Below are 115343 nucleotides of genomic sequence, written 5' to 3'. Positions count from 1 at the left end.
CGTTCAGTTCCACAGTGCTTGCCTTGACGTTTCGCGAGGGTCCCATGCTTTCAAGGTCGTGAGCGCCGAGGTGATGATCGGGGTGTCGATCCGCGGAGCCGTCTTGATCAGCGCAGCGATCTCCTGATCTCCCGATCACCCCTGAATTGCCTCGGAGTCGAACACGAAGGCGCGCTGTTGCGGCCGGTGCAGCTTCGCTCGGGCGGTGCGGCTCGCGCGGCCTCGTCCGAGCGCGATTGCCGAATGGTCTCCGCTGAGGGCAAGGCGGACTTCCGGGCCCTGGAGCAGGCAGTCCAGGAGGTGCCGCTGTCCGGTGACGGGAGGTGGTTTCCCGACAGACCTCTCAGGCGTCACCCGTACGAGTGGCGGCGTTCGGGAGCAGCCACGATGTGGTCTCACGTGACCCATAGTCTGACATTCATGGCGGACTGTGAACGGCCCGCCGGGTGGCTGGAGTTGGGGGCGCGTGGCGGAGGGGCAGGCCCGGGGGGACGGGATGGCGCTGCCGTTCGGAGCCGAACTGCGCCGTCTGAGGAGCGAGGCCGGGTTGTCACTACGCGCCTTGGCCCGAGAGGTTCGGTACAACGAAGGGCATCTCAGCAGGATCGAGCGCGGCTTGCGGCTCCCCAGTGTCGAGCTCGCCCGGATCTGCGATCGCGCGGTCGATGGGCAAGGGCGCCTGCTGCAGCTGCTTCCGGGATCGGCTGCGTCGTCCACGGCGACGGCTGACCCCCACCAACACACCGGTGATCTGTCTCCGGCTTCCGGCGCGGGACCGTGTCCTGGTGCACGCTTCGTCGGGGATGTTGAGCCTTGGATCCCCGACAGACGGGACTCGGCCGCCGTCGCTGCGGCCTTCCGAAACACCGCTTGGCAGCTGAGGTTGCTCGGACGCGAGGTCCCCGCTCGCGTCGTACTGCCCGCGGTGGCGGAACAGGTGCGCACGCTGAAGGAGATCGCCCTCACCGGGCGCAACCCCGACCGCGCCCTGCTCCGTCTCGCCGCGCACACCGCGGAGTTCGCCGGATGGATGGCCCAGGAGAGCGGATCGGAGGCGGCCGCGCGGTGCTGGACGGCCGAGGCCGGCCGGCTCGCAGCCCGGTCGGGCTTCAATGACCTGCGTGGCTACAGCCTCGTGCGGCGCGCGGAGTTGGAGATGTATGCAGGGCGCGCCGACGCCGTGATCGAGCTGTGTGAGGCGGTCTACCACCACCAGTACGGGCCACGTGTCCGTGCCCTCGCCGCGCAGCGCGCTGCTCAGGGCCATGCGATGCGGGGCGAAGAGCTGGGCAGCCTTCGTGCCCTGGACCGGGCGCGGACCCTGTGGGCCTCTCAGCCGGATGAAGGACCGGACGGCCTGCTGCTCGGTTCGGCGACCATCGGGGATCCGGCGCAGCTGGTGAGCGGCTGGTGTTGGCTCGACCTCGGCCGGCCACGGAACGCGGTGGAACTGCTGCGCACCGGACTCCGGCCCGCCCGTACCTCGCAGGGGCGCCGCATGCGTGCGCTGTTCGGCGCGCGGGCGGCGAGAGCCCTGGCGGTAGAGGGCGAGTTGCACGAGGCGGTACAGCTGGGCCGCCGATCGCTGCGGAGCGCGGACATGACGTGGTCCGCGACCGCGATGACTGAACTTCGCCTGCTGGCAGGGACGTTGGAGCAGTCCCCACGCCACGGGCCGGCCACCGAACTGGTATACGCCATCCGCTCCCGGTCCGCCCATGGGTCGACGCCCCGGGTCCGGGCGGGGTACACGACCGACAGCGGCGAGGAACCGGCCGGATAGGCAACACCGCAACACCGCGACCGCCGGACAGTCCAGCCTCACACTGATGGCACCGCCGCGTGCGGCGTCCAAGGGGCGGCGTCGTAAGCCCGTCAGCGGTCAGGGGGGCACATGACACAGGACAGCGCGCGGGCGAGCGACAAGGTGAAGGTCGCCGCCGCTGTTGACTTTGGCACGTATGGAACGGGTTTTGCCTGGTCGGTGATCGATTGGAAGAACGAGAGCCCCGAGAGCCGCGAGATCAGATACCCCAGCTACCGCTCCGCCGGGGGTATGACCCGTTCCAAGAACCTCTCCGCCGTGCTCACCACTTCTGACGGGGAGGTCGCTGAATGGGGACACAGGGCCCGGGACCGCTGGCAGCGCCACGTCAGTGGCCGCGACGCCGGATGGGGCTATGTGACCGGCTACAAGATGGCGCTCCGGGCCGACAACGGAGAACTGGCGGTCACCCAGGCCTCGGGCAGGGCCGAGGTCAGCAGCATCGACGCGGTGCGCACCCTGGTCGTCGGCGTCCTCTCGATGGTGCGCAGCGCGGCCGAGAAGGACATGGCCGCCTCCGGGTATCTGTCCGACGAGGTCCGCTGGTGCCTGACCGTACCGGCGATCTGGGACGAGGAAGACAAACAGTTCATGCGGGACGCCGCCGTCCGGGCAGGATTCCCCGCGGACGATGATCGGTTACTGCTGGTCATCGAGCCGGAGGCCGCAGCCATCACCGGATTCCTCGGCCTGGGAACCCTCATCGACGGCAGCGGGCGCACTGATCAGGTGCCCCTCGCCAAGGCCGGCACCCGCCTCATGGTCGTCGACTGCGGTGGGGGCACGATCGACATCACGGCCTACGAGTCGCTGCGGGACGACCAGATCCGGCTCGGCGAGATCGGCAAGGTCTGCGGCGGCCGACTCGGATCGGAATTCCTCAACCACGCCTTCCGCACCGAACTCCTGGCCGACCGGCTCGGCTTCGACATCGCGTCGAGGCTGGCCGGTGAGTACCCGGAAGAACTCCAGCGGATGGACGACCAGTGGGAGAAGTACAAACTGGGCGACATCCTCACCGTGCGGGACAGCGACGGCAAGCTCCGGTTCGACGAGTCGGCCCGTGTCTCGGTGGACGTTCCGGGGGAGATCTGGGAACTCCTCACCGAGGAGCGCAGGAAGGAACTCGAGGAAGTCTCCGGCAGGCGCTACCGCCTGACGTACTCGGCGGCGGACGCGCAGAAGGTCTTCGACCGGTTGATCGATCCGATCCTGGACCGAGTGGAGGAACAGCTGACGGCCGTGGAGGCCACGCCCGCCATGGCCGGCGACGGGGGTGTCCCGTACGAGTGCATGCTGCTCGTCGGAGGCTTCTCCGCCTCCGGCTACTTGCGTGACCGGGTGCACGACCGGTTCGGCGGGCGGATCCGGGTGCTGCGGCCTCCCAATCACGAATACGCCGTGCTCGAAGGTGCCGTGCACTACGCCTACAACCCGGACATGATGGTTTCCCGCCGGGCCCGGTACACCTACGGTGTGGAGATGATCATGCCCTGGGAGGAGTCGGACGGCCCTGAGCGGCGTAAGGACATCTACGGCGAGCCGAAGTGCGAGGGGAGGTTCCGCCTCCTGGTGACCCGTGGGCGGCCCGTTGAGATGGACGAGGGCGCCAAGATGAGCTTCAGCCCCGCCTACCGAAACACCAGGAACGTCCATCTCCGTTTCTACCGAACGACGGCGAAGCAGCCCCGCTATGTCACGGAAGGAGGTTGCGAGCGGATCGGGTCGATCGCGGTCGACGTGCCCGTCCAGCACCGTAAGAAGAGCAACGAATACGACTTCACGCTCCGCGTGTACTTCGGCGGAACGGAGATCAAGGTGGAGGCCGTCGACGACCTGACCGGCCAGGTGACTCCGGGAACGATCACGTTCGACCGCATGCACTGAACGGCGTACGCCAGCCCCGAGGAGGGCAGCCCATGAACGACCAGTGGGGATGCGAGGACGGGCCCGCGGCCGGCTCACCGCGCGGTCCCGACTCCACGGCTCTCGCGCCCTTCGCGGAAGGGGATCCGCAGTCTGTGACGTGGGTGGAAAGCATCTTGAAGACGATCACCGGAAACCGAAGAGAACTGAAACAGGACCTTGCCGACCAGGAGAGGTCGGTGGAACAACTCGCAGGGGAGCAGCGTGCCGCGACAACGCGGCTGAACAAACTCGAGAAGCGTCTGGACGCTTGCGAGGGCGAGCTCGCGCATGCCGTGCAGCAACTCGAAGGAGCCCGGTCCGCTCTGAGCAGGCTTCAGGACGACCAGATAACCCGTCATGAAGAGCTCAGTCGCGAGTGGTCGCGGCTGCTGAACGGTGACGACCTCAGGACGCTGGTCGAGAAGGCCGTTGCCCGACCCCGGTCGACGGCTGTCGGCCATGCCGCCGGCCAGTCCGTCGATGCCCACCGCGCGCTGCTCCGGGCCGAGGCCCGCCAGCAGCGATCCTGCGCGGAACTGCTGGTGGGGGGGGAAGGTGTAGACCGGGACAGGCTGGAGGGACTTCTCGTGCCCGAGGGCCCGGACGGCGAGCGGCAGCGAGCGGCCGTGGCGGAACTCTGCGACAGGGCCGACACTCTGCACCGAGCGGCGAGCCACCTCAGACAGCGCCCGGTGTTCGAGTTCGAGCGGCCCAAGACCGGTGTCATCCCCGAGACGGTCACTCTCTACTCGCCGGAATGCGGCTTCGGCCGCGAGGCCGACATCGTCGTACTGCCGGCCTACCGCCTCGGCGACCAGCGGCTCAGCCTGCCCGTGGTCCTGACAGCCGCCCGGTTGCGCCCCGCCGCACCCCGGTCCGCCACCACCCGGGCGGACAAGGCCACCCCCTCCGGTCAGGGGCCGGCATGACGCTCATGGATCTGCGGGTGCTCGCCGAGAAGATCCCCCTCGCCACCGACCGGGCCCTGGTGGAGATCGTCAATCACTCGGAGACGGCCGCCCATCTCGCCGACCACCGGGCGGGGGAGGGCTTCTTCCGCCGCCACTGGTCGAGGCTGACCGGCGCCGACCGCAAGCGCCAGGTCCAGGGCGCCCAGGCCTTGGCCGGCGCCCAGCGCCAGACCGTCGGCGTGGTACGGGACCTGGGAGAGCATCTGTCCTTCACCAACCTGAATGTCGCCTTGGTGGCGACCCGTCTCGACGAACTCGCCCGGGAGACGGAGGACGGTGGCCGACTGGCGCGCCAGAGCATGGAAGAGGTGTCCGAACTGGCCTCGATAGTGGCCTCTTTTATGGACGTGACCACCCGCCGGCTGGACACCCATGACACGGCCTTGCTGGAACTCGAACGCCGACAGCTCCACTCGGAACTCTGGCAGGCGTCCCGCGACACCCTGGACACCTTGCTGCGCCGGTGGCATTCGCACGGCGTCTACCGCTCCCTGCCCTGGCCGTGTCAGGTGCTGCTGCTGGCCCGCCAGCTGGCGGCTGGAAAGCCGGGAGAGCACGAGTCGGCCACCCGGGACCGTACCTGGCGCGAGCGGCTGGCCGACGAGGCGCTCGCCGATGCCGCCCTGGCCCGGGTACGGGGGCGACTGGGCTGGCAGGAGGAGCGCCTGCCGCTGGCAGCACTGCTCTCCCACGTCCTGGACGAACTCCCCTCCGCCGACGACCGGCTGATGACCGCGGAACTACTCGGTGCTGGGGTGCTCGAGGAGCTGCGCCCGCCGCACGCACCGTTCGCCCTGGTGATGGCCCGCACCCTGGAACGGTCAGTGCACCAACCCGACGACTCAGTGGAGGTGGTGATCGGGCAGGCACGGGAGGACACCGCACGTGAGTGCCGGAAGCCGGCCGGGCTGCTGACCGTCCAGGAGTTCGTGCGCTGGGCGGTGGACGAGCAGGCCGACGCGGCCCGGGCCGCACGAGGGCGGCTGGCCGACAGGCTGCCACCCGGCAGGCCGGGAGTTCCGGTGCTCCCGCGCCATGCCAACGGTGTCGGCTCCCGGACGCTGCCGGAAGCGAGCCCCGTGCCGGAACGGAACGGCTGATGCCCGGAGAGCCACGGGGCGGGGGAGAGCCGACGGAACAGCGAGCGGCCGAGGTGCCAACGGGCGGTGTCGCTGACAACCGCCCGCACCGGCCGCCCGCACTGGCCGATGACGTCACCGACACCGCTGCCCTGGTCGCCCGGGCGCGGGCGCTCGCCAAGCGTCCGGTGCCGCCCATGGCCGTACGGAGGGACGAGCGGGAGCCGCTGCCGCTGCCGCTGCCCGCCGTGCACCGGGTCGGGCTGGTGCTCGCGGGGGGCGCGGCGAAGGGCGCGTACCAGGTCGGGGCGGTGCGGCGGCTGGCGGAGGAGAGGATCGAGTTGACGGCCGTGGCCGGGACCAGCATCGGAGCGCTCAACGCGGCGGTCCTGGCCTCGTCCCCCGACCTGGCCGCGGGCTCGACCCGGCTGGTCAGCGCCTGGGGGTGGTTCACCGCGCGCTTCGGGGAGGGACCGTTCGGCGAGCCCGGGCAGGAGGACGCCCTGGCCTCCCAGTTCGGCAATCTGACACCGCGCATCCTGCGGATCCTGACGCGGCGCGGGGATCTGGAGCGGCTGGTCCGCTCGAACGTGGATGTGCCCGCGCTGCGCAGCGGCATCCCGTGCCGGGTCGCGGTGTACCCGGTGGAGATGCCCATCCCGCATGTCTTCGTCCGACTGCGGGCGGCACAGACCGCATCGCACTTCCTGCGCCGATGGATGGGATTCCGCTCGCGCATGGTGGAACTGAACGCGCTGCCCGCGGAAGAGGTGGTGGACACGGTGCTGGGCAGTGCGGCTCTGCCGTTCCTGTTTCCGCCCCGCAGCGCGGGCAGCGGCTACTACCGAGACGGTTTCCTCGGCGGGGACAACACGCCGATCCGGGCGCTCGCCGATCTGGACGACTGCGACATCGTCATAGTGGTGCACTTGTCCCCGGGTGAGACGCTCCGCCGGGGAGACCACGAAGGGTTGACCCTGCTGCAGATCAGGCCGGACCGGCCCCTGGTCCCAGCGGGTCCGCTGGGCGGCGTCAGCGGCCCCCTGGACTTCTCGCCCAGTCGCTTCCAGGCGCTGTATGAGCAGGGGTACCGAGATGCCGATGCGCAGATGAGTAGGGTGAAATCCGTGCTGGACGGGGTGACCGGTGTCCGACACAGCGCCTCCCTTATGGCCGAGCGGGTGCAGCGCGCTCTCGACCGACCGTGCCGCCCACCGCTCGACCAGGGCGGCTGAGCCCCGAGGGACGATGCTCGGCGGCCGAGGCCTGCAGGAAGCCGCCGGAAGCTTCCGGAGGTTGGCGCGGGCACGCGGTACGAGCCGGGCTGCGACCTCGGCGATCGCTTCGTAATCAGTCACGGCGACTGCGCGGGTCCAGTACTTCGCAGGCGATAGCCTGTCTACCTTGGCCTGTAGGGGCGCACTTGTGATCGGCTCAAGGGCAACAGCATCGGCGCATAGCGGCTTTGGGCTGGAGCTACTTTGGCGCGAGTGATCATGACCCCCTAAACTTCTGGCGCATCGGGCAGTCTGTGGACCTGCCCAGTGAAGCAGGACCTTGGGGCCGTGATCTTCGAGGCTCGCGCCAAAGTGGCTGCGTAAAGCAGCGGAGCCGACCACCCCAGCCACGACGTACCCCATCTCTGACATCAGGCGGCTTATCGCCAAGGGTGCGGTACCGGCGTCGACCGGGCTGGAGCGGGGCGAGACAGGAGCGCGGGCTCGGCCGGCGCCCGTGCCGCGCGCGGTGAGCGGAGCGAGCCGCCTTGAAAGCGAGTAGAGAAAGTTTGTAACTCAGTCGGACTGCTGAGGCTCGAAATCATATGCGCAGGCTGCCAGTTCGACGCTCTGTCGGTGTGCGAGGGGCACGAAGAGGACTGGGCGGATCGTCCAGGTGATGCGGCCGACGGCGTGGATCAGTGAGGGGGAGGGGTAAGTGGGGGACGTCGGTCAGGTACTGGCGCGGACCATCACCCTGAGAACGGGCGAGGCCGGTGACGGCTGGCTCTGCCCGATGTCCTCGTACCCCCACGACTTGTAGAGGGCATGGACCTTTCCGTCGCCGGCGGCCGGGTTGACCATGAGCGTGACGTATGGCTCGTCGCGTAAGGCGAGGAGAGCGTCGTGGATGCGGCGGGCGGTGCCGGTCTTCCTCCAGGCCGGCCGGACGCCGATCTCCTTCAGGGCCAGGGCCGGGCGCTCGGTGTACTTCTCGGCTGGCGTCGGGCTGATGCGCTGCCAGTAGCGGTCGCCGTGCTCGATGGTGTTGCCGTAGGCGTAGCCGACCGGGTGCCCGTCGGCGTAGGCGAGGGCGGCCGTGAACCCCGGCTCGGTGCCGTGCCGGTCCAGGCGTTCGCCGAATGCCGTGACGGCGTAGTTCGGCAGGTGGAGGAGCGGGGCGCGCACGTCGGCGTACACGTCGAGGAGGTCGCCGCGGGCTGTGTCGAGGGTGGTGAAGGTGCGCAGTTCGATGGCGGGCGCCGTGGTCATGCGGCCATCCTCCAGGTGGCGGTGTGCTCGGTCCAGGTCTGCACGGTGGAGCTGCCCGGCGCGGTGGCGCGCAGTGCGGCCCCGAACTCCTGCAGCATGCGCGTGACCCGGGCGTGCTGGGTGGCTGCGTCGGAGGGGACCTTCATCGCGGTGGCCGTGGCGGCGTCGGCGTCGCCTTGTGCGAGCTGGGCGTGGGCGAGCCGGGTCGTGGTGATGGCCCTGGATCGGATCATGTGGGGCCGGAGGGAGGACAGGCAGCGGTGGGCATGGTACTCGGCGGTCGAGTAGTCGCCGAGCGCCAAGTGTGCGCAGAGGGCAAGGGAGTTCAGCTCGGCCTGGTCGTAGAAAGCGAGCATCCAGACCGGCCGGTAGTCGGCGGCGTCGGCACGCAGCATGGCTTCCTGGGCCTGCCCGAAGGAGCGGCGGGTGCCGGTGCGATCCTGCGCTGTGCCGTGGATGGCGCCCTGGCGGGCCAGGCCGAGGGATGCGAACAGGGGGTCTCGGCGGGGGAGGTGCAGGTTGCGGGCCACGTCGTTGGCGGCGATCGCGTCGGCGGGACGGCCCATGTGGCGGTACATGGTTCCCGCGTGACTCCAGATGCGGAACTTGATCGCCTGATCGCCGGACATCTCGGCGAGCGCCTGGGCCTCGCGCATGTGCGCCTTGGCGACGTCGTAGCGCCGGCCGTCGATGGCGGCCCACATCGCGGAGGAGCGGAAGGCGGCTGCGGAGGCGTAGAGGTTGCTTCGTACACGCTGGGTGGCGCTGCCGGCGTTCTGGAGGTTGAGCGCCTCGTCGGCGAGGGCGGCGGCCCGCTGCTCGATGCCGAGTTGTCCGCCGTGGCGGTGGTCGCTGGCGATGATCTCGGCGAAGCGCTTGTTGAGGCGGTTGACGTCGCTCATGCCGATACGGCGCGGCGATGTGGTGCCGGGAGCGGCTGCTGCGGCGGCAGCCGCCGCGATGCTGCCGACGAGAGTGCGGCGCTTCATGTCGGGGTCCTCCTGCTGCGGTGGGGCCGGGGTGGACGAAGGCCGGCCCCGTGGCACGAACCCCAAAGCGACGGCGGGTAGTCCGGTGACGCCCTCAAGTGCCTTGCGGGCAGCTGACTTTGGCCACGTGACCCGGCCCGCTTTCCATGCCCGGACCGATGAGCCGTCGAGCCCTCCAGGGCGTCCGGTCAACCGTTCAATGGCCCTGTTCACGGCCTCGGCGAGGCTGTTGGAGCTGTAGCCGTGTTCGGTCATCCACGCCTCAAGAACGGTGTTGCGGGTGGTGTCCATGCGGGCACGGTAGTCCGCGCGATTCCCACCCGCCAGGTAAAGAGGAGGTCAAAACAGCCTAGGTCGGTCCGTCTGCTGAGTGCCTGAACGGCCTAACCAACCTGCTGGAAGAGGGAGTTGTCTGGGTGCTGGTCGCCCGCCGAGCCCCACTGTGCGGCGGCTGTTGACGGCCCGGCCCGCCCCCTGAGTTCCCCCGCGGGGGCGGGCCGGGCGCCGAGACGACACGAAGGCTCCACCCCAATGACGAGTCTGAGAACACCAGTTGAGGCCCTTTCCTTCGGCCACCCCAGATACAGCCAGACCTTCCCGTGCGAGCCGTCCACGGCCGACCTCGGCCGCGAACTCGTCCGAGACGTCCTCGGGGTGTGGCGCCTCGATGGCCTCGTCGACCGTGCGGCACTGATCGTCACGGAGCTGATCGCGAACGCCTCCAGGCACACTCTGTGTCCCGATATCCGCCTCACGGTTGTACGGCCGAGCGCGACACGACTGCGTGTCGGGGTCGTGGACCGGGAACCGTCGCGTCTGCCCGTACTCAGCCAGGCGGCTGATGACGACGAGTCGGGGCGCGGGCTGCTCCTTGTTGACGCTGTCGCCGACCGCTGGGGCTACGACCTGCACGGCTCAGGCAGACGCCCCTGGGGCAAAGAGGTCTGGGCCGAACTCCGCACCGAGGGCGGCAAGTGAGCATCCCGGCCACGGCACCCGCGCCCCTTCCGGACCTCGCCCGACTCCGGCCCCGCCGGCAGATGGCCATGGACTGCGCCCTCTGCGCCCGTCCACTGGGAGCGAGCGGTCGACGGCTGGGCGAGATACGCCACCGGGGCCTGCCGTTCCAGCTCTGGGCCTGCGCTCCCCACTGCCAGGCCGCCAGATCGACCATCCCGACCAGCTGAGAAAGGGGACGTCCTCTCATGGAGAGTGGCCGTGGATCACCGGCGACGGCTGGATCGGCTGCGGGCGTACCGGAGTCCTGGTGATCTGGCTCGGCCCGGTGCAGTGGGATGGGCAGCACGCCTCCTTCTACGCGTGCGAGCTGTGCCTCGATCGCCTCAAGGCCCAGGCGCTCGCCTACTTCATGGGACGGCGGCCGACGTCCGCTTGATCAGACTCCCGGCACACGACTTCCCGGCGTGAGGCAGACAGCCCGCGAGGACTTCCTACGCGGAGCACGTCACCTCGTGCCGGGCGGCCAGGAGCCGTCCGGGGAGCAGCCGTCTGGCAACGCTCCCGTGACGGCACCTGGTGGGCGCTCCAGCCCAGTAACACCACAACGATTGCGAGGAGTTGAAGCATGACGCGCAGCACCGTAGTTCCCAGCCGCACCGAAGTACGCCCGCAGATTCCGGGGGCATCGGACGGCTTCGACCTGGACGTATCCCTCGTCGAGATCGCCGACCCGGCGGGCCTGGTCAACCTGACCGACGACAACTGCGGGTCCACCTGCGGGGCCTGCACCACCAACGTCGCCTGACCCGGCTCTCAGGCCACTCCGGTCTGGTGCCGCCGCGTCTCAGTGCGGCGGCACCAGCCACTCGGACCCCTCACCTACGGAGGTACTTGGTGGTCGCTCCGCTCGCAGCGTTCCGCACCGGTTCCACTGCTCTCTTGCGCGCAGTGGCCCGGCCCTCGCTGCCGTTTCCTCCATGCCCTGACCTTGATGACCGCTCGCCCAGCGGTTCGTCTGCCTGTGTGGCGTGGCTACGCGCGGTCTGGGCGGACAAGGATGTCGGCGAGGCACTCCAGCACTCCAGCCCGGTCCTGGCCGCGCAGGTACGAGCCCTGTGTACGGCCGAGCACCCCGCCGTCCGTGACGTGCAGCATGCGGTGCTGTCCGTGGCCAGCTACCTGCTGCGGGCCCAGCACCGGGCTACGCCTTTCGGCCTGTTCGCCGGCGTGGCCACTGCGGAGTTCGGCCCGCAGGCGCGGGCCGACTGGGGCGAGGAGCACGTGGCCGTCGGCCGCGCGGGAGCCGAGTGGCTGGCGGCCCTGGTCGCACGGCTGGAGTCATGCCCGGACCTCCTCGAACGGCCGCCTTGGCTCACCTTCTGTTCACCGAGATCGCCACGGACCGGCAACTGCAGGACTGCCGCGAGCTGGTGCACGCCTGTGCCCTTGGCTTAGGGATCCTCCCGGACGAGCTGCGACGAGAACTGACGGCGGCTCTGCGCGCCAGCGACAGCGTGATCCGGAAAAGCCTCGAAGGGCCCTCCGTCCCTGGAAGTAAAATCCTTATGGGGAGGGCGTGATGAGCGCACGGACTTGGGTGCCTTCGTACAGAGCAGGCGGTGGTTTAACCGCTTTCTTTACTGCGGTTTGAGGTTGAACTTCCAAAGTCCGAGAATTCGGTCTCGCTCCCAATAATCCTCGGGTACCAGTTGAGTCATGAGGGCAGGCGAAGGCTCCTCGCTCAGTGCCCTGATATCGCCGCCATCGGTGGTTGTAGCTTGCCGGAATCGCGCCGTGTAGAGGGTACTGAGTGCTCCGAAGAAGGCAAACCCCTGTTTGGCGATCTCCCGCATTTGGTCTTTGTCGACGTCCGGAGCGAAGTCGTAGTTGATCCGTGTGACTCGACCGAGACTGTCGAACTGCGCCCACTGTGTCGGTATCCAACCGCTGTGCCACGCTAGGAACCACGCCAGTTTCATTTCTTGGCGGGTTCGTGGCGGTCTTTGGGGTTGTGGCGGTCAGGGGCGCCGGGCGACGAGGAGGTAGAAGTGGAGGGCTCCGGCTAGGGCGAGCGGGGCGATGGCGGAGATAGCTCCGACGGTGATGTCGTCGAGGGCGAGTCCGTTGTGGCGGGTCTGCTGGTTGAGGCGGATGGTGGGCAGGCTTCCCAAGGCGCTCGTGTGGACCGAGGAGCGCATCCTCCACTGGAGGCGCACCGGCGAGAAGCCCTCGCCGGTGATGGTCTGGACGCCGGAACACACAGGCCTCTTTGACGTAGCCGAGGACCGGTTGTACGCGCTGTTTCACCTGGTCGCCTTCCGCGGGCTGCGGTGAGGTGAGGCATGCGGTCAGAGGTGGACCGACACCAACCTGAGAGCCGGCCTCCTCGCGGTCGCCAAGCAACTCGTGGTGAACGGCTGGGAGGTGTACGAGGACGATCCCAAGACCGACGCGGGGGCGCGCACCATCGACTTCGACTCCGACACGGTCCAGGCCCTCACACGGCACCGCGCCCAACAGGACAAGGACCGCGAGAAGTGGGGGAGCGCCTGGGTGGAGACCGGAAGGGTCTTCACCCGCGAGAATGGAGAATTGCTCCACCCCGCCAACGTCACACGACGATTCATCGAGCTGTACGAGGAGATCGGCCTCCCGCCGGTCCGGCTCCACGACCTCCGTCACGGTGCCGCGACCCTGGATCACGCGGCGGGTGCGGCCCGGCTCGTGCCGCGGGCACGGGTCACATCCTGGGACACCGGACCCGAGGTAGATCCTCAGTCCGAGGAGGCGGAAAGTACTATGCAGATGGTGCCGATCTGTTGGGAGATCCTCAGGCAACCGGCCGCCGTCCGTCCACGCAATCGGCGCCGAACGAGGAGTTCGAGGACGGATGAATCTGCTACCTAGACCGCAGGTCAGATCGGTAATTCGTTGTGCCTCGACGGACCCGAATCTGCGGCATCCGCCTCCGAGATACCTTTGGGTAAGCCCGTGACCGGTGAATAGGCCGACAATCGAGGCTCTGGCTCGGATCTACCTCTTCGTATAACCCGCGTGCTTCTGGTGTCTCATGTGCGCTGAAACTGCTCTGCTAAGCGCCCGAATCGCCCGGCGAGGCCCACTCATACGGCACCGGGTCTGAGACAGTGGGAAGGCTACGGGACAGTACGGCACTCAGGGTTGCGCCGCAGTCCGTCTCTGCCTGTGCGGTCGTCGGCGGAGTAAACCCCAGCGCCCGGTAGAGCCGCACACGATGAATAGCGAAGAGGCTGGCCACGTGACGGCAGTACGCGTCGACGCCAGCCCGAATAGAACGGTGCGCGCCCCAGACGAGCAGTACGCATACCGCCACCCACAGCAGCCGCGGTAGCACTCCCGGGATCACGGCCGCCCAGAGAGCGGCGCCCGCCGCGCACACAAGCCCTTGTACCCGGGCAAAGACGCGGGTCGCAGCGACGGTTAGTTCGCTCCGTACGGGTGCTTCTAGGGCCTTCACGAACGGGTCCCAGCAGACGGCGAGGTCGAGTCCGTATGTGCGACGTGCTTCGGCCGACACCGAAACGAGGGCGTTGCCCACAGACGTAGGGAGCAGGCGGTGGGAGTCGGTCATCCGTGGGTAGCGCGCATATGCGGCCCGCCTTCGGGTGGCGCGCCAACCGTTCTGACTGTGCCAGGCATCAAGGTTTTCGCCGTTCAGGCCGGCGGGTGGCGCCTGACGCCAGGTGGCGAGGTCACTGCGGCGGGCGCGATGCCGGGCTATGCGGTGCCGGGTATACGCGAGAGCGATCTTGGAGGTACCCCAACGGCCGGCGAGTATCTCGAGTGCGAACCCTGCCGACGCTGACAGTGCCCACGCCGAGATCACGATGACCGCGGTCGCCGCCGCAGCCCAGAGGATTGGCCCCAACGGCCTCTGCGCAGCGATCGTGCACAGCACGTCGCTGTGACGCTCAGGCAGGCGACATGGGTCCTTGCCTGAACCCCGCCGCCACACCACGGCCAGCGCACCCGCCAGCCAGAACAGAAGCAGGGGGCCACCCATGACCGCACTCCACCGCTTCGCGATGGGTTCGAGGAGTCCTTTGACCAGGCCGCCCAACTCTGCCCCTAAGCCAGAATGAACGCGTTGTCGGGGTGGCTCGGGCAGCAGTCGGCGTCGAACGGGGAGTCCATATCGCCGTCGGCCTGCTGGATGCAGTCGTCCAACGGACACTTCCATACGATGGCGGATGGATCTGGCCCGGGGAGGCTTGCGAAGATCGGCAGACGAAGTCCCGGGCTGCCGGGCGCCGAGCCGGCGTTGGAGCCCTCACTTTCTGGGAGCCTGGCGACAGCGGAGGAGACGACCGAGCCCTGAGTGGCCGATGCGTTTCCGAGACCCTGATGGACGAATGCGGCCCAGGACGAAGGGTCTCCAGCCAGGGCCTTGGCTTTGGTCTTCTTCCCTCGTGCTCGGGCCCGGGCCTCCCGCAAAGCACGTAGTTGCGCCGTGCGCAGTGCCTCGGCGGGCGGCAGTCCCTCCAGATTGAGTAGCGTGTGAAAGTCACGCATCAGAGCAGCGGTCGTAGCGTCGTCCACCGCCCACAACGACCCCACTACGGCCGCCGCGCCTGCTGCCCCGAATGCTGTGGCCAGACTCAAGGCGCTGTCATAGTGCGCTCCCGGTACGGCCGTGGCACAGGCGGACAGCACGACTAGCGGTGCTAGACCCGGCCTTTGGCTATCCCATCGGAGTCGGTCGAGAACCGTGGCGACGCTGAGCCGTTGCTCGTTCGCCAACACCAGGTGCGACTCGTTGGCGAGTGCCAGACTGCGCGCGTGGCAGGCGAAATGGGCCACCGGGTATGCGGGTGAAAGATCGTCGAACGTGTCACTCAGTGCGGACAGCACTGCTCGCGGAGTAGCGGGCACCGAGCCGGGCTCGCCGGATCCGCTGAACCGTCGGCCCTTGGAGTAATACCAGCGGTAGACGTCCTCGCCCTCCTGGCGGGCATGCGGTAGGTCCCGGGTTGGGTCGACGACAACCACGCCACTTCCCGTGAGTGGCAGGAGGGCACGGAAGGCGTACCAGGACAGAGCTCGTGCTGACGGCGCGTAGGTGAATGCCATCGACTCGATCGCGAAGCGGTGTCCCCATCCGCCGGGTTCCTTCACACGGTGCCGGGCCGCGTGCCATGGCACGAGGCCCAGGGGCCCGGGCGGAATAACGGCGACGCGCGGTGTACCTTCGATTCCTACGGTGGCGAGATGTTCGTGCAGTGCCCCGATCGCAGCCTTCCAGGCCCAGTCGCAGACATTGCGTATTGCCGTCCGCCGGGATAGATCGTCTGGCGGGTTCCCGGTGCCTTGAACTCGTAGTTGGCTGTCGTGCGCTGCCGTGAAATGAACCAACTCGGTTGCGTTCAGTCGAAGGAGGGGCAGCCGCAGAGAAGCGATGCGCCCGTCCCAGAGGGTGATGAGAGCCCAGCCACAGTGCCGTCCGGCGAAGAGATGCACTACGGCATCGATGCCCAGCGATCCACACCACTCCGCAATGTCATGCGCCGTGGGTGCGGGAATGACGTCACGAAGGGCAGCACGCACAGACTCCCGCATGTTCTCTGGTAGGGGAAGGCGACTGCGCCCGGAGACGGCCTCGGGTAGGGCATGGCGTGGGTCGGCGTTGGCCAGTCGGCCGACTTCCGCGGCATCGATCGCGACCCGGGTTTCCATACCCTGCTCCTGTAGGGAGGAAAGGGCCCGTAGGGCGATCCGGTCACCGATCACGTCTGCTCCTGCGGCCGCTGCCGCCAGCACAGCCCGACCCGACTCCGTGACTTCGAGGGCGGCGTGGATCTCACCGGCCTCCAGACACCAATGAGCAAGAACGTCGGCCTTGGCCGTAACCAACCGGGCCTGCACGACTGGCCCGGCGTCGGGGTGTTCCATCACGACATCGACTACACGATGGTGAAGCTCGTCCCGGATCGCTTCGAGGTCGCCGCGGAGGTCGTGCGTCGCTCGTGGTCGATGAGGCCGCCTGTCGTCCGTGGCCCGCTCCTCCAGGGCGGCGTGAGCTTGCCGCCACGCGTGGGCGTCAAGATGACTATCGTAGTCGTTCTCAGCCCGCCGAAGGGAACGCGCGCGGCGCTCCCTGTCCAGTGACACGGCTTGCTCCAGAAGGCTCGCAGCCCGTGCTTTGACCCTCTCCCGAGGGCCGGGATTAACCAGCACCTCCGTGAGAGTCACAACTGCGGTTTCCAGGGTGCTGATATCCGAGGGGTCGCCCCCTTCGCGGCTCAATACTGGGGACGTTCGTGCCTCATAGAGCGTCAGTAGTGCGTGTCCGTACTCGACGGTCTGTAGTGCTAGCTGTTCGGCTGGCTGGTCGGACCACCCCAGGCAGTGCTTAAGAAGATCGGCTGCGTGCCTTGCGTCGTCCGGCGCACGCAGCACGTCTGCTCGGGCGAGCAGGCACTGAGCGAGCTGGAAGGCTGCCGGGAGGTGTGCACCTTCTGGCCCCACAGCAGTTCGAACCGCTGCGACGGCGGTCAGGACTGCGCTGTCCAGAGCACGCAGGTCGCTGGCGCGTAGATATTCGGCGTAATGTGCAGCGGCGAGTAGGGCGTCTGAGGGCGCATGGCTCAGGAGGCCGCGAGCGGTGTGCAAGTCCGTGGCGGCGCCGATGAGTTCATAGCGCCGCAGCAATGCCTCACCGAGCTTCTTACGCCACCTCGTACGGTCTGGGCTCGACTCCGGTAGGGCTGGGGACTTCAAGCCGAGGGTGAGGACGGTGACTAGCCGCTCTAGGGAGGTGGAGTCGCCCTGCCGTTCGAAGAGGAGCCGCAGAGCTGTGGCGAGAGCTCCTGTCCACTCCGTCCATTCGACCGGGCCGCGTTCCTCGGAAGCTGCCGGGTCCAAGGCGCTGTCCAGGGCATGCACGGCTCTGCCAAGCAGGTCCGGCTCGGCTGAGTGCTCACACATGGTGAGGCAGCTGTAGCCGAAACTGGCGTACACCGCGGATGGGGAGGTGCCACGAGCATCGCGTAGATCGAGCGATGTGTGTGCTTGCAAGATGCCGAGATGTGTCTCGAACGCTTTCTCCAGATAGGGAACTTCATGCGAGATGGCGTAGTAATACCGCTGCACAGCCCCTACGGCTCGTAACCACCCGTTCAGTGCGCCCCGTTCGATGCTCAGCGAGTTCAGGTCTTTGGTCTTCCATAGTGCGTCGGCGGCAGCCTTCAGATCTTCGCTGTCACCGTCGGCATCGTGCCGCATTCGTAGGGCAACACCGAGCACCCCCGTCCACACTAGGGACAAGTCTCGATCGTCGACGCTCCGAGCCAGCCGCGCCGCTGCCCTGGCATTGCTCACCGCATGTTCGAGGTCGGAAGGTCGTTTGAGGGCCTCGTAGCGCAGAAGCAGGGCCTGAGCCAGATCGCCGAGCGTGTAGCTCCGTCCCCGAGGATGCCCGTCGTTGGTGCTGGCGTCGACGGCAGTCTGCAACCCGTCGACCGCCTGGTTCAGTGCGCCAGAGGCTCGGGTGCGGACGCACTGGAGGAGGCGAGCGCGGTCACTAGGGGAGAGCTGGATGTGCTCGATGGGCGGGGTGCTTCTGACCTCTTCCAGGTGCGTGTCAAGTGCGTCGCGTAGCTGGCAGGTGTAGACCAGCAGGGCGAAACCCAGGGCTTCGCTCTCATAGCCGCGGGCGGTTTCCAGGCTGGGCCGGAGAGCCCGGTAGGCGGTTCGGCTCTCACTGGCTTGTACGCGAAGAAGGTCGTGCAGCTCGTCAAGCCGGGACACATCCGGTTCGGAGCGGTCCTGGAGCTCTGCATTTTGGGGCCGGGCATACCTGGCCGCGTCGGAGAGGTGGCCCAGCCGCTGCCGCAGGGCCGGAATGTTGGAGCCGAGGGCGTCAGCTGCACCTAGCGCCGCGAGGGCGTCGGGGAGAGCGCCATCGGGCGCCGCGCTCTCGTATGAGTCGAGGGCCCGTTCTCCGATCAATTCCGCACGCGTGCGGACGGGCAGTTCTCGCTCGCTGCCCTGAAGCCACCGTGCCGTGAGCTCTTCTACAACGGCGACGAAATGTTCACGCCCCACTTGCGCCACTGCTGCCCCTCCCCGTACTGCTCCGGCAACGAGGGAAGACTAGTCGAGCCAGGAGCACCCTCGCTGCGGATCGCCGGGGGTTAGTGGGCTGCCGGCGGCACTCGTCCGACACGACAGCGGTGTCTGTGCCGACTGATGCTGATCAGGCGGGAGAAATATCGGGCCTTGGCGGCCCGTCCGCTCACGCAAACGGCCCCGGACGAGGAGTCCGAGGCCGAGTAGAGCGCCTTCCTGGGGGTGAAACCCCTAGGTCAGCGGCTTATTGCGCTGTGCCCCCGGCAGGATTCGAACCTGCGACACCCGCTTTAGGAGAGCGGTGCTCTATCCCCTGAGCTACGAAGGCGTGGTGCCGGTTCCTGGCTCAGGTGGGGGGTGGGGGTGTCGTGCTTGTCCCCAGCCCTCCTCCTGGTGGCAGGGAGAGGTACCGGGAACAGCGTAGCGGACGAGCGTGGGGGCTGGGTGGGCAGTGGTCCGGGGGTGTCTGTGGGCGGGCTCGGTGGCCATGCGGTGTCGGTGCGGTGTTCCTTTCGTTCGGGTGGGAGGAGGCCCCTGGCTCCGCCTTGGAATCCTCGCCTCCCACCCGCGCCCCGATCGCCACCACCCGCCGCCCGCCCCCGCACGGCCGCCGCGCCCCCTCACCACCCACACGGCAACCCCGCCTCGATCACCGTCGGTCCTCCCGCCGGGCTCGTCAGGCGTACGGTGCCGTCGAGGGCGGCGACTCGGCGGCGCATTCCGAGTAGGCCCGAGCCGGCTGTCTCGTCGGCGCCGCCGTGGCCCTCGTCGGAGACGGTTACCGTCAATCCCGTTGCTGAGCGCGCGAGTTGGACCGAGGCGCGATGCGAGCCGCTGTGTTTCGCGGCGTTGGTCAGGGCCTCGGCCACGGTGAAGTAGGCGGCCGCCTCGACCCCAGCCGGAGCCCGGGGGCCGGTCTCCAGGTCGCCCGTGTCGACGGTGACGTCGAGGCCGCTGCTCGCGGCGAGGGCCCGTACGGCACCCGCCAGCCCGCGGTCGGTGAGGATCGGCGGGTGGATGCCGCGGACGACGTGGCGGAGTTCCGTCAGGGCCTCCTCCGCCTGGTCCTGGGCGTCGTCCAGGAGTTTGCGGGCCGCGGCGGGGTCGCGTTCGTACGCCCGTTTCGCCAGGCCCAGGCGCATGGAGAGGGAGACCAGGCGGGCCTGGGTGCTGTCCTGCAAGTCCTGTTCTATGCGGCGCAGTTCGGCCTCGTGGGCGGCGACCACTCCCGCCCTCGTCGCGGTCAGTTCCTCGACCCGCTCGCTGAGGCGTGCCCGGGGAGAGGGCTTCAGCAGGGCGGTGGACCATCTCGCTTCGAGGTCCGCGAGTCGGACGATCAGGGGGAGGACGCGCGGCTCGCGGGTCAAGAGGCCGCAGCGCACTCCGTCCACCAGCAGCGCCACCGGCCAGAGCCCGAGTGCCAGGATCGGGAGCAGGCTGCCGTAGCCGTACTGGGCGAACATCCAGCGCAGGTCCCTGAGCGTGCCGGGATCCTGGACCGCCGTGCGCAGACGGGCGCGGAGCGGGCCGTCGTCCAGGGGGAGGTAGGCCTCCGGGATCCGCTCGCCCGTCCACCGTGTCACCTGGCGGCGCTTCGCCCCGGCGATCCGGCGTACCAGCGTCACCGTCTCGGGGAGCAGCCCCGCGCCCACCACCGCGAGGGTGGCCGTGGCCGTGATCAGCAGGACCGTGAGGAAGAGCATCGTGCCGAAGGTCAGGACCGCGGCCCTGGCCAGCTGGACCGTTGCCCCGGCCGCCTGCCGCGTCGTCTTCCTCATGCCGTTCAGGCTAGGAGCCGCGGGGTGCCCTGCGGGGGAGAGCGGGGCCCCGTCCTGGTGGTGTAGCCCGCTACACCACCGTTCGGGAGTGCGCTCTCTCGTGAGCGCGGGCCGCCGCCGGGATCGTTGATCTCGGAAGTCGGCGGCCCCCCCGGAGGGCGTTGACGGCCCCGGCGGGAGCCGGGCCACGGGCCAACCCCGGCCCACCCCTTCAAGCACCGACCCACCGCCCGGCCCAATGCTCAAGCGCCCCCATGCCTCGCCGCCCCCCCCCACACACACCTCGACCACACACACCTCGACGTATCTCGACGTACGCGACCACCCCTGGAGACCCCCGTGGCCACTTTCCTCCACCGACTCGGCCGGCTGGCCTTTCGAAGGCGCTGGTACGTCACCCTCCTCTGGGTGGCGGTCCTCGCCGCCGTCGGATTCGGTGCCGCCAAGGCGCCCGCCGCCCCCGACGCGACGAACAGCATGCCGGGCATCGAGTCCCAGAAGGCCTTCGACCTGATGGAACAGCGCTTCCCCGGGACCGAGGCCGACGGCGCGACCGCCCGTATCGTGTTCGTCGCGCCCGACGGGCAGAAGATCACCGCCGCCGACCACCGGAAGGCCGTCGACACCCTGGTCGAGCGCGCGGCCGGCGGACCGCAGGTCGCGAGCGCCGTCAACCCGTTCCAGGCCGAGGCAGAGGCCGTCAGCAAGGACGGTACGACCGCGTACGCCACCGTCACCTACAAGGCCGCCGCCGACGATCTCACCGACGCCGCCAAGCACCGGCTGGAGAGTGCCGTCGAGCAGGCCCGGGACACGGGCCTCACCGTCGAGGTCGGCGGAACCGCCCTGGAGACCCAGCCCTCGGCCGGCGGTTCGGCGGAGGCGATCGGTATCGCCATCGCCGCCTTCGTACTGCTGATCACCTTCGGGTCCCTCGCCGCCGCCGGGCTTCCGCTGCTCACCGCGATCCTCGGCGTCGGTGTCAGCATGGCGTCGATCATGGCGCTGGCCAGTGCGTTCGGTCTGTCGTCCACGACGGGCACCCTCGCCACCATGCTGGGCCTCGCCTGCGGCATCGACTACGCCGTGTTCATCGTCTCCCGCTACCGCGAGGAGCGCGCCAAGGGCCACGCCCCGAAGGAAGCGGCCGGGCTCGCCACCGGTACCGCCGGATCCGCCGTCGTCTTCGCCGGGCTCACCGTCGTCATCGCGCTGGCCGGACTCTCGGTGGTCGGCATCCCGATGCTCACCAAGATGGGGCTCGCCGCCGCGGGCGCGGTCGTCGTCGGTGTGCTGATCGCGCTGACACTCGTCCCGGCCGTGCTCGGTTTCTGGCCCGACGCCGTTCTCTCGCGCAGGGCGCGCAGGGCCCGCCGGAGCGGACGTAGCACCGTTCTCTCGCGCAGGGCCCGCAAGGCCCGCCGGAGCGGACGTGGCAAGGAAGGCGGCGAGAACAACGGCGGCAGCCGCTGGGCACGCTTCGTCCTGCGCCGCCCCGTCCCCGTCCTGATCGCCTCCGTCGTCGGGCTCGGCGCACTCGCGATACCCGTCATGGACCTCCAACTGGGCATGCCGGGAGCCGAGGCCAAGCCCACCTCCACCACCGAACGCCGCGCCTACGACGACCTTGCCGCCGGCTTCGGCCCCGGCTTCAACGGGCCCCTCACCGTCGTCGTGGACGCCAGGAACGCCGAGAACCCCAAGACCGCCGTCCGTACGATCGAGGAGAGGATCGGCGCCACCGACGGGATCGTGTCCGTCTCACCTGCCCGGTTCAACCCGGCCGGCGACACCGCCGTGTTCTCCGCGATCCCGTCCACGGCACCCACCAGCGAGCAGACCGTGGACCTGGTCAAGAGCATCAGGGCCGACCGTCCCGCCACCGAGGCCTCCACCGGCGCGGAGTTCGAGGTCACCGGCACCACCGCACTGAACATCGACGTCGCCCAGAAGACCCAGGACGCGCTGATCCCGTACCTGATCCTGGTCGTGGGTCTGGCCATCCTGCTGCTGATGATCGTCTTCCGGTCCGTACTCGTCCCGGTCAAGGCGGCCGTCGGCTTCCTCCTCTCGGTGCTCGCGGCCCTCGGTTCCGTCGTCGCGGTCTTCCAGTGGGGCTGGGGCGCCGGACTCCTCGGGGTCGAGACGACCGGCCCGATCATGAGCATGATGCCGATCTTCCTGGTGGGCATCGTCTTCGGCCTGGCCATGGACTACGAGGTGTTCCTGGTCGCCCGGATGCGTGAGGCGTACGTCCACGGGGACAGCCCGAGCCAGGCGATCCGGACCGGCTTCCGGTACAGCGCCCGGGTCGTGGTGGCCGCCGCACTGATCATGATGGCGGTGTTCTCCGGGTTCATCGGGGCCGGCGAATCCATGATCAAGATGATCGGCTTCGGGCTCGCCATCGCCGTCTTCTTCGACGCGTTCGTCGTCCGCATGGCCCTCGTCCCGGCCGTCCTGGCCCTCCTCGGCAAGGCCGCCTGGTGGATGCCCCGATGGCTGGACCGCATCCTGCCCCGCGTGGACGTGGAGGGCGAGGCCCTCAGCCACCGGGCCGCGACACCACAGGCCACGAAGGACGACGTCCCGACCGAGGTACGTACCAAGGCACGTACCGAAGCAGAGGACACAAGGCCGGAGTTCACCACCGTCTGACCGCCACCCACCGAGGGCCGCCCGCCACCCAGGGGCGGCCCTCGGCCCGTACGCACACCCCGTACGCACACCCAGTACGCAGCCGTACGTAACCCCGTAGCGAGCACAGCACCCGACAGGAATCCGCGATGACCACCAGCCGGCAGCGACTCGTACACAGACCCGTACGCAACAGCCCCCAAGTCCTCGACACCTCGATCGCCCTGCTTCTGTTCGCCGTCTCCGTGCCTGGCGCGCTGTACGTCTCCTCGGGCGCCGAATCCCCGCTCCCGTGGTGGGCCGTGCTGCTGCTGTCGGGCGTCCCGTGCGCGGTCCTGCCGCTGCACCGCACGCATCCGTACGTCACCGTGGCCGTGGCCACCGCCTGTGCCGTGACGTCGGCCGGGCTCGGCCAACTGCAGACGGTCCTGTCGCTGGGGCCCCTCATGGCCGCGCTCTACTTGTTCGCCCTGCGCACCGACCGCGACGGCGTCCGCAGGTGCTGTGCCATCGGGATCGCCGCCCTGCTGATGACCACCGAACTGATCGCGGGCCCCGCCGACCGCCCGCTGGACCTCAGGGCGGCCGGCCCCGCGGCCTGGGTCCTGCTGCCGACCGCACTCGGCAGCTGGGTCCGGCTGCGACGGGCGTACGTGGACGCCGTGCGGGCCCGTGCCGAACACGCCGAGCGGACCCGTGACGAGGAGGCGCGGCGCCGGGTCGCGGAGGAGCGGATGCGCATCGCCCGCGAACTGCACGACGTCACGGCCCAGCATCTGGCGCTGGCCAACGCCCAGGCCGGTGCCATCACCCACCTCATGCGCACCGACCCCGAGCGGGCCCACGGGATCCTCGCCGACTTCGCGCTCTCCACCTCCTCGGCGCTGCGTGAACTCAAGGCGACCGTCGGCCTGTTGAGACAGCCGGACGACGACCCGGACACACCGCCCGCGGTGCCCGCCGTCGGACTCGCCAGGCTGGCCGCCCTGACCGAGTCGTTCCGGTCCGCCGGGCTCGCGGTCACCGTCACCACCGAGGGCGCGCCGCGCCGGCTGTCACCGGGAGCGGACCACACGGCGTTCCGGATCGTGCAGGAAGCCCTCACCAACGTCACCAAGCACGCGGCCGCGCGCGAGGCACGGGTCCGGCTCGCCCACTCCGACGACCGGCTGACCATCACGGTCACCGACGACGGAGGCGGCCCGACACCTACCCGGGCCACCGGAGGCAGCGACACGGGGACCGGAACCGGGGCCGGGGCCGGAACCGGGGTCGGAACCGAGGCCGAGGTCGCCGGCGGGTTCGGCCTCCTCGGCATGCGCGAACGCGCCCAGTCCGTCGGCGGCAGTCTCCTCGCCCGCCACCGCCCCGAGGGCGGCTTCGAAGTGGTGGCCGAACTGCCGCTGCACCAAAAGGACTTCGGACCGGAGGAGGCCGGCGGGTCAACGCCAGTCGGGAGCGCCTGACGCGGGCGACAGAACGCTCTCGATCTTCGTCCGGATCTCCCGCATGACCGCGACGACCCGGGCCTCGTGTGCCGCGTCGAGCCGGGCCACCGGCACCGAGCAGCTGATGGCGTCCATGGCCGGTGAGTCGTACCGCAGGGCGAAGCCGAAGCCCGCGATACCGGTCACCGTCTCCTCGCGGTCGATGGAGTGACCGCGCTCGCGCACCTCCGCCAGGTCGGCGAGCAGGGTCGCGCGGTCGGTGTGGGTGTTCTCCGTGAGGGCGGCCAACGGCCCTTCGGGGAGCGGGAGTTCGTCGTCGGGGCGCTCGGCGAGGAGTGCCTTGCCGAGGGCGCCCGCGTGGGCCGGGATCCGGCGGCCGACCCGGCTGATGGTGCGCAGGTACTCGTGGGACTCGCGGGTCGCGAGGTAGACGACGTTCGGGCCGTCCAGCCGGGCCAGGTGGATCGTCTCGCCGAGCGCGTCCGAGGCCTCGTCGAGAAAGGGGCGGACCGTGCGGACGTGCGGATCGCTGTCGAGGTAACTCGTGCCGGTGTGCAGCGCGCTGATCCCGATGCCGTACAGGGAGCCGGTGGTGTCGGAACGCACCCAGCCGCGGTCGACGAGGGTCTGCAGCAGCTGGTACATGCTGCTGCGCGGTACGCCCAGTTCCTCGGCGAGTTCGTCCAGGCGGGCGGGCCGGTCGCCGCGCGCGGCGAGCAGTTCGAGCAGCGCGACGGTACGGGCCGCGGACTTGACCTCACGGACGCCCGAGCCCTCTGTACGGACCCGGGCCCGCGCAAGGGGGCCTCCGCCCTGCACCTCTTCGCTCTCCGGCATGGGGCTCATCGTAAATCCGCGATGTCCCACCCATTGACCCTGCGCGTTCATCAACTTAGCCTCCATCTTCATACGTAGACAGCATCTGCATATGGAGACAGCGTTCATGACAGGGATCAGCGCGGAGGCCGAAGGCACTGTCCAGCGGCTGCGTGAGGGCATGGCGGGCGGGGTGCTGTCGTTCCCCCTCACGAGCTTCCACAGCGACGGCGGCCTCGACCTCGACTCGTACCGGACGTACCTGACCGGCCAGTTGGCGGCCGAGGAGGAGACGATCGCCCCGGGTGCGGTCTTCCCCGCCTGCGGCACCGGTGAGTTCTTCTCGCTGGACGAGGACGAGTACCGCGAGGTCGTCCGGGCCACGGTCGAGGTCGCCGCCGGCCGGCTGCCGGTGGTGGCGGGCATCGGCTACGGCTGGGCGCAGGCCCGCCGTTTCGCCCGGATCGCCGAGGAAGCGGGCGCCGACGCCCTCCTCGTACTCCCGCACTATCTGGTCGCCGCCCCGCAGGACGGACTGGTCGAGCAGCTGCGCCGGATTGCTGCCGGCACCTCGCTCCCGCTCATCGCGTACCAGCGCGGTCAGGTCGCCTTCACGGTCGAGGGCCTGCGCAGGATCGCCGGGATCCCGACCGTCATCGGCCTCAAGGACGGCCACAGCGACCTGGACCGGCTCCAGCGCCTCACCCTGGCCGCCCCCGACGGCTTCCTCTTCTTCAACGGTGCCTCCACCGCCGAGATCCAGGCCCGCGCGTACGCCACCGTCGGCGTCCCCGCCTACTCGTCGGCCGTCCACGCCTTCGCCCCCGAGATAGCGAACGCCTTCTTCACAGCCCTGCACACCGACGACCACCCGACAACGACCAAGCTCCTGCGCGACTTCTACGTCCCCCTCGTCGAGCTCCGCGACCGCGTCCCGGGCTACGCCGTCTCCCTGATCAAGGCCGCCGCCCGCCTACGCAACCTCCCGGTGGGCCCAACCCGAGCCCCCCTGACGGACCCCGCCCCAACAGACCTGGCGGCCCTGGAAAAGATCCTCGCCACGGGCTTGAGCCTGGTAGGAGCCCGCTGACCAGGCTTTTTAGGGGCGCGGGGAACTGCGCGACAAGCCCCCACTCACCCGCACCCGGCCCCAAACCGGCGGAGCCACCCCGCACCAAACCGGCGGAGCCACCCGCAACAAGAGCCAACAGTTCAAAGGGGAACTGCCATGCCTCTCCTCGTAGTAGGGATCAGCGTCCTGATCCTGCTGCTCCTGATGACCCGCCTGAAACTCAACGGCTTCGCCGCACTCCTCCTCGTCGCGATAGGCGTGGCCCTGGTCCGCGGAATACCCGTGGCCGACATCCCGGACGTCCTCTCCACCGGCATCGGCGACCAGATCGGCGACACGATGCTCACCATCGGCCTCGGCGCGATGGTGGGCCGGGTCATGGGCGACTCGGGCGCCGCCCAACGCATCGCGGGCAAGCTGCTGGACGCCTTCGGCCCCCGCTGGGTCCAGGTCGCCATGGTGGTCACGTCGATGCTCATCGGCGTGACCATGTTCTACGAGGTCGCGTTCATCATCATCGTGCCGATCGCGTTCACCCTGGTCAGGGTCACCGGGGCGAACCTGCTCTGGGTCGGCCTGCCGATGTCGATCGCGCTGTCGACGATGCACAGCTTCCTGCCGCCGCACCCGGGCCCCACCGCCGTGGCCGCGACCTTCCACGCGTCCGTCGGCCACACCCTCTTCTACGGCCTCTTCATCGCCGTACCGGCCGGCGCGCTCATCGCGCTCGCCTGGCCGCGGCTGCCGTTCATCAGGCGGATGAACCCGTCCATCCCCAAGGGCCTGGTCAGCGAGCGGGAGTTCGCCGACGAGGAGATGCCAGGCATGGGCTGGTCGCTGTTCGTGGCGCTCTTCCCCGTGGTGCTGATCGCGGGCGCCGCCGTGACCGACATGGCCACGTCCGGCGAGAGCCCGTTCCTGAACTTCGTCGCGTTCATCGGCTCGGCACCGATCGCGCTCATGCTGACGCTGCTGCTGGCCATCTGGGCGTTCGGACCGCGGATCGGCCGCAGCATGGAGGAGGTCAGCGCCTCCTGCACCTCCGCCGCCAAGGCGATGGCGATGATCCTGCTGGTCATCGGAGCGGGCGGTGCCTTCAAGAACGTCCTCGTCGAGGGCGGCATCTCCGACTACATCAAGGACGCCACCGACGGCTGGTCCATCTCGCCGATCATCCTGGCGTGGCTCATCGCGGTCATCCTCCGCGTGGCCCTCGGCTCGGCGACGGTCGCCGTCGTCACGGCCTCCGGCGTGGTCCTCCCGCTCCTCGCGGGCAGCGGCGTCCACCCCGAGATCATGGTGCTGGCCGTGTCGTGCGGGTCGATCGCCTTCTCCCACGTCAACGACCCGGGATTCTGGCTGTTCAAGGAGTACTTCAACCTCTCGGTCATCGAGGCGATCAAGGTCCGTACGACCTATACGACGGTGCTCGCGATCATCGGCCTGGGCGGCGTCCTGGCGCTGGAGTGGGCCCTGGACGTCCTCAGCCTGTGAAGTCCTCGACCACCGGCCCCGACCACCTCCACACACAAGGGACTGCGACCCGCATGAGCTTCCTGAGCCAGCCGACCGTCACCCACTTCGCCGTCTATCCCGTCGCCGGCCGTGACTGCATGGAGCTGAACCTCTCCGGCGCCCACGGCCCGTACTTCACCCGCAACGTCGTCGTCCTCAAGGACTCCGAGGGCCGTACGGGACTGGGGGAGGTGCCCGGCGGCGAGAAGATCACCCAGACTCTCCGCGACGCCGAGTCCCTGGTGGTCGGCGCGAAGGTGGGCGACTACAAGCGGGTCCTGCGCGAGATCGGCGCCCGTTTCGCCGACCGCGACTCGGGCGGACGCGGCGCCCAGACCTTCGACCTGCGCACCACCGTCCACGCGGTCACGGCCGTCGAGTCGGCACTGCTCGACCTCCTGGGCCAGCACCTCGACGTCCCGGTCGCAGCCCTCTTGGGCGACGGTCAACAGCGGGACTCCGTACGGGTGTTGGGCTACCTCTTCTACGTCGGCGACCCCGACCGCACCGACCTGGAGTACGTCCGCGAGCCCGACTCGGACGTCGACTGGTACCGCGTCCGGCACGAGGAGGCCCTGACGCCGGAGGCGATCGTCCGCCAGGCCGAGGCCGCCTACGACCTCTACGGCTTCCGGGACTTCAAGCTCAAGGGCGGCGTCCTGGCGGGCACGGAGGAGGTCGAGGCGGTACGCGCGCTCAAGGCCCGCTTCCCCGAGGCCCGGATCACCCTCGACCCGAACGGCGCGTGGTCGCTGCGCGAGGCGATCGAGCTGTGTACGCCGCTGCTGGGCACCCTCGCCTATGCCGAGGATCCCTGCGGGGCGGAGGGCGGCTACTCGGGCCGCGAGATCCTGGCCGAGTTCCGCCGGGCCACCGGCCTGCCGACCGCGACGAACATGATCGCCACGGACTGGCGTCAGCTGACCCACGCCCTCGCCCTCCAGTCGGTCTCCATCCCGCTGGCGGACCCGCACTTCTGGACCATGCAGGGTTCGGTGCGGGTAGCTCAGCTGTGCAACGCCATGGGTCTGACCTGGGGCTGCCACTCCAACAACCACTTCGACATCTCGCTCGCCATGGTCACCCACTGCGGCGCGGCCGCCCCGGGCGAGTACAACGCCCTCGACACCCACTGGATCTGGCAGGAGGGCCTGGAACGCCTCACGGTCACCCCGCCCCGCATCACCGACGGCGAGATCTCCGTCCCCGACGCGCCCGGGCTTGGCCTCGACCTGGACATGGACCGCCTCCTAGCCGCGCACGCCCTTTACAAGGACAAGGCCCTCGGTGCGCGGGACGACGCCACCGGGATGCAATACCTCATCCCCGACTGGCAGTTCGACCCGAAACGACCTTGCCTGGTCCGGTAGGACGAAGGTTGGGGTCGTCGTATGGGTGCGGGCCCGCTGTGGCTGGTCGCGCAGTTCCCCGCGCCCCTAAAAGACGGGGCTGCGCCCCTGTCTTTTAGGGCGCCCCAGGCTGCGCGATCAGCCACAACGTTTTTAGGGGCGCGGGGAACTGCGCGACCAGCCCCCACCCACCCGCAGACTCACACCCGCACCGAAACCCCGGCCCCCACCTCCACCTCCGCCTCCACCCAGTCGCCCCCGTCCCCGCTCCCATCCCCACCCACCGACCCCCCACTCGCTATCGGAATCCCCGACAACACCTCCGCAGGCAGATCGAACGCGTCCACCAGAGTCATGAGATGGGGAGCAAGCTCCCCGACAACCGTGTCGACGGCCTTCGGCAGCCCCCGCACATGATCCGGCGTCAGCCGCCCCTCGGCGAGCAGATCCCCCGTGTGCTCACCGAGTTGCCGCAACAGGAACAGCCGGCACAGGCTCCGCATGAGGAAAGCGGCGCGCGGATCCTGCGCCCGCGCGGCCGCGGCCGCGGCGAGGAACGCGTCGGCGGCCCGGAGGCGGGCGTGGGCGGAGACCATCTCCAGGGCGGCGTCCGAGGTCGCGTTCCAGCGGCCGACCGGGTCGCCCGAGGGGCCCTCGCGCAGGGCCGCCCGCGCCCGGTCCTGCCAGATGCGCTCGGCCTCGGCCAACAGGCCGCGCAGGAAGGGGAGTTCGGTGAGCTCCCGGCCCTCGGGATCGCCGGACTCACCGGCCCGTACACCCTGGTGGCCGAAGACCATCTCGGAGGCGGCCTTCACCCAGATCACCAGGTTGTCGCCCTCGGCGGTGATGCCGCCCTCGATGTTGAGGGGGAGGTCGGCCAGTCCGTTGGCAGGGAACAGGCCCTGCGCGCCGCAGCGTTCGCGGCACTCGGTGGTGATCGCGCGGGCCTGCCAGGTGATCCAGCCCTTGGCCACGGCCACCTCGCGCTCCACCTCGGCCCGGTCCTCCTCCGCGTGCACGGCGAAACGGCTCACCAGCGAGCGGTGCAGGAACGTCATCGCGTACGCCGTCGCCAGTGCGTACAAGAGCCGGCCGTGGTGGCTGCGGTGGGCGGCCAGCGGAATGCGCTCGCCCGCCTTCGGCCCGGCCAGGAAACGGCTGTGGGCGTACCGCACCGCGATGGTCAGCGCGGCCCGTGACATGCCCAGCGTGCCGGCGCTCATGCACAGCTTGCCCATGGTGACGCGGTTGATGGAGCGCAGCAGCCGCTTGCGCCTGTTGCCGAGGGTGCTGGTCAGGGTCCCGTCGGCGCCGAGCCGCCCGTGCTCGGCCTCAAGGAGCGCCTCGCGGGGCAGCCACACCCGGTCGAACGAGGTGAGGCAGTGGTCGACCGGGGTGCCGGTGCGCTGGGGGAGCGGCCGGACCCGTACGCCCGGGAGGTGGCCGTTCTCGTCGCTGAGCGGGGTCAGGAAGAGGAAGGTGCCCTGGTCCTCGCCGTCGACGACGAGGCGTGCGGCGACCACCGCCGTCTTGGGGCCGCCGGTCAGGCTGGTGTTGGGCATGAACTTCCGTGCGCCCGGCGTGGGGGTGGTGAGGTGGAAGCCGCCCGTCGTGCGGTCGAACACCGCGACCGTCTCCATCGACGCGACATCGTTCCCGTGCTCCAACTCCGTGCAGAGAAACGTTCCTGTACGCCGGAGCGAGGTGAACGCGGACAGGTCCCTGCGCCGGCCGCCGTCGTGGTCGAGGACGCTGCCGAGGAACAGGTTGTAGTGGATGCTCGCGAGCGTGGTCAGTCCGCCGTCCACCGGCCCCGTCCACTCGTGCAGCCCGGCGAGGCGGTACGGATCGGCCGCCAGCGCCACCGGGTCACCGGCCGCGTCGTTGAGGAGCCGCAGCCGCTCGTACGAGAGGGCCGTCCGCTCCTCGGGCGGCAGCCCCGGGCGGTACGCGAACTCCTTGCCGGAGACGAGCCGGCGCCAGACCCCGTGCACGCGTTCGCGATCGGCGCCCTCGAAGAGCAGCTGGGCCAGCTCGTCGGCGACGGGGTGGGTCCTGGTGTGTGCGGGCACGGCCATCGAACTCCCCTGGGTGTGGGAACCGGTCAGGTACGAACCACTGCGCATCGAAGATACGTACCAACCGGTTTTGTTTTCAAGGGTGCTCAGGGGGCGAAGGCGCTTACTGGGGGAGCCCTCGGGGGCGCTCACGGCGCGGCCGGGGCGTCGGTGCAGCTCACGCGAGGGCCATGAGGGCCATGAGTTCTATGTGGGTGAATCCTTGAGAAACCGTTCAGCTGGTTTTATTCTGAACCGCGAGGTCGCAGCTGCCCGGTACAGACCTCATGGTCTCTTTTCCCGGTGAGCGGGATGGTACGGAGGTTGTTCGTGGCGCGGCAAGAGCGGGCCATTCGGACGCGGCGGGCGATTCTCGTCGCGGCGGCCGAGGTGTTCGACGAGGTCGGATACGAGGCGGCGACCATCTCGGACGTCCTCAAGAAGTCGGGCATGACCAAAGGCGCCCTCTACTTCCACTTCACGTCCAAGGAGGAGCTCGCCCAGGCGGTCCTCGCGGCCCAGGTCGAGTCCCTGCCGCAGGTGCCCGAACAGGAGCTGAAGCTCCAGCAGTCGCTGGACGAGGCGCTGCTGCTCGCGTATCTGCTCAAGCGGGACACGGGTGACCCGATCGTCCAGGGCAGCGTGCGGCTGACCGTCGACCAGGGGTCGCCCAAGGACCACCTGAACCGGCGTGTGCCGATGCGGGCCTGGCAGGACCACACCAAGGCCCTCTTCCAGGAGGCCAAGGCGAAGGGCGAGGTCCTGCCGCACGCCGATGTGGACTCGCTCGCGAAGCTGTTCGTCGGCGCCTTCACCGGCGTACAGGTGCTGTCGCGGATCATGACCGGCCGCGCGGATCTGGCGGAGCGGGTGGCCGACCTCTACCGGCATCTGATGCCGTCGATCGCGGTGCCGGGCGTGCTCGTCCGGCTGGACTTCACCCCGGAGCGGGCGGCGCGGATCCACCGCGAGGCCATGGAACTGCGCGAGGCGGAGGCTGCCGAGGCCGAGGCGGAGGGCGACCTGGAGGACGGCCCCGAGGACGGCCCCGAGGGCGGCCCGGAGGCGGACATCGCGACCGGTCCGCAGGCCGGTGCCGGATCCGGTGCCGGGGCTGGGGCCGAGGCACCCGCGGGGGTCGCGACCGCCGCCCAGTGAAGCGCCCTCGCGTCGGGGGCGCGTCGACGACCGATCGAACGGAGTGCACGGATGGACATGCCTGCTTGCCCGTACGCGCTGGACGTGACGGGGCGCGATCTCGCCTCGGAGGCCGAGAAGCTGCGCTCACGAGGGCCGGTGGCCGAGGTGGAGCTGCCGGGCGGGGTGGTCGCCTGGGCGGCCGTACGGCAGAAGTACGTCAAGCAACTCCTGCTGGATCCAAGGGTGTCGAAGGACGCCCGGCAGCACTGGCCCGCCTTCGTCGAGGGGCGGATAGGCCCCGACTGGCCGCTGTATCCGTGGGTCGCCAACGAGAACATGCTGTTCGCCTACGGGGATCACCACTCCCGGCTTCGGCGGCTGGTCGCGGGCGCGTTCACCACGCGCCGGAGCGAGGCCCTGCGACCGCGGATCGAGGAGATCACGGCCGGGCTGCTGGACGACCTGGCCGCCGTGCCGGCCGGTGAACGGATCGATCTGCGGGCCGACTTCGCCAGACTGCTGCCGATGCGGGTCATCTGCGAACTGTTCGGGGTGGCGGAGGAGGCGCGCGAACCCCTTTGTGCCGCCCTGGAGTTGGTGTTCGGCACGGCTGTGTCCGCCGAGCGGATGGCCGCCGCGCAGATCGAGGTCTTCGGGATGCTCGCCCGGCTGGCCGCCGAGAAGCGGGCCGAACCCGGCGGCGATCTGACGTCCGCGCTGATCGAGGCCCGTGACCAGGAGGAGGACGGCGGGCTCACCGAGGAGGAACTCCTCGGCACCCTCTACCTCATGATCGCCGCAGGTCAGGAGACGACCTGCACGCTCATCACCAACGCCGTCGGGGCCCTGCTCACCCACCCGGAACAGCTCGCGCACATCCGCGCCGGCCGGGCCACCTGGATGGACGCGGTGGACGAGACGCTGCGCGTGCACAGCCCGGCGGCGTACTCCCCGATGCGGTTCGCGGTGGACGACATCACACTGGGGAACCCCGCACCGGCCGACGGCGAGGCCGATGGCGTGCTGATCCGCAAGGGCGACCCGATCCTGGTCTCCTTCGCCGCCGCGTCGGGAGATCCGGAGGCCTACGGGGACGACGTCGCCGTCTTCGACCTGCTGCGCCCGGGCCGCCGCGAGGACCTGGCCTTCGGCTTCGGGGTGCACCGCTGCCTGGGGGCGCCGCTCGCGCGCATCGAGGCGAGCGTGGCCCTGGCGGGGCTGTTCGACCGCTTCCCCGGGCTCTCCCTGGCGGCTCCGGTGGAGGGCATCGAGCCGGTCGAGTCCTTCATCGTCAACGGCCACGGGTCGCTGCCCGTGCTGCGAGCCCCGCAGGAGCAGTAGCGATCGCAATGGCACCGCAATAGAAACCGCACGTGCGGTTTGTTATCGTGAGGACGCCTCTCCGGCACGCCTCTCGCAGCAACGGAGCGCTCAGATGGCCCAGCAGGAACGCGCGGTACGTACGCGCAACGCGTTGATCGAGTCGGCGGCCGAGCTCTTCTGCAAGGACGGCTTCGACGTCGTGTCCCTGTCCACGATCAGCGCCCGGGCCGGGGTGAGCAACGGCGCGCTGCACTTCCACTTCGCCAGCAAGGCGGCATTGGCCGCGGCGGTGTGGGAGGCGGCGGCGCAGCGGCTCCGGCGCATCACGGTCGAGGGCCGGGCGAGGAGCGAGGCCGCCGCGACCGCCGGGGGCACCGGCTCCACCGGCACCGGCTCCGGCGGGTCCATGCAGGTACTGGTCGACACCACGCACGCGCTGCTCCGGGGCCTGCGGCACGACGTGATCCTGCGGGCCGGGTTCGACCTGAGCGAGAGCCCGGTGCCGGTGGCGGCCGGGGCGGATCTGCGGCGGCGGTGGCAGACCTGGGTGGAGGGCGTGCTGGCCGAGGCGGCCCGCGAGGGGGCGCTGGCCCGTGATGTGTCGCCGCAGGACGCGGCCCATGCCGTGGTCGCGGCCACCGTGGGCTTCGGTGCCCTGGGCAGCCGGAACGCGCAGTGGCTGTCGCAGTCCATGCTGACCCGCTTCTGGGCGCTGCTGCTGCCGCGACTCTCCACAGAGGCGGCGCTCAAGGGCCTGGTGGCCTCTGGCCGGCGGGAGGGAACGGCGGGGGTCGACGGCGTACCCCCGCCGTTCCGCGCGACGGCCCGCTCGGGGGCATGACGACGCCGACGAAGGCAGGGCTGGCGCCCTTTAGGGGCGCGGGGAACTGCGCGACCAGCCCCCACGGACCCGCAGCTGCCCACAACCCATCGCGCGAAGCGCTAGGGGCTGGTGGGAGACCGGTCAAACCGGTCTCCCACCAGCCCCCTTAGTTGCCGCATGCCCCGCCGGCTAGGCGACCAGAACCCGCGCAAACCGCCCCGCCACCCGAAGGTCCCCCTCGATCCGCCCGGCCGTCGCCGCCAGCTCCGGCAACACCTCACCCACGCACTGCTCAACCGTCCGCCGAGAACTGTGCATAGCCACGTTCACGGCCGCCACGACCCGCCCCGTACGATCCCGCACCGGAACCGCGATCGACCGCAGCCCCTCCTCCAACTCCCCGTCCACCAGGGCGTATCCGGCCTCCCGGACGCGATCGAGGACGGCCGCGAGAGCACTCGGGTCCGTGACCGTGTGCGGGGTCAGCGCGTGCAGGCCGGTCAGGAACGGGCCCCGCTCGGCGGCGGTGAGGCCGGCGAGCATCACCCGGCCCAGCGAGGTCGCGTAGGCGGGGAAGCGCGTGCCGACGGTGATGTTGACGCTCATGATGCGGCTGGTGGCGACGCGGGCCGTGTACTGGATCTCGTCGCCCGCGAGGACCGCGAGGGACGCCGAGTCGTGCAGCCGGTCGGCGAGTTCGGCGAGATGCGGGGCCGCGATCTGCGGAAGCGTCGTACGGGAGAGGGGCGGGAAGCCGAGGGCCAGGACGCGCGGTGTCAGCGTGAACGTCCGCCCGTGGGCGGTCACCTGGCCCAGGTGCTCCAGCGTGATCAGCGCGCGCCGGGCCGTCGCCCGCGCGAGCCCGGTGGTCTGCGCGACCTCGGTGAGCGTCAGCTCGGCCCGGCCCTCGCCGAACGACGTGATCACGGTCAGCCCGCGGGCCAGCGACTCGATGAACTCCCGGCCCAGTTCATGCTTCGAGGCTCCGGTCCAGGTGGCGAGTCCGGCGGGCGCGGCAAGCGCGGCCGGCGCGGCGGGCTGCTGGGCGGGGGCGTCCCGCAGATCCCGTTCCATCGCGCGCACGGTCGTCCGCAGCCGGGGCAGCAGGGTGTCCCGCAGGGAGTCGGCGGTGTGTCTGCTGGTGTGGCTCACCACGCTCACCACGCAGGCGATACGTCCACCGCGATCCCGTACCGGGACGGAGACCGCGACCAGGCCCGGCTCGATCAACTGGTCGTCGAGCGCCCAGCCGCGGGCCGCCGCCTCGTGCGTCCGCTCCTCGAACTCCTTGTCCCCGGTGGGGTGTTCGCGGGGCGGCACGGCGGGAAAGCCGTGGTCCTCGGGATCGGCGGCCCGCCGTTCGCGCCAGCGCGTCCAGTCCTCGTCGGTCCACTCCGTGGCGAACAGCGGGCCCGGCGCGGTCCGTTCGGCCGGGAGCAGATCGCCGATGCGGAAGCTCAGCGACATCGCGCGCCGCCGGGTCGCCTGGTGGATGAAGCGGATGCCGTCCCGGTCGCCGACCGCCAGCGACACGGACTCGTCCAGTTCGTCGGCGAGCGCGTCGGCCCGCCCGTCCAGCAGCCGGGGCAGCCGCAGCGCGGCCAGATAGGCGTTGCCCAGCTCCATCAGCCGCGGTGTGAGCACGGCGTCCCGTCCGTCGAGACGTACGTATCCCATGCGGGCCAGTGTTGCCGCGATGCGGTCCACCGTGGATCTGGCGAGGCCGGTGGCCTTCTCCAGGGCGCTGAGACTCGACGTGCCGCCTGCCTCGGTGAGCCGTTGCAGCACGGTGACGCCTCGCATCAGCGGGGCTACTGCCTCTACGGGTACGACTGCGTCGGGCTTGGCAGGGGTGAGGTGGGTCGGTGGCATGGGCTCCCCATTACGGTGTCCGGACCACGGTAATGAAATACGGGGGAGCGGTCGTGCCGAAGCTGCGGGCCGTCAGTGGCTGGTCGCGCAGTTCCCCGCGCCCCTAAAGGGGCGCTTGCCTCGTCACGTACACCTGGTGGTTGCCCTTGGAGTCCATGCCCGCCACCGTGATGCGGATGCCGGTTCTGAGGTCCTTGAAGTACTGGCCGGGGGAGAAGGTCGCGTCGGAGAGTTCGGCGTGGACGTTCGGGCTGCGGGTGCAGCCGCCGCTTTCCTTGGTGGAGTCGATGACCGTGATCGGGCCCCGGCCGGTGTCGACGGTCGCGTCGACCTTGTAGATGAGTACGCCCGTCTTGCAGATCGCGTCGTCGTTGCCGGCCGGGGTGCGCAGCTCGACCGCGTATCCCGTCTTCGAGTCGACCGGGACGAAGACCAGTTTGCCGCCGGTGCCGGGCTCGGCCAGCGGGGTCAGGACGTGCTCGGTGGTGCCCTGCGCGGCCGCGCAGCCGACCTGGGCGTCGTCGAGCCAGCCGAGCTTCCACTTGTGCCAGCCCAGCAGGTCGTTGTCGGCCCCCCAGTCCTCGCTCATGATGTCCCAGTGCCCGACCGCGCCGCCCCCGTCCTGGGTGTAGAGGTCGGGCAGCCCGAAGACATGGCCGTTCTCGTGGGGGAGTACGCGGTAGCCGGTCTCGTCGTACGAGCCGGAGCCGTCGTCCTGGCGGCTGTAGACGAAGGACGCGTTCGCCACCGGCACCCCGTCCGCGACCGGCGCCTCCGTGTTGCCCGCGAAGGTCACCGACAGGACCGTGTCGAGGGCGGAGGGGCCGGCGTTCGGGGTCATCAGGACGTTCAGCAGGTCGTACTCCCGGAAGTCCACCTTCGGATCGGCCACGGCCACGAGGTCCTGGACCAGCTCGCGGTAGCCGGGGTCGAAGGGGGCCCCGCGTTCTATCCCGTACTCCTCGAAGGACTTGGGCATCCGCAGCCAGCCGCCTATCGGGGCCTCGGGGCGGTAGTCGAGGCGGCCGTACGAGCTGGTGCGGAACCAGTTGGTGGTCTGCGGGAAGAACTCGCCGAAGCGGTCGAGCGCGCTGCCCTGGCCGGGCGCGTCGGAGAAGTCGACCATCAGGTTCAGGGCGCGGACGGTGCCGGTGGAGCGCGTGTAGCCGGCCGGGGTGGGGATGCCCTCGGACATCTGCACGCCCATCGGGCCGCTGATCATGCAGGGACCGAGAGGGGAGGAGCGCGCCAGCGCGATGGGTCCCGCAGCCGTGGTGGAACCGGTCGTCAGATGTCCGGTCCCGGCCGAGGTGCTGACCGTCAGGGTGAGGACGGTGACCGTGGCGAAGGCTGCGGCGCGGCGGCGCGGGGATATCCGACGGCTGGTCGGCTGCATGCAGGGGCCTTTCGCTCCAGGCAGCCGGCCGGTGCGGCTGCACCCTGTTCGATCACCCTGTGCCGCCGGATGCGAGGGCGCGCGCTGGAGGAGCCCGATCGTGGGTTTCTTGCTCGCGGGAGCCTCCGAGAGATGTGACGCGGGTCACATGAAATCTCTTCGAGGTTGGGAAATAACTGGGGATCGTTTCCCCGTTTAGCCATGTGTCCGAGCGAAACGGGGAGTCGATCCCCGGATCGCACCCACCGGCTCAAGGAGTACGCCGTGGAGACCGCAGTCCGCGTTCAGCACAAGGTGACCCGGCCGCGCGCCGACGCCCTGCGCAACCGGGAGCGGATCGTCACCGCCGCCCGCGAGATGTTCGTGGAGTTCGGCCCCGACGTGCCGCTCGACGAGATCGCTCGCCGGGCCGGCGTCGGCAATGCCACGGTGTACCGCAACTTCCCGGACCGGGACGCACTGGTGCGGGAGGTCGTCTGCTCGGTCATGGACCGTACGTCGGAGGCGGCCGAACTCGGGCTCGCCGAGACGGGCGACGCGTTCGAGGCGCTGTCGCGCTTCGTGCACGCCTGTGCCGACGAGCGGCTCTCGGCCCTCTGCCCGATGATCTCCAGCACCTTCGACCAGCACCACCCGGACCTGGAAGCCGCGCGTGAGCGGATCGAGGAACTGACCGAGCGGATGATGGCTCGCGCCCGCGAGGCCGGACAGCTCCGGCCCGACGTGGGCGTCGGCGACCTCATGATCGCCGTGGCCCAGCTCAGCAGGCCCCCGGCCGGCACGGCAACCCTGTGCTTCGACCGGTTCGTCCACCGCCACCTGCAGCTGTTCCTGGACGGGCTGCGGGCCCCGGCCCGATCCGAGCTGCCGGGCACGGCCGCGACCATGGAGGACCTGCGCAAACCCTGACCGATGAATCCCGCCCCCCGCGGCGGTCCGTACCAGCGATGACCCGACCAGTGCTCGCGTAACCCCACTTACGCCCCCACTCACGCAAGAACCTCCCGGCCCGTCACCGACGACGTGCCGCGCCCTCACACTGCCTTTTTCGATCCGAAGTCCCGAAGTGGGTACCTCCATGTCTGAAACAGTCCAGGCCACCGCCGCAAAGGCGCAGGCCCCCGATCCCAACCGCTGGAAAGCGCTGACCTTCATCGCGCTCGCCCAGCTCATGGTCGTGCTCGACGCGACCATCGTGAACATCGCGCTGCCCTCGGCCCAGCAGGACCTGGGCATCTCCGACGGCAACCGGCAGTGGGTCATCACGGCCTACGCCCTCGCCTTCGGCGGACTCCTCCTCTTCGGCGGCCGGATCGCCGACATCTGGGGCCGCAAGCGCACCTTCGTCACCGGCCTCATAGGCTTCGCCGGCGCCTCCGCCCTCGGCGGTGCCGCGACCAACGAGGCCATGCTGCTCGGCTCCCGTGCCCTGCAGGGTGCCTTCGGCGCGCTGCTCGCGCCCGCCGCGCTCTCGCTGCTCGCGGTGATGTTCACCGACTCCAAGGAGCGCGCCAAGGCGTTCGGCATCTACGGTGCGATCGCCGGTGGCGGTGGCGCCGTCGGCCTGATCCTCGGCGGCTTCCTCACCGAGTACCTGGACTGGCGCTGGACGTTCTTCGTGAACATCCCGTTCGCGGTCGTCGCCGCGGCCGGTGCGTACTTCGTCATCCGTGAGCCGGCCGGCCGCAACCGCTCGCCGCTCGACATCCCGGGTGTGGTCCTGTCGACCGTCGGTCTGGTCTCGCTCGTCTACGGCTTCACCCGCGCCGAGTCCGAGGGCTGGGGCGACTCCATGACGATCGGCCTGTTCGTCGCGTCGGCGGTGCTCCTCGCGGCCTTCGTCCTCGTCGAGTCCAAGGTCAAGGCCCCGCTGCTGCCCCTGCGCGTCATCACCGAGCGCAACCGTGGTGGCGTCTACCTCTCGCTCGGTCTCGCGATCATCGCGATGTTCGGCCTGTTCCTCTTCCTGACCTACTACCTGCAGATCGTGAAGGGCTACTCGCCGGTCAAGACCGGTTTCGCCTTCCTGCCGATGATCGCGGGCATGATCGCGGGCTCCACGCAGATCGGCGCCCGGCTGATGAACCGCCTCCCGGCGCGTCTGCTGATGGGCCCGGGCTTCCTGGTCGCCGCGGCCGGCATGCTGCTGCTGACCCAGATGGAGATCGGCTCCTCGTACGCGGCCCTGCTCCTGCCGGCCATGCTGCTGCTCGGCCTCGGTATGGGTACGGCGTTCATGCCGGCCATGTCCCTGGCCACGCTGGGCGTCGAGCCGCGTGACTCCGGTGTCGCCTCCGCGATGGTCAACACCTCGCAGCAGGTGGGCGGCGCGATCGGTACGGCTCTGCTGAACACGATCGCCGCGTCGGCCACCACGGCGTACGTCAAGGACCACATCGCCGGTGCCACCACCCAGCCCCAGCAGCAGCTCGTCCAGCTGCAGGCCCAGGTGCACGGCTACACCAACGCGATCTGGTTCGCCGTCGGCATCCTCGTCGTCGCCGCGGGAATCGCCTTCACGTTCATCAACGCCGGAAGCCCCGACGCCACGGCGGCCGCGGGCTCCCTCGAAGGCGCCGAGGACGACGTGAAGGTCCCGGTCATCGCCCACTAGGCGCTCCGCTGGGGGCGCGGTCATGGAAGTGCGGGTCCGCTGTGGCTAGGTCGCGCAGTTCCCCGCGCCCCTGAAAGGGCTCGCCCGGACCTGAACGAGGTCACCCACTGACCTCGTACGTATGCAGGGGTGGGGACGCCTTCATACGTACGAACCGGGATCTGCCCCGGCTCCGAGAGCGGTGGAGCCGGGGCAGATCCATGCCTGGGGCAAGTCGTTGAGGGGCGCGGGGAACGGCACAGTCTTTTGGCTTTGAGGGGCGCGGGGAACGGCGCAGTCCTTTGGCTTTGAGGGGCGCGGGGAGCGGCGCAGTCTCTTGGCTTTGAGGGGCGCGGGGGACGGCGCAGTCCTTCGGCTTCTAGGGGCGCGGGGAACGGCGCAATCTTTTAGGGGCGCGGGGAACTGCGCGACCAGCCACAACGGACCCGCACCCGAAAACGAACCCGCACCCAAAAAGGAACCCGGCGAAGCCCTACCGCAGCCAGGGCAGATCCGCCCCCGCCCCCTCCGGCTGAAGCCCCTCCGCAATGAGCAACATGGCCTCACCAAGAGCCTTCTGCTGATCGACGGTGAGCCGGTCGAAGAACGCCTGCCGAACCGCCGCCACATGCCCGGGCGCACTCCGCATCAGAACCTCGTACCCCTCGTCCGTCAGCACCGCGAACTGCCCCCGCTTGTCCGAAGGACAGTCCTCCCGCCGCACCCACCCGTTCTTCTCCAGCCGCGCGATCGCGTGCGAGAGCCGGGACCGGGTGATCTTCGCCTTCATCGCCAGCTCGGTCATCCGCAGCCGCCGGCGCGGGGCCTCGGCGAGACCGACGAGCAGGCCGTAGTAGATGTGAGGCATGCCCGCATCACGCTGCAGCTGGCGGTCGAGATGGTCGTCAAGAAGGGTGGTGGCATGAATGTACGCACGCCACGTGCGCTGTTCCTCGTCACTGAGCCAGCGCGGCTCGTCAGCGGATGCCGTGTTCATGCATCTACTGTACGAGACCCCTCCTTGAACGTTAAACAAATGGGGAGTAACCTGGCATCATAGAAGTTGAGAGTTCAAGCGAGCGTGCCCGACAGGAGCCGGCCGAGCCGGTCGCGTCGAGCCGGTCGCACGAGTACCAGAGGGAGCCGCCGCCATGTCCGCCGCCACCGAGGAACGTGCCGTCGTGGAGCGCATGCCCGCCCTCTACCTCTCCCACGGCGCCCCACCGCTGGCCGACGACCCGGTCTGGCCCGGCCAGCTCGCCGCCTGGTCCGCGGACCTGCCGCGCCCCAAGGCGATCCTCATGATCTCCGCGCACTGGGAGGAGGCCCCGCTCGCCCTCGGGGCCACCGAGACCATCCCCCTGGTCTACGACTTCTGGGGCTTCCCCGAGCACTACTACAAGGTGCGGTACGAGGCTCCCGGCGCCCCCGAACTCGCCGAGTCAGTCCGCAAGTTGCTGCGCGCCCCCGGCATGCCCGTCCAGGACATCCCGGACCGCGGCCTGGACCACGGCGCGTACGTCCCGCTGGTGGAGATGTTCCCGGCGGCCGACATCCCGGTCCTCCAGGTCTCGATGCCCACGCTCGACCCGGTCCGCCTCATGGACATCGGCCGCAAGCTGGCGCCCCTGCGCGACGAGGGCGTCCTCATCGTCGGCTCCGGCTTCTTCACCCACAACCTGGCGGCCCTGCGGCAGGGCGGGATCCCCGGCTGGTCGGCGGAGTTCGACGAGTGGGGCCACCGGGCCCTGGACTCGGGTGACGTCGACGGCCTCCTCGACTTCCTCCACAAGTCCCCGGCGGGGCAGCTGGCCCACCCGCGCACCGAGCACTTCGCCCCGCTGTTCGTGACGATGGGCGCGGCGGACGCCGCCGGCGAGCTGGACGCCCAGCGATCGGTGATCGACGGCTTCTGGCTGGGACTGGCGAAGAGGTCGGTGCAGTTCGGGTAGGGCTTCCCCACCGGTTTCCACCACGGGCCTCTCCGGCTTGAGCCTCCCCGGCTCGGGTTTCCCCAGCTCGGGTTCCCCCAACTCGACTTTCCCCGGCTCCGGTTGTTTTCCTCGCCGCTGTGACGGGTTCCTTCTACGCTTGTCGGCGTGACGGAACCGGGCGGGGCGGAGAACCGGATCAGTGGCACCACCGCTCACGGGCCGGTGATCCAGACACACAGCATCGAGTCGTTGGTGATCAACACCCATGCGGCACCGACGCCCTTGGCCGCCACACCCGAGGAGACGCCTCACCGGTGGGTGAGCGAGGTCGCGGCCTCGCCGCTCTGGTCGTGCCTGCCGGAGGAGCCCGTCCGGGACGAGACGCTCGCGGCGGCACGCGGCATCGCGGCCGAACTCGGGGCGCTGCACGACGACAGCGAACGGGTACTTCTCGAAGACCCTTGGTGGGACCGGGAGTTCGCCTCGCGGTTCTGCTTCCAGACCGGCCATGTGGTGTGCGACAAGACGGACGCGGACTGGGGCTTCCATCCCGTGGAGGTCATGCTGCTGACGCTCGCGCCGTATCTGTCCCAGACGCTCTGGGTCCGCACGGCCGCGGGGCGAGTCCATGTCGACCCCGCCGAACTCGGGGAACGGGGCGGAGGCGGGGCACGCGCCTCCTTCGAGAAGTTCTGCGGTGACGGGCACGAGCGGCTCGTGCGTCGCGCGATGCTGAAGCTGCCCGGCCGCCGCGATGCCCAGTCGGACATCGGCTGGTGGCTGTTCCACCAGTGGCTCGACCACGGCCTTCGTGGCAGGGAGGACCACTGGACCGCGTACGCCGAGGTGGTCGGACGGCTCACGTTGCGCGAACCGCACGTGCGCGATGTGTTCGACCAGCACAGGACCGGTCAACTCCTCTACGGACTGCGGCTGCCCCTGTGGGAGATGTGCCGGCCCGAGCGACTGGATCGCTTCGACACCTCGACCACCGTGGGCGGCGGCCTGCACGTGCCGCAGAAGCTCCGCCTGAAACGGCTCGTGCCGCTCCTGGGAGTCGCCCGGGCCCGCGCCCTGGACGTCCCCGCGCTGCCGGACGACCTGGTGGAGAACCTCGGAATCCCGCACCGGGTGGACCTGGACCGGCTTCGCGAGACCGTGCGCCGGGCCGCCTGGGACAGCGACCACGGCCCCATGGTGCTCCAGGCCGTCTGCCATCACGAAGCGGTGGTCGAAGCGCTCCGGCAGCACGTTGAACAGGTGGACGTGCTTCTGGACGACGTGCATCGGGCGGTCCGTGCGGACGAGAGGATGAAGCCGCTGCACCTGCTGCCGATGCGCGCCTCGGCGGAGGGCCTGAGCGCCGCGCCCCGGGAGGACGGGACGCCGACGTTCGAGAGCTACAGCAAGTTCCGGGTCGACCCCCGGCGGGTGCAGAACCTGCTGATGGGGGACCAGCTGTACCGCAGCCCGGCGCTCGCCATCCGCGAGCTCTACCAGAACGCCCTCGACGCCTGCCGCTACCGCAGGGCCCGGACCGAGTACCTGGACGAGGAGGCACGCCAGGAGGGCATCGACCGTGAGGGGGAGCGCTGGCGGGGCCGGATCCGGTTCACTCAGGGAGTGGACGGCGGGCGCCCCTACCTCGACTGCTGGGACAACGGCATCGGCATGGGCGAGTCCGAACTGACCCGCGTCTTCGCCCGCGCCGGAACCCGCTTCACGGACCTGACGGACGTGCGCAACGAACGCAGCAACTGGGAGGCCGCGGGCATCCGCATGTACCCCGTGAGCCGCTTCGGCATCGGCGTGCTGAGCTACTTCATGATCGCCGACGAGATCGAGGTCGTCACACGCAAGCTGAAGGAGGACGGCGGCACCGGCGACTGCTACAAGGTCGCGATCTACGGCCCCAACCACCTGTTCCGCATCGTGCCGGGCAAGCGGCGCACGGAGGCGGGCACGACGGTGCGGCTCTATCTGAGGGCCGGTGCGCCGTCGTGCGTCCAGGAACTGACACGGCTGCTGGGCTTCACCGACTTCGACACCTCGGCGAGTCATGAGTCGATCTCGGCGGAGTGGAAGGCCGGGGAGTTCCGGCTGCGGAAGGACCCGCGAGCACAGGACAAGGACTCACTGCGGGCTTTCGGTACGCAGGTGACTGGGCCGCCGGAGGAGGACAGCGGCGTGCCCCGGGTGGTCTGGTGCGAGAACGGAGGCGGTGTCCTGGTCGACGGGATCCTCACCCGGCCGACACGGCGGCGGGGGGTGCTGGCGGACCGTCGCGGTGGCACGGACCAGGTGTTCAGGGTGTCCAGAGACGAGGTCCTTCGTGGAGCCGTCGTGAACCTGACAGGAGAACTCGTCCCCAAGCTCTCCATCGACCGACTTCAGATCCTCGACGACGTGTCGGACGACGTGGAGAAGCTGTTGTGCGCGGCGGCGGACGAACTGGCCCGCTCCGGGTCCGAGCTCGTGAACTGCGAGTGGATCGACGAGGTGGCCAGTGACAGCCCCAAGGTGGCCGACATCGTCGCCCGAGCGGTCATGGACGCCGACCTGGAGCTCGAACTGCCCGACGGTCATCCGTTCAGGCCGGCCGACGTGGGCATTCTGCCGGAGGACCAGCAACTCGTCGCCTGGACCACCGGTCATGACCGGTCCGTCACCGTCAGTCACGTACCGGATCACATCCTGCTGTGGCGAACCCTGGCCCACGGCCGGGCGGAACGGCTCGTCGAACTGGTCCCTGAGCTGGCGGAGGTGGGCCCGCTCCTTCCCGCGCTGCCGTCGGACACGGCCGTGTTCAACACCGATGGGAGCTGGCTGGACGACGAGAGCTGGACGAAGCCCGGCCACGTTCTGTGGGTCGCCGTGCGGACCGGCATGACTCCGCGGCAGGTCGTCCGGCGCGCGGCGGATCTGCGTATCGCCACCTTGCCGACCGAGCCCTACCTGGACACCGAACCGGATCCGCTCGATCTCGCGCTGCTCAGCCGCGACGGGGACGCGGAGCCGGGCTGGCACTCCACCGACCGGCCGGTGCCACTGGGACACTTCGTCGAGGCCTATCTGCGGCACGGCCTCACCGTCGGGGAGACGGCCGCGCGCATGAAACGCTACGGCTTCGACGTGTCCCGGGCCGCGGGACTCCCGGACCGGCCGGAGCCACTCGACCTCCGGCTGTTGAGCGTGGACGGCGGGGGAGAGGGCGAGCGGGGGTGGTGGGGCACCGATGAACCCGTTCCGCCGGGGCACGCTTTCTCCATGGTCGTGCGCACCCCCGACCTGTCCCCCGCCGACGTGTGCACGAGGTTGCGCCGGTACGGGCTGACCGTCGCCGACCTGCCCGATCGCCGAGGACTCCACGATCTGCGCCTCCTCAGCCGGAACCTCGACGCGAAGCCCGGCTGGATCGGCCATGAGGAGACAGTGCCGTACGGTCACCTCGTGGCGGCCGCGAGATCGTGCCACATGGAAGTCGCAGACGTGGCCGGCGTCCTCGAAGCCTATGGACTGTGTGCACGGGCGACTCCGGCCGAGGAATGGTCGGCGTCGGACCGGATGCTGCTCGACCTCGACGGCGACGAGGAGTTCCTGTGGTCACCTCCCACCGGCGTCAACTGCCGAACGCTGTGGGCAGTGGCCGAGGAGTTCGAGATGTCGCTGAGAGCCGTGGTGGAAAGGCTGCGCGAGCTTGGTGTGCGCACCTCGCTGACCTTTCCCGAGCAACTCACGGAATTCGACGAGGCCCTCCTGGACATCCACCTCGACCTGTGGGAGTACCGCTCCACCCTTGAAACGGACGTCGCGATGTCCGACCTGCTGCTGACCGCACGTCGGCTCCGGACGAGCCCGAACCGCATCGCGGCCCGTCTGAAGACGTACGGACTGACCATTTCCCGGTACGACCGGTCGGAGTCGGACGACATCCGCGACGACCTGATCCTGCTGAGCCAGGACCTGGACGGCCAGGGGTCCTGGATCGACGGGGAGGAGCCGGTCCGCCTGGGGCGCCTCGCCGCGGCCGCGCACCGGCTCGACATCACGATCCTGGAGGCCGCGGAACGACTGCGCCGCCTCGGCGTCGACGTACCCGACGTCAGGGACATGATCCGCGCCGCGATGGCGAAACTGCCCAGGCCCCGGGACACGTAGGCAGCGGCCGGCCCCCGCCTAGAGCTCCTTCTCGTACCAGGCCACATCCCAGTACCGTCCGAACTTCCGGCCCACCTCGCGGTACGTGCCGATGTGCCGGAACCCGAACCGCTCGTGCAGGCGCACGGACGCCTCGTTCGGCTGGGCGATCCCCGCGTAGGCGCGGTGGAGGTCCTCGTTCGCGAGGGCCGCGAAGAGGGCTTTGTAGAGGAGTGTGCCGACACCCCGGCCGCCGGTGTCCGGGGCGAGGTAGATCGTCACCTCCACGGACGTCTCGTACGCGGGCTTCGGCCGGAAAGCGCTGGATGTGGCGTAGCCCAGAATCTGCTGTGAGTCACCGGCCGTGGCAACCATCAGCCGATGCGGGCCGTCTTCAGGGTGAGAGAGCAGCCAAGGGCGGCGCTCTACCGGAGTGAAGGTCGCTGTGTCGAACGTGATCGGCGTCTCACGCACGTAGTGGTTGTAGATGTCCGTGAGGGCGTCGAGGTCGGTCTCGACTCCCGGTCTGACCTGCACCTCTGTACGTTCCGACGGCATTTGCCCTCCCTCGGTGGCCGCACAGGGTACTGCAAGATCAGAAAAATCGAGTAGCACGTTGGGAATTCTGTCCGGATTCCAGTCGTTGTTTCCATCGGATGCAGGGCACCCGGGAGGGTGTCCGAGCCACCACCAGAACCACCAGGACCCGCAAGCCCACCATCGCAAGGGAGCACGCATGGCAACCCGTGCCGTCGCCCGTCGTAAGTCCGCCTCAGGCGGGACCGACGCGGCACGCAGTGTTCGCGTCGTAGGCGGCGAGATCGCCGACCGCGACCTGGTCGGCATGTATCTCGACGAGATCGCGCGCACACCGCTGCTCGATGCCGCCAAGGAAGTGGACCTCTCCCAGACCATCGAGGCGGGCGTGTACGCCCAGCAGATCCTCGACGGCGAGGTCACCGAGACAAAGGTGAAGGCCTCCCGCGAGGAGCTCGACGCGCTGGTCGCCGACGCCGAGCGGGCCAAGGACATCTTCATCCGGTCGAACCTCCGCCTGGTCGTGGCGGTCGCCCGCCGCTACCCGCGGAGCGGCCTGCCGCTCCTGGACCTCATCCAGGAGGGGAACGCGGGCCTGGTCCGAGCCGTCGAGAAGTTCGACTACCGCAAGGGCTTCAAGTTCTCGACGTACGCGACCTGGTGGATCCGTCAGGCCATCACCCGTTCCATCGCCGACCAGTCCCGCACCATCCGCCTCCCCGTCCACCTGGTGGAGGAGCTGGGCCGGATCCGCCGTGTGCAGCGCGAGTTCAACCGCGAGCACGGCCGTGAGCCGGAGCCCTCGGAGATCGCCGCGGAGCTGGACACGAAGCCGGAGCGCGTGGTCGACGTGCTGGACTGGGCCCGCGACCCGGTCTCGCTGAACATGTCGGTGGACGACGACGGCGACACCCAGTTCGGTGACCTGCTGGAGGACACCTCGGCCGTCTCGCCCGAGCAGTCCGTGCTCACGCTGCTGCGCAGCGAGGAGCTGGACGACCTCATCGGCCGCCTCGACCAGCGCACGGCCTCGATCATCAAGATGCGGTACGGCATCGAGGACGGCCGGGAGCGCACGCTCACCGAGGTCGGCAAGGAGCACGGCCTCACGCGCGAGCGCATCCGCCAGATCGAGAAGCACGCGCTGCTGGAACTGAAGAAGCTGGCCCGCGACACGGGCTTCGACGCCGCCGCGTAGGCCGCGCCTGGCGGCCGGGTACTCCGGCCGCCGGCGGCCCGGCACCCGCGACGGGTGGCTTCCGGCCGGGGGCGCGTATCGCGCGCCGGGCGGTTGTGACCGGTTTCGCGGGGGCGGGTGTGTACTGTCTGCCGGAAGCGGGCGGGACGCCTCCCGCGCCGACAGCGGGACCGTCCAGGGCGGGCGGTACCGGGCATGACCGGTCGGTGAAACTCACCGCCGTCGGGAGGATTGGCCTGGCTCCGCCGGGGCAGGCGCGGTTTTGCCCGGCCATGTACCTCGGACCGGGGTCGGCCGTGCCTTGCCGGGGCGGTTGGGTCGGTTCTCGAACACAGTCGTACAGAAGTCCGTTTACCGCCGCTTCAACACATCGGCCCCGGGGCACAAGACTCCAGGGCCCACAGAGCCGAGTCCCGACGCACACCCCCCCCGGCGCCGGGACTCTCCCAGAGCCGAGCTCCGGCGCCTCCCCCCCCTGGCGCCGGGGCTCGGCTCCATCTTTGGGGTGCGAGTGCGGGTGTGTGGTGGGTGCGTGGGCATGGGTGCCCGGGCCACCCCGGACCTGAACCCCGGGGTGACCCGGGTGGCACATTGTGCCACGAGGGCAAACCCTGCCCTCACGGGCGCCGGACCGGTGGGCTTCTTTCGCCCCCGCCGCCCCTACCCATTCCCGTCCCTGACTCAGGGGCTCCGCCCCCGAACCCCCGCTCCTCAAACGCCGGAGGGGCTGAGATGCCTAAGGGGCGCGGGGAACTGCGCAGTCTTTTAGGGGCGCGGGGAACTGCGCGACCAGCCACAGCGGACCCGCACCTCTCGGCCACGCACCCGCCAGCCCTCGGCCACGCACCCGCACTTCTCAGCCCGACGCCGTCGCCCGGCTGAGCCGACCCCCCAACTGCCGCACATACTCCACGAGTTCAACCGGCTCATGCACAGTGAACTCGCAGCCCACCATCGCAAGCCGCACCGCCAGCCACTCCACGGCATCTCCGGAGGAGCCCCGCAGCCGACAACTGAGGTCGTCGACCGGCTCGGGCACCCCGAGCCACCCCGGCAGCCGCGCCGCGATGAACTCCGCCGGTGCGGCGAACGTCACCGCGAACTCGTACGTCTCCTGCCGCCCGTGCATCGACTGCCGCAGATACTCGGCCGCGCTCCCCGTCGGCAGCTCGCGCGGTGTGAAACGGGCCCCGGTCGCGAATGGGTCGGCCACCCGGTCGACCCGGAACGTACGCCAGTCCGCGCGGTCGAGGTCGTATGCGACGAGGTACCAGCGGCGGCCGGTCGACACGAGCCGGTAGGGCTCGATCCGGCGCCGGCTCTCCGCCCCGTCCTTCGCCCGGTACGCGAACCGCAGCAACTCCCGCCCCGCGATCGTCGAGGCCATCACGGTCAGCGTCTCGGGCGCGATACTCGCACCGTCGCCGCTGGTCAGGGGAGTGGTCGCGGCCTGGAGGGTGGAGACGCGATGCCTCAGACGGCTCGGCAGGACCTGTTCGAGCTTGGCCAGCGCCCGTACGGACGCCTCGTCCACGCCCTCCACGGCGTGCCCCGCACCGGCCCGCAGCCCGACCGCGATCGCCACCGCCTCCTCGTCGTCGAGGACAAGCGGGGGCATGGCCTTCCCGGCAACCAGCCGATACCCGCCGTCCGCGCCCATCGTCGCCTGCACGGGATAGCCAAGCTCCCGCAGCCGGTCCACATCCCGCCGCACAGTCCGCCGCGAAACCCCCAGCCGCTCGGAAAGCTCCCCGCCGGGCCACTCCCGAGGAGTCTGAAGAAGAGACAGCAACTGAAGGAGCCGGGCCGGGGTGTCGGTACTCATGTGGGTCTCCCTCACCTGGACGTGCCCCGTAAGGGGCGCGGGGAACTGCGCAGTCTTTGGGGGCGCGGGGAACTGCGCGACCAGCCACAACGCACCCGCACCCTTCAAACGCACCGCACCCTTCTTCAACTCCTCCGAGGATGCCCCACCACTAGGACACGACCTGACCTACATCCCCCCTACCTTCAAAACATGACCTCTTCCAGCAGCACTCTCCCGTCCCCCCGGCCGGAGGCCGACCGCCGGCGCTGGTTCGCGCTCGCCATCGTGATGACCGCGGCCTTCATGGACCTGGTCGACGTCACGATCGTCAACGTCGCGATCCCGTCGATCCAGCGGGACGAGGGCGCGTCCTTCAGCCACATCCAGTGGATAACGGCCGGCTACGCGCTGGCCTTCGCGGCCGGCCTGATCACCGGCGGCAGGCTCGGTGACATCCACGGCCGCAAGCGGGTGTTCCTCGTCGGCATCGGCGGATTCACGCTCGCGTCCGCGCTCTGCGGCTTCGCGGTGAACCCGGACATGCTCGTCGCCTCCCGCATCCTCCAGGGGGCCATGGCCGCGCTGATGGTGCCGCAGGTCCTGTCGATCGTGCACGCCACGTTCCCGGCGCACGAGCGGGGCAAGGTCTTCGGGATGTTCGGCGCGATCGTGGGTCTCGGCGCGGTGTCGGGCCCGATCCTGGGCGCGCTGCTCACCGAGTGGAACCTGTTCGGCCTGGAGTGGCGGCCGATCTTCCTCATCAACCTGCCGGTCGGCATCGCGGGCCTGATCCTGGGCCGCAAGTTCATCACCGAGTCCAAGGCCCCGCACGCCCTCAAGCTCGACCTCGTCGGTGTCGTGCTCGTCACCCTCGGTCTCCTGATGCTCCTCTACCCGCTGACCCGCGGCCGTGAGCTGGGCTGGCCGACGTGGGGGTACGTCGTGATGGCCGGCGCCCTCGTCGTCTTCGCGGCGCTGGTGGCGTACGAGAAGAGGAAGGCGGCACGCGACGGTTCCCCGCTGGTCGAGCTCTCCCTCTTCAGGGTGAAGAGCTTCGCCGCGGGCATCGCCGTACAGACGGTCTTCGGGGTCGGCCTCGGCATCTTCTTCCTGGTCTGGACGCTCTACATGCAGGTGGGCCTCGGCTGGACCGCGCTGCGGGCCGGTCTGACCGGCGTTCCCTTCTCGATCGCGGTCTCGGTGGCGGCGGGCATGTCGGTGCAGAAGCTGGTGCCGAGGTTCGGGCGGAAGGTGCTCCAGGCGGGCGCGCTGACCATGGCGGCCGGTGTCCTGCTCTACATCTGGGAGGCCGATCGGTACGGCATGTCCATCGCCTCCTGGCAGATGGCCCTTCCGCTGGTCGTCATGGGGGCCGGCATGGGCCTGATCGTGGCCCCGCTGACGGACGCGATCCTCTCCGAGGTACCGCGTGAGCACTCCGGTTCGGCGTCCGGCCTGATCAACACGGTCCAGCAGATGGGCAACGCCCTCGGCCTCGGCCTGGTCTCCGTCGTCTTCTTCGGCACGATGTCCGACCACCTGCCCGGACCCGAGGTGGGCCCCGCCTTCGTCGACGCCTTCCAGAACGCGCTGATCTGGGTCGCCCTGGTGATGACAGCCATCTTCCTGCTGATGTTCGCCCTCCCGAAGCGGCCCGCCCAGCACGTGGAGGGAGCGGAAGCCGCCGGGAGCCCGGAGATCACACCCCTCGACAAGGCACCCGAACTCGTCGGCTGACGACGGCTGTTCACGACAGCGGCCGACCGGATCCGGCATACGGCGAGGCCCGACCCCTCAGGGGGCCGGGCCTCGCCGTATGCCCGCCCATGCCCACCCGCGCCCGGTTCGATGTCCGTTCATGCCCACATCGATGCCCGAACCTGTTTACTTTGCGGAAATCTGGGCGTAGCCTCACGCTGAAACCACAGGTTCGGGCACAGAGCGGAGGCGAACGGACATGTACGCACCGGAGCGACAGCAGGAGATCCTCCGACTCGCACGTGACGGCGGCCGTGTGGATGTCGTGTCGCTGGCCGAGGAGTTCCAGGTCACGGCGGAGACGATCCGGCGGGACCTGAAGTCCCTCGACCGGGCGGGACTGCTGCGCCGGGTCCACGGCGGCGCCATCCCGGCCGGGCGGCTCGACTTCGAGCCCGACCTCGCCGAGCGCGAGACCACCGCGGCCGACGAGAAGGACCGCATCGCCAAGGCGGCCGTGGCCGAACTGCCGGACAAGGGCACGATGATCCTCGACGCGGGCACGACCGTCGCCCGCCTCGCCGGAGCCCTCCCCCTGGAGGCGACGCTCACCGTCGTGACGCACAGCCTCCCCATCGCGGCCCGCCTCGCCGACCACCCCGGCATGCAGCTCCACCTCATCGGAGGCCGCGTCCGGCACCGTACGCGCGCGGCGGTCGACGCCTGGGCGCTGCGGGCGTACGGAGAGATCCGTGCGGACGTCGTCTTCCTCGCGGCGAACGGCTTCTCCGTCGAGCACGGCCTGACCACCCCGGACCTCGCCGAGGCCGCCGTGAAGCGCGCCGCGCTCTCCGCCGCGCGCCGCGTGGTGCTGCTCGCCGACTCGGCCAAGCACGGCCAGGAACACTTCGCGCGCTTCGGCGACCTCGGCGAAGTGGACCTGTTGATCACCGACAGCGGGCTGAGCCCCGAAGACGCGACCGCCATCGAGCGCGGCGGCACGGAAGTAGTGCGCGCATGATCCTCACCGTCACCCCGAACCCGTCCCTGGACCGTACGTACGAGGTCCCCTCGCTCGACCGCGGCGAGGTCATACGGGCCACCGGCGAGCGCATGGACCCCGGCGGCAAGGGCGTCAACGTCTCGCGGGCCGTCGCCGCGGCCGGCCGGCGCACCGTCGCCGTACTGCCGCTCGGCGGAGCGCCCGGCGCGCTTGTCGCGGACCTCCTCGACGCACAGGGCATCGAGGTCGCACCGGTCCCGGTCGCCGGCGCGACCCGCTCGAACATCGCGCTCGCCGAGGCCGACGGCGTACTCACGAAGATCAACGCACCCGGACCCGAACTCACCTCCGCCGAGGAGGAGTTGCTCCTGGAGACCGTGCGCGAGCAGTCCGGCGACGCCGACTGGATCGCCTGCTGCGGCAGCCTGCCGCGCGGCCTCGCCCCCTCCTGGTACGCCGAGATCGTCGCCCGCGCCCACCGGGCGGGCGCCCGCATCGCGCTCGACACCTCAGGGCCCGCGCTCCTCGCGGCCCTCCGCGAACGGCCCGACGTCGTCAAGCCCAACGCCGAGGAACTCGCCGAGGCCGTCGGCCGCCCCCTCGCCACGGTCGGCGACGCGGTCAAGGCCGCCGAGGAACTGCGCGAACTGGGCGCCCGAGCCGTACTCGCCTCCCTCGGCGCCGACGGGCAACTGCTCGTCAGCGAGGACGGCGCGTGGTTCGCCGGCGCGCGCGTCGACGTCGTACGCAGCAATGTGGGCGCGGGGGACTCCTCGCTCGCCGGTTTCCTCATCGCCGGCGGCAGCGGTCCCGGCGCACTCGCCTCAGCGGTGGCCCATGGCGCGGCCGCCGTCCAACTTCCGGGCAGCGTGATGCCGAGCCCGGAGGACCTCGACCCGGCCGCGGTGACCGTCACCTCCGAGATCCCCGTGGACCGCGTACTGACGGAGCCGGTGTCATGACCGGCCGCCGACCCCCGCGCACGGACTTCCGCGCAACCCACGAACCGGCCCTGATGCGGCGGGGACTCCCCTTACCCGCCGCAGCCGCCGCCGCACGGAGGCGGGGCCTCCCCGGCCCCGACTCAGCACAACCCGCAGTCCCCGTAGTTCCCGTAACCGTCGCGGTTCCCGACCGCGGCACCCCCGTCCCCACCCTCGCCCACACATCTTCCCGGGCGATACGCGTGCGAAGGAGCCCGCGATGAGCGAGATGATCACCGCGGACCTGGTCGATCTCGACCTGTCCGCCGATACGAAGGAAGCGGCGGCCCGCGCCCTCGCCGAGCGCATGGTGTCCCTGGGCCGGGTGACCGACCTGGACGGTTTCCTTGCCGACGTGGCCGCCCGCGAGGCCCAGATGCCGACCGGCCTCGACGGCGGCATCGGCATCCCGCACTGCCGTAGCGAGCACGTCACCGAGCCGACGCTGGCCTTCGGGCGCAGCGCGGCCGGGATCGACTTCGGCGCGCCGGACGGCCCGGCCGACCTGATCTTCCTGATCGCCGCCCCGGCCGGAGCGGACGACGCCCACCTCACGATCCTGTCGTCACTGGCCCGCCAGCTGATGAACACCGAGTTCACCTCGGCGCTGCGGTCGGTGGGCGACGCGGCGGGAGCCGCCGCCCTGATCAGCGGCGAGGAGCCCGCGGCTGCGGCGGAGACCGCTTCCGAGGCTGCCTCCGCCGAGGCCACCCCCGCTCCCGTGTCCGCCCCCGCGGCCGCCGGTACGGACGACGAGGGTGCCGCTGACGGGAAGGGCGGGCGACCGTTCCGTATCGTCGCCGTCACCTCCTGCCCCACCGGTATCGCGCACACCTACATGGCGGCCGAGTCGCTGGAGAACGCGGGCCGTGACGCCGGTGACGTCGAGATCGTCGTCGAGACGCAGGGCTCGGCCGGTTTCAGCCGGCTCGACCCGGCCGTCATCGCCGCGGCCGACGGCGTGATCTTCGCGCACGACATGCCCGTACGGGAGAAGGACCGGTTCGCCGGGAAGCCCACCGTGGACGTCGGCGTGAAGGCGGGCATCAGCAAGGCCGCCGAGCTGATCGCCCAGGTGCGCGGCAAGGCCGAGCGCGGCGAGATCACGGCGGCCGCCGGGCCCCGCACCGGTACGCCGGTGGAGCGGGCCGGCGAGCCCGGTGAGGGCTACGGCACGAAGCTCCGCAAGTGGCTGATGTCCGGCGTGAGTTACATGGTCCCGTTCGTGGCCGCGGGCGGTCTGCTGATCGCGCTCGGGTTCGCGATCGGCGGCTACCAGATCAACGAGGCCAAGCCGGTCACCGAGGTCTTCAACTGGGGCCAGGTCGACAGCTGGGCAGCGCTGCTCTTCCAGATCGGCGGCGTCGCCTTCGGCTTCCTGATCCCCGTACTCGCCGGCTACATCGCGTACGGCATGGCGGACCGGCCAGGTCTTGTGCCCGGCTTCGTCGGCGGCATGATCTCCGCCAACATCGCCGCGGGCTTCCTCGGCGGTCTGGCCGCGGGTCTGCTGGCCGGTGGTGTCGTCCTCGCCATCCAGCGGATCAAGATCCCACCGGTGCTGCGCGGCATCATGCCGGTGGTCGTGATCCCGCTGATCTCCTCGATCATCGTCGGCTTCCTGATGTTCATCGTGATCGGCAAGCCCATCGCCGAGGCACAGAAGGCCATGACGGACTGGCTCTCCGGCCTCTCCGGCACCAACGCCGTCCTGCTCGGTGTGCTGCTCGGCCTGATGATGTGCTTCGACCTCGGCGGCCCGGTCAACAAGGTCGCGTACGCCTTCGCCACGGGCGGTATCGCGGTCCAGGACCCGAGTGGTTCCGCGATGAAGATCATGGCGACCGTCATGGCGGCCGGCATGGTCCCGCCGCTGGGCATGGCCCTGGCCACCACGATCCGCAAGAAGCTGTTCACCACGGCGGAGCGGGAGAACGGCAAGGCGGCCTGGGTGCTGGGCGCCTCCTTCATCTCCGAGGGCGCGATCCCGTTCGCGGCGGCCGACCCACTGCGGGTCATCCCCGCCTCGATGGCGGGCGGCGCGGTCACCGGTGCCCTGACCATGGCGTTCGGCTCGACCCTGCGCGCCCCGCACGGCGGCATCTGGGTCACCTTCCTGATCGGCAAGCCGTTCCTCTACCTGCTCGCCATCGCGATCGGCACAGCGGTCACGGCAGGCCTGGTCATCGTCCTGAAGGGCATGCGCAAGACGACCCCGGAGGGCGACACGGACAAGACCCCGGAAACCCCGACGGCCACCCAGAAGAAGGAACCAATAGCAGCCTGAACGCTCCGCTGAGGAGTAGCAAAGACGGGTGGGCCGGGACTGAAGAGTCCTGGCCCACAGCCGTGCCCCGTCAGGGGCGCGGGGTGCCTCTTCAAGCGGGCAGGGCCGACAGCGGCTTTTCAGGGGCGCGGGGAACTGCGCGACCAGCCACAACGCACCCGCAGCTTACGAACCGGCCGAATCCCTGCTAACCGCCGGACGCAGACGCCCGCCGTTCCATCGCATCCCGCGCATCCTCCTCAGACGGATACACCTCACACATATGCCGCCCATCGGGCGTAGCCGTGTGCTCGACCTCCCACAGCGACAGCTCCCGCCCGTCGTGGAGCAGAAACGCGTGCTCGTAGAGCGAGAAGCACATCCCCCGATCACCCGCCCGGCAGGGCCGCCCGAAGGCCTGGGTGATCTGGTGCGCGAACGCCATCCGCAGCAGACCGGCCATGTCCTCGCCCGGCCGGTCCGAGTTCTCGGCGCGCCGCAGCAGCCGCCGCCCGTGATCCGCGGAGTCGTCGGAAACGTACGCGTGCAGCGGCTCGGGGACGTGCGACACCCGCACCAGCAGCGGCAGTTCGAAGTCCGGCGCGTCGGCGGGGAGCGGCAGACGCCCGGTCGCGGTGCGCAGCTCCTCCTCGTCCTCGTACACCTCGTGCTGCGTTTCGCGGCTCGGTGCGGTGTTGTGGACGAGCTCCCAGAGCGTGAGCGCGCTCCCATCGGCCAGCAGCCAGGTGTGCCGGTACGTCTCGCGGTGCAGCCCCGCGCTGTGGTGCGCGGAGTGCAGCGAACTGTCGTGGGCCAGTGCCCGGTCCAGCCGCCGTATCGTCTCGTCCGGCAGCTCGAAGGAGTTCAGGGCACGGCCGAGGAGCCGCGCGAGATGCTCCTCCGGAGACTCGGGCGACTCGGCTGGCTCGTACGCTGCCGTCTCGTACGGAACGCTCAAGGCTTCTCCCGGCGTTGCTGCATGTCACCTTGTGGGTGCATACCGTAGCCCCTCGGGCGGACATCATGTCCGGGAACCGAGAAAACGTACGCACGGAAAACGGCCGGGCCGTGCGGGATGTTCCCGCACGGCCCGTCGAATGCTCAAAACCCTTTGGTCAGAGGGCACTTCCCGCGGTCCAGGCACTCCATGCCATGTTCCAGCCGTTGAGACCGTTGTCCGGTGCGACCGTCTTGTCGGGGGAGTTCTTGACGGTCACGACGTCCCCTACGAGCGAGTTGTCGAAGAACCACTTGGCGGCCGTGTCGCCGCCCGCGCCCTGCACGTCCGCCATGCCCACGCAGCCGTGACTGGTGCCCTGCTTCCCGAAGGGCGGATTGCCCTTGTTGTACCAGTAGTTGCCGTGGATGAAGGTCCCCGAGGTCGTCAGCCGCATCGCGTTCGGCACGTCCGCGATGTCGTACTCGCCGCCGTAGCCGACCGTCGACCCGTTCATCCGCGTCTGCCGGAACTTCTCCGAGATCACCATCTGCCCGTTGTACGTGCTGTTGTCCGGGCTGCCCGCCGAGATGGGGACCGTCTTCAGGGTCCTGCCGTCACGAACGACCGTCATGGTCTGGGTGTTGACGTCGACCGTGGACACCTGGGAGCGCCCGACCGTGAAGGTGACCGTCTTGTCCTGCACCCCGTAGATGCCGTTCGCGCCCTCGACGCCGTCCAGGTCGATCTTCATCGTGACCTTGGAACCGGCCTTCCAGTACGCCTGGGGCCGGAAGTCCAGCCGCTGCGCGCCGAACCAGTGCCCGACCACCTTCTGCCCGCTGCTGGACGTGACGGTGATGTGCGACTGCACGTCCTTGCGGAACTTCCCGTCGCCGATCGCCTTGTCGAAGGTGAACGACACCGGCATCCCGACGCCGACCTTCGTACCGCCGTCGGGTGTGTACGTACCGATGAAGCTGTTGTCCGTGGACACCGTCGTGAAGATGGAGTTGGCCGCCGCCGGCTTCCCGTCGCCGTCCTTCGCTGAGGCCGATATCTGGTACTTGGTCCCCCGCTCCAGCTGCTCCTTCGGCTTCCAGCTCTTCCCGTTCGCCGCGATCGACCCCGGTACGGCCGCCCCGGTGGCCGACTCCTTCATCGCCACCTCGGTCAGCTTTCCGTCGCTGACCTTCACCCCGGTCGAGTTGATCGACGCCGCCGTCGAACCGTCCTCCGCGGAAATAACGATCTTCGCCGCGGAAGTCTTGGTGTCGCCGTTCTTGTCCTCGGACCTGTTGTCGGCCTTGGCGTCGCCGCCGCACGCGGTGAGGGTCAGGGCGCCGACCATCAGGGCGGCACAGGCCACCAGCGCGCGCCTCGCTGTCGTGTCCGGCGTTGTCACGGGCTGCTCCAGTTCTCGCGGTTGTGGGTGATCCGCTCCGTTCCGTGGAGAAAGATCGGATCCATGGAGAAGGAGGGGAACATCGCCCGCCCGGGTTCCCACAGCCCGCCATCAACACCATCGCGTGACAGATTCGGGACAATCGCCTTATGCGGCGGGGGCCTTGTCCGCGATGCGCAGCGCCTCGACCAGATCGCGGTAGAGGGAGTCCGTGGCGAGCAGCTCGTCATGGGTGCCCCGGGCGCGGACACCGCCCGCGTCCATCACCACGATCGTGTCCGCGTCGATCACCGTCGACAGCCGGTGCGCGATCGTCACCACGGCGTGCTCCCGCGCCCGCCGCCGGACGCAGTGGTGGACGGCCGACTCCGTGAGCGCGTCGAGCTGAGCCGTCGCCTCGTCGAGCAGCAGTACGTCCGGCTCCCGCAGCAGCGCCCGCGCGAGAGCGATGCGCTGCCGCTCCCCGCCGGAGACGGCCGCGGTCGACAACTCCGTGTCCAGTCCCTCGTCCAGCGACTCCACCTTCTCCGTCAACCGCACGTCCGCGAGAACCTGACGCAGCTCCTCCTCGCCCGCGTCCGGCCGGGAGATGAGCAGGTTGTCGCGGACGGTGCCGGGGACGACCGGCGTGTCCTGCTCCACATACGCCAGCCTGGAACGGATCGCCGCGTGGCTGTGCCGGTGGTAGGGGACACCGTCCAGCAGCAGCGCGCCCTCCTGCGGCTCCAGGAAACGCAACAGCAGGGAGAAGACCGTGGTCTTGCCCGCCCCGGAGGGCCCGACGATCGCGGTGTGCCCACGGGCCGGCACGGCCAGGTCGACCCCGCGCACGGCAGGCTCCCGGCCCGGACCGTACGACGCCGTGACGCCCTTCAGCTCCAGCACCGGCCCGCGGGTGCCCCTCTTCTCCGGCATGGAACCGTTCGTGTCCGACACGGGACTGCTCGTCCGCCGATGGCCCGATGGCTCCGCCGACGCGCGGTCCGCCGACTTGTACGTCACTGTGGTCGGCCCGTCCGTCTCCGCCTCCAACTCGTCCACGGCCCGGATCCGCTCCGCAGCGGCGACGCCGGACTGCAGCGCGGTGAGGTTCTCCGACAACTCCGTGATCGGCTCCATCAGCCCGAAGGCGTAGAGCAGGAAGGCGATCAGGCTGGACACCTCCAACTGCCCTTCCCCGACCCGCCAGGCGCCGACGCCGAGGATGAGGATCACCGCGAGCTGGATCCCGGTCCAGGCGATGGTCCACACCGTGGCCTCCAGCCGCACCGCGCGGATGCCGTACTCCGCCGAGGCCCGCGCGTCCGCCGCGATCCGCTCCGCCTGCCGGTCCTCGGCACCGCTCGCCTTGACCGTACGGATCGCCCGCAGCGTGCCCTCCAGGGTGCCGCCGACCCGGCCGATGTGCTCCTGCGCCCGCTCCTGAGCCTTCGCGATACCGGGCATCAGCACGGCGAACAGGACGATCACCACCAGCACGGCCGCCACCGTGGTGCCGAGCAGGACCAGGTCCAGGAAGCCCATCAGCACCAGCGTGCCGACCAGCATCACCACGCCGTTGATCAGCCCGACCACACTGGACGAGGCCGCCTCGCGCAGCAGCACCGTGTCCGAGACCGCCCGTGAGACCAGCTCGCCCGGCGGACGGGCGGTCACCGCGGGGATCGTCGCCCGGAAGTACAGCCGCACCATCGACTCCCGGGCGTCCAGCACCACCCGCTCGCCGAGCGTGCCGAGCAGTACCCACTGCACGCGGTACAGCACCGCGCCGATCACCAGCAGTACGAGCAGCGCGAGCACCGGGCCACGCAGCGAACTCCCGTCGGTGAGCGCGTCCAGCACCCACTTGGTCACCATCGGCGTGGCCAGACCCAGCGCCGACGCGGCCAGCGCAAGCACCAGCCCGACCACCAGCGTCCGCCGGTGTGGCCGGGCGAACGAAGCAAGAACCCGCAGACTCTCCGGAGCAACCATGCTCACGAGTGGAACATCGATGTTCCAAAACTGTCAACTCTGTTTTATTATGGAACGGCGCTACAGTGTGTGCCCATGGACACCGCTGTAAGCGACAGGAGCGGCGCGCGAGGCCGCACCAGGCGCGCCATCCTCGACGCCGCCGCCGTCGTACTGGCCAAGAACTCCGGGGCCTCCCTCGGCGACGTGGCCGCCGCGGCGGGCGTCGGCCGCACCACCGTCCACCGCTACTTCGCGGAGCGCTCCGACCTCCTGAAAGCCCTGGGCGCCGACGTCCTCGAAAAGGTGGCCGCCGCGACCGACCGCAGCCGCCTGGACGACGGCCCGGCACTCGCCGCCCTGGAACGGCTTTGCCAGGAACTCTTCGAACTCGGCGACGCCCTCACCCTCGTCTTCGACGAGTCACTGGTCGCCACCTGGAACTGGGAGGGCTGGGACGAGGACACCGACGCCGACCGGGCCCTCGCCCACCTCATCGAACGCGGCCACACCGAAGGCGCCTTCGACCCCACCCTGGACGTCGACTGGATCGTCCAGACCCTCTGGTCCCTCCTGTACGTAGCCTGGCACCGCGGCCGCACCGGCGGAACCAAACACGAGGCCTTGACCCTGTGCCTGCACACCCTCAGAAAGGCGGTCGCCCCGGGGCCGTAGAAGCCCTCGGATGGGTCGGTGAGTGGGTGGGGCCGGCCGCCTCGCCTCTCCCCGCCCGTAACCGTTTTCGAGGCCCCAATGAGGCCTCCGGCCTTCGGTTCCGGCATGACTTCCCCTCCTTTGTTGAAGATCCGTGGGGTGGTGTCACTGGGTTCCGGGGGCATCGACGGACCGCGGATTCGGCGCTTGAGCACCGCCTTCACTCGAGCCGGAAGAGCTCTCCGCAACGTGCACGGGGCAGCTCAGCGCTGTGCTATGCCGAACGGAAGCGAGACGCAGGGCCTGCACGTGATCGACTTCGACGCCTTCCGCGGCCTGGGCGTCGGCAGTTTGACCAGGGACATGGGGACCTGGCGGCCCTCCCGCCTCCGCCCATTCCATCCCCTCCCGCTACCGCTGCCCGTACAGCTCCCCGTACGCCGGCCACATCCCTCCCGGGCCCTCCACCGACTCGGCGGCCCGTACCGCGCGGACGATCGCGCGTGTCACCAGGTCCGCGCCGGCGGCGAGGATCTCGTTGAGCGCCAGCGGGTTCTCCTCCGCGAGGGGACGCGCCCCCGTGGCGAGCGCGAACACCGTGTCGCCGTCGTGGAGGAGATGCACCGGCCGGACAGCACGCGCGATGCCGTCGTGTGCCGTGCCGGCCAGCTTCTGGGCCTGCGCCTTCGACAGGTCGGCGTCGGTGGCGACCACCGCGAGGGTGGTGTTCAGCGGGGGAAGGTTGTTCTTCGCAGCGGCCTCGGCGAGCCGCACCCGCGCGGCCTCGTGAACCTCCTCGGCCGGACAGGCCAACAGCCCCTGGACCAACTCCCCGTACAACGCCCCTGTCTCCGGCTCCACCACCGACCCCGCCGCGTTGGCCACGACCAGCGCCGCCACCGTGACACCCGATTCGAGCACGGCACTCGCGGTACCGACCCCTCCCTTCATCATTCCGACGGCCGCCCCCGTCCCGGCGCCCACGGACCCCTCAGGAACTCGCGCGCCCGGCTCGCTCGCAGCCGCGGCCTCCACCGCCTCGCGGCCGACCGCCGCGTCCGGCCTTGCCCGGAAGTCGCCGCCCCGGCCGAGGTCGAAGACACAGGCCGCCGGCACGACGGGCACCACCTGCCGCGGATCGGGCCCGACCCGCACCCCGCGCCCCCGCTCCTCCAGCCAGGCCATCACACCCGTCGCCGAGTCCAGCCCGTACGCGCTGCCACCGGTCAGTACGAGCGCCTCGACCTTCCGCACCACATTGCGCGGATCGAGCGCGTCGGTCTCCTTGGTACCCGGCCCGCCACCGCGCACGTCCACCGCGGCGACCGCGCCGCCTTCCGGGGCGAGGACAACCGTCGTACCGGTGAGCCAACCGTCACCGATCCTCGTGGCATGCCCCACACGCAGCCCGGCCACATCCGTCAGAGCGTCAACTGTCATAAGCCCAGTGTCGACCCGCCCTACGAGGCCGACGCGCCCGCCACGGCTTCCCCCCTCTCCTCCCGCGCGGCCATCCGGGCGCTCAGCGTCACCCCCACGACCACCGCGAGCGCGGCCACCACACCGGCCGCGAGCACCGCCCAGTCACCCAGGAACGTGCACAGGGCCACCGCCAACGCCGTGACCGGCAGCACCAGTTGCTGCGCCGTGCCCACCTTGTAGTGGCGGGCGTGCAGCACCCAGACGGTCAGGAGGAACAACGCCGTCGGAAGTGTTACCGCGGCCGACGCCGCCACCGTGGAGATGTGCGCCTTGCCGACCGCCTGCTCCACCGCGACCTCAAGACCGGCACCGATCGCCGCCGCCGACGCGAAGATCACGTAGTGGCCGTACCCCCACAGGAACGCCTTCCTGCTGGAGCTGAGATGGCCGTGGATCGGTACGACGAAGTAGATCCACCACGCAGCGAAGATGATCAGCAGCCCACCCGAGGCGATCGGGAGGAGCTCGCCCAACGCGTCGTTCTCGTCCACCCCCACCTTCACCGCGATCGTGGCCGCGGCGATGGTCTCGCCGAGGACGATGATCGTGAAGAGCCCGTACCGCTCGGAGATGTGGTGCGGATGCCAGACCGTGCTGAACTCCCTCTCCGCCAGCAGCGGGACGCACATCTCGGCGATCGCCATCACCAGGAACAGCCACGGCCGGCCGGACTCCGGCAGGAGCACCAGCCCCACCCAGCCGACCTGGCACACCACGACCCCGCCCGCGTACCGCAACGCCATCCGCCGCTCGGCGCCGTCCGCGTTCCGGGCCGCGCGCAGCCACTGCACGGTCAGCGCCATCCGCATGATCACGTAGCCCACCAGGACCAGCAGGAAGTCGTGGTCCTCGAACGCCTTGGAGACCCCGGCTGCCAGCACCAGCACACCGGCGATCTGGATCAGTGTGACGACCCGGTACAGCACGTCGTCGTTGTCGTACGCCGACGCGAACCAGGTGAAGTTCATCCACGCCCACCAGATGGCGAAGAACACCATCGCGTAGTTCAGGATGCCCTCGGCCGCGTGCGCCTCCGCGACGGAGTGCACCAGCTGCACTCCCGCCTGGGCGATGGCCACGACGAAACACAGATCGAAGAACAGCTCCAGCGGCGACGCGACCCGGTGCGCCTCGTCCCGCCCCCGCGCGGTCATCCTGCGCAGCGGCCGAGGTGAGGGGACGGTTCGGGAGCGGTGCGGACCGGATTCGGAAGAGGCATCGGGCGTCATGCGCCCAAGCACAGCAGAAACGCCCCAAAAATCCAGAAGCACGCCGAGACCCGCCCCCTGACTCCCGCCCGGCCCCGCCCCCCGAGTCCGGACCGAGCCCGGGCCCGGACCCGTACCCTGGACGCATGAGCGCTACCCCCGCCCCGCCCCCCAGCCCCGACGCCGAGCCACGTGACCCCAAGGCCGCGCTGGTCTTCGACGACCCGTTGAGCCGGCCGTCCGCCGACGACACGGACCGCGGTTGGGGCGAGCGGCCCACCGGCGACAGCGCGGCAGCGGACCTGGCCCGCTTCCTGGACGAAAAGCCGCCCCACCACATCTGACCCCGCACCACCGCCGAGCCCAGCGACCCGCAGCCGCGGCGAGACCCTCGACGGACGGCCGCCAGTACGGCGAATACCGCGGCTACTGCTCGTTGTGCCCCGAGCCGCGCTGGGCCACCAGGGCGTCGCGGATCTCCTTCAGAACCTCCAGCTCGCTCACCTCGATCACCTCCTGCGTACCCTCCTTCGCCTTCTGGCGGGCCGCCTGCTTGGCGAGGTACTTGGACATCGGCAGCACCATCAGGAAGTAGACGACGGCCGCGGTGATCACGAAGGTCAGCGTCGCGCTGAGGACCGTGCCCCACATGATGGGGATACCGCTCGTCGTGGTCCCCGTCGCCTCGTCGAACCGGCACGGGTCCTTCAGACACGAGCTGTACTGGTTGAGGTCCTTGGTGCCGAACGCGCCGACCAGCGGATTGATCACGCCCTTCACCACGGAGTTGACGATGTTGGTGAAGGTGGCGCCGATGACCACCGCGACAGCCAGATCGACGACGTTCCCGCGCATCAGGAAGGCCTTGAAGCCGTCCCAGACGCTCGGATCCTTCTTCTGCTCGCTCACCAGGGAGCCCCTCTTCAGCCGCACAAACTGTGGAATCAACAGCTCCGCAACCTACGTCAAGGCGCGGCAACGCTGTCCAATTCTGTAACTCCAACGAGGGACTTGACAGCCCGACGGCAGCCATCCTGGCCATGGTCAGCACAGGGTCACCGCCAACCGCGAGGTCGCGCCGGCCCCGGCCAGCAACGTGGCCGTCCGCCGAGGCACGGACAGCACAACCAACGCCCCACCCTCGGACACACTGTCCGGCGACTCGGGCACTTTCGTCACCCGCGCACCACGCGCGACCACGCGAGCGTCACCAGGCCCCACCGCACCCTGTTCCGCCGCAACGACGTCGACCCGGTCCCCCGCCCTGAGCAACCGCACGGTCGCACCATCAGCAATCCGCACAGGCGCCGCAACCATCTCAACGGACCGCTCCCGCACAACATCCACCACCGCACGCCCCCGAGGCGCCCCCCGAGCCTCGGTATCTCTCTCCCTCGGCCCCGCCGAGACGAGCGCCACGGCGGTCACCGCGAGACCGACCGCCAAGGCCCGCCGCCGATGCCGAACGAGCCGCCGCACCTGATACTGCCCACCCCGCACCCGCACAGGAGCGAAATGCGGCACCTCACAAGTGCCGGGCACATCCGTGCCCAACGGACGCGAAAACGAAGAAAGCTGCGACACGGCTGCCACCACCTGTGGTCGAAAGATCTGCTTGCGACCCCAGCCTGCGCCTTCCTGAGGAATCCCACCGAGCCCAGTGGACGACCACCAGATTGTGGACAACCCCCTCACCCGAACGGAAGGTTCCGGACCCGCAGCCGACAACGCACGGGAGCGGGCCGTGCCGGTACGTCGAAAGCCCGCCGCATAGGGCTCCTCCGGCAAGCAGCACCTTCCAGACCCACAGCCGTATACCCGGCACGCGGCGGGCTCGACGTACCGGCACGGCCCGCGCCCCAAGACAACGCGCCGCGTACCACCCGGCACCCGGCGCGCCCCCTACGGCAACGCAACCCCCGTATCCATCCCACCCAACGCACTCATGCACAGACAATCCCGCGAAGCGTCAGCAGGCAGCCCCGCCACCGCATCGAACAGAACCCCCCGCAACCGATCTACATTCGCCGCGAACACCTTGAACACCTCCTCGTGCGAGACGCCCTCCCCGCTCTCGGCCCCCGCATCGAGATCGGTGACCAGCGTCAACGACGTATAACAAAGCTCCAGTTCACGAGCGAGCGCAGCCTCCGGATGCCCGGTCATCCCCACCACGGACCACCCCTGCGCCCGATACCAGAGCGACTCCGCACGGGTCGAGAACCGCGGCCCCTCAATGACGACCAGCGTCCCGCCGTCCACAGGCTCCCAGTCCCGCCCCCGCGCCGCCTCCAGAGCGACCCCCCGCCCGATGGGGCAATACGGATCGGCAAGGGACACGTGGACAACGTTCGGCACGTCACCTCCGGGCAACGGCAGCCCGTCGAAGTAGGACTGCGCCCGGGACTGCGTACGGTCCACGAACTGGTCCGGCACGAGCAGCGTCCCAGGCCCGTACTCCGGCCGCAGCCCGCCCACCGCACACGGCCCGAGCACCTGACGCGCCCCGACGGACCGCAGCGCCCACAGATTGGCGCGGTAGTTGATGCGGTGCGGCGGCAGATGGTGGCCGCGCCCGTGGCGGGGAAGGAAGGCGACCCGCCGCCCGGCGATCTCGCCGAGGAACAGGGAGTCGCTGGGCGCTCCGTACGGCGTGTCCACCTGTATCTCGGTCACGTCGTCGAGGAAGGAGTAGAAGCCCGACCCGCCGATGACGCCGATCTCGACGCTCTCCGTGTTCACCATGGACGGCACCCTAGCCGGGCCCGGAAACATGAACGGCACCCCAGCCGGGCCCGGAAACATGAACGGCACCCCAGCCGGGCCCGGAAACGCCAAAGACCCTGCCGTCGTAGGACGACAGGGTTCGTGGGCGAAGATCCGTTGTGCGCGAGAGCGTTACGCGGCGTTGCTGCTGCCGGAGGACGAACTCGTGGACGACGACTTCGAGTCCGACTTGGAGCCCGACGACGAGGAGTCCGACGAGGACGACGTCTTCGAGTCGGATGATCCGGCCGATCCGGCCGACGACTTCGTGGCCGGCGCCGGGCTGCTGCTCGACGACGAACCGCGGCTGTCGTTGCGGTAGAAGCCGGAGCCCTTGAAGACGATGCCGACCGCGGAGAACACCTTCTTCAGGCGTCCGTCGCAACTCGGGCACACGGTGAGGGCGTCATCGGTGAACTTCTGCACCGCCTCGAGGCCCTCGCCGCACTCGGTGCACTGGTACTGGTAGGTCGGCACTTGTCTTCCTCCTGGCACTCTCACTCAGTGAGTGCTAACGACGGTCCATAGTGACGTATTCCTCGGGATCAGTCCACTGCCACCGGCACTCGGTGACCCACGCCACGTGCGACGGTCCGGCTCACGCCCCGGGGCGAGAGCCGTGAACGCAGGGTCACGAGGGTCGCCAGGGCCAGCAGCGTGCCGCCCATCGGGACGAGGAATCCGGCACCGTCCCACAGGCGGTCCTCCATCTGTCCGGCGACGGTGACGGCGGCCGCCTGCCCGAGCGCGACCGCTCCGGTGAGCCAGGTGAAGGCCTCGGTCCGGGCGCCCGCGGGCACGAGCCCGTCGACCAGGGTGTAGCCGGTGATCAGCGCGGGAGCGATGCACACACCGACGAGGAGACCGACCCCCGCGAGGACGACCACCGACTGGGCGGCCCACAGCCCGGAGGCGGCAAGCCCCAGGGCGGCGTACGCGACGACGAGGCGGCGGCGCGGGGCGACCTTCCAGGCGATCGCGCCGCAGACGACGCCGGAGAGCATGTTGCCCGCGGCGAAGGTCCCGTACAGGACACCGTTCAGACCGGGCTCGCCGATGGACTCGCTGAACGCGGCGAGCGAGACCTGCATGCCGCCGAACACGGCGCCGATGCCGAGGAAGGCCACGATCAGCACACGCGCGCCCGGGACGGACAGGGCGGAGGCGTGCTTCACGCGCGCGTGCCCCTTGAGAGCCACGGCCGGCTGGGTGCCGCGCTGGGCGGCGAACAGCAGACCGCCGACCAGGGTCAGCGCGGCCTCCGTGAGCAGACCGGCGGCCGGGTCGACGGCGGTGCACAGCGCGGTCGCCAGCAGCGGCCCGAACACGAAGGTCAGTTCGTCGGTGACGGACTCGAAGGCCGCGGCGGTCGTCATCAGAGGCGAGTCCTGGAGCTTGACGCCCCAGCGGGCCCGCACCATGGGCCCGATCTGCGGCACCGAGGCGCCCGTCGGCACGGCGGCCACGAAGAGCGCCCACAGAGGCGCGTCCGAGAGCGCCAGGGCGGTCAGGGAGAGCCCCGCCAGCGTGTGGACGAGGACGCCGGGCAGCAGGACGGCCCGCTGGCCGTGACGGTCGGCGAGGCGGCCGGTGAAGGGCGCGAACAGTGCCAGGGAGACGCCGGTCACCGCGGCGACGGCGCCGGCGGCCCCGTACGAGCCGGTGGTGTGCTGGACGAGCAGCACGATGGAGATGGTCAGCATCGCGAACGGCTGCCGCGCGGCGAAGCCGGGAAGCAGGAACGTCCACGCGCCGCGCGTACGCAGCAGTTGTCCGTATCCCGGGCGGGAGGAGACAGGAGTCCCGGGGGACTCCGAGGTGACCGTGGATGCCACGGCCCGTGCCTTTCTGCCGCCTGGTAGCGCAGCCCCTTTACGGGGCTGGAGGCGCCGAGAGCTGTCCTCTTGCGCGGAACTGCGGTAGATGCCGGGCCGCCCGCCTGAGGGCACCGCGGCCGCCATACGGTCGCGCCAGCTCTGCGTCAGGCAGAGTTGGTTAGATCAAGATGCGCCTTGATGATACAGGCCCAAGCGACTGCACCCCTATGAAATCCAGCACTCTTCTGGCCGACGCCTGCGAATACTCACCGGGCCGAGGTGCCCGAAAGCCAAGGAGCCCGAAAGTCAGGGACCCAAAGCGCAGGGAGCCGACCAGTCGGAGAGTCAAGGAGCCGAGGATCAATCCCCGGCCCCGTTCCCACCAGTCCCCAGCCACCCCGCCAGCTTGCCCCCCTGACCCACCGCCCGCAGCCGCTGCTCGGCGGCGTCCCGGACGGGATCGGTGGCCACCACGAGCAGTTCGTCACCGAGCCGAAGCACGGTCGTAGGAAGCGGAACGAACGATTCTCCACCGCGGACGACCAGCGTGACGGCCGCGCCCGCGGGCAGCCGCAGCTCGTTGATCTCGACGCCGTGCATCTTCGACCCCTCCGGGATCGCGACGGACAGCAGATGTCCGCGCAGCCGCTCCAGGGGTGCCGACTCGATCCCCAGGTCGGCGGTCTCCGAGGGGGACTTGGACACCCCCAGCTTCCGGGCCGTCCAGGGGAGCGTGGGCCCCTGGACGAGGGTGTAGACGACGACAAGTACGAAGACGATGTTGAAAATGCGACGGCTTTCCTCGACGCCGCTCACCATCGGGATCGTGGCCAGAATGATGGGCACCGCGCCGCGCAGCCCGGCCCACGACATCAGGGCCTGTTCCTGCCAGCGCATGCGGAAGGGGGCCAGCGCCACCGCGACGCTCAGCGGTCGCGCCACCATGGTCAGCACCAGCCCGATGACGAGCGCGGGCCAGATGTCGTCGCCCATCTCGTGCGGTGTGACCAGCAGCCCGAGCAGCACGAACATGCCGATCTGGGCGATCCAGCCGAGCCCGTCGGCGAAGCCGCGGGTGGCGGGCCAGTGCGGCAGCTTCGCGTTGCCCAGCACCATCGAGGCCAGGTACACGGCGAGGAAGCCGCTGCCGTGGGCCAGCGCCCCGGCCGCGTACGCCGTGACCGCGATCGCCATCACGGCGATCGGGTAGAGGCCGGAGGCGGGCAGCGCCACATGCCGCAGTCCGTACGCCCCCAGGAAGCCCACCGCGAGGCCGATGGCCGCTCCGATGGACAGCTCCAGCGCTATCTCGCCGAGCAGGTGGTACCAGTGCTCCACCGGGCCGGTCATGGAGAACGAGACGACGAGGATGACCACCGGGGCGTCGTTGAAGCCCGACTCGGCCTCCAGGATGCCCGTCACGCGCGCGGGGAGGGGCACTTTCCGCAGCACGGAGAAGACCGCCGCCGCGTCCGTCGAGGACACCACCGCGCCGATGATGAGCGCCTGCCGCCACTCCAGCCCGATCAAGTAGTGGGCCGCTGTCGCGGTGATGCCGACGCTCACCGAGACGCCGACCAGCGCCAGCGAGGAGGCGGCCGGCAGCCCGGGCTTGATCTCTTTCCACTTCGTGCCGAGGCCGCCCTCGGCCAGGATCACGACCAGGGCCGCGTACCCGATGACCTGGGTCATCTCCGCGTTGTCGAAGTGGATGTCGCCGATGCCGTCCTGGCCCATGGCGACGCCGATGCCCAGGTAAACGAGCAGGCTGGGGAGCCCGCTGCGCGACGAGATCCGAACCGCTGCCACCGCGACGAGCAGAACGAGCGAGCAGACGAGCAGGAGCTGGTTGAGGTGGTGGACAGTCAGCGGCTGTTCCCTTCTCGCCGTTCCGGGTGGATCACTTTGACCAGTTGGACCGCTTCGATCGGCCGGATCACCGTGTTCGGTGCAACCGTGGCCGATTCGGCCGGCCCGATGGTTCAACTACTTCGTTACCTTACCTAACTCTTGACGCTTTCTTGACACTCGGCAAGGCAAGATCGAACTCCCGTCCGCCCGGGTTCCCGACTCCGCGTCAAGCCCGAGTTGGCCCTGCGCCTATGGTTGCTCCAGCGCTCAGTCAAATGGACATGCCCGCCTGCCGCTCGCGTGAGGACAGCAAGGACAGCGATGCCCCCCAACACCACCGCATCTTCCGGTCAAAAGCCCGGCAAGTCCGGCAGGAAGAAGGGGCGCAGAGCCCGTCTGATCCTGATCGTCCTGGTTCTGGCCATCATCGGCGGCATCGCCTACGGGTCGTTCTGGAGCATCAGCACCGTCCGTGCCTCCTTCCCCCAGACCAAGGGTTCCATCACGCTCGACGGTCTGTCGGGCCCCGTGGACGTCAAGCGCGACGGCTACGGCATCCCGCAGATCTACGCCTCGACCGACGCGGACCTGTTCATGGCGCAGGGCTACGTCCAGGCGCAGGACCGGTTCTACGAGATGGACGTACGCCGTCACATGACGGCCGGCAGGCTCTCCGAGATGTTCGGCGAGAGCCAGGTCGACGAGGACGAGTTCCTGCGCACGCTCGGCTGGCACCGGGTCGCGGAGAAGGAGTACGAGACCAAGCTCTCCGCGGAGACGAAGAAGTACCTCCAGGCATACGCCAAGGGGGTCAACGCGTACCTGAAGGGCAAGGACGGCGGGGACATCTCGCTGGAGTACGCGGCCCTCGGTTTCTCCAACGACTACAAGCCCAAGGAGTGGACCCCGGTCGACTCGGTGGCCTGGCTCAAAGCGATGGCCTGGGACCTGCGCGGCAACATGCAGGAGGAGATCGACCGCTCCTTGATGACCAGCCGCCTGGGCCCGCAGCAGATCGCCGACCTGTACCCGCAGTACCCGTACGACCGGAACAAGCCGATCGTGCAGGAGGGCCAGTACGACAGCGCCACCGGGGAGTACCAGCAGGACAGCGACACAAGCACCGGTACCGGCGGTACGCAGTCCTCGGCGGGCACCGGGCTCGCGAACAACGAAGAGGCCCCCTCCGGGCTGCAGAGCCAGCTGTCGGGCCTCTACAAGGTGCTCGACGACGTCCCTGAGGCCGTCGGCGTGAACGGCAACGGCATCGGTTCGAACTCGTGGGTCGTCAAGGGCACCCACACCATCACCGGCAAGCCGCTGCTCGCCAACGACCCGCACCTCTCGGCCTCGCTGCCGTCCGTCTGGTACCAGATGGGCCTGCACTGCAGAAGCGTCTCCGAGAAGTGCCAGTACGACGTCTCCGGGTACACCTTCGCGGGCATGCCGGGCGTGGTCATCGGCCACAACCAGTCCATCGCCTGGGGCATGACCAACTCCGGGGCCGACGTCACCGACCTGTACCTGGAGAAGCTCACCGGGAACGGCTACGAGTACGACGACAAGGTGAAGGCGTTCACCACCCGCGAGGAGACGATCAACGTCGCGGGCGGCAAGGCCAAGACCATCGTCGTCAGGGAGACCGACAACGGACCGCTGCTGTCCGACCGCGACGACGAGCTCGTGAAGGTCGGCAAGAAGGCCACCGTCGACAGCGCGGCACCCGACCGCGGCGATGGCTACGGCATCTCCCTGCGCTGGACCGCCCTGGACCCGGGCAATTCCATGGACGCCGTGTTCGCGATGAACAAGGCCACCGACTGGACGCAGTTCCGCAAGGCGGCCACGCTCTTCGACGTGCCGTCGCAGAACCTGACCTACGCGGACACCGACGACAACATCGGCTACCAGCTGCCCGGCAGGATCCCGATCCGCGGTGAGGGCGACGGCTCGCTCCCCTCGCCCGGCTGGGACTCCAAGTACCGCTGGACCGGCTACATCAAGCAGGCCGAGCTGCCCTACGAGTACAACCCCGATCGCGGCTACATCGTGACCGCCAACCAGGCCGTCGTCGACAAGGACAAGTACCCGTACACGCTCACCACGGACTGGGGCTACGGCACGCGCAGCCAGCGGATCGCCGATCTCATCGAGTCGAAGATCAAGGGCGGCGGCAAGATCTCGACCGACGACATGCGCCAGATGCAGCTCGACAACAGCAGCGAGATCGCCAAGCTCCTGGTGCCCAAGCTGCTCAAGATCGACGTGGCCGACAAGCACGTCCGTGAGGCGCAGAAGCTCCTGGAGGGCTGGAACTACACCCAGGACGCCGACTCGGCCGCGGCCGCGTACTTCAACGCGACCTGGCGCAACATCCTCAAGCTCGCCTTCGGCAACAAGCTGCCCAAGGAGCTGCGGGTCGAGGGCCAGTGCCTGAACGTCGAGCCGGTGGACTCCACCGGTCCCGCCGACGAGGACCAGCGGGTGCGCGAGTGCGGTCAGCGTGACGCCGACAGCGCGCAGCCGGACGGCGGCGACCGCTGGTTCGAGGTGGTGCGCAAGATTCTCGACGACGAGGACAACGCCTGGTGGTCGGCGCCGAAGACGCGTACCGACGACGCCGTCGACACCCGCGACGAGCTCTTCAAGCGGGCCCTCACGGACGCCCGCTGGGAGCTCACCGCCAAGCTCGGCAAGGACATCGACAGCTGGAACTGGGGCCGACTGCACCGGCTCTACCTCAAGAACCAGACCCTGGGCCTCGAAGGCCCCGGCTTCCTGAAGTACATGCTCAACCGCGGCCCGTACAACATGGGCGGCGGCGAGGCGGCGGTGAACGCCACCGGCTGGAACGCCGCGGGCGGCTACTCCGTGGTCTGGGTGCCGTCGATGCGCATGGTGGTGAACCTGGAGGACTTCGACAAGTCGAAGTGGATCAACCTCACCGGTGCCTCCGGGCACGCCTACAGCGCCCACTACATCGATCAGACCGGCAAGTGGATCAAGGGTGAGCTGCTGCCGTGGGCCTACAAGGAGCGGGCGGTCGACGCGAAGACGTCGGACACGCTGGTCCTGAAGTCCTGAGCACCACATGAGAACGGCCCTCCACGCACGCGTGGAGGGCCGTTTCGCGCAAAGGGGCCTCTACGGGCGCAAAGAGGTCCCTACGGAGAGGGCCGGCGGAAGCGGCGTACTCCCGAAGGGGTCACCACCGCGTGCACGGGCCGGTCGTGCGGCTCCTCGGGGACGCGGTCGACCACTTCGGAGTCGTACAGCAGCACCACGAGGGCCGGATCCGCCCCCGCGCGGTCGAGCCGCGCCAGCACCCGGTCGTACGATCCGCCGCCGCGGCCGAGCCGCATCCCGCGCGCGTCCACGGCCAGGCCCGGCAGCAGCACGGCGTCGGCCGCGAGCACGGCGTCCGGGCCCAGGCGCTCGCCCGCGGGCTCCAGGAGGGCCATCTTTCCCCGGTGTTGTACGACGACGAGCGAGCCCTCTCCGGCGTACGCGCCCCAGTCCAGGTCGTTGTCCGCGAGGAGCGCCGGGAGCAGGACGCGCACGCCGCGCGCGTGGAGTGCGTCGAGGAGCGCACGGGTGCCCGGTTCGCTCCCCACGGACACGTAAGCTGCCACCGTGCGCGCGTGCGCCAGTTCGGGCAGCTCCAGGGCGCGGGCGGCGAGTGCGGTCCCGGTTTCCCGCACGTCATCGGCCGTATACCGGCTTCTCACCGTGAGGAACTCTCGCCGCAACACTCGCTTGCCAGACTCCGGTTCTGGTCCCAGGTGGCTCATAGGCTTGTTCCGTACCCTTCACAATGCGCTCATATGAGAGCGAATTAACCGGAGCCACAGATTCCATACAAAGGCACCGGATATGGTGTCGGGCATGACTCAGGCACACCCCAGGATCAGCAAGGCTGTCATCCCCGCAGCAGGCCTCGGAACCCGGTTCCTGCCGGCCACCAAAGCCACTCCCAAGGAGATGCTGCCGGTCGTCGACAAGCCGGCGATCCAGTACGTGGTCGAGGAGGCCGCGTCCGCGGGCCTCGATGACGTCCTCATGATCACGGGCCGCAACAAGCGCCCCCTCGAGGACCACTTCGACCGCAACTACGAGCTGGAATCGGCCCTTCAGAAGAAGGGCGACGCCGACCGGCTCGCCAAGGTGCAGGAGTCCAGCGACCTCGCCACCATGCACTACGTCCGCCAGGGCGACCCCAAGGGCCTCGGCCACGCCGTGCTCTGCGCCGCCCCGCACGTCGGCCACGAGCCCTTCGCCGTGCTCCTCGGCGACGACCTGATCGACCCGCGCGACCCGCTGCTCAAGCGCATGGTCGACGTCCAGGAGCAGTACGGCGGCAGCGTGATCGCCCTCATGGAGGTCGCCCCCGAGCAGATCCACCTCTACGGCTGCGCCGCCGTCGACCTCACCGACGACAGCGACGTCGTCAAGGTCCACGACCTGGTCGAGAAGCCGGCCGCCGCCGACGCCCCGAGCAACTACGCGATCATCGGCCGCTACGTCCTGGACCCCCACGTCTTCGACATACTGCGAAAGACCGAGCCCGGCCGCGGCGGCGAGATCCAGCTCACCGACGCCCTCCAGCAGCTCGCAGCCGACGAGAAGGTCGGCGGCCCGGTGCACGGCGTGATCTTCAAGGGCCGCCGCTATGACACCGGCGACCGCGGCGACTACCTGCGTGCCATTGTCAGACTCGCGTGCGAACGTGAAGACCTGGGCCCGGACTTCCGGACCTGGCTTCGCAGTTACGTCACCGAGGAGATGTAGCAATTTGAGCAGCGCCGCCACCCGCGTCACCGGCCAGGACCACCTCTGGTCGGTGTCCGAGCACCTGGAGGACATCCTCGCGACCGTCCGCCCCCTCGAAGCCATCGAGCTGCAGCTCCTCGACGCCCAGGGCTGCGTCCTGGTCGAGGACGTCACGGTGCCGGTCTCCCTGCCGCCCTTCGACAACAGCTCGATGGACGGGTACGCGGTCCGGGTCGCCGATGTCGCGGGCGCGAGCGAGGAGTACCCGGCCGTGCTCACGGTCGTCGGCGACGTCGCGGCGGGTGAGTCCGAGCTGCTCCACGTGGGACCCGGCCAGGCCGCCCGCATCATGACGGGCGCCCCGCTGCCGCCCGGCGCCGAGGCCGTCGTCCCCGTGGAGTGGACCGACGGCGGCCTGGGCGAGGGCCCCGTCTCCGGGATGCGCGCCCGCAGCGCGTCCCCCGAGGGCGCCTCCGGCCAGGTCCACGTCCACCGCTCGGCACCGGCACGCGCGCACGTGCGCGCCAAGGGCAGCGACGTGAAGGCGGGCGACCGCGCCCTCTCCGCGGGCACGGTCCTCGGCCCGCCGCAGATCGGCCTGCTCGCCGCGATCGGCCGGGGCACCGTCCGGGTGCGCCCGCGCCCGCGCGTGGTCGTCATGTCCACCGGCAGCGAACTGGTCCAGCCCGACGAGCAGTTGGGCGCCGGCCAGATCTACGACTCCAACAGCTTCGCGCTGTGCGCCGCCGCCCGTGACGCCGGCGCGATCGCCTACCGCGTGGCCGCGGTCGCCGACGACGCCGAGACACTCCGCGCCACCATCGAGGACCAGCTCATCCGCGCCGACCTCGTGGTCACCACGGGGGGCGTCAGCGTCGGCGCGTACGACGTCGTCAAGGAGGCCCTGTCCTCCGTCGGCGACGAGGACGAGGCGGGCAGCGGCATCGAGTTCCGCAAGCTCGCCATGCAGCCGGGCAAGCCCCAGGGCTTCGGCTCCATCGGCCCCGACCACACCCCGCTGCTCGCGCTCCCGGGCAACCCCGTGTCGTCGTACGTGTCCTTCGAGCTGTTCGTGCGCCCCGCGATCCGCACGCTGATGGGCGTCGAGGACGTCCACCGGTCCATGACCAGGGCGACCCTGCGTACGGACAAGGCGCTCACCTCGCCCGCCGGACGCCGTCAATTCCTGCGCGGACGGTACGCGGACGGGGAGGTCACCCCCGTCGGCGGCGCCGGATCCCACCTGATCGCGGCCCTCGCGCACGCGAACGCGCTGATCGTCGTCCCCGAGTCCGACGAGTCCGTGGAGCCCGGCACCGAGGTCGACGTGGTCCTCCTCGGCTGAAGGCCCCGACTTGGGGGTACCGTGTCGCGCACAACAGGCCCGACCGGGAGCGCCCCAGCCATCATGAGTACGCAGGACCGACTGACCCACATCGACGAGGCGGGCGCAGCCCGCATGGTGGATGTGTCCGAGAAGGACGTGACCGCCCGCACGGCCCGCGCGAGCGGTCGCGTCCTCGTCTCGCCCCGCGTGATCGAGCTGCTGCGCGGCGAGGGGGTCCCCAAGGGCGACGCCCTCGCCACCGCGCGCATCGCGGGCATCATGGGAGCCAAGCGCACCCCCGATCTGATCCCGCTCTGTCACCCTTTGTCAGTGTCGGGTGTCAAGCTTGATCTGTCGGTCGCGGACGACGCCGTCGAGATCCTGGCCACCGTGAAGACCACCGACCGCACGGGCGTCGAGATGGAGGCCCTCACCGCGGTCACCGTCGCGGCTCTCACCGTGATCGACATGGTCAAGGCGGTCGACAAGGGGGCGGTCATCACGGACGTACGCGTGGAGGAGAAGACAGGCGGCAAGTCCGGCGACTGGAGCCGGGCATGACGGCGGCACCGGCAGCACCGGCCGAGCTGCCGGCCGGCGGCGCCCTGACCGCCCCGTACAGCGCCCTCGTCGTGACGGCCTCGAACCGGGCGGCGGCGGGTGTCTACGAGGACAGGGGCGGGCCCCTGATCGCGGAGGGGCTCCAGAAGTTCGGCTTCGCGGTCGACGGGCCGTGGGTGGTCTCCGACGGGGACCCCGTCGAGAACGCCCTGCGGGTGGGTGTCACGGCCGGGTACGACGTCATCGTGACCACCGGCGGCACGGGCATCTCACCCACCGACGGCACCCCCGAGGCCACGCGGAAGGTGATCACGTACGAGGTGCCGGGCATTCCCGAGGCCATCAGGGCGTTCGGAAGGGAGAAGGTGCCCACCGCGGCGCTCTCCCGGGGGCTCGCCGGGGTCGCGGAGAGCACACTGATCGTGAACCTTCCCGGTTCCACCGGCGGGGTGCGGGACGGTCTCGCCGTCCTCGAACCCCTCCTCGTCCACGCCGTCGACCAGATCCGCGGCGGCGACCACCCCAGACCCAGCGGCAGTGGGGGTGCGAGCTGAACAGCCCATCCTGGCCGGTCGAGCTGGTGGACGGCGATGTGGTCCTCCGGCCCATAAAGCTGCGCGACCAGCGGGCCTGGCGCGACGTGAACCGCCGTAACCGGGACTGGCTGCGCCCCTGGGAGGCGACCATCCCGCCGCCCACGCCCAGCGGGCCGATCGCCCACCGGCCGACCTATCGCCAGATGGTCCGGCATCTGCGCGCCGAGGCGAACTCGGGGCGGATGCTGCCGTTCGTCATCGAGTACCAGGGGCGGCTCGTCGGGCAGTTGACGGTCGCCGGAATCACCTGGGGCTCGATGTGCTCGGGCCATATCGGCTACTGGGTGGACGAGGCGGTCGCCGGTCGCGGAGTGATGCCGACGGCCGTGGCGCTTGTGTCCGACCACTGCTTCCGAACCGTTGGTCTGCACCGCATCGAGGTCTGCATTCGGCCCGAGAACGGGCCGAGCCGACGGGTCGTGGAGAAACTCGGATTCCGTGACGAAGGCCTTCGTCCACGTTATCTCCACATCGACGGCGCCTGGCGTGACCACCTCGTCTTCGCGCTCACGGCCGAAGAGGTGCCCGAAGGACTGCTGGCCCGCTGGCGCCGGACACGCTCGCGGAACACGTCCGAAAACTCACCGCGGGACACGCCCCGGAACACCGCGTAAATGAAATGGGTGTTCGAAAATGATCGGCGATCGACCATCCTCGGGCATTAATTTCGCGCCCCTGGCGGCCTGCTGATCGCATCGGTCACAAAAAAAGCTCGAAATATCAGCCAGATCGTGCGACACACCGGCTCAATTGGCAGATGGCCTCACGCAAACCCCTCTACCGTGTGAGGCGTGAGCAGCAGCGGCCTCATCTACGCAGTCATTGTCGGGGCCTGGGCCGCCTACTTGGTGCCTATGTGGCTCCGTAGGCAGGACGAGCTGAATGAGGCCCGTCCGACGGAACGCTTCAGCACCGCCATCCGGCTTCTGTCCGGCCGGGCGGGCATGGAGCGCCGGTACGCCAAGGACCTGCGGGCGCGCTCCGCCGAAGAGGGGGAGCACCACGCCGACCCGGACGGCGTCACCGACTCGGTGGACGTCCGGGCCTTCGCCATGCCTCCGACGCGTCGCGAGGCACCGGCCGACGCCGACGACGTACGGGATGCACGAGACGTACGGGATGCACGGCGTGACGGTCGGGACGTGCGGGACGAGGCGCGGTCCGAGGGGCAGGCACAGGCGCAGCCCGCTTCGAAGCAGTCGCCGAAACAGGCATCGAAGCAGGCGCCCAGGCACGCATCGGAACAGGCGGCTCGGCAGGCGTCGAGACAGGTGTCCGCGACGGTGCCCAAGCCCGGCTCCCCGGCCGGCGCCGCCCACCCCGCGGCGAAATCCGGCCGTGCGGCGGACGGACGGCCGGTGCCCCGGCAGGGCGCCAAGCGGAAGCCGACGTCGTCCGGCTCCTCCGCGTCGTCCGGCTCCTCCGCGTCGTCCCCCGCGAGGCGGGCCGCCGCCGCGGAGGCCGCGGCGCGCGCCCGGCGCTCGAAGGTGCTCGCGCGCCGACGGCGTACGACGATGATGCTCTTCATGGCCTTCACGCTCGGCGCGGTCGTCGCGGCGGTCGGCGGACTCGCGTTCCTGTGGGCGCCCGGGGTGCCCGCGGTGATGCTGAGCGTTTACATCGCCTATCTGCGCTCCCAGGAGCGGCGGCGCTTCACCTACGTGATGGACCGCAGGCGGGCCGAGGTCGCGGCGCAGCGGCTGCGGGAGCGGCAGCCCAGGCGGCGGCCGCCCACCGACCCGGGTGCCGCCGACGAGCCGGAGGACGGACCCGAGGCCGACACCGATCCCGGTCTGTCCGCGCTCGCCGCCGACCGCCGTGCCCTCGTCGAGCAGACCGACCACGCCGAGTGGGTCGACCAGCAGCGCGAGCGCCGCGGCGGCCCCGCCGGCGGCGACAGCTGGGACCCCGTCCCGGTACCGCTGCCGACGTACGTGACTGCCCCGGTCGCCCCGCGCGCCACGTCCGACGTCGACCTGGGCGGCCCCGACGCCTGGAGCTCGGCCCGGTCCAGCACGGTCGAACCGAACGCCGACGGTCCCACGGCCGAGGCGGGGGAGGAGCTCGGCGGGTCCTACACGGAGGACACGGACGGCGCGGACGATGCGGACGACGCGTCGGACAGCGCCGCGGACGCCCGGCGCGCGGCCTCGGCCCGGCGCGCCCGCGAACGTGGCCGCACGCCCCTCTTCGACCAGTACGAGGACGGCGACCGGCCGCGCGCGGCCAACGAGTGACGGTGCCTCAGAACTCCCGTCGCGGGCCCGCTCCTGACCAGCGGGTGAGGCCCCGGGAACGGATTTCCAAGCACCCTGACGGGGATGCTAGAGTTTCACTCGTTGCAAGGGCCTGTGGCGCAGTCTGGTAGCGCACCTCGTTCGCATCGAGGGGGTCTGGGGTTCAAATCCCCACAGGTCCACGCACAGATCAGAGCCCCAGCCGGTATCACCGGCTGGGGCTCTGGCGTGTTCGCCGCCCGGCCCGTTCGCTACTTCGCGTTGACCATCTGCAGGTGGTATCCCGTGACGCGGATGTCCGTGCCGGATGCCGGGATCACGGCCATGGTGATCAGGGAGTTCGTGCGGGTGAGGCCGCTCGTGCTGGTCCTGCCGTCCAGGTAGATGTCCGTGACCGTGGGCAGGTTCTCGATGTCCAGCTGGGTGGCACAGCGGGGGCCCTCGGCCTTCGGCCAGTTCCGGTAGTCGACGCCGAAGTCGTACAGGGCCAGCGCGCCGCCGTCGGTGGTCTTCAGGCCGTACGCCGTCTCGGCCGCCGTGAAGCCGGGCTCGTACTCGCCGTCGACGCAACCGTCGTCGAAGGCTGCGCGGTTCGTGTACGACTTCTTCCAGGCCTTCACGGACGCGGTGTTCACGAAGCTCGCGCCCGCCTTCCTGCCGCCCGTGACGTAGAAGTCCTTGGACAGGTCGCGCAGGTCGTCGAGCTTGACCTTGCCGACGGTGTCCGAGGCCTTGAGGACGGTGACGAAGCCGTCGTCGTCGCGGGCGACGGCCGGCAGCTTGCCCTCGGCCTCGCCGACGGACACCGCCTTCCACTCGGCGCCCTTGTTCTTGCCCTTCTCGTAGTCCTTCACGTGCTCGAAGACCAGGAGACGGCGGCGGTCCTTCTCGATGTCCTCGCCGGTGACCCGGGTGTCGACCATGAAGACCTGCGGCGAACCCTTGCGGGGGATGTAGAAGCGGGCGCCCTCGACCGGGTAGTGGAAGGGGGTCTTGAAGCTCGCCTGTTCGTCCTTCGGCAGGGCCTTGAACTGCGTGAACGTCGCCTGGCTCTGCTGGAGCAGCGCGCCGCCCTCCACCTCGGCCGTTCTGTCCGGGGCCTGCGCGGCGTTGGCCGCGTTGTTGACCTTCGCGTAGTTGAGCAGGACGGCCTGCGCCGACTTGAGGGAGATGACGCCCGCGGCTTCGGCGGAGCCGCCCTTGTCGTCCGCGCCGGACGCCTCGGTTCCGCCGTCGGAGCACGCGGTGAGGGCGAGTGCGAGGGCGGTGAAGGGCACGGCGGCTCGCAGAAGTCCGGGCGTGCGGCGGCGCGAAGTCATGGGTCCCCCGGTCGTGAAGTGTTGTGAATGATCACGACAGGCTAGTGGCCCCGCCCGCGCCGGGCCGGAGTCCTCACAGAAGCTTCGCGAAGCAGCGGCTGTCCTCGTGGAAGCGGTAGTGGCCGAACTTGACGCACGGCTCGTAGCCGCTGGAGGCGTAGAGGGCGATGGCCTCGGGCTGCTTGTTGCCGGTCTCCAGGACCATGCGGATACGGCCGGCCGCGCGGGCGTCGTCCTCCAGGGCGGCCAGGATGCGGCGGGCGAGCCCGTTGCCCCGGGCTTCGTCGACCACGTACATCCGCTTCAGCTCGGCGTCGCCGTCCGAATAGCCCTCGTCGTTCTCGTCCTGGGTACGCCAGCCGCCCGTGGCCACCGGGCGTCCCTGGACGTCGTACGCCATCAGGTACAGGCCGATCGGCGGTGCGAACATCGACGCGTCGAGCGGGGTGACGTCACCCTCGTCCCCGTAGCGCACGGCGTACTCGGCCTGCACCTGGTCGTTGAGCTTGACGGCGTCGGGGTGGTCGAAAGCGACCCGGCGTATATTCATGCTGGTTATCGTACTTCTATGCGGTGGGTGGGATGGCGGCGTGCGGTGCGTCCGCCCGTCCACGTTAAGGGCTCGGGCGGGCGGGGTGCCCGTACCAGTGTGCCGGTATCGTGCCCGCGTGCTCACTGTGACCTCTGTGAATGTGAACGGGCTCCGGGCCGCCGCCAAGAAGGGCTTTGTGGAGTGGCTGGCGGAGACGTCCGCCGACGTGCTGTGCCTCCAGGAGGTACGGGCCGAGCCGGAGCAACTCCCGGAGGGCGTACGGCAGCCCGAGGGGTGGCATGTCGTGCACGCGCCCGCCGCCGCGAAGGGCCGGGCCGGCGTCTCCCTCTACACGCGCCGCGAGCCCGACCGCGTCCAGGTCGGCTTCGGGTCCGCCGAGTTCGACGGCAGCGGACGGTATGTCGAGGCCGACCTGCCCGGCGTCACCGTCGCCAGCCTGTACCTGCCCTCCGGCGAGGTCGGCACCGAACGGCAGGACGAGAAGATCCGGTTCATGGACGAGTTCCTCGCCCACCTCAAGAACCTGCGCGAGCGCGCCGCCGCCGACGGACGCGAGGTCGTCGTCTGCGGCGACTGGAACATCGCCCACCAGCGGGCCGACCTCAAGAACTGGCGCGGCAACCAGAAGAACTCCGGCTTCCTGCCGGAGGAGCGCGAGTGGCTCGGCCGCGTCCTCGACGAGACGGAGGGCGGGTACGTGGACGTCGTACGCGCGCTGCATCCGGACGCGGAGGGGCCGTACTCGTGGTGGTCGTACCGGGGGCGGGCCTTCGAGAACGATTCAGGTTGGAGGATCGACCTCGCCGTCGCGACTCCTGGGCTCGCCAGGCGTGCGGTCAAGGGATATGTGGAACGGGCCGCCAGCCATGAGGAGCGCTGGTCGGACCATGCTCCAGTGACAGCCGTCTTCGAGATGTGAGGAGAACGGTGTGGGGCGCACCGGATCTGTACGCCCCATCCGGCTCAGGGCTGTAGCTGATCTGGCAGGGAGCCCACGACAGTGAATGTCAGCCGTGATGTGTCCGGTCCGACCAGACGGGCCGGTCCACCACCAGACCTTCCCTTGGCGACTGCGACGTGAACTCCATCCCTGAGGAGTTGTTCCCGAGTCACCTCGCCCTCTACGGCGAATGCCTCGTGGTAGCGGCCGACGGTGTAGTCGTCCAGCCAGTCGGCGCGGATGGCGGCGGGGGCAGGGCAGGTCGTGCCACGGGCAGCAGCGCGGCAGGCGTAGTCGCCGTATGCGTACGCCTTTCGTGAGGCGAATACATGCGACCGCTGCATCCGGTGCAGTGCGCGACTCCGATCAGCAGGGATGTCTCTCGGCGCTTGGGGTGAGCCCCATTCGAGCGGGCACGGAGGATGTCCTGCAGAGCCTGGAACTCCTCCTCGGTGAGCAGTGGCGGCCCGATCAGTACGGGTGAGCCTGCGGCATCGCGGACGGTCTGCCCTCTGTGTACGCGGTGCCCCATCAGCGCTGGTGTACGGAGGATTTTGGACAGGCTTCCGGCCGTCCAGCGGAATCGCTCGAAGTCACGTCCGTGGCGCCGCCCACCCATGGGGCGCCCCTGGAGTTGGGCATGGCGGTCTCGTGGCACCGGAACATCCGTCGCTTCGAGCTTGTGGGCAATGGCGACCAGGGACAGTCCCGAATGTACGTCGTCCACAATCGCGCGGACGATTGCGATCGTCTCCGGGGCGGCAGGCGTCAGGGTTGCTCACGCAGTACTTCGTGGGTGCCGGCGAGCCGAGTGGAAACGGCGAGGGTCTCCTGCTCGAGGGCGTAGGCCAGATTCATGCATCGGCGGACGGCGTCGCCATCCGCCTGCGGCGTGACCACAAGTGGCTGATGCTCTCCGGGCGTCCCGACGGCGAGTGTCTTCGCGCGCTTCTGGCCCCACTCGATCAACTCGGACATGTGCGCAACGGATCGTACGGCGCGGTCCACATGTGCCCACACGATGGCGTCGTACTCGTCCGGGCGCCGTAGCCAGGACGACAGGGAGGGCCTTTCGAAGGGGGACATCCTGTGCGCAGATACTCCGAGATCTGTGGCTTCGGCGATCAGTGCGAAACCCAGCTGCTCGGTGCACAGTTGGATCGCAGTGCGCTGCCTGCCGGGAGAGGTGGTGACTTCGGTGAGGTAGCCGAGGCGCACCGAGCCGAGAGCTCGCGGGTATTCGGTGGGACTCGAAGTCGGCTGGGACGAGTGCGGACTAGTCTTGGGCACGTCGGCGTTCCGTGAAGTGTCGGCCATACCCCGGGGCTGGTAGGACAGCCGCCGGGGCCTTTTCGATCTCACTCTCGGAGTGCGAACTGAGGTTTGTCTTCGATTGGTTGGAAAGTACCTCGATGGGATGAACATTCCGGGAGTCAGGTACTGGAACTCTCTGCCGGTTCGGTCGTCCGTCCCCTGCCTGGCGGCAGGCGTCAGGGTTGCGGTCGTCGGCTGAGCCGCCGGTCCAGCGCCATCGAAAGCTCCGCCTCCACCACGTTCTTCGCCAGGGGGCGCAGCCGCTGGAGGTCCTCCGGGGTGCGGTTGGCCGTTCCGGTTGTGAGGACGAGGTCGGTGAACAGTTCGGCGAGGGCGTCGGCGTGGTCGCGGACTCGGTGGGCCGCGGCCAGGACGTCCGCGAGTGGGATGCCCTCGCGGACCAGTGCCGCCGAGGTGTCCAGCAGGCGGCGGCTGATGTGGACGAGGTCCGTGCCGTCCGTGCCGAGGTAGCCGAGGTCGAGCGCGGCCGACAGGTTCTCCGGGGTGGCCTCCTCGCCGAAGAAGTCCGCCAGTTCCTCCGGTGAGAGGCGGACCGGGGTCTCCTCCGTGGGCGCGCCCAGGCCCAGGAGTTCGCCGACGTCCCGGCCGTGGTCGAAGGCCTCGGCGAGTTCGGCGATGCCGTTGAGGGTGTGGCCGCGCTCCAGGAGCGCGGCGATCGTGCGCAGGCGGGCCAGGTGGTCCTCGTCGTACCAGGCGATGCGGCCCTCGCGGCGTGGTGGCGGGATCAGTTTGCGCTCGCGGTAGAAGCGCAGCGTGCGCACGGTGATGCCGGCCTCCCTGGCCAGCTCCTCCATTCGGTACTCCCGCTTGTCCGCCACGCCGGAAGCCTATGTCGTACCGTCGGTAACTTTCCTTCCCCCCGACCCCTACCCATCAGTATGGAGCTGCTCTACGCTCCCATTGCGCCAGTGTTCACTGGCGGAGTCGGCAGCGTCGTACGCGGCAATGGAGGCGTCGGGATGACCGAGCACGAGCATGTACGGGTGGCGGTGATCGGCTCCGGCTTCGGTGGGCTCGGAGCCGCTGTGCGGTTGCGCCGCGAGGGCGTCACCGACTTCGTCGTCCTGGAGCGGGCCGACAGCGTGGGCGGGACCTGGCGGGACAACAGTTATCCCGGCTGTGCCTGTGACGTGCCGTCCCATCTCTATTCGTTCTCCTTCGCGCCCAATCCCGACTGGCCTCGCACCTTCTCCGGGCAGGAGCACATCCGCGCCTATCTGGAGCACGTCGCCGACGTCTTCCGGCTCCGGTCGCATCTCCGCTTCAACTCCGAGGTCAAGATGATGACTTGGGACGGGGAGCGGCTGAGGTGGGTTATCGAGACCAGCAGCGGGACCCTTACCGCCGACGTCGTCGTGTCCGCCACCGGGCCGCTCTCCGATCCCAAGGTCCCGGACGTTCCCGGCCTCGACACCTTTCCCGGCAAGGTCTTCCACTCGGCCCGCTGGGACCACGACTACGACCTGCGCGGCAAGCGGGTCGCGATGGTCGGTACGGGGGCCTCGGCCATCCAGATCGTGCCGAGCATCCAGCCGGACGTCGAGAAACTCACCCTCTTCCAGCGCACCCCGCCCTGGGTGATGCCCCGCGTCGACCGGGCCATCAGCGGGGCCGAGCGCTGGCTCCACCGGCAGCTGCCCTTCACCTCACAGGCCCGGCGCGGACTCCTGTGGGGTCTGCGGGAGTTGCAGGTCCAGGCGTTCACCAAGCGGCCGGGCGAGCTGGGAGTTGTTGAGCAGTTGGCCAAGCGGAACATGAGCCGGGCCATCAAGGACCCCGAGCTCAGGGCCAGGCTGACCCCGTCCTACCGCATCGGCTGCAAGCGCATCCTCCTGTCCAGTACGTACTATCCGGCCCTCGCGCAGCCCAATGTGGACGTGGTCGCGAGCGGGCTCGGCGAGGTCCGCGGGTCGACCGTCGTGGCCGCCGACGGGACCGAGGCCGAGGTCGACGCGATCGTCTTCGGTACGGGCTTCCACGTCACCGACATGCCGATCGCCGACCGGGTCGTCGGGGCGGAGGGCAAAACGCTTGCCGAGGCGTGGCGGTCCGGCATGAAGTCCCTGCGGGGTGCGACGGCGGCCGGATTCCCCAACTGGATGACGATCATCGGGCCGAACACCGGCCTCGGGAACTCCAGCATGATCCTGATGATCGAGTCCCAGCTCAACTACATGGCCGACTACCTGCGGCAGTTGGACGTGCTCGGCGGGCGTGCCGCCCTCGACGCACGGCCCGGCGCGGTCGACGCCTGGAACCACCGCGTCCAGGAGCGCATGAAGCGCACGGTCTGGAACACCGGCGGCTGCACCAGCTGGTACCTCGACGACAACGGCGTCAACACGACCATCTGGCCCGGCACGACCACGGAGTTCCGCGGCGCGACCCGGCGCGTGGACCTGGCGGAGTACGACCTGCTGCGGCCGCCGCCCGAGCCGGAGGCGGCACCCAAGCGTCGTACGAAGAAGAGGGTGGAGGCGGGCGCGTGAGCCGGCTGATGCATGTGAAGTCCGGTCCGTACGCGCCTCCCGTTCCCGCGCGTGAGCTGACCGCAGTCTCCGCGGACGGGGCCCGGCTGCACGTCGAGGTGCACGGGCCCGAGGACGCGCCCGCGGTGGTGCTGGCGCACGGGTGGTCGTGCTCGACCGCCTTCTGGGCGGCGCAGATCAGGGATCTCGCCGCCGACCATCGCGTGATCGCGTACGACCAGCGGGGGCACGGGCGCAGTCCCGCGAGCCCCGCGTGCAGTGCGGACGCGCTCGCCGACGATCTGGAGGCCGTGCTCGCGGCCACGCTCGCGCCCGGGGAGAAGGCCGTTCTGGCCGGGCACTCCATGGGCGGGATGACACTGATGGCCGCGGCCGGGCGGGACCGGTTCCGGGAGCACGCGGGTGCCGTGCTGCTGTGCAGTACGGGCAGTTCGCGGCTGGTCGCCGAGTCGCTGGTGGTGCCGATGCGGGCCGGGCGGTCGCGGACCTGGCTGACCAGGAAGGTGCTCGGCTCGCGGGCTCCGCTCGGGCCCGTCACACCGCTCGCCCGGCGGATCCTCAAGTACGCGACGATGGGGCCCGGTTCGGCGCCCGGCATGGTCGAGGCGTGCGCGCGGATCGTGCACGCCTGCCCGCGGAAGGTGCGGTATGCCTGGTCGCATGTGCTCGACACACTCGATCTCGACCATCGCGTAAGGGAGTTGAGCGTGCCGGCCGCGGTCGTCGTCGGGACGGCCGACCGGATGACACCCGTCGTGCACGCGCGCGCACTCGTCGCCGCGCTGCCGCACTGCGTCGGTTCCACCGAACTGCCCGGGCTCGGGCACATGACCCCGGTCGAGGCGCCCGAGCTGGTCATCACCCGGATACGGGAACTCGTCTCCACGTACACAGGCGTTCAACGGATTCAGCAGAAGGAGGGCGCATGAGCAGGGTCAGCCTGGAAGGGCAGGTCGCCGTTGTCACGGGGGCCGCGCGGGGCGTCGGGGAACTCCTCGCCCGCAAGCTCTCCGCCCGCGGTGCCACCGTCGCGCTCGTGGGTCTGGAGCCGGACGCGCTGAAGCAGGTCGCCGATCGGCTGCACGGCGAGAGCGGGCACTGGTACGCCGACGTCACCGACCACGAGGCGATGGCCCGGGTCGCGGCGGAGGTGAAGGAGCGGTTCGGGAAGGTCGACATCGTCGTCGCCAACGCCGGGGTCGCCAACGGGGGTCCCTTCGTCGACTCCGACCCGCAGGCGTGGCGGCGGGTCATCGAGGTCAACCTCATCGGGTCGGCGATGACCGCGCGGGCGTTCCTGCCCGTACTGATGGAGAGCCGCGGGTATCTGCTGCAGATCGCCTCGCTCGCCGCGATCACGCCCGCGCCGATGATGACCGCGTACTGCGCGTCCAAGTCGGGCGTCGAGGCGTACGCGCACAGCCTGCGGGCCGAGGTCGGGTACAAGGGCGTACGCGTGGGTGTCGGGTATCTGTCCTGGACCGACACCGACATGGTGCGCGGGGCCGATCAGGACGATGTCATGCGGGAGTTGAGGCAGCGGTTGCCGTGGCCCGCGAACAAGACGTATCCGCTCGGGCCGGCCGTCGACCGGATCGTGGCCGGGATCGAGCGGCGGTCCAGCCATGTGTACGGGCAGTGGTGGCTGCGGGGGATGCAGGGCGTACGCGGGTATCTGCCGGGGATCATCGGGGCGGTGGGGCAGCGGGAGATGAGGCGGTTCGCTCCGCGGGTGGGGCAGGTGTCCAAAGGGCTCGTCGGGGCCGGGGGAGAGGCCGATGAGCAGGCACGGAACACTGTGGGTAACTGACCGTTACTGATCGAAATGCGCGCTTTGTCGGTCCGTGTGAATCTGGTTGAGCCCCCAATCCCCCACCCACTACGGGAGTGAATCTCATGGGCATGAAGGACCAGTTCCAGGACAAGGCCGACCAGCTCAACGAGCAGGCGCGTGAGCGTGCCGGCCAGGGCCGGGACGAGGAGCGAGAGCGCGGGCAGCAGCCGCGTGTGCCCCGCGAGCCGCGTGAGCCGCGTGAGCGGGAGCGGCAGGAGCCGGGGCGGCGGACGCCGGATGAGGCGCAGCGGGCTTCGCGCGATGAGCGCGAGCGGTTCGATCAGGACTACGACATCTGATCGAGTGTGCTGAGTGTGGGGTGCCCTTCTTTGGGAGGGTGCCCCACGCTTTTGTGTTTGGCGGGCTTCGTTGTTGGGTGCGGGTTCGTTGTGGCTGGTCGCGCAGTTCCCCGCGCCCCTAAAAGACTTGGGTGGGCCCCAGAGGATCAGGACCCCCCGCGCCCCTAAAAGACTTGGGTGGGCCCCGGAGAATAAGGAACCCCCCGCGCCCCTAGGAGACTTGGGTGCGCCCCCTCGTGAAGAAGGAACGCCGGCGCCCCTGCTCTATCCAGATCTCGGTGGGAGCTTTGGGCGGGTTCTCGTTGGGGTGGGTTCGTGGGTCGGTGGAGTTGCTGCGGGGTGTAGGGATAGGAGGTCCAGGGCCAGTTGGACTGCGTCGTCGAGTTGGGCGTGGCGGCCTTCTGCCCAGTCGAGGGGGGTGCGGAGGATTTCGAGGTCGGGGGTGACGCCCTGGTTCTCGATGGACCAGCCGTACGCGTCGAACCAGGCGGCGTTCATGGGGACCGTGATGACCGTGCCGTCGCCCAGGCGGTGGCGGCCGGTCATGCCGACGACTCCGCCCCAGGTGCGCTGGCCCACCACCGGGCCCAGCTTAAGGAGTTTGAAGGCGGCCGTGATCATGTCGCCGTCCGAGGACGTCATTTCGTCGGCCAGGGCCACCACCGGGCCCCGCGGGGCGTTGGACGCGTACGACACCGGCTGGGCGTTGCGGGTCAGGTCCCAGCCCAGGATCGTGCGGGTGAGTTTCTCCACGACCAGCTCGCTGATGTGGCCGCCGGCGTTGCCGCGTACGTCGACGATGAGGGCCGGCCGTGACACCTCCATGCGCAGGTCGCGGTTGAACTGGGCCCAGCCCGAGCCGCCCATGTCCGGGATGTGCAGATAGCCGCAGCGGCCGCCGCTCAACTCCCGTACGACCTCACGGCGTTTGGCGACCCAGTCCTGGTAGCGCAGCGGGCGTTCGTCGACCAGGGGGACCACCGCGACCCGGCGTGAGCGGCCCTCGCCCTCCGCCGGGGTGAACGTCAGCTCGACCGTCGTGCCGCCCGCGCCCGCGAGGAGGGGGAAGGGGCCCGCGACGGGGTTCACCGGGCGGCCGTCCACGTGGGTGAGGACCGCGCCCTCGCGGATGCCCGTACCGGCCAGCGGTGAACGGGCCTTGGAGTCGGAGGAGTCACCGGGGAGGATGCGCCGGACGAGCCAACCCTCCTCGCGCCGTGCGAAGTTGGCGCCGAGGAGGCCCTGCGCCCGCTGATAGTGGGGCGGGCCCTCGTTGCGGCGGGCGGCGGTGACGTACGCGTGCGAGGTGCCCAGTTCGCCGAGCACTTCGCGGAGCAGGTCGGCGAACTCGTCGGGGGAGGCGACCCGTTCGACGAGCGGGCGGTACTGCTCCAGGATCCCGTCCCAGTCGATGCCGCACATGTCGGGGGCCCAGAAGTAGGCGCGGATGAGACGGCCCGCCTCGGCGTACGCCTGGCGCCACTCCGCGGCCGGGTCCACCTCGTGGAGGATGCGGCGCAGGTCGATCCAGACGGTCGTGTCGCCGTCGCCGGACTCCGTGGAGGGGACCGCGCGCAGGTCGCCCTCGTCGACCACGACCAGCCTGCTGCCGTCGCCGCTCAGCGCGAACCAGTCGAGGTGCTCGACGAGTTCGGATTTCTTCGCCTTGGTGATGTTGAAGTACTCCAGGGTCGGACGGCCGCTCGTGTCGTCCGGGTTCGCGAACGTCTCGCCGAGCGCGCCCGAGATCGGCCAGCGCAGCCAGACCAGGCCGCCGCCCGCGACCGGGTACAGCGCCGAGTACTTGGACGCCGTGACCGGGAAGGGGGTCACCCGGCTCTCAAGTCCCTCGATCTCGACGGTCACCGTGCCGTCGCCGGTTTCGTCCTCGACCGGATCCAGACCGCCCGCGGCCGGGCGGCCCTCCGGGTTCACCGCGAACGGGGACGGGGTCGCCGAGGACAGGGGTACGAGGTACGGGCGGCAGCCCAGCGGGAAGGAGAGGTCGCCGGTGTGGACGTCGTACACCGGGTCGAAGCCGCGCCAGGAGAGGAAGGCGAGGAAGCGGCCGTCCCGGGTGAAGACCGGGTTCTCGTCCTCGAAGCGGCCGTTGGTGACGTCGACGATCGTGCGCGCGCCGGGCCCCTCGATCCGGGCCATCTTGATCTGGCGCAGGGTGCGGCCGATGCCCGGGTGCGACCAGGTCAGCCAGGCCCCGTCCGGGGAGAAGGCCAGATCGCGCACCGGCCCGTTGATGGACCGGATGAGCTCGGTGACCTCGCCCGACTCCGACTCCGACTCCGATCCCGTCCGGGATGTGTCCCCGGGGCCGGACTCCTCCGTCGCGTCGAGCAGCAGCAGGCGGCCGTCGTTCGACGCGATCGCCAGGCGCTCGCCCTTCGGGTCCGAGACGAGTTCCAGTACGCGGCCCAGTTCGCCGGAGGCCAGCCGGCGCGGCTCGCGCTCGCCGCTGGCGCGCGGCAGATAGGCGATCTCGACGGCGTCCTCGCCCTCCGCGTCCGTCACGTACGCGACCTGCCCGCCCGAGCCGAGCATCTCGGGCAGCCGGGCGCGGACGCCCGGGGTGTCCGCGATCGTGCGCGCCGGGCCGTCGCGGTGCGTGAGCCAGTACAGGCTGCCGCGTACGACGACCGCGCTGGCCCGGCCCGTGTCGTCCACGGAGATCCCGTCGACGTGCTGCGCGGCCGGCACCTGGTACGTACGGCGTCCGGTGCGCGGCCCGCCGAGGCGTACGTCGAGGCGGCGGGGGAGCGATTCGGGGGACAGGTCGTCGACGATCCACAGGTCGCCCGCACACTGGTAGACGACCCGGGTTCCGTCGCTGGAGGCGTGCCGGGCGTAGAAGGTGTCGTGGTCGGTGTGGCGGCGCAGGCCGGAGCCGTCGTGCAGACAGGAGTAGAGGTTGCCGATGCCCTCGTGGTCGGAGAGGAAGGCGATGCGGCCGCCGACGAACATCGGCGAGTCCAGGTGTCCGTCGAGATCGGCGAGGATGCGCCGCCCGTGCAGCCAGAGCCGGCCGGTGGCACCGCCGCGGTAGCGCTTCCACGCGGCGGGCTCGTGCGGGGGCGTGCCGGTGAGCAGCAGGGTCAGGCGCTCGCCCGCGAAGTCCTCGACCGCGATGTGGGAGACCGGGCCCCACGGGAGCTTGCCGCCGGGGCAGCCGTCGACCGGCACGCTGTAGGCCCAGGTGAAGTACGAGAAGGGCTCGCCGTGCGAGGCGACGGCGAGGATGTCGCCGTCGGGGGACCAGCCGCAGACCTGGGTGTCGGCGTTCCCCCAGTAGGTGAGCCGCCGGGCCGGGCCGCCGTCCACCGGCGCCAGATGGATCTCCGGCACGAGGTTGCGCCAGGTCGTGTACGCGAGGTGCCGGCCGTCGGGCGAGAAGCGCGGGTGGCTCACCTTCGTACGGTCGACCGTCAGCCGCCAGGCGCGGCCGGGGGCGTCGAGGGGGGCCACCCACAGGTCGTCCTCGGCCGCGAAGCACAGGCGGTCGCCGCTGAGGTGCGGGAAGCGCAGGTACGCGGCGGAGCCGTTGCCCTCCCCGGTCGCCCCGCGGTCCGCGGCCTCTCCTGCCGGGGGCCCGTCTCCGGTCGCGTTCTCGTACTCGTCGCTCACCCACCCATGCTTTTCCGGCGGGCGGGGCCCGGCAACTCGTGGTCCGACGGAACGGGCGAGCCGCGGCCGGGGGGAGGGCGTCGGTGGGGGCGCCGGTGAGAGGTCGGCCAGAGATGAGTGAGAGGCCGGTGAGAATCCGTGACGCAGCACACGTACGAAACGGTTTCGTTTCGCTTGGGGATGGGGTACCTTCATAGGAGTACGAGACAGTTTCGTTCGAGCGGGAATGGTGAGTGGCATGGCTGAGACAGCAACGACGCGTCGCAGCCGGATCACGCCCGAGCGCGAGGCCGAGCTCTACGAGGCCGTGCTCGACCTGCTCCGGGAGGTCGGTTACGACTCCCTGACCATGGACGCGGTCGCCACCCGCACCCGGTCCAGCAAGGCCACGCTCTACCGCCAGTGGGGCGGCAAGGCCGAACTGGTCGCGAGGGCGATCCGGCATCACAAGCCGGTCGATCCCGCGGCCATCGACACCGGATCCCTGCGAGGCGACTTCCAGGCGCTCACACAGCGCCAGGACGACTGTCAGATGGAACAGGACTCCGCGCTGATGCGAGTCCTCGGCACCGCGGCTCACACGAACCCCGAGCTGCTGGCCGCCCTCCGCGAATGGCTGATCGAGCCGGAGCTGGGGGAGATGCGTCAGGTGGTGCAGCGTGCCGTCGACCGCGGCGAGGTCCGTCCGGACAACCCCGCGATCGAATACCTGCTGCACATGATCATCGGCGCCTTCGCGGCGCGCTCGCTGATCGACGAAACACCACCGACGCAGGCCTTCGTCTCCTCGTACATCGACGCTGTGGTGATCCCCGCCCTCAGCGCCTGATCCGCCCCTCGACTCCCCGAGCCTCCCGCCCCGAGGCTCAACCCCCTCACGCACGACCCCAGTTGCACCTGACGCGACCGCTCACGTCGTCGGGCCGATGACTCACGCCCTGCCATCACCGACCTGACCGGGAGTACGCCCTCGTGGCCACGTTCCTCTATAACCTCGGCCGACTCGCCTTCCGGCGACGGCATTTCGTCGCACTCATATGGGTGGCGCTGCTGACGCTCGCGGGCGTCGGAGCGGCGAGCGCACCCGCCGCCGGAACCACCTCCTTCTCGATCCCCGGCACCGAGGCGCAGAAGGCCTTCGACCTGCTGGAACAGCGGTTCCCCGGCGCCAGCGCCGACGGAGCCACCGGACGCATCGTCTTCAAGGCGCCCGACGGCCAGAAGATGACGGACGCCGACAACAGGGCGACCGTCGCGAAGACCGTCAAGGAGCTGGGCGGCGGCACCGAAGTCGTCTCCGTCACCGACCCGTTCACGACGAACGCCGTGAGCAAGGACGGCTCCGTCGCCTACACGTCGGTGAAGTACGAGGTCCCCGGCATGGAGCTGGCGGACTCGACCAGGGAGTCCCTGGAGGCCGCCGGTGACGACGCCCGGGCCGCCGGGCTGACCGTCGACGTCGGAGGTGACGCGCTGGAGGCCGGCGCCGAACCGGGAGCGGCCGGTGAGATCGTCGGCATCGCCATCGCCGCGGTCGTCCTCGTCATCACCCTGGGCTCGATGGTCGCGGCCGGACTGCCGCTGCTGACGGCGATCATCGGCGTGGGCATCGGCGTCTCGACCATCACCGCCCTCGCCAAGGCGCTCGACCTCGGCGACACCACCTCCACGCTCGCCCTGATGATCGGCCTCGCGGTCGGCATCGACTACGCGCTGTTCATCGTCTCCCGCTACCGGAACGAACTGGCCGAGGGCCGGGACCGCGAGGAGGCCGCGGGCCGCGCCACCGGCACCGCCGGCTCGGCGGTGGTCTTCGCGGGTCTCACGGTCGTGATCGCCCTCGCGGGCCTCGCGGTCGTCAACGTCCCGATGCTGACCAAGATGGGCCTCGCGGCGGCGGGCACGGTCGTGATCGCCGTCCTCATCGCGCTGACCATGATCCCGGCGATGCTCGGATACGCGGGCAGGAAGATCAGGCCGGCCGGCGAGAAGAGGCGCAAGGCGTCCGACGCCGCCACGCCCGGGAAGCAGACCACGTCCGAGAAGCAGGCCAAGCCCAACATGGGCACCCGCTGGGCGAGCTTCGTCATCCGCCGTCCGGTCGCCGTGCTGGTGCTCGGCGTGGTAGGTCTGGGCGCGATCGCCCTCCCCGCCACCCAGCTGGAACTGGGCCTGCCCGACGACGGCTCGCAGCCGACGTCCACGACCCAGCGCCGGGCGTACGACACGCTGTCCGAGGGCTTCGGCCCCGGCTTCAACGGCCCGCTCATGATCGTGGTCGACGCCAAGAACAGCGACGACCCGACGGCCGCCTTCGGTGACGTGGCCGACGGCATCAAGGGCCTCAAGGACGTCGTGACGGTCACCCCGCCGGCGCCCAACAAGGCCGGCGACACCGCGACGATCACCGTGATCCCGAACTCCAAGCCGTCCTCGACACAGACCGAGGACCTGGTCCACGCCATCCGTGACAAGGGTTCCGAGTTCAAGGCCGACACGGACGCGGAGGTGCTGGTCACCGGCACGACCGCGATGAACATCGACTTCTCGCAGAAGCTCAACGACGCGCTGGTCCCGTACCTGGCACTGGTGGTCGGTCTCGCCTTCCTGCTCCTGATCGTGGTCTTCCGCTCCATCCTGGTCCCGCTGAAGGCGGCCCTCGGCTTCCTGCTCAGCGTGCTCGCCGCGCTCGGCGCAGTGGTCGCGGTCTTCCAGTGGGGCTGGTTCTCCGGCCTGATCGGTGTCGAGGAGACCGGCCCGATCATGTCGATGATGCCGATCTTCATGGTGGGCGTGGTCTTCGGTCTCGCGATGGACTACGAGGTGTTCCTCGTGACCCGTATGCGGGAGGCGTACGTCCACGGCGAGACGCCGAGCCAGGCCGTGGTGACCGGCTTCCGGCACAGCGCCCGGGTCGTGGTCGCCGCCGCGATCATCATGATGGCCGTCTTCGGAGGCTTCATCAGCTCCGGCGAGTCCATGATCAAGATGATCGGCTTCGGTCTCGCGATCGCCGTCTTCTTCGACGCCTTCGTCGTCCGCATGGCGATCGTCCCGGCGGTCCTGGCGCTGCTCGGCAAGAAGGCCTGGTGGCTGCCGAAGTGGCTGGACCGCGCCCTGCCGAACGTCGACGTCGAGGGCGAGGGCCTGCGGGCCCACGACCACCCGGCGAAGGGCTCGGGCTCCGACGAGGACCGGGAGTTGGTACGCGTCTGACGCGTCGGCTCCTGTGAAGAACCAGCCGGTGAGGGCTCCGTGGGGACGGGCGGCCCTCACCGGCTCCATGTGTGCCGTGGGCGTACGCGGCACGCTCGGCCGGGGCGGTTGTCAGTGGCGCGGTCTAGCGTGAGGGCATGACGACTTTCTCCGAACGACCCCGCACGGCCCTGATGGTGATAGACGTCCAGAACGGCGTCGTGGCCGGGGCCCACCTTCGCGACACGGTGGTCGCGAACATCGCCGCCCTCGTCGACACGGCACGCGCCCAGGGCGCCCCGGTCGTCTGGGTCCAGCACTCCGACGAGGGCCTGGAGAAGGGCAGCGAGGACTGGGAGTACGTTCCCGAGCTGCCCCGCCGGGAATCGGAACCGCTGGTGCACAAGACGTACGGCGACTCCTTCGAGGGCACCGACCTGGAGGAGGTCCTGGCCGGGGCCGGCGTCGGACACCTGGTGGTCACCGGCGCCCAGACGGACGCCTGCATCCGGTCCACGATCCACGGAGCGTTCGTCCGGGGCTACGACGTGACGCTGGTCGGCGACGCCCACACGACGGAGGACCTGAGCCAGTGGGGTGCCCCGCCGCCGGAGCAGGTCATCGCGCACACGAACCTGTACTGGCAGGAGCAGTCGGCACCGGAGCGCAAGGCCGGGGTGGTCGAGACGAAGGACGTGACGTTCAGCGACTGAGCCGGGGGCCTGTCTGACAGTTTCTTCCCCCGGCCAGGCCCTAGGGGCGGCGGCCCCGGGTGCTGACCAGCGGCAGGGAGTTGACCACGAACGCCGGGTCCGCCGTCAGGGCCTGGAAGCGGTCCAGTTCGGCGTCCGTGAGGCCCTCCTCCCGCAGCCGGTCGGCCATCTGCTGCGCGTTGACCCGGTGCAGGCCGATGCCCGTACCGCCGCCCGCCCACGACTCCGCGTACGTCGTCGCCGTGACGTCCGCGAGACCGGCACCCAGCATCGCGCCGGGCACACGGCGGCCCCACACCGGGTCGAGGCCCGTCTTCTCCAGCTGGACCCGCAGGGCGGTGTGGACGCGTTCGAAGAGGGCGGCCGCCTCCTCGTCGGGGGCGGCCAGCACGGGGATCCAGCTGGTGTCGAACTCCTCCAGCAGCAGCCAACCGCCCGGCCGCAGCGCCCCCGCGAGCCGCGCCAGGACGTCCAGCCGCTCCGGCAGATGCTGCAGCACCAGCCGGGCGTGCACCAGGTCGTAGCCGTCGCCGGGCAGTGGGTCCTGGACGATGTCGTGCCGCAGGAGGCGTACGTGCGGTGGCCGGGGGCGGGACTCGGCCCACCGCAGGTCGAGGTCCGTGATGGTGACCTCGCCGTCCGGGCCGACCTGCTCGCCGAGCCAGTCGCCCAGCGAACCGCCCCCGCCGCCGACCTCCAGGCACCGCCAGCCCCGGGTGAGCCCGGTCAGCTCCACCTGGCGTCGGGAGAACGGGTCGTAACAGGACTCCAGCGCGAAGAAACGGCCCTGGGCCTGGCCGGCGCTGTTGTCGAACACATAGCGGGACATGGGGGAGGCCTCTCTTCACGCGCGGCGCTTCCTCGCACACGGCGGTTCCATCGTCACCGCCGCGGGGCTCGACGGCACGGCGGCAGGGCGCGACGGGTGACGTGAGCGCGGGGGCTTGCGGGGGCGCGCGGAGGCGGGGGTGTGCGCCGCCGTGGAACTCGTTCGCGTGTCCCGTACACCCACCGCTAGCGTGCCCTGCATGACGACGAGCGCAGCTGAAGAGTCCGGAGCACACCCCCGTTTCGCCGAAGCCCTGAGCGAGCTGGGTCTCGACGATCTGCACCCGCGGATCCGCCGCTTCCCGGACGCCGCCCGTACGGCGGTCGAGGCCGCCGAGGCGATCGGGTGCGAGCTGAGCGAGATCTGCAAGTCGCTGATCTTCGCGGCGGACGGTGTGCCGGTCCTGGTCCTGATGGACGGATCGTCCCGGGTGGACGTCGAACTCGTCCGCCGGGAGCTGGGCGCCGCGAAGGTCACCCGGGCCAAGGCGGAACTGGTCAGGGAGACCACGGGGTACGCGATCGGTGGCGTACCGCCCTTCGGACACCGCACCAGGACCCGGGTCCTGGCGGACCGCTCGCTGCTGGACCACGACACGGTGTGGGCCGCCGCGGGCACCCCGCACACCGTGTTCCCCATGGACCCGAAGACCCTGATCGCCCACGCGGGCGCCACACTGGTGGACGTCCGCGAGCAGACCGCGTGACGCCGCTGGTCACCGCCGCCGTCCTGCTCGCCGCGGTCACGCACGCCAGCTGGAACGCCATCGCCCACCGGATCACCGACAAGCTGGTCGGCTTCACGCTGATCGCGGGCGGCGGGATGCTGATCGGACTGGCGATGGTGCCGTTCGTGCCGTTCCCGGCGGCGGGGGCGTGGCCGTATCTGATCGCCTCGGCGGTGATCCACGTCGTGTACTACGTGCTGCTGATGAAGTCCTTCCGGCTCGGCGACTTCGGGCAGGCGTACCCGATCGCGCGCGGCACCGCTCCGCTGGTCGTGACCGCGCTGGCCGCCGTCTTCGCACACGAGGTGCCCGACGGGTGGGCGGCGGCCGGCATCGCGGTGTCCTGCGCCGGACTGACCGGCGTCGCGCTGTGGGGCCTGCGCGGACGCCGGCCCAACTGGGCGGCGATCGGCGCCGCGTTGGCGACGGGCCTGTCGATCGCCGCGTACACCGTCGTCGACGGCCTGGGCGTACGCGCCGCCGGTTCCTCCCTCTCCTACATCGCCTGGCTGATGGCGGTGGAGGGCGTGGCTGTCCCCGCGTACGCGCTGTACCGCTGGCGCGGCGAACTGCTCACCGTCCTACGCCCGTTCGCGGCCGTCGGCCTCCTGGGCGCGGCTCTGTCCGTCGCGGCGTACGGGCTGGTCCTCTGGGCCCAGACCAAGGCGGAGCTGGCGCCGATCGCGGCGCTCCGGGAATCGTCCATCATCGTCGGCGCGGCCATAGGAGCGGTCTTCTTCAAGGAACGGTTCGGCGCACCGCGCATCGCCGCGGCGGGGTTGCTGGTGGTGGGCATCGGCCTGATGCTCCACGCCGCCTGAACCTGCGGCCCGGTGGGCCCCTGAGGGGGCGGGTGTCTGGCGTTCTTGGTTGGCTGCGGGCCGGTGGGGGTTGTTCGCGCAGTTCCCCGCGCCCCTGGCGGGGCGGGGGGCTGGCGTTCTCAATTCACCGCAGGCCGGTGGGGGTTGCTCGCGCAGTTCCCCGCGCCCCTAAAAGACGGGGCTGCGCCCCGAGTCTTTTAGGGGCGCGGGGAACTGCGCGCCAAGCCCAATACGGCCGGCAGCGGATCCACAACATCAGCCCCCACACACCCAGGGGCGCGGGGAACTGCGCGATCAGCCACAACTCGCCCGCACCCGACACGGAACCGCCCGAGGCACCCCCGACTACAACGCGGCGCGAAGCGCCCGTACCAGGGCCTGGGCTCGGGGATCCGCCGTCACCGTCTTCGTGAAGCCGTTCGTGACGTAGCCGAAGGCGATGCCCGACTCGGGGTCGGCGAAGCCGAGGGAGCCGCCGCGGCCCGGGTGGCCGAAGGAACCGGCGTCCAGGAAGGGGGAGGCCGAGCCATGGAGCATGTAGCCCAGGCCGAAGCGGGTGTTGATCACCAGGACCCGGTCCGGCCCGGCGGACTCCTCCGCGCGGGCCGCCGCCAGCGTCCCGGGCGTGAACAGCCGCGGCCCGCCGCCCACTTCACCGATCAGCGAGGCGTAGAACCGGGCCAGCCCCTCCGCCGTCGCGATCCCGTTCGTCGCGGGCAGCGCGGCCGCCCGATACGCCGGGTCGTTCTGGTCGGGGAACGGCGTGATCGCGGCGAAGGCCCGAAGCGTGAGCGAGGCCGGATCGTCGTAGGCCTCGGCGACCGACCGCTTCGGACGCGACCGCAGACCCCCGGCGTTCCCCGGCGCCTCCACCCGGCCGGCCACACCCACCCGGCCGGCCTCCGCGGCGGGCAGCCCGACCCACAGATCCGCGCCCACCGGCCCGGCGATCTCCTCGGCGATCCAGTCCCCGACACCACGGCCCGTGACGCGCCGCACCAACTCCCCGACCAGCCAGCCGTACGTCAGCGCGTGATAGCCGTGATCGGTGCCCGGCTCCCACACGAGACCCTGGCGCGCGACCGCCTCGGCACCGCGCAGGGGGTCCAGCGCCTCCTCGGGCGTCAGCGGCAGATCCAGGACCGGCACCCCGGCCCGGTGCGACAGCACGTGCCGCACCAGCACCCGCTCCTTGCCCGCCGCCTTGAACTCGGGCCAGTACTCGCCCACCGGAGCGTCCAGGTCCAGCAGCCCCCGCTGGTGCAGCAGAAGGAGTGCGGCCGCGGCAACGCCCTTGGTGGCCGAGCGCATGATCTGGGCGGTGCCACGCTCCCAGGGCGCCGAATCCGCCCTGCCGTCGACATCCTTCGTACCGTCGACGTCCTTCGTGCCGGCCCACAGGTCCACGACCCGGCGTCCGTCCCGGTACACGGCGACGGCCGCGCCCCGCTCCCCGAGCACCTCGAAGTTCCGTACGAACGCTTCCCCGACCGGCTCGAAGCCCTCGGCCACAGTGCCGTTCACGTCCACGTCCGTGCTCCGTTCCGTTCGCTCCACAGCCAGTGGATGCAACACCCACCCACCGCCCGCGATTCCGGTGCCGCGTCAGCCCAGCAGAATCGTGACCTCGATGTTGCCGCGGGTCGCGTTCGAGTACGGGCAGACCTGGTGGGCGGCGTCCACGAGCTTGGACGCGACCTCCTGGTCGAGGACCGGCAGCGAGACGCTGAGGGCGACCGCGAGGCCGTAACCGCGCTGCTTGTTGGGGCCGATCCCGACCTTCGCCGCGACCGTCGAACCGGTCAGGTCGAGGCCCTCGCGGCGGCCGACCAGGACCAGCGCGTTGTGGAAGCAGGAGCTGAAGCCGGCCGCGAACAGCTGCTCCGGGTTGGTGCCGTCACCGTCGCCGCCCAGGGCCGGAGGCATCGCGACCTTCAGCTCCAGCTGGCCGTCCTGGCTGGTCACATACCCTTCGCGGCCCCCGTGTGCGGTGGCCTCGGCCACGTACATGATCTTCGTGGGACGGCTGTCGAGCTCAACAGCGGCGTCGGTCATGGATCGCCTCACCCCCAGGCACGCGCGAACGCGGAATCAGAGCGCAGAAACAGAGTGCACAAGCACATCGCACACAATGTATCCAGCGATTCCGGCCACTTATTACTTGGGGGTAGAAACCGTCGGTAACATCGAGGTCAGCCGCCGGAGATCCTCGCGCAGCCGCTGCATCTCGTCCGTCGTCAGCCGCGTCCCGGCCAGCAGCGCGGACGGCACGCACTCCGCGCGCTCCCGCAGCTCCTCGCCCCGCCCGGTGACCGTGACCAGCACCGACCGCTCGTCCAGCGCGGAGCGCTCCCGGCGGACGAGACCGGCCGACTCCAGGCGTTTGAGCAGCGGCGACATGGTCCCGTAGTCGAGCCGCAGGGTCCCGGCCAGCTCCTTGACGGTGAGCTCGCCGCGCTCCCAGAGGACGAGCATGACCAGGTACTGCGGATAGGTGAGCCCGAGCGCTTCGAGGAGCGGACGGTACGCGCCGGTCACGGCACGCTGGGCCGCGTACAGCGCGAAGCACAACTGGTCGTCGAGCAGCAGCGAACCGGCCGGCGCGCACTCGTCGGGCGAATCCGCCGCCGGACCCCCGTCGGGCGAACCCGTCGTCGGAACCTCTTCGTTCGTCACGCGCCCATTGTCACGCGCCCATGGTCACGGAGCGCGGGTCGAAGCCGAACGGCAACTCCAGCCGGTGCTCCCGCATCAGCTCGTCGTCCGACAGCAGCTCGCCGGTCCTGCCGTCCGCCGCGATCACGCCGTCGCTGAGGATCAGGGCACGCGGGCACAGTTCGAGGGCGTACGGCAGATCGTGCGTGACCATGAGCACGGTCACGTCCAACGACCGCAGGATGTCGGCCAGTTCGCGCCGCGAGGCGGGGTCGAGGTTGGACGACGGCTCGTCGAGGACCAGGATCTCCGGCTCCATCGCCAGCACGGTCGCGACCGCCACCCGGCGCCGCTGCCCGAAGGAGAGGTGGTGCGGCGGACGGTCGGCGAAGGCCTCCATCCCGACCCGCTCAAGGGCGGTGCGCACCCGCGCCTCCAGCTCGGGACCCTTCAGCCCGGCAGCCGCGGGCCCGAACGCCACGTCCTCGCGCACGCTCGGCATGAACAGCTGGTCGTCCGGGTCCTGGAAGACGATGCCGACCTTCCGCCGGATCTCCGCCATGTGTTTGCGGCCGACGGGCAGCCCGGCCACCGTCACGCTCCCGGCGCCGCCGGTCAGGATGCCGTTGAGATGCAGTACGAGGGTCGTCTTGCCGGCGCCGTTCGGCCCGAGCAGCGCCACGCGCTCGCCGCGGCCGACGGTGAAGTCGACGCCGAACAGGGCCTGATGGCCGTCGGGGTACGCGAAGGCGAGCCCGGAGACCTCCAGGGACGGGACGGCGGACGGGATCGAAGGTGCGGTCACAGGGTCCATCCCAACAGACACACGACGAGGGCGGCGGACGGCAGGGCGAGCGCGTACGACCACTGCGCCCGGGACGCGGTCACCTCATCGATGACCGGCATCGAACCGGCGTACCCCCGGCTGATCATGGCGAGATGCACCCGCTCCCCGCGTTCGTACGAGCGGATGAAGAGCGCGCCCGCGGACTTGGCGAGGACGCCCCAGGACCGGACACCGCGGGCCTCGAAACCGCGCGACTCCCGCGCGATCTTCATCCGCCGCATCTCGTCCGCGATGACGTCCCCGTAGCGGATCATGAAGGACGCGATCTGTACGAGGAGTGGCGGCAGCTTCAACCGCTGGAGCCCCAGCAGCAGTTCACGCAGTTCGGTCGTCGAGGCGAGCAGGACGGACGCGGCGACGCCGAGCGTGCCCTTGGCCAGCACGTTCCAGGCGCCCCACAGCCCGTTCACGCTCAACGACAGGCCGAGTACGTCGACCCGCTCGCCCTGCGCCACGAACGGCATCAGCACCGCGAAGGCCACGAACGGCACCTCGATCAGCAGCCGCTTCAGCAGGAAACCGGCCGGGACACGGGCCGCGTACGCCACACCCGCCAGCAGCAGCGCGTACAGCCCGAAGGCCCACATCGCCTCGCGCGGGGTCGAGACGACGACCAGCACGAAGGCGAAGACGGCGGCGAGCTTGGTGTGCGGCGGCAGGGCGTGCACGGGCGAGTGCCCGTGCCGGTAGAGCCGGTGCGCGTGTCCCGCGCCCATGTCAGACGGATTCCCCGATCTGCGAGGGCGAGGTCTCGGACGTACGACGCTTGCGTACGGCCCAGAAGACACCCGTGCCGGCGGCGACCGTGACGCCCACGCCGATCACGCCCGCGAGGCCGCCGGAGATCCGGGAGTTCGTGAGGCCCTCGACGCCGTAGTCGGCGAGCGGGGAGTCGGCGGCGGCGTGGTCCTCGACCTTGGCGTCGATGCCCTTGTCGGCGGCGACCTTCTCCAGGCCGTCGGGGTTCGCGGAGGCGTAGAAGCTGACGAAGCCCGCGAGGACGAGGGAGGCGGCGAGGCCCGCCAGCCACACCGGGCGGTGCGACCGCGCGGCGACCGGGACGGGCTCGGCGGCGGGTGTGTCCACCAGCTCGCCGCCGACCCGCAGCTTCAGCGGCGCGGTCAGCCCGCGGGCCCCGTACACGAGGTCCGGTCGTACGGCGATGACGGCGCCGACCGTGAGCGCGGTGATCGCGGCCTCACCGATGCCGATCAGGACGTGGACGCCGACCATCGCGGTGAGGACCTGCCCGATCGGGACGTCCGTGGTGCCGCCGATCGCGTAGACCAGAGTGAAGGCCGCGGCGGCGGCCGGCACGGAGATCACGGCGGCGACGAACGTCGAGACGGTAATGGACCGGCGCTTCTTGGGAAGGAGTTTTACAAGGCCGCGGAAGACGGTGTACGCCACGACCGTCGTGACCACCGCCATCACGGTGATGTTCACACCGAGCGCGGTGAGCCCGCCGTCGGCGAAGAGGATGCCCTGCATGAGGAGCACGACCGAGACACAGAGGACCCCGGTGAAGGGGCCCACGAGTATCGCGGCCAGCGCGCCTCCGAGCAGATGTCCGCTGGTCCCGGCCGCGACCGGGAAGTTGAGCATCTGCACGGCGAAGATGAAGGCGGCGACGAGACCCGCGAGCGGTGCGGTGCGCTCGTCCAGTTCGCGCCGGGCGCCGCGCAGGCTCACTGCGACAGTCGCCGCGGCGACCACTCCGGTGGCCACGGACACGGGGGCGTTGATGAAACCGTCGGGGACGTGCATGAGGGCTCCGCTTCCGGGGGCAGGCCGGCTGGCTATAACCGTTCGATGATAGTGGCTTAATGCGAACAGCTTGCAAGAGCGAGGTGACCTCGAATAATCCGGGAGCGCATTTCGGAAAATATGCGACATTGGAGAGGAAGCAGCTCAAACACGGAGCAGCTCACAGAGGGAGCGATCGATGTCCGCCGTCGAGCAGTACGCGCGCGCCCACATCGTGACGGACGCGGCGCAGGATCCGCCGGCCGTTCCGGTGGCCCTTCGATACGACCCGGAGGCCGACCCCCGACGGGTGCACATCATGCTGCCCGGCCATCACGAGTGGGTTTTCGCCCGCGACCTGCTGGAACAGGGGCTACGGGCTCCGGCCGCCGCCGGTGACGTACGCATCTGGCCGTGCGGGCGGGTTCAGGCCGTCATGGAGTTCCACTCGCCGAAGGGAGTGGATGTCGTGCAGTTCGACACGAGGACGCTGATCCGCTTCCTGCGGCGTACGTATACGGCCACCCCCGTCAGCAGCTGACAGGGGGGCCGTTGGGGGTGCGGGTTCGGGTGCGGGTTCGTTGTGGCTGGTCGCGCAGTTCCCCGCGCCCCTAAAGGCTGCGCCGTTCCCCGCGCCCCTAAAGGCTGCGCCGTTCCCCGGGTTCCCTATGAGGCGCTGCCTGCCTTCAGTAGGGCCGCTACGATCGGGCCCGCCGCTTCGCCGCCGTGGCCGCCCTGCTGGACTACGCCCGCGGACGCGAGGTCGCCCTTCCAGGCGGTGAACCAGCCGTTGGGCTTCTTCTGGCCGTCGACCTCCGCGGAGCCGGTCTTGGCGCCGAAGTCGGGGCCGAGACCGGCCATGGCCTCGGCAGCAGTGCCGGCCGCCGCCGTGTACTGGAGGAGCTCCTTGAGCTGGGCCTGCGTGTCGGCCGACAGGGAGCGGGACGCCTTCGCGAGCGTGCGCTTGTCGACCGTCGGGGCCACCAGATAGGGCTGGTGGAAGGTGCCGGTCTTGGCGGTGGCGACGACCGACGCCATGTTCAGCGGGTTCATCCGGACCCCGCCCTGGCCGATCAGCGAGGCCGCCATCTGGGCCTGCGACTGGACCGGCACCGAGCCGTCGAAGCTCGGCACGCCGATGGCCCAGTTGTCCATGCCGAGCCCGAACACCTGCTGGGCCTGCTTGGTCAGGTCGTCGTCGCTCAGCTCCTTGGCCTGACTGATGAAGGCCGTGTTGCAGGAGCGCGCGAAGCTCGCCTTGAACGTGCCGTCCTTGATCTCGAACTTGTCGTCGTTCTGGAACTTCCAGCCGCCGTACGTCGAGAACTTGGGGCAGGGGTGTTCCTTGTTCGTCGACGCGAGCCCCTTGTCGATGAGCAGCGACGCCGTGATGATCTTCATCGTCGAGCCGGGGGCCAGGGAGCCCTGGAAGGCGGTGTTGAAGCCGTGTCCGGCGTTCGCGACCGCCAGGATCTCGCCGGTGGACGGCCGGATGACGACGGCCGAGGACTTCGCCTTCTTGGCCACCTGCTGCTCGGCGGTCGCCTGGAGGCCCGGGCTGAGCGTCGTACGGACCGTGCCCGGGGTGCCCTTGCTCAGCTCGAACAGCGTCTTGTCGGGGGTCTCGTCGGAAGCGGTCTTGGCGGAGCCCTCGGCGTCCTTCGACCCGGCCTCGGCGCGGATCACCCGCAGCTCGATGCCCGCCTTGCCGCCCGCCGTCTTGCCGAACTTCTCCCGCAGGCCGTCGAGGACCGTGCCGAGCGAGGGGTACTTGGCGGTGGTCAGCTCGCCGCCGTCCCGGTCGAGCGCCTTCACCGGCGGCGTCCCGGCCTCCCCGGTGACCAGCTTGTCGCCGTCCTTGAGGTCCGGGTGCACGACCGCCGAGTGCCAGTCGACCAGCGGCTTGCCGTCCTTGGCGCGACGGACGACGGTGAGCTCGGACTCGTACGCGAGGGGCTTGGTCAGGCCGCCCTTGTACGCGACCGTGCCCTTGACCGAGAACGGGACGGCGTCACCGGAGCGCTTCTTGGCGGTGAGCGTCACATTCTTGATGTACGCCTCCTTGCCGTAGCCGGTGAGGAGCGTGCGGGCCGCCGCCGTGTCGTTCGTGGCGGCCGCGGCGGTCGTGACATCGCCGCTCTGCCAGGCCGTGAGGAACGCCGTGGCCGTCGACTTCACCTCGGTCGCCGACAGTGGGCCCTTCTTCACGGGCTTCGCGTCGGAGGCCGAGTTCGAGTCGTCGGCCGCGGCCCCGCCCCCGTACAGGGCGTAGACACCGAACCCCGCGCCGCCCACGACAACGGCGATCATCCCGCCGATGACGGCGGGTTTCGTCCTGCCACGCTCAGGCGCGCGCCTTCTGTTCCCCACGGCTTCCGTTCCTCCGCTGCTTCCCCGGTTACCTCACGGTCCCCTACAAGAACGAGAGTCACCACCCTAGAGTCCCGCCCTGTGAGGGTGAGTTCGAACACCTGTGAAGCGGTGCCCCCTCGTGCTCAGCCCCCCGCCCGCAGGACCTGGGCCACGATCGGTCCTGCCGCGTCGCCGCCGTGGCCGCCCTCCTCCGTCATGGCGGCGGCCGCGACATCGTTGCGGAAGCCGGTGAACCAGCTGTCGGAGGTCTTCTGCCCGTCGACCTCGGAGGAGCCGGTCTTGGCGCCGATGTCCCCGCCGAGCCCGCGCATGGCCTCCTGGGCGGTGCCGCCGGTCGCGGTGAGCCGCATCATCTGCTTCAGCTGGGCGGCGGTGCCGCTCGACAGGCCGCGCGCGGTGGCCAGTTGGCGGTTGTCGAGCTTCGGCGACACGACGAAGGGCTGCCGGAACGTGCCCGTGATCGCGGTCGCGGTGACCGACGCCATGTTCAGCGGGTTCATCTGGACCTCGCCCTGGCCGATCGCGTTGGCCGCGCGGTTCGGGCCGCCGGAGGCGGGGACGCTGCCGTCGAAGGAGACGATCCCGGTCTTCCAGTTGTCCTTGCCCAGGCCGAACCGCTCCTGGGCCTCCGTCGTGAGCGACTCGTCCGTGAGGGGCTTCTCGTCGGTGCCGTCGACGAGCTTCACGAAGGCCGTGTTGCACGAGCGCATGAAACTGTTGGCGAGCGAGGCGCCCTCGTTGGGCTGCATGCCCTTGAGGTTGTGGAACTTCTGACTCATCCAGACCGCGTCGGGCGGACAGGGTGCCGGGCTGTTCATCGAGGTCACGCCGTTGTCGATGAGCATCGCCGCGGTGACGATCTTCATCGTCGAGCCGGGTGCGACCCTGCCCTCGAACGCCGCGTTGAACCCGTCCTCGCGGTGGTTCGCGATCGCCAGCACCTCCCCGGTGCTGGGCTTCACGGCGACCACCGACGACTCCGCGAACCGCGTGACCGCCTTCTCCGCCGCCGCCTGCACGTTCGCGCTGAGCGTCGTGCGCAGCTTGCCGGCCTCGCCCTTGGCGAGGGTCACCAGCGAGGTGTCTCCCGCCTCCTCGCTCTCGTGCCGGATCGCGAGCTCGACACCGGGCGTGCCGCCCGCCTTGTCGCCGTACTTGTCGCGCAGCGAGTCCAGGACCGGCCCGAGGGACGGGTACTTCTCCTTGGTCAGGACGACGCCGTCCCGGTCCACAGCCTCGATGGGCGGGCTCGCGGCCTCGCCCGTGACCAGGGTGTCGCCGGTCTTCAGATCCGGGTGCACGACGGACGGCTGCCAGTCGACCAGCGCCTTGCCCGTGGTCTTCCCGCGTACGACGGTCAGTTCGCTCTTGTACGCGAGGGGCTTGCTCTTCCCCTCGTACGACACTGTCGCCGACACCGAGTAGGGAACGGTCGTGCCCGCCGGCGTACCGGGCGTGATCTTCACCTTGGTGATGTGCGCCTGGCCGCCGTAGGCGACGAGCAGGGGCCCGGCGGCCTGCGCGTTGTTCGTCTCCGCCGCGGCCGCGGCCGCCTCACCCTTCGCCCAGGCCGCGAAGAACTTCTTGCTGGTCTCCTCGACCTCGTCCCCCGACGGCGGCCCGGTCTTCTTCTCCGCCGTGGTCCCGGCCGAGCCGCTGTCGCCGCTGACAGCGCTGACTATGTTGTACGCGCCGTACCCGGCGCCCCCCACCATCACAGCGAACACCCCGCCCACAATGGCGGCCTTGGCCCCGTTGCGCATCGCGCGTTCCCCTCCCCGTCCCCGTGAACCTTTCTGAACACGTTCAGAAAGGTGTCCATGCTGGCACTGTATGCGGGCGGAGTGGCGGCTGGGGCGGCAGTCCTCAGAAGTTTTCCGAACAGAGACGAGGGCTGCGACGCGGTTCACATATGTGACCGCTGGTGCCTGTGTCGGTGCCTGCGGGTGTGCCTGCGCGTGCCTGTGGCTTTGCGTGCGCGTGTGCGACCTCGGAACGGTCGACGCCAATGGGAAACCAGTCAGGAAGCGACCGACTTCGTCGCCACGCCCTCAATATCGGATCACCATTCTTTTTGCGGTTCACCGATTCCCTCCGTGTGTTTGAGTGTCGTGCTTCGCACCGAAAACGAGGGGGACGAGTGGGGTATTCGCGCGGGATTACAGAAGTCCAAGTGAGCAAGGGCGCCCTGTGGGTTGCTTCGGACACCTATCCGTTGCGCAACATCGCCAGAACGTCGATGCGGGAAATCGAGCCCGACTACGCCAAGGCCAAGGCCGAGTTCGTGAAAAAGCTGGTGCTCCAGCTGCTCCTGGTGTTCGCGGGGCTCGCACTGATGTCGGCATCCGCGTTCATCGGGTTCCTGCTGCTGATCGTCGGTGCCGGGCTGATCGCCCGCGCCTATCAACGGCTTCAGAAGGTACTGAACGCCCCGACCCTGTACGTACTGCAGATCACGACGTCGGGGTCCCCGCAGACGGCACTGACAAGTGACGACAAGGGACTGATGGACAAGATTTTCCACCAGCTCATGGAAGCGATGGATAACCCGGAAATCCAGTTCCACTACGAAATGCCGACCTACAACATCAACGGCGACAGCATCTACCAGTTCGGCGACCACAACACGGGACAGGTGACCAGGTGACCGGCGACAGCGTCATGCAGTTCGGCAACTTCAACATCGGAATGGTCAAGAGCCAGGGCCCGGTGGACCAGCGAGCGGCCCACGAACAGATGATCAACGCGGTACTGGCCATCCGGGCACACGTCTCCGAGCCGGACCGCACGCTGATCGACAACACCCTGGGCATCCTCGACACCGACGGCCCCGTGGACCGCCAACGCTTCCGCCAGGCCCTCGGCACCATCGGCGGAATCGCGGCGCTGCTGGGGGCGACGGGGGCACCGGTGATCGAGGCGATCGGGGGTGTGATGGAGGCGTTCGGCCTGAGCTAGCCACAGACCCCGGGCCCCGGCCCGACGCAGACGTCCGGCCCGGAGCAACCGCTCACCGACGCCTCCACATCCGCTCGCCGCCGGCACTCCACGCTCGACACAGTGCTCCTGCCCCGCCACCACAGGGCAGGAGCACTGTCATGTCGGCTCCACCCGGTCGACCCAGGTGTACGGGAGGACGGCCCGCAGCCACGGACGCTCGATGACCTGGCCGCCGCGGCTCAGCCCTGGCGACAGCGGGCAATGAGCTGTGAACCCTCAGCGCTGAGCAACTGCGGCATGAGCCGACGCAGCGCAGCCGCATGCTGATGGACCCGCTTGAGCGTGGCCCGCCGCGTCGGGGCCGAGCGGGGAACGTCCTGAGCGGGACCGCATCCGCTCGCGACGTACAACTCATCGAGCCATACTCCCCTGGCCCTCACGCCGTCCGATGCGACCGGGGTGACCAGCGTCGTCACCACGGGCTCGTGCCCGTCCAGGAACCAGACCCTCACGTCCAGGCCGGCGCCATGGAAGAGAAGCCCATTGTCAGTGGGCTCCGGACCCGAAAAGCCGACGTCCTCCACCAGGAAAGCGAACTCGACGCCCACCTCCGCCCGGAAGGCCTCGGTCGGATCCCCTCGGTTCCCCATTCTCTCGATACTCCGAGATCGTCAGCCCCGGCGGAAGACCCGAACCCGGCGAACCTTCGCGGTCACGGCACTAGACCCACGTATCCAGCCACATCCGTGACCGCCAACTGTCGATCGGGATGGCTTCGCCGGTGTAGATCGGCCAGAAATAGATGAAGTTCCAGGCGATCAGCAGGACCAGGACTCCCGCTGTGGCCGCGCCGACGACGCGGCGGCGCTCCGTCGAACCGGGAGGGCCGAGGATGGCGCCGATCATCATGGCGACCGCCAGGCAGAGGAAGGGGAGGAAGACGACGGCGTAGAAGAAGAAGATGGTGCGTTCCTGGTACAGGAACCAGGGGAGGTAGCCGGCGACGACGCCGCAGGCGATCGCGCCCGCGCGCCAGTCGCGGCGGAAGAGCCAGCGCCACAGGACGTAGAGGACCGCGAAGGCCGCCGCCCACCAGAGCATGGGCGTGCCGAGGGCGAGGACCTCTCGGGCGCACTTCTCGCCCGCGTCCGTCGGGCAGCCGTCCTTGCCGGGCAGCGGGGACTCGTAGAAGTACGAGACCGGGCGGCCGGTGACGATCCAGCTCCACGGGTTCGACTGGTACGTGTGCGGGGAGTGCAGGCCGACGTGGAAGTCGTACACCTGGGTCTCGTAGTGCCACAGGCTGCGCCACCAGTCGGGGAACAGCCAGGACCAGTCGCTGGTGCGGCCGTCGGCCGTGGCCCAGTCCCGGTAGTAGCCGCCCTTGCCGTTGGTCGCGGACAGGAACCAACCCGTCCACGACACGATGTACGTGGCGATCGCGACCGGGACCGTGGAGAGGAACGCCCAGCCCACGTCGTGCTTGAGGACCGCGAGGTGGGGGCGGCGGGCGCCCGCGACCCGGCGGGAGCCGACGTCCCACAGGACCGTCAGCAGACCGAACGCGACGAGGAAGTACAGGCCGTTCCACTTCGTGCCGATGGCGAGGCCGAGCAGAAGTCCCGCCGCCAGGCGCCAGGGGCGGCGGCCGAGGAGCGTGTCCTCCGCGACGCGCGGGTCCGGGCGTACGAGGCCGTCGGCGTCCGGTGGGAGCGCGGCGGCGAGGCGTTCGCGGACCTTGTCGCGGTCGATGAGCAGGCAGCCGAAGGCCGCGAGGACGAAGAACATCAGCACCTGGTCGAGCAGCGCGGTGCGGCTCATCACGAAGTGCAGGCCGTCGACGGCCATCAGCGCGCCCGCCAGACAGCCCAGGAACGTCGAGCGGAAGATACGGCGGCCGATCCGGCACAGCATCAGCACGGACAGCGTGCCGAGCACCGCCGTCATGAACCGCCAGCCGAACGGCGTGAACCCGAACATCCACTCGCCGAGCCCGATGACGTACTTTCCGACGGGCGGATGGACCACATAGGCGGCCTCCGTCGGGATCTTGACGTTGCCGCCGTTCTGCAGGATCAGCTCGTTGGCGTTCTTCGCCCAGTTGACCTCGTACCCGCGGTGGATGAGTGCCCAGGCGTCCTTGGCGTAGTACGTCTCGTCGAATATCACCGCCTTCGGGCTGCCCAGGTTCCAGAACCGCATCACGCCCGCGATCAGCGTGACGAGCAGCGGGCCGCCCCACGCCGACCAGCGGACGAGGCGTTCCGCGGCCTCCCTGCGGAGTCCGATCGCAGCCCACAGCCGGGGGCTGGGCTCGGTGTACGCGGGCACCAGGCGTTCGCGGACATCGCTTCTGGGCGGGGCCGTGTAGCCGAACCGGCGCAGCCGTTGTTGCCACGACGGTCGCTGGTCTTCGACGCCCTGTCCCTGCCGGGTGTCCGTGGAGGACGCGGTACTGGTCACCGCGCCATCGTAGGGAACAGGTCTGTGTGAGTCCCGCGGGCCGCCCCTGCGAGGATGGAACCGTGACAGGAACCCTTGTACTCGCAGGCACGCCCATCGGGGACATCGCGGACGCACCGCCCCGGCTGACGGCCGAGTTGGCGGGGGCCGACGTCATCGCAGCCGAGGACACCCGGCGGCTGCGGCGGCTGACGCAGGCCCTGGACGTACAGCCGTCCGGGCGGGTCGTCTCGTACTTCGAGGGGAACGAGACCGCGCGTACGCCCGAGCTGGTCGAGGCGCTGGTGGGCGGGGCGCGCGTGCTGCTCGTCACGGACGCCGGGATGCCGTCCGTGTCCGACCCGGGATACCGGCTCGTGGCCGCCGCGGTGGAGAAGGACATCAAGGTCACGGCCGTTCCGGGACCCTCCGCGGTACTCACCGCGCTCGCGCTGTCCGGGCTGCCCGTCGACCGCTTCTGCTTCGAGGGATTCCTGCCGAGGAAGGCCGGCGAGCGGTTGTCGCGGCTGCGGGAGAACGAGGTCGAGCGGCGCACGCTCGTCTACTTCGAGGCGCCGCACCGCCTCGACGACACACTCGCCGCGATGGCCGAGGTGTTCGGCGCAGACCGGCGGGCGGCCGTCTGCCGCGAACTGACCAAGACGTACGAGGAGGTCAAGCGCGGGCCGCTGGGCGAACTCGCCGCCTGGGCCGCCGAAGGGGTGCGCGGCGAGATCACCGTCGTCGTGGAGGGCGCCCCGGAGATCACCGAGTCGCTCGACCCCGAGGAACTGGTGCGCAGGGTGCGGGTGCGCGAGGAGGCGGGTGAGCGGCGCAAGGAGGCGATCGCCGCCGTCGCCGCCGACGCGGGCCTGCCCAAGCGCGAGGTCTTCGACGCGGTCGTCGCCTCGAAGAACGCGGCGCATCCGAACCCCTGAGCCCCCGAGCCCACGAGCGGGGTTCCGCGGTCCGAACCCTTGAGCGGGTCGCCGCGTCCGACCCCATGGGCGGGCAAAGGACGATCGCGAAAAGCAAAGCTCAGACCGTGTTCTGAGGGCGCTCCGACAAGGAAAGGCCAAGACGGCTCCAACACTCGACAGGTCTGGTGCGCATCGGCCTGCGGAGGCGTCCACTGGTTGAAGGACGCACCCGTCCTCGTCCAGCGGACAAGAGGAGCTGGCATGAGTGAGATCGCAGGTCAGACCGGGCAGATCACTGGAGATCCTGGCCACCGCACCACGGCGACCGCCATAGTCCACGAGTCGTACTCCTTCGCCTGCATGCGCTGCGGGCACGGCTGGGAGCAGTCGTACGAGATCGAGCACCACCTCGACGCCGAGGGCACCGAATTCGTCATGTACGTGGCCGACGGCCGGGTCGTGCCGTCGCCGCTGAGCCGGCCCAGCTGCCTGAACTGCGACGGCCATGTCGTCCGCATCATGCGCGCGGGGCAGGTCTCCTCGGCGCAGAACTCGCTGCGGCGGCCGACGCCCGTACGGCAGCGGAAGGCCCCGGACGCCGAGACCCCGGAGACGGCGGAGGTCGAAGGAAACGCGGAGCGGTCAGCGGGCGAGGAGCGTCACCACTGGCACCTCTCCGATCTGCTGCACCCCTTCCACCACCGCAAGGCGAGCTGATCCCCCGGTCTGCCGCCCGATGCCGGGCCCCACGTCCAGCGGCCTCCCCCCGCCTCCCGGACCGTGGGGCCCGGCATCGCCCTTCCCGGGACCTCCCGGGGCCTCCGGACCTCCGAGACCTCCCGGGGCCCCCTTCGCCGGACCGGGCTTCGTAGGATCGGGGCATGCCTTCCAACGCCGAAGCCCCGCCCCCGCCGACTCCCCTCCGGGTGCCGGTCGCCGACTCGCACACCCACCTCGACATGCAGTCCGGCACGGTCGAGGAGGGCCTCGCCAAGGCCGCGTCGGTCGGTGTGACCACGGTCGTCCAGGTGGGCTGCGACCTGAAGGGCTCGCGCTGGGCCGCCCGGACCGCCCTCGACCACGAGGCCGTCCACGCGACCGTGGCGCTGCACCCGAACGAGGCCCCCCGGATCGTGCACGGCGACCCTGGGGGCACCTCCCAGCCCCCTGGGGCTGGGGGAGGCTGGTCCCGGCAGGGCGCGCGGCAGCCCGGTGGCGACGGCGCGCTGGACGAGGCGCTCGCCGAGATCGACCGGCTCGCCGCCCTTCCCCAGGTCAAGGGCGTCGGCGAGACCGGCCTCGACTACTTCCGTACGGGACCCGAGGGCAAGGCCGCCCAGGAGAGGTCCTTCCGCGCCCACATCGAGATCGCCAAGCGGCACGGCAAGGCGCTGGTCATCCACGACCGCGACGCCCACGCCGACGTGCTGCGGGTCCTCAAGGAGGAGGGCGCCCCCGAGCGGACCGTCTTCCACTGCTACTCCGGGGACGCCGCCATGGCGGAGATCTGCGCCCGCGCCGGCTACTACATGTCGTTCGCCGGGAACATGACCTTCAAGAACGCCCAGCCGCTGCGCGACGCCCTCGCCGTGGCCCCGCTCGAACTGGTCCTCGTCGAGACCGACGCGCCCTTCCTCACCCCCGCGCCGTACCGCGGACGGCCCAACGCGCCGTATCTCATTCCGGTCACGGTCCGCGCCATGGCCGCCGTTCGAGGGCTGGACGAGGACGCGCTGGCGACGGCGATCTCGGCGAACACGGCCCGCGCGTTCGATTTCTGAGCCGTAACGACCGGCCCGCTCGCGGGGGTCCGACCGGGGGACACCTCGCGACACAGCGTAGTCGCGCTGCTTTGGAGAGTGACGAACGCTCCGCTAGGTTCCTCTGGCCCGATCCGGATCGGATCCCTGGAGCGTGTCGTAGTGAGCAATTCGCAGTACGAGACGTATGGCCCGACGTACGAGATCCCTGAGCCGTACGGTCACGGACACCCGGACATGGACGCGGTCCCGGACATGGACCCGGACACGTACCGGCCCGCGTACGAGGACGTGAGGGGGGGTGCGGGCGGGAGCAGGGGCCGTGGCGGGAGCGGTACCGAGTACGCCCCCGACGGGTGGCGCGGGCCGGAGGCTCCGACCCTGCCCCGGCAGGTTCCGCCCACGCTGGAGATGCCGCTGCCCGGTGGCCGGGCCGAAGCCCGGCGGGCCGCCCGGCGGCGCCGGAGCGCCGAGCGGCCCGACATGCGCCGGCTGCTGCCGCAGGCGCTGGTCGTGGCGTTCCTCGCGGGCGGCACCACCGCGTTCGTCGCCGACGACAAGGCGATCGAGCTGAACGTCGACGGGAAGCCGCGCACGCTGCACACCTTCGCCGACGACGTGACCGAACTCCTCGCCGACGAGGGCGTCGAGATCGGCGCGCACGACATCGTGGCGCCCGGCCCCGGGGCCGCGCTGACCAGCGGGGACGAGGTGGCCGTGCGGTACGGGCGGCCCGTGCGCCTCACCCTCGACGGGCAGCGGAGCAGGGTGTGGACCACGGCCCACACCGTGGACGGCGCGTTGCGGGAGCTCGGGGTGCGTGCGGAGGGCGCGTACGTGTCCGTTCCGCGCTCCCGGCGGATCGGGCGGGAGGGGATCGCCCTCGACGTCCGTACCGAGCGGACCGTGACGGTCATGGCCGACGGGCGGGCGCGTACGGTCCGGACGAACGCGGCGACCGTCCGCGAGGTCGTGGCGGACGCCGGGATCACGCTGCGCGGGGAGGACACCACGTCCGTGCCGCCCGGGAGCTTTCCGCGGGACGGGCAGACCGTGACCGTCATGCGGATCACCGCCACGCAGGAGGTCCGCGAGGAGCCGATCCCCTTCGAGGTGCGGCGCACGGAGGATCCCGGGTTGTTCCGGGGGACGGAGGTCGTCGAGCGGGTGGGGCGGGCGGGGGTGCGGCGCGTCACGTACGCCCTCCGTACGGTCAACGGGGTGAAGCAGCGGCCTCGGCGGTTGGGGGGCGAGGTGGTGGAGCTGCCGCAGGCGCAGGTGGTGAAGGTGGGAACGAGGCCGCTTCCTGCGTCCGTGCAGGGGGCGGACGGGCTTGACTGGCAGGGGTTGGCGCACTGTGAGTCGGGTGGGCGGCCCGGGGCGGTCGACTCCTCCGGCACGTACGGGGGGCTCTACCAGTTCGACGCCCAGACCTGGCGCAGCCTCGGCGGCTCCGGGCGCCCCCAGGACGCGCCTGCCGCGGAACAGACCTTCCGAGCGAAGAAGCTGTACGTCCGGCGGGGGGCAAGCCCTTGGCCGCACTGCGGGGGGCGGCTGTAGGGCTGAGGGTGCGGGTGCGTTGTGGCTGATCGCGCAGTTCCCCGCGCCCCTAGGTACCTAGGGGCGCGGGGAACTGCGCAGTCTTTTGGGGGTTCGGGGGCGGAGCCCCTGAGTAAGGGACGGGAATGGGTAGGGGC

At 70.0% G+C, this 115343-nt stretch carries 92 protein-coding genes, 2 tRNA genes and 4 pseudogenes; 55 read left to right on the top strand and 43 right to left on the bottom strand.

Annotation, left to right across the window (positions count from 1 at the left end; genetic code table 11):
• Positions 1-496 precede the first annotated feature (496 nt).
• The 3 genes and pseudogenes from ACFWXQ_RS32460 to ACFWXQ_RS32450 all read left to right on the top strand — a co-directional run.
• Positions 497-673, top strand: a pseudogene (locus ACFWXQ_RS32460) (helix-turn-helix transcriptional regulator); the annotation flags it as partial.
• Between the two features lie 210 nt (positions 674-883).
• The gene (locus tag ACFWXQ_RS32455; RefSeq protein WP_383936531.1) at positions 884-1783 is read left to right on the top strand and encodes a hypothetical protein; all 900 of its coding nucleotides are present in this window, start codon (positions 884-886) and stop codon (positions 1781-1783) included.
• Positions 1784-1894: 111 nt separating this feature from the next.
• Positions 1895-3712 (top strand): Hsp70 family protein, encoded by a 1818-nt coding sequence (locus ACFWXQ_RS32450; RefSeq protein WP_383936467.1) that lies wholly within the window; start codon positions 1895-1897, stop codon positions 3710-3712.
• Between the two features lie 74 nt (positions 3713-3786).
• On the opposite strand, the gene ACFWXQ_RS32445 is transcribed toward ACFWXQ_RS32450, so the two are convergent.
• Complete coding sequence (locus ACFWXQ_RS32445; protein WP_386269746.1) at positions 3787-4395, bottom strand: hypothetical protein; 609 nt, start codon at positions 4393-4395, stop codon at positions 3787-3789.
• A 30-nt stretch (positions 4396-4425) separates the two neighbouring features.
• Here ACFWXQ_RS32445 and ACFWXQ_RS32440 point away from each other — a divergent pair, with 30 nt between their 5' ends.
• From ACFWXQ_RS32440 to ACFWXQ_RS32430, 3 genes are read left to right on the top strand one after another with little or no spacing between them, the layout of a single operon-like run.
• Positions 4426-4662 (top strand): hypothetical protein, encoded by a 237-nt coding sequence (locus ACFWXQ_RS32440; protein WP_386269744.1) that lies wholly within the window; start codon positions 4426-4428, stop codon positions 4660-4662.
• Positions 4659-5804 (top strand): hypothetical protein, encoded by a 1146-nt coding sequence (locus tag ACFWXQ_RS32435; protein ID WP_383936463.1) that lies wholly within the window; start codon positions 4659-4661, stop codon positions 5802-5804. The genes ACFWXQ_RS32440 and ACFWXQ_RS32435 overlap by 4 nt, the downstream gene beginning before the upstream one ends.
• Positions 5804-7018: a patatin-like phospholipase family protein gene (locus ACFWXQ_RS32430; protein ID WP_383936461.1), complete on the top strand. Its 1215-nt coding sequence runs from the start codon at positions 5804-5806 to the stop codon at positions 7016-7018. The genes ACFWXQ_RS32435 and ACFWXQ_RS32430 overlap by 1 nt, the downstream gene beginning before the upstream one ends.
• A 714-nt stretch (positions 7019-7732) precedes the next feature.
• On the opposite strand, the gene ACFWXQ_RS32425 is transcribed toward ACFWXQ_RS32430, so the two are convergent.
• Both ACFWXQ_RS32425 and ACFWXQ_RS32420 read right to left on the bottom strand, forming a co-directional pair.
• Complete coding sequence (locus tag ACFWXQ_RS32425) at positions 7733-8272, bottom strand: GNAT family N-acetyltransferase (RefSeq protein ID WP_383936459.1); 540 nt, start codon at positions 8270-8272, stop codon at positions 7733-7735.
• Positions 8269-9552, bottom strand: a complete 1284-nt coding sequence (locus tag ACFWXQ_RS32420; protein ID WP_383936457.1) for an XRE family transcriptional regulator — start codon at positions 9550-9552, stop codon at positions 8269-8271. Before ACFWXQ_RS32420 ends, ACFWXQ_RS32425 begins: the two co-directional genes overlap by 4 nt.
• Positions 9553-9792: 240 nt before the next feature.
• Here ACFWXQ_RS32420 and ACFWXQ_RS32415 point away from each other — a divergent pair, with 240 nt between their 5' ends.
• The 4 genes and pseudogenes from ACFWXQ_RS32415 (at position 9793) to ACFWXQ_RS32400 (ending at position 12021) form a co-directional block, all read left to right on the top strand.
• Positions 9793-10239, top strand: a complete 447-nt coding sequence (locus tag ACFWXQ_RS32415) for an ATP-binding protein (RefSeq protein ID WP_383936456.1) — start codon at positions 9793-9795, stop codon at positions 10237-10239.
• Between the two features lie 607 nt (positions 10240-10846).
• Positions 10847-11026, top strand: a complete 180-nt coding sequence (locus ACFWXQ_RS32410; RefSeq protein ID WP_016825826.1) for an FxLD family lanthipeptide — start codon at positions 10847-10849, stop codon at positions 11024-11026.
• 218 nt (positions 11027-11244) lie between these two features.
• Positions 11245-11589 (top strand): annotated as a pseudogene (locus ACFWXQ_RS32405) (lantibiotic dehydratase); the annotation flags it as partial.
• Positions 11590-11937: 348 nt separating this feature from the next.
• Positions 11938-12021: a Vmc-like lipoprotein signal peptide domain-containing protein gene (locus tag ACFWXQ_RS32400; RefSeq protein WP_383936525.1), complete on the top strand. Its 84-nt coding sequence runs from the start codon at positions 11938-11940 to the stop codon at positions 12019-12021.
• Between the two features lie 218 nt (positions 12022-12239).
• On the opposite strand, the gene ACFWXQ_RS32395 is transcribed toward ACFWXQ_RS32400, so the two are convergent.
• Positions 12240-12482 carry a hypothetical protein gene (locus ACFWXQ_RS32395; RefSeq protein ID WP_383936454.1) on the bottom strand — a complete coding sequence of 81 codons (243 nt, stop codon included), beginning with the start codon at positions 12480-12482 and terminating at the stop codon, positions 12240-12242.
• 148 nt (positions 12483-12630) lie between these two features.
• Between ACFWXQ_RS32395 and ACFWXQ_RS32390 the strand changes: the two genes are divergently transcribed.
• A complete protein-coding gene (locus tag ACFWXQ_RS32390) occupies positions 12631-13128 on the top strand; it encodes a hypothetical protein (RefSeq protein WP_383936452.1) in 498 nt (165 codons plus the stop codon).
• 1200 nt (positions 13129-14328) lie between these two features.
• Here ACFWXQ_RS32390 and ACFWXQ_RS32385 read toward each other — a convergent pair.
• The 3 genes from ACFWXQ_RS32385 to ACFWXQ_RS32375 form a co-directional block, all read right to left on the bottom strand.
• A complete protein-coding gene (locus ACFWXQ_RS32385) occupies positions 14329-18312 on the bottom strand; it encodes a CHAT domain-containing protein (RefSeq protein ID WP_383936450.1) in 3984 nt (1327 codons plus the stop codon).
• Between the two features lie 270 nt (positions 18313-18582).
• A tRNA-Arg gene (locus ACFWXQ_RS32380) sits at positions 18583-18655 on the bottom strand.
• Between the two features lie 292 nt (positions 18656-18947).
• Complete coding sequence (locus ACFWXQ_RS32375; protein ID WP_383936448.1) at positions 18948-20105, bottom strand: histidine kinase; 1158 nt, start codon at positions 20103-20105, stop codon at positions 18948-18950.
• Between the two features lie 339 nt (positions 20106-20444).
• On the opposite strand from ACFWXQ_RS32375, the gene ACFWXQ_RS32370 reads away from it, so the two are divergent.
• Both ACFWXQ_RS32370 and ACFWXQ_RS32365 read left to right on the top strand, forming a co-directional pair.
• Positions 20445-22763: an MMPL family transporter gene (locus ACFWXQ_RS32370; protein ID WP_383936447.1), complete on the top strand. Its 2319-nt coding sequence runs from the start codon at positions 20445-20447 to the stop codon at positions 22761-22763.
• Positions 22764-22891: 128 nt separating this feature from the next.
• Complete coding sequence (locus ACFWXQ_RS32365) at positions 22892-24208, top strand: sensor histidine kinase (RefSeq protein WP_383936445.1); 1317 nt, start codon at positions 22892-22894, stop codon at positions 24206-24208.
• Here the strand turns inward: ACFWXQ_RS32365 and ACFWXQ_RS32360 are convergent.
• Positions 24185-25027, bottom strand: a complete 843-nt coding sequence (locus tag ACFWXQ_RS32360) for an IclR family transcriptional regulator (RefSeq protein ID WP_383936443.1) — start codon at positions 25025-25027, stop codon at positions 24185-24187. The two genes, ACFWXQ_RS32365 and ACFWXQ_RS32360, sit on opposite strands and share 24 nt — an antisense overlap.
• Before the next feature lie 106 nt (positions 25028-25133).
• Here ACFWXQ_RS32360 and ACFWXQ_RS32355 point away from each other — a divergent pair, with 106 nt between their 5' ends.
• From ACFWXQ_RS32355 to ACFWXQ_RS32345, 3 genes and pseudogenes are all read left to right on the top strand, one after another.
• Positions 25134-26096 (top strand): 5-dehydro-4-deoxyglucarate dehydratase, encoded by a 963-nt coding sequence (locus ACFWXQ_RS32355; protein ID WP_383936441.1) that lies wholly within the window; start codon positions 25134-25136, stop codon positions 26094-26096.
• Positions 26097-26186: 90 nt separating this feature from the next.
• Positions 26187-27572 (top strand): annotated as a pseudogene (locus tag ACFWXQ_RS32350) (gluconate:H+ symporter); the annotation flags it as partial.
• 62 nt (positions 27573-27634) lie between these two features.
• Positions 27635-28963 carry an enolase C-terminal domain-like protein gene (locus ACFWXQ_RS32345; protein WP_383936523.1) on the top strand — a complete coding sequence of 443 codons (1329 nt, stop codon included), beginning with the start codon at positions 27635-27637 and terminating at the stop codon, positions 28961-28963.
• Positions 28964-29142: 179 nt separating this feature from the next.
• Here the strand turns inward: ACFWXQ_RS32345 and ACFWXQ_RS32340 are convergent, their stop codons facing one another.
• Entirely contained in the window at positions 29143-31068 is a 1926-nt protein-coding gene (locus ACFWXQ_RS32340) for an acyl-CoA dehydrogenase (protein WP_383936439.1), read from the bottom strand.
• A gap of 261 nt (positions 31069-31329) precedes the next feature.
• Between ACFWXQ_RS32340 and ACFWXQ_RS32335 the strand changes: the two are divergent.
• The 3 genes and pseudogenes from ACFWXQ_RS32335 to ACFWXQ_RS32325 all read left to right on the top strand — a co-directional run.
• Positions 31330-32004, top strand: a pseudogene (locus ACFWXQ_RS32335) (ScbR family autoregulator-binding transcription factor); the annotation flags it as partial.
• Positions 32005-32208: 204 nt separating this feature from the next.
• Positions 32209-33480: a cytochrome P450 gene (locus ACFWXQ_RS32330; RefSeq protein WP_383936437.1), complete on the top strand. Its 1272-nt coding sequence runs from the start codon at positions 32209-32211 to the stop codon at positions 33478-33480.
• Between the two features lie 94 nt (positions 33481-33574).
• On the top strand, positions 33575-34303 hold the full coding sequence (locus tag ACFWXQ_RS32325; RefSeq protein ID WP_383936435.1) for a ScbR family autoregulator-binding transcription factor: 729 nt from the start codon (positions 33575-33577) through the stop codon (positions 34301-34303).
• A 171-nt stretch (positions 34304-34474) separates the two neighbouring features.
• Here ACFWXQ_RS32325 and ACFWXQ_RS32320 read toward each other — a convergent pair whose 3' ends face one another.
• Both ACFWXQ_RS32320 and ACFWXQ_RS32315 read right to left on the bottom strand, forming a co-directional pair.
• Positions 34475-36157 (bottom strand): IclR family transcriptional regulator C-terminal domain-containing protein, encoded by a 1683-nt coding sequence (locus ACFWXQ_RS32320; protein ID WP_383936433.1) that lies wholly within the window; start codon positions 36155-36157, stop codon positions 34475-34477.
• 103 nt (positions 36158-36260) lie between these two features.
• Positions 36261-37553: a M6 family metalloprotease domain-containing protein gene (locus ACFWXQ_RS32315; protein ID WP_383936431.1), complete on the bottom strand. Its 1293-nt coding sequence runs from the start codon at positions 37551-37553 to the stop codon at positions 36261-36263.
• Positions 37554-37817: 264 nt separating this feature from the next.
• Between ACFWXQ_RS32315 and ACFWXQ_RS32310 the strand changes: the two genes are divergently transcribed.
• Positions 37818-38462, top strand: a complete 645-nt coding sequence (locus ACFWXQ_RS32310) for a TetR/AcrR family transcriptional regulator (RefSeq protein ID WP_383936429.1) — start codon at positions 37818-37820, stop codon at positions 38460-38462.
• Positions 38463-38631: 169 nt separating this feature from the next.
• The gene (locus ACFWXQ_RS32305; protein ID WP_383936427.1) at positions 38632-40167 is read left to right on the top strand and encodes an MFS transporter; all 1536 of its coding nucleotides are present in this window, start codon (positions 38632-38634) and stop codon (positions 40165-40167) included.
• Between the two features lie 472 nt (positions 40168-40639).
• Here the strand turns inward: ACFWXQ_RS32305 and ACFWXQ_RS32300 are convergent, their stop codons facing one another.
• A complete protein-coding gene (locus tag ACFWXQ_RS32300; RefSeq protein WP_307522323.1) occupies positions 40640-41143 on the bottom strand; it encodes a MarR family winged helix-turn-helix transcriptional regulator in 504 nt (167 codons plus the stop codon).
• 154 nt (positions 41144-41297) lie between these two features.
• On the opposite strand from ACFWXQ_RS32300, the gene ACFWXQ_RS32295 reads away from it, so the two are divergent.
• Together ACFWXQ_RS32295 and ACFWXQ_RS32290 are read left to right on the top strand one after the other, a co-directional pair.
• On the top strand, positions 41298-42098 hold the full coding sequence (locus ACFWXQ_RS32295) for a dioxygenase (RefSeq protein ID WP_383936424.1): 801 nt from the start codon (positions 41298-41300) through the stop codon (positions 42096-42098).
• A gap of 147 nt (positions 42099-42245) precedes the next feature.
• Positions 42246-46238, top strand: coding sequence for a hypothetical protein (locus ACFWXQ_RS32290; protein WP_383936423.1), 3993 nt, complete (start codon positions 42246-42248; stop codon positions 46236-46238).
• A gap of 18 nt (positions 46239-46256) precedes the next feature.
• Here the strand turns inward: ACFWXQ_RS32290 and ACFWXQ_RS32285 are convergent, their stop codons facing one another.
• Complete coding sequence (locus ACFWXQ_RS32285) at positions 46257-46775, bottom strand: GNAT family N-acetyltransferase (protein ID WP_383936421.1); 519 nt, start codon at positions 46773-46775, stop codon at positions 46257-46259.
• A gap of 178 nt (positions 46776-46953) precedes the next feature.
• On the opposite strand from ACFWXQ_RS32285, the gene ACFWXQ_RS32280 reads away from it, so the two are divergent.
• A complete protein-coding gene (locus ACFWXQ_RS32280; RefSeq protein ID WP_383936419.1) occupies positions 46954-47952 on the top strand; it encodes an RNA polymerase sigma factor RpoD/SigA in 999 nt (332 codons plus the stop codon).
• Positions 47953-48808: 856 nt separating this feature from the next.
• Here ACFWXQ_RS32280 and ACFWXQ_RS32275 read toward each other — a convergent pair.
• Positions 48809-49777, bottom strand: coding sequence for a helix-turn-helix transcriptional regulator (locus ACFWXQ_RS32275; RefSeq protein ID WP_383936417.1), 969 nt, complete (start codon positions 49775-49777; stop codon positions 48809-48811).
• A 192-nt stretch (positions 49778-49969) separates the two neighbouring features.
• On the opposite strand from ACFWXQ_RS32275, the gene ACFWXQ_RS32270 reads away from it, so the two are divergent.
• The 4 genes from ACFWXQ_RS32270 (at position 49970) to ACFWXQ_RS32255 (ending at position 55730) form a co-directional block, all read left to right on the top strand.
• Complete coding sequence (locus ACFWXQ_RS32270) at positions 49970-51496, top strand: MFS transporter (protein WP_383936415.1); 1527 nt, start codon at positions 49970-49972, stop codon at positions 51494-51496.
• A gap of 220 nt (positions 51497-51716) precedes the next feature.
• Positions 51717-52478 carry a DeoR/GlpR family DNA-binding transcription regulator gene (locus tag ACFWXQ_RS32265; RefSeq protein ID WP_383957364.1) on the top strand — a complete coding sequence of 254 codons (762 nt, stop codon included), beginning with the start codon at positions 51717-51719 and terminating at the stop codon, positions 52476-52478.
• A complete protein-coding gene (gene pfkB, locus ACFWXQ_RS32260) occupies positions 52475-53422 on the top strand; it encodes a 1-phosphofructokinase (RefSeq protein WP_383957366.1) in 948 nt (315 codons plus the stop codon). The genes ACFWXQ_RS32265 and pfkB overlap by 4 nt, the downstream gene beginning before the upstream one ends.
• A 241-nt stretch (positions 53423-53663) precedes the next feature.
• Positions 53664-55730 (top strand): fructose-specific PTS transporter subunit EIIC, encoded by a 2067-nt coding sequence (locus tag ACFWXQ_RS32255; protein WP_386269731.1) that lies wholly within the window; start codon positions 53664-53666, stop codon positions 55728-55730.
• Between the two features lie 187 nt (positions 55731-55917).
• Here ACFWXQ_RS32255 and ACFWXQ_RS32250 read toward each other — a convergent pair whose 3' ends face one another.
• The 3 genes from ACFWXQ_RS32250 to ACFWXQ_RS32240 form a co-directional block, all read right to left on the bottom strand.
• Positions 55918-56667, bottom strand: a complete 750-nt coding sequence (locus tag ACFWXQ_RS32250; protein WP_383941630.1) for a DUF6227 family protein — start codon at positions 56665-56667, stop codon at positions 55918-55920.
• 157 nt (positions 56668-56824) lie between these two features.
• Positions 56825-58051 (bottom strand): Ig-like domain-containing protein, encoded by a 1227-nt coding sequence (locus ACFWXQ_RS32245; protein ID WP_383941627.1) that lies wholly within the window; start codon positions 58049-58051, stop codon positions 56825-56827.
• A gap of 147 nt (positions 58052-58198) precedes the next feature.
• A complete protein-coding gene (locus tag ACFWXQ_RS32240; protein WP_383941624.1) occupies positions 58199-60025 on the bottom strand; it encodes an ABC transporter ATP-binding protein in 1827 nt (608 codons plus the stop codon).
• 75 nt (positions 60026-60100) lie between these two features.
• On the opposite strand from ACFWXQ_RS32240, the gene ACFWXQ_RS32235 reads away from it, so the two are divergent.
• Positions 60101-60679, top strand: a complete 579-nt coding sequence (locus ACFWXQ_RS32235; protein WP_383941621.1) for a TetR/AcrR family transcriptional regulator — start codon at positions 60101-60103, stop codon at positions 60677-60679.
• Positions 60680-61069: 390 nt separating this feature from the next.
• Here the strand turns inward: ACFWXQ_RS32235 and ACFWXQ_RS32230 are convergent, their stop codons facing one another.
• Entirely contained in the window at positions 61070-62098 is a 1029-nt protein-coding gene (locus tag ACFWXQ_RS32230; protein WP_383941618.1) for a P1 family peptidase, read from the bottom strand.
• Between the two features lie 20 nt (positions 62099-62118).
• Complete coding sequence (locus ACFWXQ_RS32225; protein ID WP_383941615.1) at positions 62119-63369, bottom strand: low temperature requirement protein A; 1251 nt, start codon at positions 63367-63369, stop codon at positions 62119-62121.
• Positions 63370-63494: 125 nt separating this feature from the next.
• Here ACFWXQ_RS32225 and ACFWXQ_RS32220 point away from each other — a divergent pair, with 125 nt between their 5' ends.
• On the top strand, positions 63495-63692 hold the full coding sequence (locus tag ACFWXQ_RS32220) for a hypothetical protein (RefSeq protein WP_383941612.1): 198 nt from the start codon (positions 63495-63497) through the stop codon (positions 63690-63692).
• An 82-nt stretch (positions 63693-63774) separates the two neighbouring features.
• Here the strand turns inward: ACFWXQ_RS32220 and mscL are convergent, their stop codons facing one another.
• The 6 genes from mscL to ACFWXQ_RS32190 all read right to left on the bottom strand — a co-directional run bounded on the left by mscL (position 63775) and on the right by ACFWXQ_RS32190 (position 69800).
• Positions 63775-64260, bottom strand: coding sequence for a large conductance mechanosensitive channel protein MscL (gene mscL, locus ACFWXQ_RS32215; RefSeq protein WP_383941648.1), 486 nt, complete (start codon positions 64258-64260; stop codon positions 63775-63777).
• A gap of 132 nt (positions 64261-64392) precedes the next feature.
• Positions 64393-64944, bottom strand: a complete 552-nt coding sequence (locus tag ACFWXQ_RS32210; RefSeq protein ID WP_383941645.1) for a hypothetical protein — start codon at positions 64942-64944, stop codon at positions 64393-64395.
• 306 nt (positions 64945-65250) lie between these two features.
• A complete protein-coding gene (locus ACFWXQ_RS32205) occupies positions 65251-66093 on the bottom strand; it encodes an S-methyl-5'-thioadenosine phosphorylase (protein WP_383941609.1) in 843 nt (280 codons plus the stop codon).
• A 153-nt stretch (positions 66094-66246) separates the two neighbouring features.
• The gene (locus ACFWXQ_RS32200) at positions 66247-66591 is read right to left on the bottom strand and encodes an FmdB family zinc ribbon protein (RefSeq protein WP_383941607.1); all 345 of its coding nucleotides are present in this window, start codon (positions 66589-66591) and stop codon (positions 66247-66249) included.
• A gap of 68 nt (positions 66592-66659) precedes the next feature.
• Complete coding sequence (locus tag ACFWXQ_RS32195) at positions 66660-67949, bottom strand: MFS transporter (RefSeq protein WP_383941606.1); 1290 nt, start codon at positions 67947-67949, stop codon at positions 66660-66662.
• Between the two features lie 342 nt (positions 67950-68291).
• Complete coding sequence (locus ACFWXQ_RS32190; RefSeq protein WP_383941641.1) at positions 68292-69800, bottom strand: potassium/proton antiporter; 1509 nt, start codon at positions 69798-69800, stop codon at positions 68292-68294.
• A 303-nt stretch (positions 69801-70103) separates the two neighbouring features.
• Between ACFWXQ_RS32190 and ACFWXQ_RS32185 the strand changes: the two genes are divergently transcribed.
• Complete coding sequence (locus tag ACFWXQ_RS32185; RefSeq protein ID WP_383941603.1) at positions 70104-72866, top strand: penicillin acylase family protein; 2763 nt, start codon at positions 70104-70106, stop codon at positions 72864-72866.
• Between the two features lie 80 nt (positions 72867-72946).
• Here the strand turns inward: ACFWXQ_RS32185 and ACFWXQ_RS32180 are convergent, their stop codons facing one another.
• A complete protein-coding gene (locus ACFWXQ_RS32180; protein WP_383941600.1) occupies positions 72947-73573 on the bottom strand; it encodes a 5-formyltetrahydrofolate cyclo-ligase in 627 nt (208 codons plus the stop codon).
• Positions 73574-73667: 94 nt separating this feature from the next.
• On the opposite strand from ACFWXQ_RS32180, the gene galU reads away from it, so the two are divergent.
• From galU to ACFWXQ_RS32145, 7 genes are all read left to right on the top strand, one after another.
• On the top strand, positions 73668-74570 hold the full coding sequence (gene galU, locus ACFWXQ_RS32175; protein ID WP_383941597.1) for a UTP--glucose-1-phosphate uridylyltransferase GalU: 903 nt from the start codon (positions 73668-73670) through the stop codon (positions 74568-74570).
• A gap of 4 nt (positions 74571-74574) precedes the next feature.
• Positions 74575-75897: a gephyrin-like molybdotransferase Glp gene (gene glp, locus ACFWXQ_RS32170; protein ID WP_383941594.1), complete on the top strand. Its 1323-nt coding sequence runs from the start codon at positions 74575-74577 to the stop codon at positions 75895-75897.
• A 63-nt stretch (positions 75898-75960) separates the two neighbouring features.
• The gene (gene moaC, locus ACFWXQ_RS32165; RefSeq protein WP_143638866.1) at positions 75961-76440 is read left to right on the top strand and encodes a cyclic pyranopterin monophosphate synthase MoaC; all 480 of its coding nucleotides are present in this window, start codon (positions 75961-75963) and stop codon (positions 76438-76440) included.
• Positions 76437-76994, top strand: a complete 558-nt coding sequence (locus ACFWXQ_RS32160) for a molybdenum cofactor biosynthesis protein B (protein ID WP_383941589.1) — start codon at positions 76437-76439, stop codon at positions 76992-76994. The genes moaC and ACFWXQ_RS32160 overlap by 4 nt, the downstream gene beginning before the upstream one ends.
• Positions 76995-77020: 26 nt before the next feature.
• Positions 77021-77650 carry a GNAT family N-acetyltransferase gene (locus ACFWXQ_RS32155; protein ID WP_055615847.1) on the top strand — a complete coding sequence of 210 codons (630 nt, stop codon included), beginning with the start codon at positions 77021-77023 and terminating at the stop codon, positions 77648-77650.
• Positions 77651-77827: 177 nt separating this feature from the next.
• Positions 77828-79273, top strand: a complete 1446-nt coding sequence (glpR, locus tag ACFWXQ_RS32150; RefSeq protein ID WP_383941586.1) for a gephyrin-like molybdotransferase receptor GlpR — start codon at positions 77828-77830, stop codon at positions 79271-79273.
• Positions 79274-79381: 108 nt separating this feature from the next.
• Positions 79382-79455: transfer RNA gene (locus ACFWXQ_RS32145), tRNA-Ala, on the top strand.
• 69 nt (positions 79456-79524) lie between these two features.
• On the opposite strand, the gene ACFWXQ_RS32140 is transcribed toward ACFWXQ_RS32145, so the two are convergent.
• On the bottom strand, positions 79525-80592 hold the full coding sequence (locus ACFWXQ_RS32140; protein ID WP_383941583.1) for a hypothetical protein: 1068 nt from the start codon (positions 80590-80592) through the stop codon (positions 79525-79527).
• A 73-nt stretch (positions 80593-80665) separates the two neighbouring features.
• Positions 80666-81142 (bottom strand): GNAT family N-acetyltransferase, encoded by a 477-nt coding sequence (locus ACFWXQ_RS32135; protein WP_383941580.1) that lies wholly within the window; start codon positions 81140-81142, stop codon positions 80666-80668.
• A gap of 97 nt (positions 81143-81239) precedes the next feature.
• Here ACFWXQ_RS32135 and ACFWXQ_RS32130 point away from each other — a divergent pair, with 97 nt between their 5' ends.
• Complete coding sequence (locus tag ACFWXQ_RS32130) at positions 81240-82064, top strand: exodeoxyribonuclease III (RefSeq protein ID WP_383941577.1); 825 nt, start codon at positions 81240-81242, stop codon at positions 82062-82064.
• A gap of 202 nt (positions 82065-82266) precedes the next feature.
• Here the strand turns inward: ACFWXQ_RS32130 and ACFWXQ_RS32125 are convergent, their stop codons facing one another.
• From ACFWXQ_RS32125 to ACFWXQ_RS32115, 3 genes are all read right to left on the bottom strand, one after another.
• Positions 82267-82812 (bottom strand): recombinase family protein, encoded by a 546-nt coding sequence (locus tag ACFWXQ_RS32125; protein ID WP_383941574.1) that lies wholly within the window; start codon positions 82810-82812, stop codon positions 82267-82269.
• Between the two features lie 41 nt (positions 82813-82853).
• Positions 82854-83402 (bottom strand): recombinase family protein, encoded by a 549-nt coding sequence (locus ACFWXQ_RS32120; protein WP_386269720.1) that lies wholly within the window; start codon positions 83400-83402, stop codon positions 82854-82856.
• A 173-nt stretch (positions 83403-83575) separates the two neighbouring features.
• Positions 83576-84214, bottom strand: a complete 639-nt coding sequence (locus tag ACFWXQ_RS32115; protein WP_383941638.1) for a MerR family transcriptional regulator — start codon at positions 84212-84214, stop codon at positions 83576-83578.
• A gap of 165 nt (positions 84215-84379) precedes the next feature.
• On the opposite strand from ACFWXQ_RS32115, the gene ACFWXQ_RS32110 reads away from it, so the two are divergent.
• The 4 genes from ACFWXQ_RS32110 to ACFWXQ_RS32095 all read left to right on the top strand — a co-directional run bounded on the left by ACFWXQ_RS32110 (position 84380) and on the right by ACFWXQ_RS32095 (position 88042).
• The gene (locus ACFWXQ_RS32110) at positions 84380-85909 is read left to right on the top strand and encodes a flavin-containing monooxygenase (protein ID WP_383941568.1); all 1530 of its coding nucleotides are present in this window, start codon (positions 84380-84382) and stop codon (positions 85907-85909) included.
• Entirely contained in the window at positions 85906-86838 is a 933-nt protein-coding gene (locus tag ACFWXQ_RS32105) for an alpha/beta fold hydrolase (protein ID WP_383941565.1), read from the top strand. The genes ACFWXQ_RS32110 and ACFWXQ_RS32105 overlap by 4 nt, the downstream gene beginning before the upstream one ends.
• A complete protein-coding gene (locus ACFWXQ_RS32100; protein WP_383941562.1) occupies positions 86835-87719 on the top strand; it encodes an SDR family oxidoreductase in 885 nt (294 codons plus the stop codon). Before ACFWXQ_RS32105 ends, ACFWXQ_RS32100 begins: the two co-directional genes overlap by 4 nt.
• Positions 87720-87811: 92 nt before the next feature.
• Positions 87812-88042, top strand: coding sequence for a hypothetical protein (locus tag ACFWXQ_RS32095; RefSeq protein WP_386269717.1), 231 nt, complete (start codon positions 87812-87814; stop codon positions 88040-88042).
• Positions 88043-88306: 264 nt separating this feature from the next.
• Here ACFWXQ_RS32095 and ACFWXQ_RS32090 read toward each other — a convergent pair whose 3' ends face one another.
• Complete coding sequence (locus ACFWXQ_RS32090; protein WP_383941635.1) at positions 88307-91579, bottom strand: S41 family peptidase; 3273 nt, start codon at positions 91577-91579, stop codon at positions 88307-88309.
• A 337-nt stretch (positions 91580-91916) separates the two neighbouring features.
• Here ACFWXQ_RS32090 and ACFWXQ_RS32085 point away from each other — a divergent pair, with 337 nt between their 5' ends.
• The 3 genes from ACFWXQ_RS32085 to ACFWXQ_RS32075 all read left to right on the top strand — a co-directional run bounded on the left by ACFWXQ_RS32085 (position 91917) and on the right by ACFWXQ_RS32075 (position 95586).
• Entirely contained in the window at positions 91917-92507 is a 591-nt protein-coding gene (locus ACFWXQ_RS32085; RefSeq protein ID WP_383941557.1) for a TetR/AcrR family transcriptional regulator, read from the top strand.
• Between the two features lie 143 nt (positions 92508-92650).
• On the top strand, positions 92651-94894 hold the full coding sequence (locus ACFWXQ_RS32080; RefSeq protein WP_383941554.1) for an MMPL family transporter: 2244 nt from the start codon (positions 92651-92653) through the stop codon (positions 94892-94894).
• A gap of 137 nt (positions 94895-95031) precedes the next feature.
• Positions 95032-95586, top strand: a complete 555-nt coding sequence (locus ACFWXQ_RS32075; RefSeq protein WP_383941551.1) for a cysteine hydrolase family protein — start codon at positions 95032-95034, stop codon at positions 95584-95586.
• 40 nt (positions 95587-95626) lie between these two features.
• On the opposite strand, the gene ACFWXQ_RS32070 is transcribed toward ACFWXQ_RS32075, so the two are convergent.
• The gene (locus tag ACFWXQ_RS32070; RefSeq protein ID WP_383941548.1) at positions 95627-96415 is read right to left on the bottom strand and encodes a class I SAM-dependent methyltransferase; all 789 of its coding nucleotides are present in this window, start codon (positions 96413-96415) and stop codon (positions 95627-95629) included.
• Positions 96416-96614: 199 nt separating this feature from the next.
• Here ACFWXQ_RS32070 and ACFWXQ_RS32065 point away from each other — a divergent pair, with 199 nt between their 5' ends.
• Positions 96615-97121 (top strand): YbaK/EbsC family protein, encoded by a 507-nt coding sequence (locus ACFWXQ_RS32065; RefSeq protein ID WP_383941545.1) that lies wholly within the window; start codon positions 96615-96617, stop codon positions 97119-97121.
• Positions 97118-97963 carry an EamA family transporter gene (locus ACFWXQ_RS32060; RefSeq protein WP_383941543.1) on the top strand — a complete coding sequence of 282 codons (846 nt, stop codon included), beginning with the start codon at positions 97118-97120 and terminating at the stop codon, positions 97961-97963. The genes ACFWXQ_RS32065 and ACFWXQ_RS32060 overlap by 4 nt, the downstream gene beginning before the upstream one ends.
• Positions 97964-98308: 345 nt before the next feature.
• On the opposite strand, the gene ACFWXQ_RS32055 is transcribed toward ACFWXQ_RS32060, so the two are convergent.
• The 6 genes from ACFWXQ_RS32055 to ACFWXQ_RS32030 form a co-directional block, all read right to left on the bottom strand.
• Positions 98309-99493: a serine hydrolase domain-containing protein gene (locus ACFWXQ_RS32055; protein WP_383955084.1), complete on the bottom strand. Its 1185-nt coding sequence runs from the start codon at positions 99491-99493 to the stop codon at positions 98309-98311.
• 75 nt (positions 99494-99568) lie between these two features.
• Positions 99569-100018, bottom strand: a complete 450-nt coding sequence (locus tag ACFWXQ_RS32050) for an organic hydroperoxide resistance protein (RefSeq protein WP_383955072.1) — start codon at positions 100016-100018, stop codon at positions 99569-99571.
• A 102-nt stretch (positions 100019-100120) separates the two neighbouring features.
• Complete coding sequence (locus tag ACFWXQ_RS32045) at positions 100121-100552, bottom strand: MarR family winged helix-turn-helix transcriptional regulator (protein ID WP_383955086.1); 432 nt, start codon at positions 100550-100552, stop codon at positions 100121-100123.
• A 97-nt stretch (positions 100553-100649) separates the two neighbouring features.
• Complete coding sequence (locus tag ACFWXQ_RS32040) at positions 100650-101432, bottom strand: energy-coupling factor ABC transporter ATP-binding protein (RefSeq protein WP_383955074.1); 783 nt, start codon at positions 101430-101432, stop codon at positions 100650-100652.
• Positions 101420-102181: a cobalt ECF transporter T component CbiQ gene (gene cbiQ, locus ACFWXQ_RS32035; protein ID WP_383955076.1), complete on the bottom strand. Its 762-nt coding sequence runs from the start codon at positions 102179-102181 to the stop codon at positions 101420-101422. Before cbiQ ends, ACFWXQ_RS32040 begins: the two co-directional genes overlap by 13 nt.
• A 1-nt stretch (position 102182) precedes the next feature.
• A complete protein-coding gene (locus tag ACFWXQ_RS32030) occupies positions 102183-103232 on the bottom strand; it encodes an energy-coupling factor ABC transporter permease (RefSeq protein WP_383955078.1) in 1050 nt (349 codons plus the stop codon).
• Between the two features lie 178 nt (positions 103233-103410).
• Between ACFWXQ_RS32030 and ACFWXQ_RS32025 the strand changes: the two genes are divergently transcribed.
• Positions 103411-103752 (top strand): SsgA family sporulation/cell division regulator, encoded by a 342-nt coding sequence (locus tag ACFWXQ_RS32025; RefSeq protein WP_143638925.1) that lies wholly within the window; start codon positions 103411-103413, stop codon positions 103750-103752.
• Positions 103753-103877: 125 nt separating this feature from the next.
• Here the strand turns inward: ACFWXQ_RS32025 and ACFWXQ_RS32020 are convergent, their stop codons facing one another.
• The gene (locus tag ACFWXQ_RS32020) at positions 103878-105581 is read right to left on the bottom strand and encodes a penicillin-binding transpeptidase domain-containing protein (protein ID WP_383955080.1); all 1704 of its coding nucleotides are present in this window, start codon (positions 105579-105581) and stop codon (positions 103878-103880) included.
• A 125-nt stretch (positions 105582-105706) separates the two neighbouring features.
• Positions 105707-107347, bottom strand: coding sequence for a penicillin-binding transpeptidase domain-containing protein (locus ACFWXQ_RS32015; protein ID WP_386269711.1), 1641 nt, complete (start codon positions 107345-107347; stop codon positions 105707-105709).
• Positions 107348-107757: 410 nt separating this feature from the next.
• Between ACFWXQ_RS32015 and ACFWXQ_RS32010 the strand changes: the two genes are divergently transcribed.
• Together ACFWXQ_RS32010 and ACFWXQ_RS32005 are read left to right on the top strand one after the other, a co-directional pair.
• The gene (locus tag ACFWXQ_RS32010; protein ID WP_383954913.1) at positions 107758-108231 is read left to right on the top strand and encodes a DUF6232 family protein; all 474 of its coding nucleotides are present in this window, start codon (positions 107758-107760) and stop codon (positions 108229-108231) included.
• A complete protein-coding gene (locus ACFWXQ_RS32005; protein ID WP_383954915.1) occupies positions 108228-108542 on the top strand; it encodes a hypothetical protein in 315 nt (104 codons plus the stop codon). Before ACFWXQ_RS32010 ends, ACFWXQ_RS32005 begins: the two co-directional genes overlap by 4 nt.
• Before the next feature lie 221 nt (positions 108543-108763).
• On the opposite strand, the gene ACFWXQ_RS32000 is transcribed toward ACFWXQ_RS32005, so the two are convergent.
• Both ACFWXQ_RS32000 and ACFWXQ_RS31995 read right to left on the bottom strand, forming a co-directional pair.
• Positions 108764-109174, bottom strand: a complete 411-nt coding sequence (locus tag ACFWXQ_RS32000) for a hypothetical protein (protein ID WP_383954916.1) — start codon at positions 109172-109174, stop codon at positions 108764-108766.
• 70 nt (positions 109175-109244) lie between these two features.
• Positions 109245-110987: a dolichyl-phosphate-mannose--protein mannosyltransferase gene (locus ACFWXQ_RS31995; RefSeq protein WP_383954918.1), complete on the bottom strand. Its 1743-nt coding sequence runs from the start codon at positions 110985-110987 to the stop codon at positions 109245-109247.
• A 62-nt stretch (positions 110988-111049) separates the two neighbouring features.
• Here ACFWXQ_RS31995 and rsmI point away from each other — a divergent pair, with 62 nt between their 5' ends.
• The 4 genes from rsmI (at position 111050) to ACFWXQ_RS31975 (ending at position 115206) form a co-directional block, all read left to right on the top strand.
• Positions 111050-111904 carry a 16S rRNA (cytidine(1402)-2'-O)-methyltransferase gene (gene rsmI / locus ACFWXQ_RS31990; RefSeq protein ID WP_383954920.1) on the top strand — a complete coding sequence of 285 codons (855 nt, stop codon included), beginning with the start codon at positions 111050-111052 and terminating at the stop codon, positions 111902-111904.
• A 243-nt stretch (positions 111905-112147) separates the two neighbouring features.
• On the top strand, positions 112148-112603 hold the full coding sequence (locus tag ACFWXQ_RS31985; RefSeq protein ID WP_383954922.1) for a hypothetical protein: 456 nt from the start codon (positions 112148-112150) through the stop codon (positions 112601-112603).
• A gap of 164 nt (positions 112604-112767) precedes the next feature.
• Positions 112768-113667, top strand: a complete 900-nt coding sequence (locus ACFWXQ_RS31980; protein ID WP_383954924.1) for a TatD family hydrolase — start codon at positions 112768-112770, stop codon at positions 113665-113667.
• Positions 113668-113808: 141 nt separating this feature from the next.
• Positions 113809-115206 (top strand): ubiquitin-like domain-containing protein, encoded by a 1398-nt coding sequence (locus ACFWXQ_RS31975; protein ID WP_383954926.1) that lies wholly within the window; start codon positions 113809-113811, stop codon positions 115204-115206.
• Positions 115207-115343 lie beyond the last annotated feature (137 nt).

The sequence above is a fragment of the Streptomyces sp. NPDC058697 genome, from assembly GCF_042715345.1.
Lineage (GTDB): Bacteria > Actinomycetota > Actinomycetes > Streptomycetales > Streptomycetaceae > Streptomyces > Streptomyces liliifuscus.
Note: the sequence above shows the minus strand (reverse complement) of the source record. Positions and strands in the feature narration are given on the sequence as shown.

Coding starts and splice junctions, on each gene's coding strand:
- ACFWXQ_RS32120 (WP_386269720.1), bottom strand. CDS start 83,402: ATGGCCGACACTTCACGGAACGCCGACGTGCCCAAGACTAGTCCGCAC.
- ACFWXQ_RS32365 (WP_383936445.1), top strand. CDS start 22,892: ATGACCACCAGCCGGCAGCGACTCGTACACAGACCCGTACGCAACAGC.
- ACFWXQ_RS32225 (WP_383941615.1), bottom strand. CDS start 63,369: ATGACGCCCGATGCCTCTTCCGAATCCGGTCCGCACCGCTCCCGAACC.
- ACFWXQ_RS32230 (WP_383941618.1), bottom strand. CDS start 62,098: ATGACAGTTGACGCTCTGACGGATGTGGCCGGGCTGCGTGTGGGGCAT.
- ACFWXQ_RS32095 (WP_386269717.1), top strand. CDS start 87,812: ATGAAGGACCAGTTCCAGGACAAGGCCGACCAGCTCAACGAGCAGGCG.
- moaC (WP_143638866.1), top strand. CDS start 75,961: ATGAGTACGCAGGACCGACTGACCCACATCGACGAGGCGGGCGCAGCC.
- ACFWXQ_RS32315 (WP_383936431.1), bottom strand. CDS start 37,553: ATGCAGCCGACCAGCCGTCGGATATCCCCGCGCCGCCGCGCCGCAGCC.
- ACFWXQ_RS32425 (WP_383936459.1), bottom strand. CDS start 8,272: ATGACCACGGCGCCCGCCATCGAACTGCGCACCTTCACCACCCTCGAC.
- ACFWXQ_RS32265 (WP_383957364.1), top strand. CDS start 51,717: ATGTACGCACCGGAGCGACAGCAGGAGATCCTCCGACTCGCACGTGAC.
- ACFWXQ_RS32240 (WP_383941624.1), bottom strand. CDS start 60,025: ATGGTTGCTCCGGAGAGTCTGCGGGTTCTTGCTTCGTTCGCCCGGCCA.
- ACFWXQ_RS32320 (WP_383936433.1), bottom strand. CDS start 36,157: ATGCCACCGACCCACCTCACCCCTGCCAAGCCCGACGCAGTCGTACCC.
- ACFWXQ_RS32075 (WP_383941551.1), top strand. CDS start 95,032: ATGACGACTTTCTCCGAACGACCCCGCACGGCCCTGATGGTGATAGAC.
- ACFWXQ_RS32280 (WP_383936419.1), top strand. CDS start 46,954: ATGGCAACCCGTGCCGTCGCCCGTCGTAAGTCCGCCTCAGGCGGGACC.
- ACFWXQ_RS32025 (WP_143638925.1), top strand. CDS start 103,411: ATGTCCGCCGTCGAGCAGTACGCGCGCGCCCACATCGTGACGGACGCG.
- ACFWXQ_RS32285 (WP_383936421.1), bottom strand. CDS start 46,775: ATGCCGTCGGAACGTACAGAGGTGCAGGTCAGACCGGGAGTCGAGACC.
- ACFWXQ_RS32305 (WP_383936427.1), top strand. CDS start 38,632: ATGTCTGAAACAGTCCAGGCCACCGCCGCAAAGGCGCAGGCCCCCGAT.
- ACFWXQ_RS32355 (WP_383936441.1), top strand. CDS start 25,134: ATGACAGGGATCAGCGCGGAGGCCGAAGGCACTGTCCAGCGGCTGCGT.
- ACFWXQ_RS32275 (WP_383936417.1), bottom strand. CDS start 49,777: ATGAGTACCGACACCCCGGCCCGGCTCCTTCAGTTGCTGTCTCTTCTT.
- ACFWXQ_RS32235 (WP_383941621.1), top strand. CDS start 60,101: ATGGACACCGCTGTAAGCGACAGGAGCGGCGCGCGAGGCCGCACCAGG.
- ACFWXQ_RS32360 (WP_383936443.1), bottom strand. CDS start 25,027: ATGCCGGAGAGCGAAGAGGTGCAGGGCGGAGGCCCCCTTGCGCGGGCC.
- ACFWXQ_RS32110 (WP_383941568.1), top strand. CDS start 84,380: ATGACCGAGCACGAGCATGTACGGGTGGCGGTGATCGGCTCCGGCTTC.
- ACFWXQ_RS32160 (WP_383941589.1), top strand. CDS start 76,437: ATGACGGCGGCACCGGCAGCACCGGCCGAGCTGCCGGCCGGCGGCGCC.
- ACFWXQ_RS32050 (WP_383955072.1), bottom strand. CDS start 100,018: ATGACCGACGCCGCTGTTGAGCTCGACAGCCGTCCCACGAAGATCATG.
- ACFWXQ_RS32205 (WP_383941609.1), bottom strand. CDS start 66,093: ATGGTGAACACGGAGAGCGTCGAGATCGGCGTCATCGGCGGGTCGGGC.
- ACFWXQ_RS32375 (WP_383936448.1), bottom strand. CDS start 20,105: ATGAGGAAGACGACGCGGCAGGCGGCCGGGGCAACGGTCCAGCTGGCC.
- ACFWXQ_RS31985 (WP_383954922.1), top strand. CDS start 112,148: ATGAGTGAGATCGCAGGTCAGACCGGGCAGATCACTGGAGATCCTGGC.
- ACFWXQ_RS32180 (WP_383941600.1), bottom strand. CDS start 73,573: ATGAGCCACCTGGGACCAGAACCGGAGTCTGGCAAGCGAGTGTTGCGG.
- ACFWXQ_RS32330 (WP_383936437.1), top strand. CDS start 32,209: ATGGACATGCCTGCTTGCCCGTACGCGCTGGACGTGACGGGGCGCGAT.
- ACFWXQ_RS32140 (WP_383941583.1), bottom strand. CDS start 80,592: ATGACTTCGCGCCGCCGCACGCCCGGACTTCTGCGAGCCGCCGTGCCC.
- ACFWXQ_RS32325 (WP_383936435.1), top strand. CDS start 33,575: ATGGCCCAGCAGGAACGCGCGGTACGTACGCGCAACGCGTTGATCGAG.
- ACFWXQ_RS32415 (WP_383936456.1), top strand. CDS start 9,793: ATGACGAGTCTGAGAACACCAGTTGAGGCCCTTTCCTTCGGCCACCCC.
- ACFWXQ_RS32340 (WP_383936439.1), bottom strand. CDS start 31,068: ATGCGCAGTGGTTCGTACCTGACCGGTTCCCACACCCAGGGGAGTTCG.
- ACFWXQ_RS32300 (WP_307522323.1), bottom strand. CDS start 41,143: ATGAACACGGCATCCGCTGACGAGCCGCGCTGGCTCAGTGACGAGGAA.
- pfkB (WP_383957366.1), top strand. CDS start 52,475: ATGATCCTCACCGTCACCCCGAACCCGTCCCTGGACCGTACGTACGAG.
- ACFWXQ_RS32065 (WP_383941545.1), top strand. CDS start 96,615: ATGACGACGAGCGCAGCTGAAGAGTCCGGAGCACACCCCCGTTTCGCC.
- ACFWXQ_RS32070 (WP_383941548.1), bottom strand. CDS start 96,415: ATGTCCCGCTATGTGTTCGACAACAGCGCCGGCCAGGCCCAGGGCCGT.
- ACFWXQ_RS32255 (WP_386269731.1), top strand. CDS start 53,664: ATGAGCGAGATGATCACCGCGGACCTGGTCGATCTCGACCTGTCCGCC.
- ACFWXQ_RS32185 (WP_383941603.1), top strand. CDS start 70,104: ATGCCCCCCAACACCACCGCATCTTCCGGTCAAAAGCCCGGCAAGTCC.
- ACFWXQ_RS31980 (WP_383954924.1), top strand. CDS start 112,768: ATGCCTTCCAACGCCGAAGCCCCGCCCCCGCCGACTCCCCTCCGGGTG.
- ACFWXQ_RS32410 (WP_016825826.1), top strand. CDS start 10,847: ATGACGCGCAGCACCGTAGTTCCCAGCCGCACCGAAGTACGCCCGCAG.
- ACFWXQ_RS32450 (WP_383936467.1), top strand. CDS start 1,895: ATGACACAGGACAGCGCGCGGGCGAGCGACAAGGTGAAGGTCGCCGCC.
- ACFWXQ_RS32015 (WP_386269711.1), bottom strand. CDS start 107,347: ATGCGCAACGGGGCCAAGGCCGCCATTGTGGGCGGGGTGTTCGCTGTG.
- ACFWXQ_RS32040 (WP_383955074.1), bottom strand. CDS start 101,432: ATGGACCCTGTGACCGCACCTTCGATCCCGTCCGCCGTCCCGTCCCTG.
- cbiQ (WP_383955076.1), bottom strand. CDS start 102,181: ATGGGCGCGGGACACGCGCACCGGCTCTACCGGCACGGGCACTCGCCC.
- ACFWXQ_RS32400 (WP_383936525.1), top strand. CDS start 11,938: ATGAGGGCAGGCGAAGGCTCCTCGCTCAGTGCCCTGATATCGCCGCCA.
- ACFWXQ_RS32435 (WP_383936463.1), top strand. CDS start 4,659: ATGACGCTCATGGATCTGCGGGTGCTCGCCGAGAAGATCCCCCTCGCC.
- ACFWXQ_RS32270 (WP_383936415.1), top strand. CDS start 49,970: ATGACCTCTTCCAGCAGCACTCTCCCGTCCCCCCGGCCGGAGGCCGAC.
- ACFWXQ_RS32030 (WP_383955078.1), bottom strand. CDS start 103,232: ATGCACGTCCCCGACGGTTTCATCAACGCCCCCGTGTCCGTGGCCACC.
- ACFWXQ_RS32085 (WP_383941557.1), top strand. CDS start 91,917: ATGGCTGAGACAGCAACGACGCGTCGCAGCCGGATCACGCCCGAGCGC.
- ACFWXQ_RS32420 (WP_383936457.1), bottom strand. CDS start 9,552: ATGGACACCACCCGCAACACCGTTCTTGAGGCGTGGATGACCGAACAC.
- ACFWXQ_RS32135 (WP_383941580.1), bottom strand. CDS start 81,142: ATGAATATACGCCGGGTCGCTTTCGACCACCCCGACGCCGTCAAGCTC.
- ACFWXQ_RS32220 (WP_383941612.1), top strand. CDS start 63,495: ATGAGCGCTACCCCCGCCCCGCCCCCCAGCCCCGACGCCGAGCCACGT.
- ACFWXQ_RS32100 (WP_383941562.1), top strand. CDS start 86,835: ATGAGCAGGGTCAGCCTGGAAGGGCAGGTCGCCGTTGTCACGGGGGCC.
- ACFWXQ_RS32000 (WP_383954916.1), bottom strand. CDS start 109,174: ATGGGGAACCGAGGGGATCCGACCGAGGCCTTCCGGGCGGAGGTGGGC.
- ACFWXQ_RS32115 (WP_383941638.1), bottom strand. CDS start 84,214: ATGGAGGAGCTGGCCAGGGAGGCCGGCATCACCGTGCGCACGCTGCGC.
- ACFWXQ_RS32430 (WP_383936461.1), top strand. CDS start 5,804: ATGCCCGGAGAGCCACGGGGCGGGGGAGAGCCGACGGAACAGCGAGCG.
- galU (WP_383941597.1), top strand. CDS start 73,668: ATGACTCAGGCACACCCCAGGATCAGCAAGGCTGTCATCCCCGCAGCA.
- ACFWXQ_RS32295 (WP_383936424.1), top strand. CDS start 41,298: ATGTCCGCCGCCACCGAGGAACGTGCCGTCGTGGAGCGCATGCCCGCC.